At 58.6% G+C, this 114,599-nt stretch carries 103 protein-coding genes (2 of these 103 only partly in view); 56 read left to right on the top strand and 47 right to left on the bottom strand.

Annotated features, from left to right (window positions below):
• From ribD to ACMXYH_RS28935, 11 genes are all read left to right on the top strand, one after another.
• Positions 1-715 carry the 3' portion of a bifunctional diaminohydroxyphosphoribosylaminopyrimidine deaminase/5-amino-6-(5-phosphoribosylamino)uracil reductase RibD gene (gene ribD / locus ACMXYH_RS28985; protein ID WP_415765699.1) on the top strand. Its footprint begins 419 nt before the window's first position, so the window shows 715 of its 1,134 coding nt (coding positions 420-1,134); its start codon lies off the left edge, out of view; it ends in the stop codon at positions 713-715.
• A gap of 46 nt (positions 716-761) precedes the next feature.
• Positions 762-1,424, top strand: coding sequence for a riboflavin synthase (locus ACMXYH_RS28980; protein ID WP_134423297.1), 663 nt, complete (start codon positions 762-764; stop codon positions 1,422-1,424).
• Between the two features lie 16 nt (positions 1,425-1,440).
• Entirely contained in the window at positions 1,441-2,532 is a 1,092-nt protein-coding gene (gene ribBA / locus ACMXYH_RS28975) for a bifunctional 3,4-dihydroxy-2-butanone-4-phosphate synthase/GTP cyclohydrolase II (RefSeq protein ID WP_033059428.1), read from the top strand.
• Positions 2,533-2,623: 91 nt separating this feature from the next.
• Positions 2,624-3,100, top strand: a complete 477-nt coding sequence (gene ribH, locus ACMXYH_RS28970) for a 6,7-dimethyl-8-ribityllumazine synthase (protein WP_003185938.1) — start codon at positions 2,624-2,626, stop codon at positions 3,098-3,100.
• Positions 3,097-3,597 carry a transcription antitermination factor NusB gene (nusB, locus tag ACMXYH_RS28965; protein WP_008153530.1) on the top strand — a complete coding sequence of 167 codons (501 nt, stop codon included), beginning with the start codon at positions 3,097-3,099 and terminating at the stop codon, positions 3,595-3,597. Before ribH ends, nusB begins: the two co-directional genes overlap by 4 nt.
• A gap of 174 nt (positions 3,598-3,771) precedes the next feature.
• Complete coding sequence (gene thiL, locus ACMXYH_RS28960) at positions 3,772-4,737, top strand: thiamine-phosphate kinase (protein ID WP_415765698.1); 966 nt, start codon at positions 3,772-3,774, stop codon at positions 4,735-4,737.
• Complete coding sequence (locus tag ACMXYH_RS28955; protein WP_415765697.1) at positions 4,734-5,237, top strand: phosphatidylglycerophosphatase A family protein; 504 nt, start codon at positions 4,734-4,736, stop codon at positions 5,235-5,237. Before thiL ends, ACMXYH_RS28955 begins: the two co-directional genes overlap by 4 nt.
• Before the next feature lie 22 nt (positions 5,238-5,259).
• Positions 5,260-5,997: a substrate-binding periplasmic protein gene (locus tag ACMXYH_RS28950; RefSeq protein ID WP_415765696.1), complete on the top strand. Its 738-nt coding sequence runs from the start codon at positions 5,260-5,262 to the stop codon at positions 5,995-5,997.
• A gap of 239 nt (positions 5,998-6,236) precedes the next feature.
• Positions 6,237-6,854, top strand: coding sequence for a GTP cyclohydrolase II (gene ribA, locus ACMXYH_RS28945; RefSeq protein WP_033059420.1), 618 nt, complete (start codon positions 6,237-6,239; stop codon positions 6,852-6,854).
• Complete coding sequence (locus ACMXYH_RS28940) at positions 6,851-7,270, top strand: MFS transporter (RefSeq protein WP_095131408.1); 420 nt, start codon at positions 6,851-6,853, stop codon at positions 7,268-7,270. Before ribA ends, ACMXYH_RS28940 begins: the two co-directional genes overlap by 4 nt.
• Complete coding sequence (locus ACMXYH_RS28935) at positions 7,270-8,070, top strand: cobalamin-binding protein (protein ID WP_415765695.1); 801 nt, start codon at positions 7,270-7,272, stop codon at positions 8,068-8,070. Before ACMXYH_RS28940 ends, ACMXYH_RS28935 begins: the two co-directional genes overlap by 1 nt.
• A gap of 120 nt (positions 8,071-8,190) precedes the next feature.
• On the opposite strand, the gene ACMXYH_RS28930 is transcribed toward ACMXYH_RS28935, so the two are convergent.
• From ACMXYH_RS28930 to ACMXYH_RS28910, 5 genes are all read right to left on the bottom strand, one after another.
• Positions 8,191-10,074: a TonB-dependent receptor domain-containing protein gene (locus ACMXYH_RS28930; protein ID WP_415765694.1), complete on the bottom strand. Its 1,884-nt coding sequence runs from the start codon at positions 10,072-10,074 to the stop codon at positions 8,191-8,193.
• Between the two features lie 154 nt (positions 10,075-10,228).
• Positions 10,229-12,127, bottom strand: coding sequence for a 1-deoxy-D-xylulose-5-phosphate synthase (gene dxs / locus ACMXYH_RS28925; protein ID WP_415765692.1), 1,899 nt, complete (start codon positions 12,125-12,127; stop codon positions 10,229-10,231).
• 91 nt (positions 12,128-12,218) lie between these two features.
• The gene (gene ispA, locus ACMXYH_RS28920; RefSeq protein ID WP_129440828.1) at positions 12,219-13,106 is read right to left on the bottom strand and encodes a (2E,6E)-farnesyl diphosphate synthase; all 888 of its coding nucleotides are present in this window, start codon (positions 13,104-13,106) and stop codon (positions 12,219-12,221) included.
• The gene (locus tag ACMXYH_RS28915) at positions 13,103-13,345 is read right to left on the bottom strand and encodes an exodeoxyribonuclease VII small subunit (RefSeq protein ID WP_056743654.1); all 243 of its coding nucleotides are present in this window, start codon (positions 13,343-13,345) and stop codon (positions 13,103-13,105) included. Before ACMXYH_RS28915 ends, ispA begins: the two co-directional genes overlap by 4 nt.
• 202 nt (positions 13,346-13,547) lie before the next feature.
• A complete protein-coding gene (locus tag ACMXYH_RS28910) occupies positions 13,548-14,678 on the bottom strand; it encodes a Fic family protein (RefSeq protein ID WP_415765691.1) in 1,131 nt (376 codons plus the stop codon).
• A 278-nt stretch (positions 14,679-14,956) separates the two neighbouring features.
• Between ACMXYH_RS28910 and ACMXYH_RS28905 the strand changes: the two genes are divergently transcribed.
• Genes ACMXYH_RS28905 through ACMXYH_RS28880 form a run of 6 tightly spaced genes read left to right on the top strand, consistent with a single transcriptional unit; the run spans position 14,957 to position 25,129 of the window.
• A complete protein-coding gene (locus ACMXYH_RS28905; RefSeq protein WP_046047362.1) occupies positions 14,957-15,748 on the top strand; it encodes a YfaP family protein in 792 nt (263 codons plus the stop codon).
• Positions 15,749-15,785: 37 nt separating this feature from the next.
• Positions 15,786-17,498 (top strand): DUF2138 domain-containing protein, encoded by a 1,713-nt coding sequence (locus ACMXYH_RS28900; RefSeq protein WP_415765690.1) that lies wholly within the window; start codon positions 15,786-15,788, stop codon positions 17,496-17,498.
• Entirely contained in the window at positions 17,483-18,133 is a 651-nt protein-coding gene (locus ACMXYH_RS28895; RefSeq protein ID WP_095131398.1) for a DUF1175 domain-containing protein, read from the top strand. Before ACMXYH_RS28900 ends, ACMXYH_RS28895 begins: the two co-directional genes overlap by 16 nt.
• A complete protein-coding gene (locus ACMXYH_RS28890) occupies positions 18,130-22,695 on the top strand; it encodes an alpha-2-macroglobulin family protein (protein ID WP_415767762.1) in 4,566 nt (1,521 codons plus the stop codon). Before ACMXYH_RS28895 ends, ACMXYH_RS28890 begins: the two co-directional genes overlap by 4 nt.
• Position 22,696: 1 nt before the next feature.
• Positions 22,697-24,316 carry a DUF2300 domain-containing protein gene (locus ACMXYH_RS28885; RefSeq protein ID WP_415765689.1) on the top strand — a complete coding sequence of 540 codons (1,620 nt, stop codon included), beginning with the start codon at positions 22,697-22,699 and terminating at the stop codon, positions 24,314-24,316.
• Between the two features lie 3 nt (positions 24,317-24,319).
• Positions 24,320-25,129, top strand: a complete 810-nt coding sequence (locus tag ACMXYH_RS28880) for a YfaP family protein (protein WP_415765688.1) — start codon at positions 24,320-24,322, stop codon at positions 25,127-25,129.
• A gap of 63 nt (positions 25,130-25,192) precedes the next feature.
• Here the strand turns inward: ACMXYH_RS28880 and ACMXYH_RS28875 are convergent, their stop codons facing one another.
• The gene (locus tag ACMXYH_RS28875; RefSeq protein WP_415765687.1) at positions 25,193-26,254 is read right to left on the bottom strand and encodes a PDDEXK nuclease domain-containing protein; all 1,062 of its coding nucleotides are present in this window, start codon (positions 26,252-26,254) and stop codon (positions 25,193-25,195) included.
• A gap of 243 nt (positions 26,255-26,497) precedes the next feature.
• The gene (locus ACMXYH_RS28870; RefSeq protein WP_415765686.1) at positions 26,498-26,737 is read right to left on the bottom strand and encodes a type II toxin-antitoxin system RelB/DinJ family antitoxin; all 240 of its coding nucleotides are present in this window, start codon (positions 26,735-26,737) and stop codon (positions 26,498-26,500) included.
• 929 nt (positions 26,738-27,666) lie between these two features.
• Here ACMXYH_RS28870 and ACMXYH_RS28865 point away from each other — a divergent pair.
• From ACMXYH_RS28865 to ACMXYH_RS28845, 5 genes are all read left to right on the top strand, one after another.
• On the top strand, positions 27,667-30,456 hold the full coding sequence (locus tag ACMXYH_RS28865) for a class I SAM-dependent DNA methyltransferase (protein WP_415765685.1): 2,790 nt from the start codon (positions 27,667-27,669) through the stop codon (positions 30,454-30,456).
• Positions 30,457-30,500: 44 nt separating this feature from the next.
• Positions 30,501-32,573 carry a DEAD/DEAH box helicase gene (locus ACMXYH_RS28860; RefSeq protein WP_415765684.1) on the top strand — a complete coding sequence of 691 codons (2,073 nt, stop codon included), beginning with the start codon at positions 30,501-30,503 and terminating at the stop codon, positions 32,571-32,573.
• Entirely contained in the window at positions 32,566-33,747 is a 1,182-nt protein-coding gene (locus ACMXYH_RS28855) for a GIY-YIG nuclease family protein (protein WP_415765683.1), read from the top strand. Before ACMXYH_RS28860 ends, ACMXYH_RS28855 begins: the two co-directional genes overlap by 8 nt.
• Positions 33,748-33,887: 140 nt before the next feature.
• A complete protein-coding gene (locus tag ACMXYH_RS28850; protein WP_415765682.1) occupies positions 33,888-34,979 on the top strand; it encodes a hypothetical protein in 1,092 nt (363 codons plus the stop codon).
• A 199-nt stretch (positions 34,980-35,178) separates the two neighbouring features.
• Positions 35,179-35,910: a hypothetical protein gene (locus ACMXYH_RS28845; protein WP_415765681.1), complete on the top strand. Its 732-nt coding sequence runs from the start codon at positions 35,179-35,181 to the stop codon at positions 35,908-35,910.
• Positions 35,911-36,385: 475 nt separating this feature from the next.
• Here the strand turns inward: ACMXYH_RS28845 and ACMXYH_RS28840 are convergent, their stop codons facing one another.
• The 3 genes from ACMXYH_RS28840 to ACMXYH_RS28830 all read right to left on the bottom strand — a co-directional run bounded on the left by ACMXYH_RS28840 (position 36,386) and on the right by ACMXYH_RS28830 (position 41,653).
• Positions 36,386-38,704, bottom strand: coding sequence for an ATP-binding protein (locus ACMXYH_RS28840; protein ID WP_415765680.1), 2,319 nt, complete (start codon positions 38,702-38,704; stop codon positions 36,386-36,388).
• The gene (locus tag ACMXYH_RS28835; protein ID WP_415765678.1) at positions 38,704-40,140 is read right to left on the bottom strand and encodes a metallophosphoesterase; all 1,437 of its coding nucleotides are present in this window, start codon (positions 40,138-40,140) and stop codon (positions 38,704-38,706) included. Before ACMXYH_RS28835 ends, ACMXYH_RS28840 begins: the two co-directional genes overlap by 1 nt.
• A 904-nt stretch (positions 40,141-41,044) precedes the next feature.
• Positions 41,045-41,653, bottom strand: coding sequence for a hypothetical protein (locus ACMXYH_RS28830; RefSeq protein ID WP_415765677.1), 609 nt, complete (start codon positions 41,651-41,653; stop codon positions 41,045-41,047).
• A 320-nt stretch (positions 41,654-41,973) separates the two neighbouring features.
• Here ACMXYH_RS28830 and ACMXYH_RS28825 point away from each other — a divergent pair, with 320 nt between their 5' ends.
• On the top strand, positions 41,974-42,219 hold the full coding sequence (locus ACMXYH_RS28825; protein WP_415765676.1) for a helix-turn-helix domain-containing protein: 246 nt from the start codon (positions 41,974-41,976) through the stop codon (positions 42,217-42,219).
• Between the two features lie 63 nt (positions 42,220-42,282).
• On the opposite strand, the gene ACMXYH_RS28820 is transcribed toward ACMXYH_RS28825, so the two are convergent.
• Positions 42,283-43,251, bottom strand: a complete 969-nt coding sequence (locus ACMXYH_RS28820; RefSeq protein WP_415765675.1) for a DUF932 domain-containing protein — start codon at positions 43,249-43,251, stop codon at positions 42,283-42,285.
• A 72-nt stretch (positions 43,252-43,323) separates the two neighbouring features.
• Positions 43,324-43,653 carry a hypothetical protein gene (locus ACMXYH_RS28815; RefSeq protein ID WP_415765674.1) on the bottom strand — a complete coding sequence of 110 codons (330 nt, stop codon included), beginning with the start codon at positions 43,651-43,653 and terminating at the stop codon, positions 43,324-43,326.
• A 359-nt stretch (positions 43,654-44,012) separates the two neighbouring features.
• On the opposite strand from ACMXYH_RS28815, the gene ACMXYH_RS28810 reads away from it, so the two are divergent.
• Together ACMXYH_RS28810 and ACMXYH_RS28805 are read left to right on the top strand one after the other, a co-directional pair.
• Positions 44,013-44,309 (top strand): helix-turn-helix transcriptional regulator, encoded by a 297-nt coding sequence (locus ACMXYH_RS28810; RefSeq protein WP_415765673.1) that lies wholly within the window; start codon positions 44,013-44,015, stop codon positions 44,307-44,309.
• Between the two features lie 403 nt (positions 44,310-44,712).
• Entirely contained in the window at positions 44,713-45,816 is a 1,104-nt protein-coding gene (locus ACMXYH_RS28805; protein WP_415765672.1) for a YagK/YfjJ domain-containing protein, read from the top strand.
• On the opposite strand, the gene ACMXYH_RS28800 is transcribed toward ACMXYH_RS28805, so the two are convergent.
• From ACMXYH_RS28800 to exaC, 11 genes are all read right to left on the bottom strand, one after another.
• On the bottom strand, positions 45,813-46,469 hold the full coding sequence (locus tag ACMXYH_RS28800) for a hypothetical protein (RefSeq protein ID WP_415765671.1): 657 nt from the start codon (positions 46,467-46,469) through the stop codon (positions 45,813-45,815). The genes ACMXYH_RS28805 and ACMXYH_RS28800 overlap by 4 nt on opposite strands.
• Before the next feature lie 30 nt (positions 46,470-46,499).
• A complete protein-coding gene (locus ACMXYH_RS28795; RefSeq protein ID WP_415765670.1) occupies positions 46,500-47,699 on the bottom strand; it encodes a tyrosine-type recombinase/integrase in 1,200 nt (399 codons plus the stop codon).
• 458 nt (positions 47,700-48,157) lie between these two features.
• On the bottom strand, positions 48,158-48,910 hold the full coding sequence (locus ACMXYH_RS28790) for a S24 family peptidase (protein ID WP_415765668.1): 753 nt from the start codon (positions 48,908-48,910) through the stop codon (positions 48,158-48,160).
• A 222-nt stretch (positions 48,911-49,132) separates the two neighbouring features.
• Entirely contained in the window at positions 49,133-49,660 is a 528-nt protein-coding gene (gene ppa, locus ACMXYH_RS28785) for an inorganic diphosphatase (protein ID WP_046047374.1), read from the bottom strand.
• A 113-nt stretch (positions 49,661-49,773) separates the two neighbouring features.
• The gene (locus tag ACMXYH_RS28780; RefSeq protein WP_415765667.1) at positions 49,774-50,586 is read right to left on the bottom strand and encodes a zinc-dependent peptidase; all 813 of its coding nucleotides are present in this window, start codon (positions 50,584-50,586) and stop codon (positions 49,774-49,776) included.
• Between the two features lie 6 nt (positions 50,587-50,592).
• Positions 50,593-51,249, bottom strand: a complete 657-nt coding sequence (locus ACMXYH_RS28775) for a DedA family protein (protein ID WP_415765666.1) — start codon at positions 51,247-51,249, stop codon at positions 50,593-50,595.
• 294 nt (positions 51,250-51,543) lie between these two features.
• Complete coding sequence (locus tag ACMXYH_RS28770; protein WP_134422496.1) at positions 51,544-52,005, bottom strand: GNAT family N-acetyltransferase; 462 nt, start codon at positions 52,003-52,005, stop codon at positions 51,544-51,546.
• A 118-nt stretch (positions 52,006-52,123) separates the two neighbouring features.
• Positions 52,124-52,948 (bottom strand): ethanolamine ammonia-lyase subunit EutC, encoded by an 825-nt coding sequence (gene eutC, locus ACMXYH_RS28765; RefSeq protein WP_415765664.1) that lies wholly within the window; start codon positions 52,946-52,948, stop codon positions 52,124-52,126.
• 8 nt (positions 52,949-52,956) lie between these two features.
• Complete coding sequence (locus tag ACMXYH_RS28760) at positions 52,957-54,351, bottom strand: ethanolamine ammonia-lyase subunit EutB (RefSeq protein WP_415765663.1); 1,395 nt, start codon at positions 54,349-54,351, stop codon at positions 52,957-52,959.
• 198 nt (positions 54,352-54,549) lie between these two features.
• The gene (eat, locus tag ACMXYH_RS28755; RefSeq protein ID WP_046047379.1) at positions 54,550-55,920 is read right to left on the bottom strand and encodes an ethanolamine permease; all 1,371 of its coding nucleotides are present in this window, start codon (positions 55,918-55,920) and stop codon (positions 54,550-54,552) included.
• Between the two features lie 266 nt (positions 55,921-56,186).
• Positions 56,187-57,707, bottom strand: a complete 1,521-nt coding sequence (gene exaC / locus ACMXYH_RS28750; protein WP_010467346.1) for an acetaldehyde dehydrogenase ExaC — start codon at positions 57,705-57,707, stop codon at positions 56,187-56,189.
• A 381-nt stretch (positions 57,708-58,088) separates the two neighbouring features.
• On the opposite strand from exaC, the gene ACMXYH_RS28745 reads away from it, so the two are divergent.
• The 4 genes from ACMXYH_RS28745 (at position 58,089) to ACMXYH_RS28730 (ending at position 62,424) form a co-directional block, all read left to right on the top strand.
• Complete coding sequence (locus ACMXYH_RS28745) at positions 58,089-60,002, top strand: sigma-54-dependent Fis family transcriptional regulator (protein WP_129440864.1); 1,914 nt, start codon at positions 58,089-58,091, stop codon at positions 60,000-60,002.
• Positions 60,003-60,168: 166 nt separating this feature from the next.
• Positions 60,169-61,518, top strand: coding sequence for a UDP-N-acetylmuramate:L-alanyl-gamma-D-glutamyl-meso-diaminopimelate ligase (mpl, locus tag ACMXYH_RS28740; protein ID WP_134422488.1), 1,350 nt, complete (start codon positions 60,169-60,171; stop codon positions 61,516-61,518).
• Positions 61,515-62,147, top strand: coding sequence for a flavin prenyltransferase UbiX (ubiX, locus tag ACMXYH_RS28735; RefSeq protein WP_415765662.1), 633 nt, complete (start codon positions 61,515-61,517; stop codon positions 62,145-62,147). Before mpl ends, ubiX begins: the two co-directional genes overlap by 4 nt.
• Entirely contained in the window at positions 62,140-62,424 is a 285-nt protein-coding gene (locus ACMXYH_RS28730) for a YceK/YidQ family lipoprotein (protein WP_129440870.1), read from the top strand. Before ubiX ends, ACMXYH_RS28730 begins: the two co-directional genes overlap by 8 nt.
• An 85-nt stretch (positions 62,425-62,509) precedes the next feature.
• Here ACMXYH_RS28730 and ACMXYH_RS28725 read toward each other — a convergent pair whose 3' ends face one another.
• The 3 genes from ACMXYH_RS28725 to ACMXYH_RS28715 form a co-directional block, all read right to left on the bottom strand.
• Positions 62,510-63,151 (bottom strand): oxidoreductase, encoded by a 642-nt coding sequence (locus ACMXYH_RS28725; protein ID WP_129440872.1) that lies wholly within the window; start codon positions 63,149-63,151, stop codon positions 62,510-62,512.
• 27 nt (positions 63,152-63,178) lie between these two features.
• A complete protein-coding gene (locus ACMXYH_RS28720) occupies positions 63,179-64,897 on the bottom strand; it encodes a C13 family peptidase (protein WP_415765661.1) in 1,719 nt (572 codons plus the stop codon).
• A 112-nt stretch (positions 64,898-65,009) separates the two neighbouring features.
• A complete protein-coding gene (locus ACMXYH_RS28715; RefSeq protein WP_123367685.1) occupies positions 65,010-65,465 on the bottom strand; it encodes a MaoC family dehydratase in 456 nt (151 codons plus the stop codon).
• Between the two features lie 181 nt (positions 65,466-65,646).
• Here ACMXYH_RS28715 and ACMXYH_RS28710 point away from each other — a divergent pair, with 181 nt between their 5' ends.
• The 5 genes from ACMXYH_RS28710 to ACMXYH_RS28690 all read left to right on the top strand — a co-directional run bounded on the left by ACMXYH_RS28710 (position 65,647) and on the right by ACMXYH_RS28690 (position 68,316).
• The gene (locus tag ACMXYH_RS28710) at positions 65,647-66,009 is read left to right on the top strand and encodes a CidA/LrgA family protein (RefSeq protein WP_415765660.1); all 363 of its coding nucleotides are present in this window, start codon (positions 65,647-65,649) and stop codon (positions 66,007-66,009) included.
• The gene (locus ACMXYH_RS28705) at positions 66,006-66,722 is read left to right on the top strand and encodes an LrgB family protein (RefSeq protein WP_134422482.1); all 717 of its coding nucleotides are present in this window, start codon (positions 66,006-66,008) and stop codon (positions 66,720-66,722) included. The genes ACMXYH_RS28710 and ACMXYH_RS28705 overlap by 4 nt, the downstream gene beginning before the upstream one ends.
• Before the next feature lie 10 nt (positions 66,723-66,732).
• The gene (locus ACMXYH_RS28700) at positions 66,733-67,323 is read left to right on the top strand and encodes an LON peptidase substrate-binding domain-containing protein (RefSeq protein WP_008152802.1); all 591 of its coding nucleotides are present in this window, start codon (positions 66,733-66,735) and stop codon (positions 67,321-67,323) included.
• Between the two features lie 114 nt (positions 67,324-67,437).
• Positions 67,438-67,644, top strand: a complete 207-nt coding sequence (locus ACMXYH_RS28695) for a hypothetical protein (protein WP_129440880.1) — start codon at positions 67,438-67,440, stop codon at positions 67,642-67,644.
• Positions 67,645-67,740: 96 nt separating this feature from the next.
• Positions 67,741-68,316: a hypothetical protein gene (locus tag ACMXYH_RS28690; protein WP_415765659.1), complete on the top strand. Its 576-nt coding sequence runs from the start codon at positions 67,741-67,743 to the stop codon at positions 68,314-68,316.
• A 48-nt stretch (positions 68,317-68,364) separates the two neighbouring features.
• Here the strand turns inward: ACMXYH_RS28690 and ACMXYH_RS28685 are convergent, their stop codons facing one another.
• Positions 68,365-69,681 carry a bifunctional DedA family/phosphatase PAP2 family protein gene (locus ACMXYH_RS28685; RefSeq protein WP_415765658.1) on the bottom strand — a complete coding sequence of 439 codons (1,317 nt, stop codon included), beginning with the start codon at positions 69,679-69,681 and terminating at the stop codon, positions 68,365-68,367.
• A gap of 123 nt (positions 69,682-69,804) precedes the next feature.
• Positions 69,805-70,500, bottom strand: coding sequence for a DNA-3-methyladenine glycosylase (locus ACMXYH_RS28680; RefSeq protein ID WP_415765657.1), 696 nt, complete (start codon positions 70,498-70,500; stop codon positions 69,805-69,807).
• A gap of 177 nt (positions 70,501-70,677) precedes the next feature.
• Here ACMXYH_RS28680 and ACMXYH_RS28675 point away from each other — a divergent pair, with 177 nt between their 5' ends.
• The 13 genes from ACMXYH_RS28675 (at position 70,678) to ACMXYH_RS28615 (ending at position 83,394) form a co-directional block, all read left to right on the top strand.
• Positions 70,678-71,949, top strand: coding sequence for a glutamate-5-semialdehyde dehydrogenase (locus ACMXYH_RS28675; RefSeq protein ID WP_111451174.1), 1,272 nt, complete (start codon positions 70,678-70,680; stop codon positions 71,947-71,949).
• A gap of 1 nt (position 71,950) precedes the next feature.
• Positions 71,951-72,640: a nicotinate-nucleotide adenylyltransferase gene (gene nadD, locus ACMXYH_RS28670; protein WP_256657754.1), complete on the top strand. Its 690-nt coding sequence runs from the start codon at positions 71,951-71,953 to the stop codon at positions 72,638-72,640.
• 72 nt (positions 72,641-72,712) lie between these two features.
• Entirely contained in the window at positions 72,713-73,207 is a 495-nt protein-coding gene (gene rsfS / locus ACMXYH_RS28665) for a ribosome silencing factor (RefSeq protein ID WP_046055550.1), read from the top strand.
• Positions 73,208-73,216: 9 nt separating this feature from the next.
• Positions 73,217-73,684, top strand: coding sequence for a 23S rRNA (pseudouridine(1915)-N(3))-methyltransferase RlmH (rlmH, locus tag ACMXYH_RS28660; RefSeq protein ID WP_007937439.1), 468 nt, complete (start codon positions 73,217-73,219; stop codon positions 73,682-73,684).
• 10 nt (positions 73,685-73,694) lie between these two features.
• Positions 73,695-75,590, top strand: a complete 1,896-nt coding sequence (gene mrdA, locus ACMXYH_RS28655) for a penicillin-binding protein 2 (RefSeq protein ID WP_129440892.1) — start codon at positions 73,695-73,697, stop codon at positions 75,588-75,590.
• Positions 75,591-75,621: 31 nt separating this feature from the next.
• Positions 75,622-76,725 (top strand): rod shape-determining protein RodA, encoded by a 1,104-nt coding sequence (rodA, locus tag ACMXYH_RS28650; protein ID WP_046055582.1) that lies wholly within the window; start codon positions 75,622-75,624, stop codon positions 76,723-76,725.
• A 17-nt stretch (positions 76,726-76,742) separates the two neighbouring features.
• Positions 76,743-77,753: a lytic murein transglycosylase B gene (gene mltB, locus ACMXYH_RS28645; RefSeq protein WP_129440896.1), complete on the top strand. Its 1,011-nt coding sequence runs from the start codon at positions 76,743-76,745 to the stop codon at positions 77,751-77,753.
• Complete coding sequence (locus tag ACMXYH_RS28640) at positions 77,753-78,763, top strand: septal ring lytic transglycosylase RlpA family protein (RefSeq protein ID WP_415765656.1); 1,011 nt, start codon at positions 77,753-77,755, stop codon at positions 78,761-78,763. Before mltB ends, ACMXYH_RS28640 begins: the two co-directional genes overlap by 1 nt.
• 322 nt (positions 78,764-79,085) lie before the next feature.
• Complete coding sequence (locus ACMXYH_RS28635) at positions 79,086-80,243, top strand: D-alanyl-D-alanine carboxypeptidase family protein (protein WP_282480178.1); 1,158 nt, start codon at positions 79,086-79,088, stop codon at positions 80,241-80,243.
• Positions 80,244-80,323: 80 nt separating this feature from the next.
• Positions 80,324-80,599, top strand: a complete 276-nt coding sequence (locus ACMXYH_RS28630) for a DUF493 domain-containing protein (RefSeq protein WP_129440902.1) — start codon at positions 80,324-80,326, stop codon at positions 80,597-80,599.
• Positions 80,599-81,246 (top strand): lipoyl(octanoyl) transferase LipB, encoded by a 648-nt coding sequence (gene lipB / locus ACMXYH_RS28625; protein ID WP_008152829.1) that lies wholly within the window; start codon positions 80,599-80,601, stop codon positions 81,244-81,246. Before ACMXYH_RS28630 ends, lipB begins: the two co-directional genes overlap by 1 nt.
• Before the next feature lies 1 nt (position 81,247).
• Entirely contained in the window at positions 81,248-82,270 is a 1,023-nt protein-coding gene (gene lipA, locus ACMXYH_RS28620; RefSeq protein ID WP_415765655.1) for a lipoyl synthase, read from the top strand.
• A 173-nt stretch (positions 82,271-82,443) separates the two neighbouring features.
• Positions 82,444-83,394: a S66 peptidase family protein gene (locus tag ACMXYH_RS28615; RefSeq protein WP_415765654.1), complete on the top strand. Its 951-nt coding sequence runs from the start codon at positions 82,444-82,446 to the stop codon at positions 83,392-83,394.
• A 113-nt stretch (positions 83,395-83,507) separates the two neighbouring features.
• Here ACMXYH_RS28615 and ACMXYH_RS28610 read toward each other — a convergent pair whose 3' ends face one another.
• The 5 genes from ACMXYH_RS28610 to leuS all read right to left on the bottom strand — a co-directional run bounded on the left by ACMXYH_RS28610 (position 83,508) and on the right by leuS (position 89,619).
• On the bottom strand, positions 83,508-84,830 hold the full coding sequence (locus tag ACMXYH_RS28610; protein WP_415765653.1) for a lytic murein transglycosylase: 1,323 nt from the start codon (positions 84,828-84,830) through the stop codon (positions 83,508-83,510).
• A gap of 62 nt (positions 84,831-84,892) precedes the next feature.
• Positions 84,893-85,057 carry an alternative ribosome rescue factor ArfA gene (gene arfA / locus ACMXYH_RS28605; RefSeq protein WP_415765651.1) on the bottom strand — a complete coding sequence of 55 codons (165 nt, stop codon included), beginning with the start codon at positions 85,055-85,057 and terminating at the stop codon, positions 84,893-84,895.
• 184 nt (positions 85,058-85,241) lie between these two features.
• Positions 85,242-86,279 (bottom strand): DNA polymerase III subunit delta, encoded by a 1,038-nt coding sequence (gene holA, locus ACMXYH_RS28600; RefSeq protein ID WP_008152842.1) that lies wholly within the window; start codon positions 86,277-86,279, stop codon positions 85,242-85,244.
• Between the two features lie 39 nt (positions 86,280-86,318).
• Positions 86,319-86,924, bottom strand: a complete 606-nt coding sequence (lptE, locus tag ACMXYH_RS28595; protein ID WP_415765649.1) for an LPS assembly lipoprotein LptE — start codon at positions 86,922-86,924, stop codon at positions 86,319-86,321.
• Between the two features lie 88 nt (positions 86,925-87,012).
• Positions 87,013-89,619, bottom strand: a complete 2,607-nt coding sequence (gene leuS / locus ACMXYH_RS28590) for a leucine--tRNA ligase (RefSeq protein ID WP_415765648.1) — start codon at positions 89,617-89,619, stop codon at positions 87,013-87,015.
• Between the two features lie 279 nt (positions 89,620-89,898).
• Between leuS and ACMXYH_RS28585 the strand changes: the two genes are divergently transcribed.
• On the top strand, positions 89,899-90,219 hold the full coding sequence (locus ACMXYH_RS28585; protein WP_129440912.1) for a hypothetical protein: 321 nt from the start codon (positions 89,899-89,901) through the stop codon (positions 90,217-90,219).
• Between the two features lie 108 nt (positions 90,220-90,327).
• Positions 90,328-91,089 (top strand): YdcF family protein, encoded by a 762-nt coding sequence (locus ACMXYH_RS28580; protein WP_415765646.1) that lies wholly within the window; start codon positions 90,328-90,330, stop codon positions 91,087-91,089.
• 113 nt (positions 91,090-91,202) lie between these two features.
• On the opposite strand, the gene lnt is transcribed toward ACMXYH_RS28580, so the two are convergent.
• The 5 genes from lnt to miaB all read right to left on the bottom strand — a co-directional run bounded on the left by lnt (position 91,203) and on the right by miaB (position 96,637).
• Positions 91,203-92,726 (bottom strand): apolipoprotein N-acyltransferase, encoded by a 1,524-nt coding sequence (lnt, locus tag ACMXYH_RS28575; protein ID WP_415765645.1) that lies wholly within the window; start codon positions 92,724-92,726, stop codon positions 91,203-91,205.
• Positions 92,727-92,740: 14 nt separating this feature from the next.
• A complete protein-coding gene (locus ACMXYH_RS28570) occupies positions 92,741-93,580 on the bottom strand; it encodes an HlyC/CorC family transporter (protein WP_008152854.1) in 840 nt (279 codons plus the stop codon).
• A 5-nt stretch (positions 93,581-93,585) separates the two neighbouring features.
• Entirely contained in the window at positions 93,586-94,080 is a 495-nt protein-coding gene (gene ybeY / locus ACMXYH_RS28565) for an rRNA maturation RNase YbeY (protein WP_415765644.1), read from the bottom strand.
• Positions 94,073-95,077 (bottom strand): PhoH family protein, encoded by a 1,005-nt coding sequence (locus ACMXYH_RS28560; RefSeq protein WP_129440918.1) that lies wholly within the window; start codon positions 95,075-95,077, stop codon positions 94,073-94,075. Before ACMXYH_RS28560 ends, ybeY begins: the two co-directional genes overlap by 8 nt.
• A 231-nt stretch (positions 95,078-95,308) precedes the next feature.
• Positions 95,309-96,637, bottom strand: a complete 1,329-nt coding sequence (gene miaB, locus ACMXYH_RS28555; protein ID WP_415765643.1) for a tRNA (N6-isopentenyl adenosine(37)-C2)-methylthiotransferase MiaB — start codon at positions 96,635-96,637, stop codon at positions 95,309-95,311.
• Between the two features lie 134 nt (positions 96,638-96,771).
• On the opposite strand from miaB, the gene ACMXYH_RS28550 reads away from it, so the two are divergent.
• Positions 96,772-97,101, top strand: coding sequence for a DUF1820 family protein (locus ACMXYH_RS28550; RefSeq protein ID WP_007894425.1), 330 nt, complete (start codon positions 96,772-96,774; stop codon positions 97,099-97,101).
• A gap of 123 nt (positions 97,102-97,224) precedes the next feature.
• Here the strand turns inward: ACMXYH_RS28550 and ACMXYH_RS28545 are convergent, their stop codons facing one another.
• The 4 genes from ACMXYH_RS28545 to ACMXYH_RS28530 form a co-directional block, all read right to left on the bottom strand.
• The gene (locus ACMXYH_RS28545) at positions 97,225-97,779 is read right to left on the bottom strand and encodes a tetratricopeptide repeat protein (protein ID WP_111451157.1); all 555 of its coding nucleotides are present in this window, start codon (positions 97,777-97,779) and stop codon (positions 97,225-97,227) included.
• Between the two features lie 224 nt (positions 97,780-98,003).
• Positions 98,004-99,287 (bottom strand): glutamate-1-semialdehyde 2,1-aminomutase, encoded by a 1,284-nt coding sequence (gene hemL, locus ACMXYH_RS28540; protein ID WP_134422446.1) that lies wholly within the window; start codon positions 99,285-99,287, stop codon positions 98,004-98,006.
• Between the two features lie 32 nt (positions 99,288-99,319).
• Entirely contained in the window at positions 99,320-99,943 is a 624-nt protein-coding gene (gene thiE / locus ACMXYH_RS28535) for a thiamine phosphate synthase (protein ID WP_056744592.1), read from the bottom strand.
• A 32-nt stretch (positions 99,944-99,975) separates the two neighbouring features.
• Positions 99,976-100,773 (bottom strand): hydroxymethylpyrimidine/phosphomethylpyrimidine kinase, encoded by a 798-nt coding sequence (locus ACMXYH_RS28530; RefSeq protein ID WP_033054181.1) that lies wholly within the window; start codon positions 100,771-100,773, stop codon positions 99,976-99,978.
• Positions 100,774-101,182: 409 nt separating this feature from the next.
• On the opposite strand from ACMXYH_RS28530, the gene ACMXYH_RS28525 reads away from it, so the two are divergent.
• From ACMXYH_RS28525 to ACMXYH_RS28510, 4 genes are all read left to right on the top strand, one after another.
• Positions 101,183-103,567, top strand: coding sequence for a 7TM diverse intracellular signaling domain-containing protein (locus ACMXYH_RS28525; protein ID WP_415765642.1), 2,385 nt, complete (start codon positions 101,183-101,185; stop codon positions 103,565-103,567).
• Positions 103,568-103,641: 74 nt separating this feature from the next.
• Positions 103,642-105,288, top strand: coding sequence for an acyl-CoA dehydrogenase family protein (locus ACMXYH_RS28520; RefSeq protein ID WP_415765641.1), 1,647 nt, complete (start codon positions 103,642-103,644; stop codon positions 105,286-105,288).
• A 176-nt stretch (positions 105,289-105,464) separates the two neighbouring features.
• On the top strand, positions 105,465-106,964 hold the full coding sequence (gene amn, locus ACMXYH_RS28515; protein ID WP_347805717.1) for an AMP nucleosidase: 1,500 nt from the start codon (positions 105,465-105,467) through the stop codon (positions 106,962-106,964).
• Positions 106,965-107,032: 68 nt separating this feature from the next.
• Positions 107,033-107,674: a pseudouridine synthase gene (locus tag ACMXYH_RS28510; protein ID WP_415765640.1), complete on the top strand. Its 642-nt coding sequence runs from the start codon at positions 107,033-107,035 to the stop codon at positions 107,672-107,674.
• Here ACMXYH_RS28510 and ACMXYH_RS28505 read toward each other — a convergent pair.
• Both ACMXYH_RS28505 and ACMXYH_RS28500 read right to left on the bottom strand, forming a co-directional pair.
• The gene (locus ACMXYH_RS28505) at positions 107,669-107,878 is read right to left on the bottom strand and encodes a DUF2788 domain-containing protein (protein WP_007937369.1); all 210 of its coding nucleotides are present in this window, start codon (positions 107,876-107,878) and stop codon (positions 107,669-107,671) included. The two genes, ACMXYH_RS28510 and ACMXYH_RS28505, sit on opposite strands and share 6 nt — an antisense overlap.
• A 236-nt stretch (positions 107,879-108,114) precedes the next feature.
• Positions 108,115-108,594, bottom strand: a complete 480-nt coding sequence (locus ACMXYH_RS28500; protein WP_007937367.1) for an Lrp/AsnC family transcriptional regulator — start codon at positions 108,592-108,594, stop codon at positions 108,115-108,117.
• Positions 108,595-109,029: 435 nt separating this feature from the next.
• On the opposite strand from ACMXYH_RS28500, the gene ACMXYH_RS28495 reads away from it, so the two are divergent.
• A complete protein-coding gene (locus ACMXYH_RS28495) occupies positions 109,030-110,085 on the top strand; it encodes a DUF6515 family protein (RefSeq protein ID WP_415765639.1) in 1,056 nt (351 codons plus the stop codon).
• Here the strand turns inward: ACMXYH_RS28495 and ACMXYH_RS28490 are convergent.
• Both ACMXYH_RS28490 and ACMXYH_RS28485 read right to left on the bottom strand, forming a co-directional pair.
• Positions 110,070-110,975: a cation diffusion facilitator family transporter gene (locus ACMXYH_RS28490; protein WP_129440930.1), complete on the bottom strand. Its 906-nt coding sequence runs from the start codon at positions 110,973-110,975 to the stop codon at positions 110,070-110,072. The two genes, ACMXYH_RS28495 and ACMXYH_RS28490, sit on opposite strands and share 16 nt — an antisense overlap.
• A 29-nt stretch (positions 110,976-111,004) precedes the next feature.
• Positions 111,005-111,424 carry a hypothetical protein gene (locus tag ACMXYH_RS28485; protein WP_046056587.1) on the bottom strand — a complete coding sequence of 140 codons (420 nt, stop codon included), beginning with the start codon at positions 111,422-111,424 and terminating at the stop codon, positions 111,005-111,007.
• Between the two features lie 362 nt (positions 111,425-111,786).
• On the opposite strand from ACMXYH_RS28485, the gene hrpB reads away from it, so the two are divergent.
• Entirely contained in the window at positions 111,787-114,306 is a 2,520-nt protein-coding gene (gene hrpB / locus ACMXYH_RS28480; protein ID WP_415765638.1) for an ATP-dependent helicase HrpB, read from the top strand.
• A 108-nt stretch (positions 114,307-114,414) separates the two neighbouring features.
• Here the strand turns inward: hrpB and ACMXYH_RS28475 are convergent, their stop codons facing one another.
• Positions 114,415-114,599, bottom strand: partial view of a LysR substrate-binding domain-containing protein gene (locus ACMXYH_RS28475; RefSeq protein WP_095130716.1) — the 3' end only. It continues 730 nt past the right edge of the window; 185 of the gene's 915 nt are visible here — the last part of the coding sequence; the start codon falls outside the window, past its right edge; the stop codon is at positions 114,415-114,417.

The following is a 114,599-nucleotide window of genomic DNA, read 5'->3' as shown; positions in this document are numbered from 1 at the left end:
AAAGCTCAATGAAGGTTTCCTCAAGCGCATGGAGCACGGCTTGCCGTTCGTGCGGGTCAAGTTGGCCATGAGCCTCGACGGTCGCACGGCGATGGAAAGCGGCGAAAGCCAATGGATCACAGGTCCTGCGGCGCGTTCGGCGGTACAACGCCTGCGCGCTCAGGCCAGCGTGGTGCTGACCGGTGCCGACACGGTGCTGGCAGACAACGCCCGTCTCACTGTGCGTGCTGATGAACTAGGCCTGGATCCTGAGCAAACGGCCCTGGCCATGAGCCGTCCGCCGCTTCGCGTGCTGATCGACGGCCGCCTGCGCGTGCCGCTGGATGCACCGTTCTTCAAGGCCGGGCCTGCATTGGTCGCCACGTGTATGGCGATCGAAGAGCAATACGCCCATGGCCCGGAGTGCTTGATCGTGGCGGGCGAGGATGGCTTGGTCGACCTGCGCAAACTGCTGGTCGAACTGGCCAATCGCGGGGTCAACGAAGTGTTGGTCGAAGCGGGGCCGCGTCTGGCCGGGGCTTTCGCTCAGCAAGGGCTGGTGGACGAGTTTCAGATTTTCATCGCTGGCAAGTTTTTAGGTTCGTCTGCGCGCCCGTTGCTGGATTGGCCGCTCGCGCAAATGAAGGATGCGCCTGAACTCAAAATCACCGAAATTCGCGCGGTTGGCGATGACTGGCGAGTCATCGCCATTCCTTCGCCAGCGGCGAGCGTATAATTCCGGGCCTGCGCCACGCGACGGCCCTGTTCTCGAGGAGGACTCCATGTTTACCGGCATCATTGAATCCATCGGCAGTATTCGTGCATTGACCCCAAAAGGCGGAGATGTGCGGGTACACGTAGAAACCGGCAAGCTCGATCTGAGCGACGTCAAACTGGGCGACAGCATCGCGGTCAACGGCGTGTGCCTGACAGCGGTGGAGTTGCCAGGCAACGGCTTTGCGGCGGACGTCAGCCGCGAAACCCTCGACTGCACTGCCATGAATGATCTGAAAAGCGGCAGCCCGGTGAACCTGGAAAAAGCCCTGACCCCGACCACTCGCCTCGGCGGGCATCTGGTCAGCGGCCACGTCGATGGCGTGGGCGAAGTGGTTGCCCGTACCGAGAATGCTCGCGCTGTGGAGTTCCGCATCCGCGCTCCCAAAGAGCTGGCCAAGTACATCGCCCATAAAGGCTCGATCACCGTCGACGGCACCAGCCTGACCGTGAACGCGGTCGATGGCGCCGAGTTCCTGCTGACGATCATTCCGCACACCCTGAGCGAAACCATCATGGCGTCTTACCAGCCAGGTCGCCGGGTGAATCTTGAAGTTGACTTGCTGGCACGTTATCTGGAGCGCCTGTTGTTGGGCGATAAAGCCGCAGAGCCGACTTCTGGAAACATCACCGAAAGCTTTCTGGCCGCCAACGGCTACCTCAAATCCTGACCCAAGGGGGTGCCTTGTGGCGCTCAATAGCATCGAAGAACTGGTTGAAGACATCCGCCAAGGCAAGATGGTCATCCTCATGGATGACGAAGACCGCGAGAACGAAGGCGACCTGATCATGGCCGCCGAGTGCTGCCAGCCTGAACACATCAACTTCATGGCCAAACACGCCCGTGGCCTGATCTGCATGCCGATGAGCCGCGAGCGTTGCGAACTGCTGAAGCTGCCGTTGATGGCACCGCGTAACGGTTCCGGCTTCGGCACCAAGTTCACCGTGTCCATCGAAGCAGCCACCGGCGTGACCACCGGTATTTCTGCCGCCGACCGTGCGCGTACCGTGCAGGCTGCTGCCGCAAAAGACGCCAAGGCTGAAGACATCGTCAGCCCCGGTCACATCTTCCCGTTGATGGCCCAGGCTGGCGGCACCCTCGCCCGCGCCGGCCACACCGAAGCGGCGTGCGACCTGGCGCGCATGGCCGGTTTCGAGCCAAGCGGCGTGATCTGCGAAGTGATGAACGACGACGGCACCATGTCCCGCCGCGCGGAACTGGAAGCGTTTGCTGCCGAACACAACATCAAGATCGGCACCATCGCCGACCTGATTCACTACCGGATGATCCACGAACGTACCGTTCAGCGGATTGCCGAGCAGCCGCTGGACAGCGAACTGGGCCAATTCAACCTGGTGACCTATCGTGATTCCGTGGAAGGCGACGTGCACATGGCCCTGACCCTGGGCACCGTGTGCGCCGAAGAGCCGACCCTGGTTCGGGTGCACAACATGGACCCGCTGCGCGACCTGTTGATGGTCAAGCAGCCTGGCCGCTGGAGCCTGCGCGCCGCGATGGCCGCGGTTGCCGAGGCTGGCAGCGGTGTCGTGCTGTTGCTCGGTCACCCGCTCGATGGCGACGTGTTGCTGGCGCATATCCGCGAAACCGCGGAGCACGTTCCGGCGAAAAAACCGACCACCTACAGCATTGTCGGTGCCGGTTCGCAGATCCTTCGGGACCTGGGCGTGCGCAAAATGCGTCTGATGAGTGCGCCAATGAAATTTAATGCGATATCCGGTTTCGATCTGGAAGTTGTAGAATACGTGCCCTCCGAATAATGACCGGTTGTTTCCAGTCCTTGATTCGCGGTTAACACATCACTGAGGGACGCGTAGAAAACGCGTCCCGGCTCTTTAAGAGATCTAACGAATGACCCTGAAGACCATCGAAGGTACCTTCATCGCCCCTAAAGGCCGCTACGCTTTGGTAGTAGGCCGTTTCAACAGCTTCGTCGTTGAAAGCCTGGTCAGCGGTGCAGTTGATGCCCTGGTTCGCCACGGCGTGAGCGAAAGCGACATCACCATCATCCGCGCACCTGGCGCCTTCGAAATCCCGCTGGTTGCGCAGAAAGTCGCTCAGAAGGGCGAATACGCGGCAATCATCGCCCTGGGCGCGGTCATTCGTGGCGGTACTCCGCACTTCGAATACGTGGCTGGCGAATGCACCAAGGGCCTGGCCCAGGTGTCCATGGAGTTCGGCGTTCCAGTCGCATTTGGCGTGCTGACCGTTGATTCCATCGAGCAAGCCATCGAACGTTCCGGCACCAAGGCCGGTAACAAAGGTGCTGAAGCTGCCCTGTCCGCTCTGGAAATGGTCAGCCTGCTGGCGCAGTTGGAGGCCAAGTGATTAGCGACGAAAGCGATCGTTTCAACCCGCGCGATCCAAAGCCTGCGGATGCCGGCAAGCCATCGAAAAGCGTCAAGCGTCGCGAAGCCCGTCAGCTTGCGACTCAGGCGCTGTACCAATGGCACATGGCCAAGCAGTCGCTGAACGAGATCGAAGCGCAGTTCCGGGTCGATAACGATTTCAGCGATGTCGATGCCGCTTACTTTCACGACATCCTGCACGGCGTTCCGGCTCACAAGCCTGAGATCGACGCTGCACTGACGCCGTGCCTGGACATCACCATCGAAGAGCTGGACCCGGTTGAACTGGCCGTTCTGCGCCTGTCTACCTGGGAACTGCTCAAGCGCGTCGACGTGCCGTACCGCGTTGTGATCAACGAAGGTATCGAGCTGGCGAAAGTCTTCGGTTCCACCGACGGCCACAAGTTCGTCAACGGTGTACTCGACAAGCTGGCCCCGCGTCTGCGTGAAGCTGAAGTGAAGGCGTTCAAGCGCTAATCGGCGCTTGCAGTGTCCTGTCTCGCCGATACGTTCGTTTTTTAGCGAGTGCTGGTGTTGCCAGACAAGGCGCCGCGACGAGTCATAGCGTGCTATGGCGAGGAGCGGCAACGCAGTATGGCGACACCAGACGCCGCTTAAAAATGAACAGTATTGGTGAGAGAGGACACCCCTATGGGTGAGTTTGAGCTGATCCGCAATTTCTTCGCCACCGCGCCTTGTGCGCAGGGCGGCGAAGGCGTTGCCCTTGGGATCGGCGATGACTGCGCCTTGCTGGCTGTTCCTCCCGGGGAGCAGTTGGCCATTTCCACCGACACACTGGTTGCCGGTGTGCATTTCGCAGATCCTTGCGACCCGTTTCTGCTCGGTCAGCGCTCGCTGGCCGTGGCCGTCAGCGATTTGGCTGCCATGGGCGCTACTCCCGTTGCCTTTACCCTTGCCCTGACTTTGCCGACGGTGACCGCCGATTGGCTGGACGCCTACGCCCGTGGTTTGAACCTCATGGCGCAGAACTGTGGTGTGGCGCTGGTGGGTGGTGATACCACCCGTGGACCGTTGAGCCTGACGATGACCGTATTCGGTCGTGTGCCGGCAGGTTTGGCGTTGACCCGAAGCGGTGCGCAGCCAGGCGATTTGCTGTGCGTTGGCGGTGAACTTGGTAACGCGGCGGGGGCATTGCCGCTAGTACTCGGTCAGCGGACGGCTGAAGCCGCCATCGCCGATCCGCTGCTGGCACATTACTGGTCGCCGCAGCCGCAACTCGCGTTGGGCCAGGCGCTGCGCGGCAAAGCCACCTCGGCGCTGGACATCTCCGACGGCCTGCTCGCGGACTGCGGGCATATTGCCCTCGCGTCACAGGTCGGCATTCAGGTTCAACGGGACACGCTGCCATTGTCGAAAGCTTTAGTGGCCTTCCTCGGTCAATCGGGTGCCGAAAAAGCGGCCCTGAGCGGCGGTGATGATTACGTGCTGACCTTTACCTTGCCGTCCGTCGAGTTGCCGCAATTGTTGAGCGACGGCTGGCCGATCCATGTGGTCGGCCGTGTTGTGACGGGGCAGGGCGTGGTGCTGCTGGACGCAGACGGACAAGACATCACCCCGCAAGCCCGGGGCTATCAACATTTTCGGGAGACACCGTGACAGATCATCCCAAACAGGTCCCGGCGGAATTCGTACCGCCCTCGGTCTGGCGCAATCCGTGGCATTTCCTGGCGTTCGGCTTCGGCTCGGGCACCTTGCCAAAAGCACCGGGCACCTGGGGTTCGTTAGTTGCGCTACCCTTTATCCCGTTGTGGCAGATGCTGCCCGATTGGGGTTACTGGCTGATGCTCGGCATCACCATGCTGTTCGGCTTCTGGCTGTGCGGCAAGGTTGCCGACGATTTGCGGGTGCACGACCACGAAGGCATCGTCTGGGATGAAATGGTCGGGATGTGGATCACCTTGTGGCTGGTGCCGGAAGGTTGGTACTGGCTGCTGGCGGGGTTTGTGATGTTCCGCTTCTTCGACATCCTCAAGCCGTGGCCGATTCGCTGGATCGACCGGCATGTGCATGGCGGCGTCGGGATCATGCTCGATGACGTATTGGCCGGGGTGTTTGCGTGGTTGGCGATGCAGGGGCTGGTATGGATTTTTGCCTGACGGGCAAAACAGGGGACTAGGGATGGCTCGACGCTGGTTGGCTGTGATGGTTTTCGCGGTGTTTTGCTCGCTCGCCCAGGCGAGTGACGAGGGTACAACGCCGTCAGTGATTCATCTGGCCAGCGAAGACTGGGAAGACTACACCGCCGCCGATGGCCACGGTCTGGGCTGGGACGTGTTGCGGGAAGTCTTCGAGCCGGCGGGGGTCAAGCTGGACATCCGTAGCGAACCCTACGTCCGCTCCATGGGCCTGGCCCAGCGCGGCGAAGTGGATGCCTGTGTCGGCTCCTATCTTGATGAGTCCAGCGATCTGCTCTATCCGCGCTGGAACTTCGATACCGATCACATCTATGCCCTGGGGCTGGCCAGCAACCCCGCACCGACCCCGGAAACCCTGGGAAACTATCGACTGGCCTGGGTCCGCGGTTACGACTACCAGGATTACCTGCCCAACATACGCCGCTATAACGAAGTCATGCGGCGCACCGGGATTTTGTCGATGTTGACCCACAACCGCGCCGACTTTTACATCGACGCGCTGACCGAGGTTGACTACGTCATCAGGCGGGCCAAGGATCCGTCGCAGTTCCGTCGCACCCACATTGCAGAATTGCCGCTGTATCTGTGCTTTGCCAAGACTCCCAAGGCCCGGACACTGATGGCGCTGTTTGATCAACGCATGGAACAACTGGTGAAAAGCGGCCAGCTGAAACCGATCTTCGAGCGCTGGAAACAACCCTATCCATTCGATTCAAACTGAACACGGTCAATGTAGGAGCTGCCGAAGGCTGCGATCTTTTGATCTTTGTGCCTTCAAAGGCACCGCACATCAAGATCAAAAGATCGCAGCCTTCGGCAGCTCCTACATTGATCGCAGGGGACCTGATATCTAACTTTTTGATTGTTATGCCCCATAATTCAGCCTAAGCGTCTGTCGGAACGTGCTGTTACAATGCCGCGTCTGCGAATCTCCAGTACTTATTGATCAGGAGCACACCGGTGCCTGTCGTTTTTGTCGCCGCTTCCAAGCTGCCAACGCCTTTTGCGCAATTCACCATGCACGGCTTTCTCGATGAAGAAAACGGGCGCGAGCACGTTGTGCTGAGCCTGGGTGAGTTCGTCGACGGTGCCCCGGTACTCGGCCGGTTGCATTCCGAATGCCTGACCGGCGATGCTTTGTTCAGCCAGCGTTGCGACTGCGGCTCGCAACTCGAGGCCGCTTTGCAAGCCATCGCCCGTGAAGGTCGTGGCGTGTTGCTGTACTTGCGTCAAGAGGGCCGTGGCATTGGCCTGCTGAACAAGATCCGCGCCTATGAATTGCAGGATGGCGGCGCCGATACCGTTGAAGCCAACGAGCGTCTGGGCTTTGCCGCCGATCAACGTGACTACGCCATGTGCCTGCCGATGCTGGAGCACCTGGGCGTGAAATCCCTGCGTCTGATGACCAATAACCCACGCAAGGTCAAAGCCTTGACCGACATGGGCATCGTGGTCGCCGAGCGCGTGCCGCTGCACACCGGCCACAATCCGCACAACAAACTCTACCTGGCCACCAAGGCCAGCAAGCTCGACCACATGATGGGCAACGAGCATCAGGGTGAGGCTGACCGGGCGTGACCCGCGGTCAGGTTCGGCGGCGACTGTCCGTCAATTGGTGGCAATACCTGGCGCTGGCCTTGGTGCCGCTGTTCGTGATCAACGGCGTGTTTGGCCAGAGCGAGGCGATCCTGCCGGTGCTGGCGATGCCGTTGTTCATCGCCGGTGTGGCGTCGATGTTTGTCAGCCTGAAATTCTTTGGCGGCTACAAACACGCGTTGATCGCCACTCAAAAAGCCCTCGACACCCCTGAAGAACCTGCTGCCTGGATCGCCCTGGCTGCCAAGCGTCGCACGGCGTTCCTGGCTGCCGGCCTTCCGGCCTGGATCGGCGCGCTGGCGGTATTCGTCGGCCTCGAAGCCGTGCCGTTGATGCTGCTGTCGCTGTCGACCCTGGTGCTGTTCTACCTCTACCGTATTCCGCGTCAACTCGGCTGATGCGACCCGTCTGGCTGGCGGTTTTGCTGCTGGCCGTCAGCGGCCCGGCGGCTGCGGTCGAACGCGTTGTCAGCCTCGCGCCATCGCTCTCTGAAATCGTTGTTGAGCTGGGTTCTGCTGACCTGCTGGTGGGTGTGCTGGATGCCGGTGAGCGTCCTGCCGAGCTCAAAGACCTTCCTTCGGTTGGCCGCTATGGCCAGTTGGACATGGAGCGATTGCTCAGCCTCAAACCCGATTTACTGCTGCTCTGGCCCGGCAGCGTTGGCCCGGCTCAGCGTGAACAGCTCAAGCGGTTGAACATCCCCACCTATGTGGTCGAACCTCACAGCCTCGAACAACTCACTGCGCAGATCGAAGCCATCGCCACGCAACTCGGCCGGCCGGAACGGGGTGTAACGTTGGCGGTGGATCTGCGCAACAAACTGGATAACCTGCGCCAGCGCTATCACCGGGACAAGCCGTTGCAGGTGTTCTATCAAGTCTGGGATCGACCGCTGTACACCGTTGGTGGCGGGCAGATCATCAGCGATGCGCTTGAAGTGTGCGGGGCGCGCAATGTGTTTGCCGACCTGACCCTGCCGGCGCCGCAGGTCAGTATTGAGGCGGTATTGCAGCGTAATCCAGACGTGATTCTGGCCAGCGATCAGGCGCAACTCGATGCGTGGAAAGCCTGGCCGCAGGTTGCCGCAGTGGCGCAGGGGAAATTGCTGTTGGTGACGGATAAAGGGCTGGAGCGGCCGAGTGGGCAGATGATCGAGGCGACGGCGAAGTTGTGCCATGTGATCGCGCCTGATCGCTGATACCGAGGTGTAGCCATCGCGAGCAAGCTCGCTCCCACACTGGATTTGTGAACGATACAAAACCCCTGTGGGAGCGAGCTTGCTCGCGATGAGGCCAGTCCAAACACCGCAAAACTCTGGTCAGAGAGCCGGTGTCCACGTCACCCCAAACATCCACGCCCGACCCTCCTCGCGATACCCATACTGACTGCCGTCATGGCTGTACAGCGCCCGGCTATAACCCTTATCCAGCAAGTTATCGACCTTCAGCTCAAGTTTGATCTCACGATTCAATTCCCAGCTACTGCGCAACCCCAGCAACGCATACCCGCCCAACGGCTGCTGATTGTTCTCATCGTCATAGCTGCTGCTCACCGCCTGCCAGCTGGCGCCGAGCCCTAGCCGGTCGAACTGCCGATCCAGATCCAGACTCAAGGTCCGCCGCGCGCGACGAGCCAGTGTGTGCCCACTGTCACGATCCCGCGGGTCGATGATCGCCACGCCGAGGTTGCTCTGCCAGCCGAACAGTTCCTGTTTCAATGCCGCCTCGAACCCGTTGATTCGTGCCGAGGCCACGTTCTGCGGCCGTGAGTTGCTACCGAAAATAATCGCGTCTTCCAGGTCCGTACGGTAAAGCGAAGCTTCCAGGCGAGCGGTGTCGGTCAGCTGACTGCGCCATTGCAGCTCATAGCTTTTCGAGGTCTCGGGTTTCAGATCCGGATTACTGAAGTCGGGGTAATACAGATCATTGAACGTCGGCGCGCGGAACCCTTCACTGTAGGTCAGCAGCACATCGTTATCCGGATTCAGCGGCAGGGTGAAGGTGCCGCTCCAGCTGTTCTGGCCGCCGAACTGTTGGTTCTGATCGCGGCGCAGGCCCAGCTCGGTGGAGAAGCTTTCTGCCTGGTAATGATGCTGAATGAACGCCGCACGGTTCCAGCGGCTGTCCTCGTCGAATGGCGTGCTGCTGTTGATCCGGTCCTCGTACCAGTCGCCGCCGAGGATCAGGCTGTTGCGCTCGTCGAGGGTCAGGTCGTTCTGCCAGTTCACCGAATCACGGTAAGTGTTGAACACGCTGCGTTCGTCACTGAGCTTGTCCAAAGTCTTCTCGCGGTTTTCGCTGTGGCCGAACTCGACGCGGGTTTTCCACAGGTCATTGATACGCGCATCGACGTAACTGCTGACGCTGCTCACCGCGAAGTCGCTGTAGGGCTGTTGCTGGACTGACTCGAACGTGTCCATGTCGAAGCGTCCGAACGGATTGTCGAACTCACTTTTGCCACGGTTATCCAGCAGGTTGGCGCCGATTTCGATGTCATCGGTGAGGGCGTGACTCAGGCTCAAGCTCACCGATTGGTTGCGGTAGTCGTCATGATCGCCGTCGCTGGGATACGACTCGCGAGTGCGATTGATTCCGGTGGTTTCATCGAGGCTGGCGCCGAGGTTGAATCGGGTCTGCTCGTCGCCGCCGGACAGTCCGAGGCTGCGTTCCCAGGTCTGGTTGCTGCCAAAGCCCACGTGCATTCGCGGTTGCAGGCCTTGCTCGCCGCTGCGACGAGTGAAGATCTGGATCACCCCGCCAATCGCATCGCTGCCATAAATCACCGAGCGGGAACCGCGCAGCACTTCCACGCGCTCGACCTGTTCGATGTTGATGTGTTGCAGGTTGCTGTCGCCGGAGGTGGCGTTGCCGATGCGCTGGCCGTCGACCAGCACCAGGCTTTGGGCTGACTTGGTGCCGCGAATGTAAATCCCCGGCAGACTCCCGCGCCCGCCGGTTTGTCCGACCTGCACGCCCGGCACACGACGCAGCAAGTCAGTGACACTGCCCGGTTGCAGACGATCGATGTCTTCGCGGGTGAACACGGTATTGGCGGCGCTGCTGTCATTGCGCGCTTCGACCTGACGGTTGGCGCTGATCAGCACGTCGGGAAGCTTCAGGGCCTGGTCGCGTTCGAAGGTGTCGGCCAGCAGTTGACCGGCCGGCAGCAGGGTCAGCGTCAGGGCGAGGCGGGAGAGTTTCATCGGCAGTCCATTGGCTTTGGAGCGAATACAGTTTTGAAAGGCATGAAAACCAATGTGGGAGCGGGCTTGCTCGCGAAAGCGGTGGATCAGTCAACATTTCAGTCGACTGACAGTCCGCATTCGCGAGCAAGCCCGCTCCCACAAAGTTTTGCGTTTAAATATTCAGGAGTTGTAAGCGCTCACGAACCGAAGCTTCGATCCCTGCCTCATCCAGCCCGCATTCGGCCAGCATTTGCGCAGGCTTGGCGTGCTCGACGTAACTGTCCGGCAAGCCCAGGTGCAGCATCGACTTGAGGATGTTTTCGCGAGCGAGAAATTCGCTGACTGCGCCACCGGCACCGCCCATGATCGCGTTCTCTTCGATGGTCACCAGCAGCTCGTGGCTGCCGGCGATATCGCGAACCAGTGCTTCATCGAGCGGTTTGACGAAACGCATGTCGACCACGGTGGCATCCAGCCTCTCGGCGACTTTCAGCGCCTCGGCCAGTTGCACGCCGAACACCAGCAGGGCGACGTTGCTGCCCTGACGACGAACCACACCCTTGCCGATTTCGATCGGCTCGAGGTTTTTCTCGATCGTCGCGTTCGGGCCAGTGCCGCGCGGGTAACGCACTGCTGCCGGACCGTTAAACAGGTGGCCGGTGGTGAGCATTTTGCGCAGTTCGTTTTCGTCGCTCGGGGTCATCACCAGCATGCCGGGGATGCAGCGCAGGAACGACAGGTCGAAGCTGCCCGCGTGAGTCGGGCCGTCTTCGCCCACCAGACCCGCGCGGTCGATGGCGAACAGTACGTCGAGGTTTTGCACCGCGACGTCATGAATCAATTGATCGTAGCCACGTTGCAGGAACGTCGAATAAATCGCCACCACCGGTTTCGCGCCTTCGCAGGCCATGCCGGCGGCGAGGGTCACGGCGTGTTGTTCGGCAATCGCCACATCGAAATAGCGCAGCGGGAAACGCTCGCTGAAGGCCACCAGATCGGAGCCTTCTTTCATCGCCGGAGTGATCCCGACGAGACGCGGATCGGACGCGGCCATGTCACACAGCCATTCACCGAACACGCCGGAATACTTCGGTCCGCCAGCTTTCTTCGGCGCGGCGGCCGGAGCGTCCAGCGGGTCGAGTTTGGTGATCGCGTGGTAACCGATCGGGTCGACTTCCGCCGGGGCGAAGCCTTTGCCTTTCTTGGTGACGACGTGCAGGAACTGCGGGCCTTTCAGATCGCGCATGTTGCGCAGGGTGGCGATCAGGGTCGGCAGGTCGTGGCCATCGATCGGGCCGATGTAGTTCCAGCCCAGTTCTTCAAACAGCGTGCCGGGGACCAGCATGCCTTTGGCGTATTCTTCGGTGCGACGGGCGATTTCCCAGGCACCGGGCAGGCGCGACAGGACCTTTTTGCTGCCTTCACGCATGCTCGCGTAAGTGCGGCTGGAAAGGATTTTCGCCAGGTAGTTCGACAGCCCGCCAACATTGCGCGAGATCGACATGTCATTGTCGTTGAGGATCACCAGCATGTTGGCGTTCACTTCCGGCGCATGGTTCAGCGCCTCGAAGGCCATGCCGGCAGTCAGTGCCCCATCGCCGATGACCGCGATCGCCTTGCGATCACTGTTTTGCAGGCGGGCGGCAATGGCCATGCCCAGCGCTGCGCTGATCGATGTGCTGGAGTGGCCGACGCCAAAGGTGTCGTACTCGCTCTCGGAACGACGCGGGAAGGCCGCGACGCCGTCCTTCTGGCGCAGGGTGCCCATGCGCTCGCGACGGCCGGTGAGGATTTTGTGCGGATAGGCCTGATGACCCACGTCCCACACCAGCCGGTCGTCCGGGGTGTCGAAGACGTAATGCAGCGCGATGGTCAGCTCGATGACGCCCAGGCCGGCACCGAAATGCCCGCCGGTCTGACCGACCGTGTAGAGCAATTCCAGGCGCAACTCATCGGCCAGGGTTTCCAGCTCGGCTTCGCCTAACCGGCGCAGGCCGTCCGGCGTGTTGGCACGGTCGAGCAGGGGCGTGGTCGGGCGCTTGCGGGGAATCTCATGAAACGTCGTGGGCATCAGGCGAATCGTTATAGGTATAAAAGATGCGGCAGTTTACCTGATGCATCGCCCCCTGCCCACGCGTAGGTCTTTTTTGGCGGATACGCCGTCAGCTGCGCCGATCGACGATATAACGGGCCAGATCGCGCAACGGCTCGGCTGCCGCGTCAAACGGTCGCAGCGCATGCAGGGCCTGATCGCGCAGCTCCAGGGCGTAGGCCTTGGCTGCATCGAGTCCGAGCAGGGCCGGATAGGTCGGCTTGTCGCGTGCGATGTCGGCCCCTTGGCGTTTACCGAGGGTTTCGGTATCGCTTTCGACGTCGAGAATGTCGTCCTGCACCTGGAACGCCAGGCCGATGGCCTGTGCATAAGTCTGCAAGGACTTGAGTTCGTCTTTCTCGGCACGGCCACTGGCCAGGGCGCCGAGTTTGACGCTGACCTCGATCAGCGCGCCGGTCTTGTGCCGGTGCATGTATTCCAGGGCTTTTTGATCGAGTTTCAGACCGACCGAACCAAGGTCGATGGCCTGACCTCCGACCATGCCGGCCGGGCCTGCGGCCAATGCGAGAGCACTGACCATTTGCAGGCGGATTTCAGCGTCCGAGGTGCTCAGGCGAGGGTCGAGCAGGGCGCTGAAGGCCAGACTCTGCAAACCGTCACCGGCCAGAATCGCGCAGGCTTCATCGAATTTTTTGTGAGTGGTCGGCTGGCCGCGACGCAGATCGTCGTCGTCCATCGCCGGCAAATCGTCATGCACCAGGGAATAAGCGTGAATCAGCTCCACCGCGCAAGCGGCACCGTTGGCCTGCTCAGCCTTGCCACCCAGCGCTTCGCACGCGGCGTAGGCCAGCAGCGGGCGGACCCGTTTGCCGCCATTCATCACGCTGTAGCGCATGGCCTCGTACAGACGCGCGAGCTCAGGGCTCGGTGCGTTGAACAGGGTTTCCAGTGCAGCGTTGACGCGGGCCTGGCTGGTCGCCGAATACGCTGCAATCATTCTGGTTGATCCGCTTCGAAGGGTTCCTCGGCCAGCTCGCCATCACGCTCGAGCAGCACCTGAACCTTTTGCTCGGCCTGGGCCAGCGCCGCCTGGCAATCGCGGGTCAGACCGATGCCCTGCTCGAAAGCCGTCAGCGAGTCTTCCAGCGACAATTCGCCGTTCTCCAGACGCTCCACCAGCGTTTGCAGGTCAGCGAGAGATTGTTCGAAATCCAGTGCAGCTTTTTTGCGGGCCATGGCGGCTATTTCCGGTTGACGTTAAACCGGCGCGACACTAGCAGACATGGGGGTTATGGGCAAATGAGCGGGGTAACCCTGTGGGAGCGAGCTTGCTCGCGATAGCGGTGTGTCAGTCGGCATATTAGTAACTGAAAGTCCGCTATCGCGAGCAAGCTCGCTCCCACAGAAGAGTGTTGCAGCGGGTCATTATGTTGATCGATCAGGGATAATTGATCTGGTACCGAGTGCTGCGCCCTCCACCTGGCAGGCGTTCCAGGCAGCCCTTCTCCAGCAGTTCGGCCAGATGACGGGTCGCGGTGGCTTTCGAAACCTTGGCGACTGCCTGGTATTGAGCCGCGCTGATGCCCGCCTCGAAACCTCGTTCCCCACCATCAAGCAAGCGATTGAGGACCTTTATCTGGTCAGCCGACAGCGATGACATTCTGTGCGCCTGCCAGAAACGCGTCTTACCCAGCACGCTCTCGATCCGGGCCATGGCTTGTTGCAAGCTGCGCAGCAGGGTTTGCAGAAACCACTCCAGCCACTCGGTGATATCCAGTGTGGCTTTCTGGCAGGTTTCGAGCACTCGATAATAGCCGGACCGGTCTTCGAGAATGCTCGCCGACATGGCATAGAAACGGATGGCTTGATCTTCACCCTGAGCCAATGCCAGATCGGTGATCGTGCGCGTCAGGCGCCCGTTGCCATCGTCGAAAGGGTGCAGGGTGACGAACCAGAAGTGCGCGATGCCGGCCCGCAGCAATGGATCGAGTCCCGCCTGATTTCGGCTGGCGGTAAACCAGGTGAGGAAAGTGTCGAGCTGTCGCTCAAGGCCCTGACGAGGCGGGGCTTCGAAGTGAACGGTTGGCCTGTCGAGGCGGCCGGACACCACTTGCATCGGATCATCGCCGCGTAGCGCACCGACGCGGATCGGCCGGGCAGCGAGATCGGTCTCTTGCTCGGGAAACAGCCATTCGTGCCAATCCAGTAATCGCTCCAGCGTCAGCGGTTCAGCGAAATGCTGAGTGGCGTCGAGCATCAATTGCGCCAGCCCTTCACTGCGCTGGCTGACATTGTTGCCATCGACCAGCTCCATCCCCAACCGCCGCGCCAATGACGAGCGAACCGAGCCGACATTCAGCTGCTCACCCTCAATGGCGGATGAGGTCACGATGTTCTGCAACAGTGCATCCAGTTCGCTCTGAGCACTCAGCGAACTGCCCACTGAGCTGGCCATGCCCATCAACCGACCTTGGGCCTGCACGCACTCGCGCAATAGCGGCGTCAGGCGCTCTGCTTGCCAGTTGAAATTGGGCCAATCGGGCTGCTGCCAGATCCAGTCAGGTGCCATGAACTCAGTGCTCTTGGAGAGGGTGAGCCGAATAAAAACGTTATTCGGCTCATATGGTGAGCCGAATATGACGCCTATTCGGCTCACCGTCCACCTGCCAGCGTGAATCCCCCCGCAAATATAGAGGTATCCGATTGTTAAAAAACCGCCGAATGGCTAATCTTCGCGCCTTCTACGACCCGATAGTCATGGGTCTTTTTGACGAAACGCAGTTTTTGGATCTGTAACGCGCCGAGGATCGGGCGCAAGGTTTCGTTATGCATGGCAGGAGGCGTCACATGCGTTCATTTCTTCTATTGCTGATGGGGCTCGTCTGCGCGACCGCGGCGTTGGCCGAGCCTTCGGCCGAGGTGTCGGAACCGGTGGGTGGCTGGCGTTATTCCGGCCTGCTGGACCGCAGTGAAAATCCTCAAGTCGCCTATCCCACGCCACCGATCGATCGCGGTGTGCAGCGCAATCGCACCATGATCCAGGGCCAGCTCAAGGCCATCGGCACTCAGCGAGGGCCGCACACCCTGGCCGTCAACGGCAATCCTCTGAATCTGTACACCGACGACCAAGGGCGTTTCGCCCGGCCGTATGCGTTCGGCGCCGGCTCCAACAGCGTCGAAGTGCGCAGCTCCGAAGGCCAATCGCTCAAGCGCGTTCAATTCTATGAAGCCAACAACCTGCGCACTCCGGCGCGGATTCGCGTGGTGTTGGGCTGGGATGACCCGAAAGCCGAACTCGATCTGCACATCATTACCCCCGACGGCCAGCATGCGTTCTGGGCTCGCCCGGCGATGAGCAACGGCGGCGGCCTGGACCCGGACGGCGTCGATGGCCCCGGCCCGGAAATGTTCACCATGACCGCGCCGATGCATGGCACCTATCTGGTTTACGTGAACTATTGGGGCAACTTCGGCAGTGGCGGCTATAACTTCGATGAGACCAGCAACCAGAACGAGGTGATCACCTCGCAGATCAACCTGGTACTCAACGAAAACACCGTCGACGAAAAACGCGAGACCTTCATCGTGCCCCTGCGGGCCATCGGTGACCTGCTGCTGGTCAAGACTTTCAACTATTAAGCATCCCGCTCCACGGATGACATCGGGTTTTGTGAACATGAGCGATAACACTGTTTCTCCGGCCGCCGAAACGCCAGCAGCCAAAACTCCTCGCCGCTGGCCGGTGCTGCTGGTCGGGCTGCTTCTGGTGGCTGGCGTGGCGGGCGGTTTGGGCTGGTTCATGCACAAACCCAAGGCGCCGCCAGCGGCGTTGGCCAGCGACAAACTGGGCATGAGCCGGCCGGACGGTCTGCTCGAAACCCACTCCTTGAGCCAGTTGCCCAAGGATTTGCTGGCGGTGCCGTTCCTCAAGGAAACCCTGACTGAAGATTTCGTCTTCTATTACGAAGCGCATGCGGATCGCCTCGGCTTGATCGGCAGTCTGCGGCGGATCATTTACGAACATGACCTGAAATTGCAGGACAGCCTGATCGAGCAACTTTTCGATCAGCCAGCGGATGTGGCGCTTTGGCGTGGAGCGGATGGTCGCCTGAAAGACTTTTTGTTGGTGATGGATCGCGGTGGTCTGGCCAAGGTGCTGGAGCCGCTGGCGAAAGTGGCGCTGGATGATTCGCAGCTGAGCAAAATCGGCGATGTGAAAGTCGGCGCCGACGATGTGGCGCTTTATCAACTGAGCTACAACGCCAGCAAAGCGCTGGTGTTCGCCTCCCACGGCGACAAACTGGTGGTGCTGTCCAACCCGACCAAACTCTACGATCCGGAAGGCGGCTCATCGGAAGAGCCAGGCAGTGTTTCGACCAAGGCCATCGCCGCCTTGCTTAACGGCGACAAACTGTTCCCCGAAGCCTTCGGCCTGCAACCGCGCACGCCTGAGGTGAAACAACGCCTGTCGGTCAATTCCAGCGTTCTGGCCATGGGTTATCAACGCTTCATCCCGAACTTCGCCGGGCTGCGTTTCGACATGGACGACAAGGGCTGGCACAGCTTCCTCGCCATGGATGAACTGGACAACCAGCCGGACTTCGATTTCAAGCCGATCTGGCAAGCCATGCCGATGGGCGCCAGTGCCTGTGTCGCCTTGCCGCTCGCTGCCGAACAACAGAAACCGCTGCTGGTGAAACTCGGCGCCGAAGAGTCTGTGGCCCAGGCCCTGACCGATCACATGGCCGGTGCCGCCGGCCTCTGCTGGTACGCCGATTCGCGGTTGTACACGCCGCTGTTAGTGGCCAGCCTGAACGATGACGACAGCGCCAAACTCGACGGCGACCTGGGCAACCTGTTCGGGTCGATGGTCGGAGCCTACGAAGGCAACGTCGAAGAACACGCGTTCCCGGTGGTCGAGAAACAGGAAGGCCCAACCCACCAATGGCAGCGTCAGGTCAGCTCCAACTTTGGTCCTTACAAAGCCAAGGATGCCGAGAACCCGGACGCGATCACCGGCAAGGCGTTCATGAAAGTCAGCCTGGCGCGCCACGGTTCGACGCTGCTGTTCTCCCTCGACGACAAGCTGGTGGACAAGGCCCTCGGTACTCTCGACAAACGCTTCCCGCCGATGGCCGACGTGGTACCAAAAGACTTGCTGATGCCGGTCTACTTCGGCCCGGATTCCATGGCGCAACTGATGCAGCAGGAAACCCTCGACAGCCTGCCGCAAGACATGGAGCCGGTGTTCTACAACGCCGCGCAAACCTACCTGATCCCGAAACTGCGCAAACTCGGCGGTTACGGCAAGTACGCCCTGACCTTGCCGGAAGGCAGCGAACCCGACGGCCACTGGCAATGGCTGCCGCTGGAATGGAAAGCCCTGTGACAGCACTCATCCGAGGCCTCGGCCTGCTGGCGTTGCTGCTGGGGACCCGGGCATTTGCCACTGAGGCGCCGCCGCTGGACGTGCAGCAATCCCAGGTATTCCGTGCCTGGTTCGTGCGCATCGCCCAGGAACAACTGACCCAAGGTCCGAGCCCGCGCTGGTATCAGCAGGACTGCGCGGGCCTGGTACGTTTCGCCGCCAACGAAGCGCTGAAAGTTCATGACGATAAATGGCTGCGCAGCAATGGCCTGTCCAACCGTTATCTGCCGCCAGAGCTGCAACTGAGCGAGGCCCAACGCGGCCTCGCCCAGCAATGGCAGCAGGGCGGCGGCAAGGTCGGGCCGTACGTCAACGCGATCAAACTGATTCAGTTCAACAGCCATTTGGTCGGCCGCGATCTGGCGCAAGCCCGGCCCGGCGACCTGATGTTTTTCGATCAGGGCGACGACCAGCACCTGATGATCTGGATGGGCCGCTACATCGCCTATCACACCGGCACCACCACCCCGACTGACAACGGCATGCGCTCCGCAAGCCTGCAGCAACTCATGACATGGAAGGACACCCGATGGATACCCGACGCAGCCAACCCCAACTTCATCGGCGTCTATCGGCTGAACTTTCTCTCCCAATGATCGGTGCCCGCATGTTGCGTTTTCTGCCTCTGCTGTTGGTCTTTGTGCTGCCTTTTTCGGCGGTCAATGCCGAAGACACCGTCGAGCCGAGTGGCTACACGCCGGTGGCCGGTGAAAGCTTTTTCCTGCTGGCCGACAGCAGTTTTGCCAGCGACGAACAGGCGATGGTTCGCCTCGAAGCGCCGGGTCGCGACTACCGTCGGTTCCGCATGGAGCCTTACGGCGGCGCGGACATTCGCGTGTACCGCATCGACAAGCCACTGGATTTCCTCAAGCGCCAGAAGAACCTGCACCGCGTGGTCAGCGACGGCCAGTTCAAGGGCGAAGGCCTGTCGAACACCCTCGCGTACCTGTGGGACAACTGGTACCGCAAATCCCGTCGGGTGATGCAGCGGGCGTTCTCCTACGAATCGCGTAAACAAGTCACCGAGGAAGTGCCAGAGCTGAAGATGGGCACCGCGATGGCCGCGCCAACGCCCTATGACGCTCAACCTCAATTCGCGCTGATTCCGGGCTTGCCGGTGGTCAGTCAATTCCGTTATCCGCTGTGGCAAGCCAAACCGATCCAGCCGCCCGAGGGCGTGAACCTCGCCGGTTCTTCCAGCGAATTCGTCAGCGTTGCGCCGGGTAACGTTTACATCCCGTTGGGCAACCTGAAGCCGGGTCTGTACCTGGTCGAAGCACTGATTGGGAAATACCGTGCGACCACCATGGTCTTCGTTTCCAACACCGTGGCCGTGAGCAAGATTGCCGGTGATGAATTGCTGGTATGGGCGGCGCGCAAACACGAAGGCAGTTCGGTGCCGAAGGTCAACGTGCTGTGGACTGATGGCCTGGGCGTGATGAGCAGCGGCGCCACCGATGCCGATGGTTTGCTGCGTCTGAAACACGTCAGCCCGGAGCGTTCGTTCGTGATTGGCGAGGACGAAGAGGGCGGGGTGTTTGTCTCCGAGAACTTCTATTACGACAGCGAAATCTACGACACCAAACTCTATGCCTTCACCGACCGGCCGCTGTACCGGCCGGGGGATTGGGTGTCGCTGAAGATCGTCGGGCGCGAGTTCAAGAACGCCCGCGACTCTGTGCTGCCGACCGCTGCCGACGTCAACGTGACCGTGCTCGATGCCACCGGCACGGCGCTGCAATCGTTGGCGCTGAAACTCGATTCCAAGTCGGGCACCCAAGGTCGTTTCCAGTTACCGGACAACGCGGTGGCGGGTGGTTATGAACTGCGTTTCAGCTACAAGGATCAGGCCTACAGCAGCGCTTTCCGTGTCGCCGAATACATCAAGCCGCACTTTGAGATCTCGCTGAACCTGGCCAAACAGGATTACCGCACCGGCGAACCGGTGAAGGGCAGCCTCGTCCTGCTGTACCCGGACGGTAAACCGGTGGCCGACGCCAAGTTGACCCTGAGCCTGCGGGCCCAACAACTATCGATGGTCGACAACGAGCTGCAATACCTCGGGCAATTCCCGGTGGAGCTGACCAGCACCGAACTGACCACCGACTCCAAGGGCAACGCGACGCTGGATCTACCGGCTGCCGAGAAGCCGAGCCGTTACATGCTCACCGTGTTTGCCAGCGACGGCGCGGCGTATCGGGTCAAGACCACCAAGGAAATCCTCATCGACCGCGGCGCGGCGAGTTTCAGCCTGCGCGCGCCTCAGCGTTTTAGCGCGGTGGGCGACAAGGTTGCGTTCAGTTATTTGAATGAAGGCGGCAGCGAGCAAAGCAAAACGGTCACACCGAGCATTTATAGCTGGGTGCGCCTGGAAGACCAGACCACCGGCGAGGGCAAACTCGCCGCGAAAGACAAAGGCTTCACCTTAGCCTTCGACCGTCCGGGCACTTACAACCTGACGTTGAAGGATGACCATGGCCGCGTCGTCGGCGCCACCGGTCATTCGGTCACGGGCGAAGGCGTTAAAGCGGTGCCGGGCACCGTGGAAATCGTCCTCGATAAACCCGAGTACAAGGCTGGCGACGAAGCCCTGGCTTTGATCACGTTCCCTGAGCCGATCAGCGATGCGCTGCTGTCGCTCGAGCGCGACAAGGTCGAGGCCACAGCGCTGCTGTCCAAGGGCGGCGACTGGCTGAAGATGGAAAAACTCAGCGAGACCCAGTACCGCGCGCGGATCCCGGTGAAGGACAATTTCGCACCGAACCTGACGTTCTCCGTGCTCTACACCAAGGGCGGTCAGTACAGCTTCCAGAACGCCGGCATCAAGGTGATCGCGCCGCAGATTGACGTGGCCCTCGTCACCGATAAAGAGGCGTATCAGCCGGGCGATACCGTGTCGGTGGACTTGACCACGCAGTTCGCTGGCAAGCCTATTCCAGCGCACCTGACGGTCAGCGTGGTGGACGAAATGGTCTACGCGTTGCAACCGGAAGTCGCGCCGACCATCGACCAGTTTTTCTACCATCCGCGCCGCAACAACGTGCGCACCAGCGCCAGTCTGTCGTTCATCAGCTACGACGTGGCATTGCCGGGCAGCCCTGGCGCGCCAGGCAAAGCCAATCGCAGCGAGCGAGGCGTGAAAGTGCTGGAGCGGCCGCGTCGTGAAGACGTCGACACTGCCGCGTGGCAGCCGGAATTGATCACCGACGCCAACGGCAAAACCCGTTTCACCTTCAAGATGCCAGATTCGTTGACCCGCTGGCGCATCACCGCCCGGGCCATCGCTGATGACGGTCAGGTCGGGCAGAAAAAGCAATTCGTACGCTCGGAAAAACCGCTGTACCTGAAGTGGAGCGGACCCACCAAATTCCGCGCTGGCGACAAACCTGATCTGGGTGTGTTTGCTTTCAGCCAAGCGGAAAAACCGGCCAAGGCTGAGTTGGTGATTCATTTCGGCGGTACCGAACAACGCGTCCCCGTGACGCTGAATAACGGCATCAACTACATCGCGCTGCCGACGTTCGCGTTGGCCAGTGGCGAGTGGACAGCTGAGCTGGTGCAGGACGGTAAAACGGCTGATGCGTTGGCTGTGCGACTGACCGCGACCGGCGAAGGTTGGCAGGTGACCCAGAGCCAAAGCCTGGACGTGGCCAGCGGTGATACGCCGCTGACTCTGCCGGCGGATGCCAGCGATATTCGCCTGCGTCTGGACGACAGTCCGCAAGCGCTGTTCCGGTCGGCACTCGACGATCTGTTGAGTTATCCGTACGGCGGCGTCGAACAAACGGCCAGTCGTTTGCTGCCGCTGAGCATTGCGTATCCGACCTTGTCGTCGAATCCGCAGATCCGCGATCGCTTGCGTTTGATCATGCAGAACAGCCGTCTGCGCCTGGTGCAAATGGCCGGGCCTTCGGCGAGCTTCACCTGGTGGGGCATGGACGGTGAGCCGGATGCGTTCCTCACCGCTTACGCCTACTACGCCGACTGGCACGCCAGCAAAGTGTTGGAGCTGAGCCTGCCGCCGGAGCATTGGCAGCGGGTGCTGGAGGTCTATTCGAAGCAGGCCAAAAACACGCCGCTGTTGCAGCGGGCGCTGATCCTGTCGTTCGCCAAGCAGATGCAATTGCCGGTGAACACCTTGCTCAGCGGTTTGATGGATGATCTGGCGAAAGCGGGCGAGGGTAATGCGGCGAACCTGATGGACGATGGCGAGGACAGCATCGTCATGAGCGATCCGGATTCGGCGCTCGGTCTGGCGGCTGCTCGTGCGCTGACGGCCTCTTTGGCGAAGCAATCGAAGGTGATTCTGCCGGACGCATTCAATCGTCAACTGGCGGATGCGCAACAGCGTTTGGCCGTCAGCTCGCAGCCGTTTGCCGAAGCCTTGAACCTGTCACTGCAAGCCTTCGATCAGGCTCACGCGCAAGCGTTGTTGCAACGTCTGCTGCCACAGCAATCGACCCTGGAACGTGCGTTGGCGCTGACCTGGTTGCAACGCAGCATCGAGCAGGCTTCACCCACCCTCTTACTGGCACCGGGTGAAGGCTGGAAGAAAAAATACGGTGATACCGGTGAGACTTATTGGACGTGGCAGGGTGCTGCGCCAGTGCCTGCGGTGCTGTCGCTGACCGGTGCGCAAGAGCGTCCGCTGCGAGCGGCGTTGAGCTTCCAGACCAAACAACCGCTGGTAGATCCGATGGCCGTGACCATCACTCGTCGCCTGTCGCGTCTGGTTCCGGGCGACGAAGCCTTCACCTTCAAACTGGAAGCGGTCGGCACCCAACCGTTGTCCAGCGACAGCCTGTATCTGGACGAAGTGATCATCACCAGCAAAGCGGCCAAACCGCTGCGCTACGGCATGCTCGAAGTGCCGCTGCCACCGGGCGCCGATGTCGAACGCACCACGTGGGGCATCAAGCTCATGGGCAAGGCCGGCACCGAACCGTCCGCGTTGGAGAAGGCGCGTTTCGAGCCGGGGCAGATGGCCTATGCCATTCCGGTCGATGCCTTGAGTGGTGAATTGCGTCTGCGTCATTTGGTGCGTTTCTCGCAGAAAGGCCAGTTCAACCTGCCGCCGGTGCGTTTCACTCAGGTCTACGCGCCACAGCATCAGGCTCAGGAACAGAAACCGGCCCTCGGCCAGGTCACGGTCAACTGACATGACCCGACCTCTGGTCTGGTTGCTGCTGTGCTTGATCCCTGCGCTGGCGACAGCGCAGGAGGAGCCGCTGCGACTGGCTTTTAAAGGTGAGTTGCTGTCGTTGAGCCGGACTCAGGTGATGTCTCGCGAGCCGTTGCCGGCTGATTTGCAGACTCCGCTGGGCAGTGTGTGGAAGTTGTTTGTCTACGGCTGGCTGGCGGATACCGGTGCACATGAATCGCCTTACGAGTGTCGCGGTCAGTCGAAAGATGAAGTTTACTGCTGCACGGCGGGCGGCAAGATTGAGCGCGATCAGGCGTTGGTGAAGTCGTGCGGTTTGTACTTTGAGCCGCAGCGGTTGGGCATTGCTGGCGCTGACTGGCGCACGTATTGGCAGGCGCGGCAGGCACCGGAGTGGTTGCTGGATTTGGCTTCGTTGCAGCCTTCCACGCGAGTTTCAGTGACTGAGTTGCTGCGAATGCTGGCCGTGATGCCGGCGCAGGATCAGGCGCGGCGGGTGTTGCTGGATGTGGTGTTGAATGCGGCTGACGGCAATGTTGTGGGCGAACTCGGTGGCCGGTTGCGGGTGAAAACCTGGAGCTGGTTGGGGGATCAGGATCCTTCGTCGCGTCAGGGTGGGTTTGCAGGGTGGACGGCGAACGGTACGTCGGTTTGGGCTGGTGGGCGTGGGACCAGTCAGATGGTTTTGCGTAACTACGGTGGGGCGTTGGCTTCGGTGTTGCCGGTGGATTGGCCTTTGGATGCGGGACGTTGTGTCGAGGTGGGGCTGTTTTCACGCTATCCCGTCGGGCGCGTTCTGGCGGGGGATCGTGTTGTTGAGACCGGGCCCTTGCAGGGCGATTACCGCGTTGAATTCAACAACGGCAACCAACTCGATATCCACAGCGACGGCGAACTGTTTTTAGTGAAAGACAAACTGATCGCCCGTCTGGACCGCGAAGAATACGTCGCCCGCGTCCTGCAACGCGAAGCCAGACCCGAACCCGCCGAAGCCGCTAAAGCCCTGGCCGTCGCGATCCGTACGTACCTGCTGCAAAACGCCACCCGCAACGGCGACTGCCTGAGCATCGACGACAGCAGCAGCCGGCAACGCGTCGCCCCACGCCCTGCCACCGCCGAATCACGCCACATCGCCGCCTGGACCAGCGACCTGGTCCTCGCCGGCAGCACCGTCACCTACCACTCCGACGAGCCCGGTCCGAACAAGCTCTCCTGGCAGCAAGCCGTCGAACAAGCCAACGCTGGCCAACGCTACGACGCCATCCTGCTTCACGCCTACCCGCGCGCCAGCCTCAGCCGCTGGGACAATCCAGTCGCCTCCTGCGAAGCACTCCCCGCCGCGCAAGACTGGCTACAAAACCAACGCCGCGGCTGGCGCCAACGCTTGGAAAGCGAAGTCGGCTACAACGAAGTCAGCACCTTCGCCGTCTGCCGCCTGGCCTTCGGCCGCCCCTATGTCGACCGCGAACGCCAACGCCTCTATGTGCGCGGCGTGTTGTCGCTGCAAGACCGCCTCGACCTGACCCACGAATACCTGCACCTGGCCTTCGAAGCACACCCCAGCGGCCAGGATGAAACCTACATCGAAGGGCTCGCCCGTCACCTCTTGCTGGAATAGGCCATGAAACTCCGTTATCCACAGGTCTTCCTGTTCCTTTGTTCTTTTTGCGTACTGCCGACGATCTTCGCCGCCGCTGTTGACCTTGATACCCCTGTAGGTGGTTGGCGTACGGGGGCAGTTGAAGGCGAAGGCGAAAACTATCGCCAGACCGTCAACTACCCGGCCTCCTCGGTCAACACCCCGGCCGGCCAGGCCAACACCGCCCGCATCAGCGGCCAGATCAAAGCCACGCCGAAGTCGGGTGAGCCTGGGCGGTTGATGGTTAATGGCATCAGCATGCCCCTGAAAATCGACGCTGCTGGGCGCTTTGATCGGCCGTACTCGTTTCCGAATGGCAGTAACAGCGTTGAAGTCCGCAGCCCGGATGGGCAGCAGCGACATCGGACGCAGTTTCTCAATGCCAGTGGCGGCGCTGCTCCGGCCAAACTGCGAGTGTTGCTGTCGTGGGACAGCGACAACACCGATCTGGATTTGCACCTCATCACCCCGGATGGCGCGCACATCTGGTACGGCGACCGGGTTGCACCCAATGGCGCAGCGCTGGATGTTGACGTGACCACGGGTTACGGCCCGGAAATCTTCGCCATGCCGGCGCCGATCAAGGGGCAATATTTGGTTTACGTGAACTATTTTGGCGGTGGGTATCGCAGCGATGAAGACGGGCAGGAAGATGCGGTACAACCGCTGACGACGGCGCAGGTGACAGTGATCACCGAGGAAGGGACGCCGAACGAGAAGATGGAAACGTTCCTGGTGCCGATGCGGGCGGTGGGGGAGTTGACGTTGGTTAAGGGGTTTAGTTATCCGTGAGGGTGAAATAAAGCGACCGCAGCGTTTTTACGTAGCTGCAGTCCCCGATCCTTGGTTGTCCGATTATTGCGATTCGTCCTCCATGAAGGCGTCATCACTGGCCAGCTCGCGCTCAATCTGTTCGATGCTGGGCAGGCTGGTTTGAAGCTCTGCCGGCAAGGACTCCACCAACTGGTACTCGGCCACGCCGATAGGTCGGGCGTTATCACGCAGGGCATATTCGGCCACTACCTTGTTCTTGCTCTTGCATAGTAGAAGGCCGATGGTCGGGCCGTCCTGCGGATGTTTGAGTTGCGCATCCACTGCAGTGAGGTAAAAACTCAGTTGCCCCAAATGCTCAGGTTTGAACTTGCCAGCCTTGAGTTCGATCACCACGTAGCAGCGTAGCTTGAGGTGATAAAACAGCAGATCGATGAAGAACTCGTCACCGCCTACGTCTAGCAGCACTTGCTTGCCGACGAAGGCGAAACCCGCACCCAGTTCCAGCAAGAAATCAGTAACGTGTTTAACCAGAGCGTTTTCGATCTCGCGCTCCTGGGCATCAAGAGTCAGGCCGAGGAAGTCGAAACGGTAAGGGTCTTTCAGTGATTCGCGGGCAAGGTCGGATTGCGGTTTGGGCAACTGGCTATCGAAGTTATTGACTGCCTTGCCACTACGCTCCAGCAGACGGGTCTCGATCTGCATCACCAAAATGTTGCGCGACCAGTTGTGCTCGATGGCCTGGGCGGCATACCAACGGCGGGTTTCAGGGCCATGAAGCTTGTCTAGCAGCACCAGATTGTGACCCCAAGGCAATTGTGCAGCAGCTTGTTGCACAAATTCCGCGTCCGGCCACGCGCCAGCAAAAGCGCGCATGTATTTGAGGTTGCGTGGGGAAAACCCTTTCATATCCGGAAAAGCCGCGCGTAAATCCTGAGCCAAGCGGTCGATGACCTTAGTCCCCCAACCCTGCTGTGTTTGGCGGGTCAAAATATCCTGACCGATCTGCCAGTACAGCAGCACCAGCTCGCGGTTCACCGCCAGAGTGGCGCGCTGCTGGGCATTATGGATGCGGCTTTTAAGATCGATCAGCCAATCGCCGTAGCCGTCGGGGGGCATGCTCAGGCTAGCGGGGGTGTCGCTCATGCTTTTATCCCTTATGGTTTTTCGGCGGAGCGCGAAGATTAGTCAGCGCATTTATCGTGCGCAAGCAGGTTGGGCTTTCAAGGATATTTCCTTCAGAAGAAAGGGGCGTTGCTTACTTTTAGGCTTTTTTAGGCTTCTGTTGCCGAATTGCAAGAATAGGTCAGCATTGATGATTGAATCGATCCTGCGCATCTTTCGCTTGGCTTGTTTCACTCTTTCAAAGGGGGACGATCAAATTCGAGGCTATAGGTCAACCAGGCTTACCTTGACTCGCTGAGGGGCGGCAAGATGTTCGGTGACCATGGCGATAAGGGCTTCATCCTCTTCGCTGAGTAATGCTGCTTTGAAAGGCAATTTTCCGCGCTCAGCGACGTATTGAAGGGTTTGGCGCAGGAGCTCGGAAGGTGTTACTCCGAGTTTTTCCAGCTCGGCAAATGAACGCTGCTTCAGCTCATCGTCGATGCGGATGTTGATGGAGGCCATAATGAGATACCTGTAATGACGTTTGTCGTTACATTAGCAATTGCGGTGCTAGCCAGACACCCCCTCATTTAGAGTTTTCAGATGACAGGTATGCTTTCCTGCAGGCATTAAAAAGCCGGCTTGTGGGCGGCATTATTGTTGAATTTTAGCCTTGTTTTGCTGGGTTCTATGATAGTTTTTAATTCTGTCCCCCCATTTGTCCCCCCATTCGGGGATTGAGTGAATTCTAGGCGTTGAAGCCCATTGACCGATACTAGCAAGATCCATCGTGTGCAGTGGCTCAGTGTTGGCGATGGTTAAGCATGGACTCCTGCTGTGGGTATTCGCATATTTCCGATGTGTACGTTGACCCCGAGTGAATAAATCGAAGTCCTGGAGCAGATCGCCATTCACTCATCCGTGTCTGGGAATGGCCAGAGACTACGGCACCTACCGTCAAGCCATCTCCCGGATACGCAGGGGTAGGGCCGGCCCAGCCCAGCCCAGGAGAAGGGGACAATTGCCCAGCCGTCCTTTTTACATAATCTCCCAGGCGCTTGGCACGCTCAATGCAGCGAGCTGACAGTTAGCGCGACCTACGGTTATTTACTATAAGGAAGAACCTTCCTTTACAATCCGTGGCTCCGTGTAGGGGGTAAAACTGACTCTGACTCTGGGTATTGGTTTGGTTTTTCTTCTGTCACTGCTGGTAGCGCCCTGGCATTGAACCGATGCGTTTTGCCCCAGTTGCGATGCGGCCAACGGCGCTGTCAATGGCTTTGTTCGGTCTCGTCGCACGCGATACCACCTCGTTCGAGGTTTTCGGAGTGATAATGATGAGCCCGTGGCCGGCATGAAAGCAGATGCCCTCTGAGGTCTAGCCATAACCATCAACATTAACGGCTGAAGTCGCCCCACTCGCTTATGAGTGATTTGGACAGTGGTAAACCATGAATGCTGTAGAAATTGAGTCCGCAATCTCGGAGCTGGTCCTTCACCCCTTCGACACGGCGGAGTTCCCATTCGCCTTTCTAGCCGCTTTCGGTAGCAAGGACACGGCCCTCAAGCGCCTGCGAGCAGGCAATAACAACGCATCGGATGTATCCGGTGCCGTGTTACTGCGCAACAACATCCATATCGCCGCATGCGACGCTGATACCGTGGGAGAAACCCTCAAGGCATTGCGCGCCAGCCTGGCCACCACAAAAGCCAAAGCCAAGTTCATCCTCGCCACCGACGGCCAATCCCTTGAGGCCGAAGAACTGGCCAGTGGCGAAACCATCGCCTGCGCCTATTCGGATTTCCCTAACCACTTCGGTTTCCTCTTGCCTTTGGCCGGAATCTCCACCATCAAGGAGATCAAGGACAACCCCATCGACGTGCGCGCCACGAGCCGCCTGAACAAGTTGTACGTCGAACTGCTGAGTGACAACCCGGACTGGGCCAAGGACGAGCGGCGTGCCGACATGAACCACTTCATGGCCAGGCTGGTGTTCTGCTTCTTTGCCGAAGACACCGACATCTTCAATGGGAAGAGTTTGTTCACTCGGACCGTGGACCAGTACAGCGAACGCGATGGCTCCAACACCCACCAGGTACTGTCCGAAATCTTCCGTGCCATGAACATCAAGGTTGCCGAGCGTGCCAGTGCCGATCCCCGCTTGCCGAACTGGGTCAACGGCTTCCCCTATGTGAATGGCGGGTTGTTCTCGGGTAGTACTGAAGTACCGCGTTTCACTCGGATGGCGCGCACTTACCTTCTACACGCGGGTAACCTGAACTGGAAGAAAATCAATCCAGATATCTTCGGCAGCATGATTCAGGCTGTGGCTGATGATGAGGAGCGCGGCGCACTTGGCATGCACTACACAAGTGTCCCCAATATCCTGAAGGTATTGAATCCGCTGTTGTTGGATGATTTGCGCGCGCAGTTGAACGAGGCCGGCGACAACGAGCGCAAGCTGCTGAACTTGCGCAAGCGCATGGCACGCATTCGAGTGTTTGATCCTGCGTGCGGCTCTGGTAACTTTCTGGTTATCGCTTACAAACAAATGCGCGAGATTGAGGCGGAAATAAACCGTCGCCGGGGAGAGCCCCATCTGGGTAGTGATATTCCATTGACGAACTTTCGGGGCATCGAGTTACGCGATTTCCCGGCAGAGATCGCGCGTCTGGCTCTCATCATTGCTGAGTTTCAGTGCGACGTGCTCTATCGCGGGCAGAAGGATGCACTGATGGAGTTCTTGCCATTGGATGCACAAAACTGGATCGTTTGCGGTAATGCGCTGCAACTGGATTGGCTGAGCATTTGTCCGCCTGCGGGCACGGGCGTGCGCTTGGTTGCGGACCATTCGTTTGACGCCCCACAAAATTATGCTGAGATCGACTTCGAGAACGAAGGCGGTGAGACGTACATCTGTGGTAATCCTCCGTACTTGGGGAGTAAGCGGCAAACCGAAGAGCAGAAATCCGACCTTGAGGCCATCTTCGGACATCTCACTCCAAACTGGAGATCTTTAGACTATGTTGCCGGATGGTTTCTTAAAGCGTCCGACTTCGGATCGCGAGCAAAAACTTCCGCCGGTTTTGTGGCAACGAATTCCATCTGTCAAGGGCAGCAGGCATCTATCCTCTGGCCTCTTATATTTGGTGTAGGGTATGAGATAAATTTTGCTCATACTTCGTTTAATTGGAGGAATCTCGCCAGTCATAATGCTGGAGTTACCGTTGTAATTGTTGGGGTTTCATCGCACAAGTTTGGCGTAAAAAAACTCTACCAATCTGATGCGCAAGAGAACTCTATCCTTCGGGAAGTCACCAACATCAATGCTTACCTAATTCCCGGTAGCAACATTATTATTGAGGCAACTAGAAAGCAGATCGCAGGGCTGCCTGAGTTTGAGCGCGGGAACTCCCCGACTGACGGCGGTCATCTTCTTCTGGATAGAGAAGATTTAAATGAGATGTGCCTCAATGGTCAAGTCAGAAAGTTCATTCGTCCCTTTGTTGGGTCTCTAGAGCTGATTCGCGGAGTAAGTAGATTTTGCATCTGGATTGAAGATGAGGAAGTCGGGGAGGCTATGGCAATCAACTCGATCTCTGATCGAGTGGCCAAAGTCCGCTCATTCCGCTTGCTTAGTACTAAAGCGGCGACACGAAAGGCTGCGGACTGGGCATACCGATTCGATGAACGAAAGCCGTTACCTAGTGTACCGTCGATCTGTGTTCCTGTAACAAGTTCAGAGAATCGAGCGTATCTGCCTGCGGATTTACTGCCAGCGGGGGTTGCAATTTCGAATCTTGCGTTTGGTATGCCCTGCGCGGAAATCTGGGTACTAAGTATCGTCGTGTCTCGCATGATGCTTTCGTGGGTTGCCGCCGTTTGTGCGAGGATGAGAACGGATTACAGATTTACAAATACGCTTTGCTGGAACACCTTCCCCGTGCCGGTGCTCACGGAACAGAACAAGGCTGACCTGACTGCCTGCGCCGAAGGCATCCTTCTTGCGCGTGAAGCACATTTCCCCGCCACCATCGCCGACCTGTATGCCGCTGATAACATGCCGGACAACTTGCGCCGCGCCCACGAGCGCAATGACGAAGTGCTGGAACGCATCTACATTGGTCGACGTTTCAAGAATGACACCGAGCGACTGGAAAAGCTGTTTGACCTCTACACCAAGATGACGGCAGGTGCAGCCAAAGTCGCACCCAAAGCAATAAAGGGAAAAAAAGCGTGACGGAACCAGCCAGCAATCCGACCAATGCTTACACCGTGCCATCGGTGTCCATCACCACGGCGCGCACGGGTGCATCCAGCAAGGCCAACCAGCTGGGCATGCGTGCCATGCAGGAGCGCGCCTATACCAAGCGCGGCGAGCAATACTTGCTAATCAAATCGCCACCAGCTTCGGGGAAATCCCGTGCGCTGATGTTCATCGCATTGGACAAACTCAACAATCAGGGCTTGCAGCAGGCCATTGTCGTGGTGCCCGAGCGCTCCATTGGTGGCAGCTTTGCTGATGAGCCTCTGAGCAAGTTTGGCTTCTACTGGGATTGGGAGGTGGCTCCGCAATGGAACCTGTGCAATGCACCTGGCATCGACGAGCCGCGTGTGGCCAAGTCCAAGGTGGATGCGGTGCGCAAGTTTCTGGAAAGTGTTGACAAGGCGTTGGTTTGTACCCATGCCACCTTCCGCTTTGCAGTGGAGGAGTTAGGCATCAATGCCTTCGACAACCGGCTGATTGCTATCGACGAGTTCCACCACGTTTCCGCCAACCCGGACAACAAGCTGGGCGGTCAACTGAGCTCGTTTATCGAGCGCGATAAAGTGCATTTGGTAGCCATGACCGGCTCTTATTTCCGTGGCGACAGCGAGGCCGTGCTAGCCCCGGCGGAAGAAGCCAAGTTTGAGACGGTGACTTACACCTACTACGAGCAGCTCAACGGCTACCGTTGGCTCAAGTCACTGGACATCGGCTACTTCTTCTACACCGGCAAGTATGTGGATGCCGTCGCCAAGGTGCTGGACCCGGCGTTGAAAACCATCATCCATATCCCCAATGTGAATGCCCGCGAAAGCCTCAAAGACAAGGAGCGCGAGGTCAACGAAATAATGAGCGCGCTGGGGGATTGGCAGGGTGTCGATCCGGCCACTGGTTTCCACCTCATCAAGGCAAAAGACGGTCGCAGGCTGAAACTGGCCGACCTAGTGGATGACAGCGACGCGGCTCGACGCTCCAAAGTGCTCGCCGCACTGAAAGACCCTGCGCAGAAGAACAACCGAGACAATGTGGATGTGATCATCGCGCTGGGCATGGCGAAGGAAGGCTTTGATTGGATCTGGTGCGAACATGCACTGACCATTGGTTACCGGTCGAGCCTGACCGAAATTGTGCAAATTATTGGCCGCGCAACACGTGATGCTGAGGGTAAGGAGCGCTCACGCTTTACCAATCTGATCGCCGAACCCACAGCCGATCAAGCGGCTGTTGCCGAGGCGGTGAACGATATGCTCAAGGCCATTTCCGCCAGCTTGCTGATGGAACAGGTGCTGGCCCCGCGCTATGAGTTCACCCCTAAAGATACAGGGCCGAAAGAGGGGTTCAATTATGGGCTCGATGGTTATCAACCAGGGGGCACTAATCTGGGTGTGAATGAAACCACAGGCCAGTTCCATGTCGAGATCAACGGCCTGACCACGCCGCAAAGCGTAGAAGCTACGCGCATTTGCAAAGAAGACTTGAACGAAGTGGTGACTAACTTCCTACAGGACAAAACTGTGCTAGAGCGCGGGTTGTTCGATAAGGAGAACACCCTGCCCGAAGAGCTGACCCAACTGCGCATGGGCAAAATCGTGCGCGAGCGGTACCCAGACTTGAGCGAAGTTGATCAGGAAGCCATTCGCCAGCACGCCATTGCGGCCATGAACATTACCCAGCAGGCCAAGTTGGCCTTGGGGCAAGTCGATGTAAACGGTGGTGACACCGTGCAAGGTAGTACGGCGCTGCTGGATGGCGTGCGCAAGTTCGTTAACGTGCGCGAACTGGACATTGACCTGATCGACCGTATCAACCCCTTCGACGCCGCCTATGCGGTGCTGGCGAAAGCGATGGATGAGAAATCACTACGCCAGGTACAGGCCAGCATTGCCGCCAAGAAGGTGAGCATTCCCGAAGACGAAGCCCGCGAGCTGGCAAGGCGCGCCTTGCAGTTCAAGAATGAACGTGGCCGCCTGCCAGACATCAATTCCGCCGATGCGTGGGAAAAACGTATGGCCGAAGGAGTAGCTGTGCTGGCGCGTTACCGTGCTCAGGCCAAGGCAGCACAGGCGCTGAGAGGGGCCGACAATGGCTGATATGAACGATGACGAACTGCTGGACGCGCTTGGCGTAGAAGTTACTCCGCTCAAGGCAGCAAACCGAACCCCGCGTGAAGAGCGCATCATCGCCGGCTTCGAGGACATCCTGCGCTTTTATCAGATCCACGGCCGCACACCACTGCATGGTGAAGACCGCGACATCTTCGAGCGTTTGTATGCCGTGCGCCTGGATCAGCTACGCAAGTTACCGGAGGCGCAAACCCTGCTGGCTGAGCTGGATGGTCCCGGCCTACTGTTCGGTTCTGTGACGGCCTCGGTGGATGTGGATGACTTGGATGAAGACGCCTTGCTGGCCGAGTTGGGTATCGGCGGCGAGTCCGCCGACCAGGACGACATCACGGTGCTGCGCCACGTACGTTCGAGCACTGAAAAGCGTGCAGCTGAGGAAATCGCCGACCGTGCTCCATGCACGGATTTTGACAAGTTCCAACCGCTATTCGAGCTGGCTGAGAGGGATCTGAAATCTGGCGTTCGCAAAACCCTGCGTTTTGGACGCGATACCAGCGTTGAAACCGGAAACTACTTCATCGTAGGTGGGCAGCTAGCGTATGTGGCCGAAATAGGAGAAACCATCAAGGCTCCAAATGGCGAAAGCGATGCACGCCTGCGCGTCATCTACGCCAACGGCACGGAAAGCAACTTGCTGCGCCGCTCGCTACAACGAGCGCTTTACAAGGACGACACCGGTCGCCGACTGACCGACCCGGACATGGGGCCGTTGTTTGGCGATGCTCCAGAGTCTGACGACATTGAGAGCGGGACTATCTATGTACTGCGGAGCTTGTCTAGCCACCCATTCGTAGCCGAGCACCGCGAGCTGATCCACAAGATCGGCGTGACTGGCGGCAAGGTAGAAGCCCGCATCGCAGGCGCGGAAAAAGACGCCACCTATTTGCTGGCCGGCGTGGAGGTGGTCGCCGCCTACACGCTGCACAACCTGAATCGGACTAGGCTAGAAAATGTCTTCCACCGCTTATTTGGCGCAGTACAGCTTGATCTGACCATCGAAGATCGCTTCGGAAATCCGGTCAAACCGAGAGAGTGGTTCCTAGTACCGCTCCATGTGATTGACGAAGCGGTTGAGCGCATTCGAAATGGATCAATTACCGAAGTGATCTACGATCCACAAACTGCTCGTCTGGTCAGCTAGGGGAGATGTAGAGGCATAAGTCCCTGTATAAAAGTCCTATGTCTCTACGCGAAATTTCGGTAGTCAGGCGCAAAGTGCGAGCTGAAGTTACGACATTTAAATCGGATCTGCATTAAAAAATATACTCACTTTGGAGAGTTATGTATTCATCCTACACAGATAGCTTCCAGCTATTCAATATTGACAGCTCGTTGGAGCCACTCGGCGACCATGAAATTACCGCAGAGCTGATTGACATTCGAGCGTCAAGTCTAGCGTATAACGATGTTGTGCGGTCTCACAAAAAGCGTCTAGACTTCGTCCTGGATTTCTCCACTCGCAATGAACTGCACTGGAAAAAGCTGGCGAAGATTGCTTCTGTCCGCTATTGGATAAAGGATTTCCAGAGTGGGGTCTTAGTGTTCGATGCAAACCTAGATTGTGGATATACCAGAACTTATCGAGCAAGCAAGCAAACAAATAATTTTCCCAGGCTAGATATCGATTGGATAGAGCTCAAGGATGAGCGAACACTTTACCAAGTCCTGAATACACCAGGTAATAGCGGTATTTTTACCGCTTGGCAGAAGCACATGGACTACATCACTGCCTTACCTATCGAGTTTGCAACTGGTAGATTGGCGAACACTAGTACGGAAAAAGTCTTCCTAGTATTGAAAGGCAATGGTTGTGTCGTTTGTGGCGGAGGAGCTACCTGTTTTGCAGCGACAACAATGGGCACGGCTTCTGCTGCGGTTCTCGTAAAGATGCCACTGTGCGCAGAGCACCTAATATCTGCCAAGTCCCATCCTTTTATATTAAGTTTCCTGGCTTCGCTTTTCAATCTCACTTGGGACTGGCCCGACCTAATAAAACACAACTCAATTCAAGATGAGCTTATACCCACAATCCACTGCCTGATGGCCAAAGAACTAGGTGGAAAGTTGATCCCAGCCGAAAAGCGAGATAATGGGTGGTTCCTAAGATTAAACCTGTCGTCCGGGTGGAGCTGGAGACTGAGACTGAATAATTTTAATGACTATGCGTATATGCTTTTTGATCCTGATGACGAACAAAAGTATCGCGCTGACTCGGCTCCACATCACAGTGAAGTTAAGTTCTCTCCCCACCACGAGCACTCGACCCCGTCGGAGAAGGAAAAAGACAACGTTACCCCGAGCTTTCTGTTTGGACACCCGCTGTTCGACATGAAGCGGCTCCGAAACGCTGGTCGGTCTTACGGAGCATATTAATTTTTGTTGTTTTATAAAGACTACTTTGCTTTTGCTTTTGCCGTGTAGGTCGGAGATGTGTGTCAGGGGGACATCTCACGTCGATTTAACGTAGATGATATAAAAGATAGGAATGGTCTTCATTTTTTGACAGGATTTTAGGTGCTCCTTTCAATTGTTTTTGATATCCTTATTTTTAATTATTTTGAAATGTATGTTAATGAATTCTTTCTTGCGCCCCGCCTGGCGCCATCTGCGTAACGCAAAGCCTACCACTTACCTTTTGCTACTACTGGGGCCGATATTTATTCGCCCCTTGGCATTCGTAAGGCATCCTGATCAGTCACAACCTGCTTATGCGAAACTTCCAGGCTTGTGGGTAACCCCATTTTCAGTAGCTACGTTGTGCGCCTCGATTGTCCAATCTGCCTATGAGTGGATATTTTGGAAGGAAATTAGTAAGGCTGAACTAGCCGTGCCTGCGGCTGACCTTTTTCTAAAAATGCACAGTGACAGATGGAAGTTCTATTGGGGAGGTTTCTTCTTCGCGGTCATGATTGTTTATGTCATGGCTTTCCTGCGATGGGTATATCACCTCGGGACGACCAGTGTTCTTAGGCGATGGTGGCCGGAAGTAATAAAGCCTCCATTCAAGTATTTTGTAGTAACAACGGCTGCTTGGGGTCTATGGATCAGTGTTTCAATTTATTCGGTGATTTCAGGCGTGTGGCAATCTCATGGAGAGTTTAATGTGTTTATTAATGCCTTTGTCGCTGAATATAAAATGGCGGTTGTTGTCGTATTCTTAGCGATTGGTGTAATGTTTAGAGTGGCCAGCAAAAATAGCCATCTTGGTTTAAAGGCTGTCTATGGAGGCAAAAAAAGATTGATGTATCCCATCATGCTTATACCGATAATTGCTTTGGGTTTAGCCGTTAAAGCGTTCGCCTAATGGAGACGTTGGGGCGTCCATGGCCAATCTGGGCACCTTTTAAGGCGGTTCCGGTGGATCATTGGACAGGGCACCATAGAGAGTCTGTCATGACTCGATAAGTGGTGAGCGGCATGGTATCTGCCATGCCCATGTCACGCCTGACTCAAGTGCTGGCTGGGAGATGTGTCACGAGTCGGTGGCTACTGACGGACTCTGTTGAAAAAGTCGGTTTTCACACGGCACTATTCCGCAGCAAAAAATCGACCTCCTAGAATCGCGTATACGCAACGATCTCCCTCTGGGTAAGGGGCAGGTACCCTCTATATTGCCTTGAAATCGTCGAGTGGAGTTTTCAACATAGGAGTCCGGCCAAAGAAGGGGCAATGGCTGGTTCAATGGATTCCTTCTCAGACAGTCCGATCGTGTGTGGCGAGGTGTATCCAGCGTTACTAAGGGCGCTGGATTCACCGTAGCGTTACCACGTGTATGCCGGTTATTTCGTGTCCTGATGGGTAAGCAAATCGAATCTCACATAAAATTCGACTGGGGAGTCGCTGATGCTGAAGCATTCAAACAGCGGTGCAGGAACTGGCACCATTATCCTGTTGCTAGCCACAATGGTGGTGGTGGCAAGGGCCATCCCGCCTGCTTCACCAGCGCTTCTTTTGCCGCGAAGCTCGATGTCGTAGTACAGGCTGAATCCGGAGTTGGCAACCGAGAAAAGGTAAACAATACGTTTGCCAGCCCATGCCACCTGCGTCGAATGGGGCCACCGGAAAAAATCACTTTCTTTTTGGAACAAACGATCAGAAAGGGCGAGGAACATCTTATGGTTGTTGAGCTGAGGGATTTCCGTATCCGACGTGAGGAGGCGCTCTTGTATGTGGGTGTCGAGCCTCAAGATGGGTGACCCTGCCCTAGGCGCGACAACCGTTTGACCTGTACCAGGCTGCACAGGGGCATTAACTACATCAGGCAGGACACGCTCGATAGCGCCGACCTCACCTACGCTGAACCGCTGGCTTTGAACAGAGCTAGCCGCCACAGCGGCAGTCAGTACCTGCCCAAGCTCGACCTTACCGAGTAGGTAATCAGCAAGCAAAGGTTCTAACTCACCTTTATCCTCGTAATCCAAACGATAGAGCTCTCTTTTACGCTCTAGCGTCCGCTGGAGAGCATCAAGACCCGCCCGCTGGGAGTTAGGTACGAACGATTGTATGCGTTGATAAATATGCACTCTGACCAGGTCTTTGGTGAAGCCATCCATTAGCTCATAGGAGGATTCGATGACTTTCACAACGGCTTGTAGTGCAGACCAATTTCTATTGAGGGTCAGAATGACCCGTTCACCATCCAGGACGGCGAGCAGTGGAACGCCGTGGCTGATTTTCGCCCAGATGATGTCAACATCCTCCAGCATATAGTCGTAACGAAGCACCCTGGCGAGTGAAATGGTCAGGCTGAATTCATCGCGAGTCAGTACGCTCGGCTCGTACACCTCAATAACAGAGGCGTGATCGGGAATTTCAGGCACCTTTAACAATTGCGTCAGGTACCGTTGCTGCACTTCCCGCCGAGGATGGTTCTGGCTGATTCGAAGCAGCGGGCTTTCAGTGCTGGAAAAGGTTTTAATGGTGTCGGAGTCGTTCCCCGCGTACCACTGCATCGACAGCCCCTCGAACTGGGATGCGAGTTTGCCTAACTCAACACGCTGATCTCCTTCCTGCACTTGAATCAAGACCTTGCCAGCCAGCTCGGTTTTGCCTGAGTTCAGTACGTACTGTTGGAAGGCTGGCAAGGATTCCGCAATAGACGTTTCGGAGATGATATAAGAGAGATGCTCTTCCAAGGCGGGGAAGATCTGCGATGCCTCTGTGATGGAGTCTCTGGTCAGAGCCTCTCGACCAGCTGTGGGGACAAGGAATGGTAAGTCCGCGTACCCTCCCAGCTGGTAAATGGTCGGTACAGGTAACGGGGCGAGACCGAATCGGGAGCGAAGGCCTGTTATAGCGCCAACCCCGTTGCGCAAGCACAAATAACCATTGAACGCCTTGTCTTCTCGCTGAAAATTTTTAGCCACTATGCCGACAGCCGCCCCTTGAGCGTAAACAATCACATCGAACTGCATGCTGCCCGCTTTGACATTCGCCTCACCGATTTGCCCCCAACCAGAAATGCCGACTACGATGGCCAAGTCGCTCTGACTGACCAGTTCCCCGTTGATGCGTACGGGCACCGGCAAAAACTGGACGAATTGAGTCAGGTAAGCTCTCAACCCAGGTTCAGCGATCTGGGAACCGGGCTCGAGCATTGCTACGACTTGGGTGCCTACGGGTACCTCGTCATCGAGCTGCACAAGGCTGATACATTCCTGCCCGATTGTGAGATTTTTTTTCTGAGCAACTGTCCGATACGCCTGCGAACTGTCCAATGCTCGTGTTGTGACGGACAGTTCGGTGCACACCCCGAAGTTCGCCATCGCGCCTATCCCAAAGGTGCCGATGACACCGGCTGCTCTGGCTTCGGAGTTGTTTTTTCCCGAGGAGCCAGCCTTCCAAAAATTATTGCGCAATACTTCTTCGGACATTCCAATGCCATCATCCTGGATGGTGATGACTCCGGCCTCCAAGGTGATATCGATAGCGTACTCTGCAAGCTCCCTGCCTTCCGCCTTTGCGCGCATCAAAACGGCGTCATAGCTGTTTTGAACATTCTCCCGCACCATGGCGTAGGGAGAGTCGTAAATCTGTTTGGAAAGAATCTCCAGTACTCGATCCGTTTCGACTTGAAACGTGATGTTCGAAGACGACATTATTTTTTCCCCATCAGAGTCGCATGGCACATTTCGATACGCTGTTTGACCGCAGAGTCCGGGCGGCTCTGCGCGAAATCCGAGGTGTGGAGCAATTTCATTGCGTCCCAGTTTCCAAGCTCTTCGTAGGCTTCAGACAACAGAATAAACTCGGCGGGAGACTGGGGAGTCTTGAACACCTTTGTGATTTCCTTCCAGTCACCCATATCGGCGAGCGCGGACACCGCGATAATCCGAAGTATTGGATGATCCAGGGCTGACTTGATCATCTCGTACGCCGCGCTTGGGTCGCCCGATCGCAAGAGCTGATCCGCTTCTCCGGCTATGGCCAAGGGCTGCACGACTTGCACTGCTGATTCTGGAAGCTCGAAATCGATTGATGTCCCGCCAAATTCAGTGACGTAGCTAGCCCCCCAAACCGGTGAGCTGAAATCGGAATTGACCATATGCCGGACATGGATGGTTCCCTTCGCCTGCTCGGTGTCCAGCGTGACTAGGTTATAACCGCGCATCCGGCCGGCCGGCAGCGAACGCGGCCCCCCACACAAGGTGCCAGCGCTGATGATGGAGATACTTCGCTTACGGTCAGCAGTGAACCGGTGCTCGAGGAGCTGAGGCCTATGCTGGTGTCCATGCATACCGATGGAGCAGTTTCCGTCCATCAGTGCTTGCAACAGATCCGAGTCGACATAGTCCGTTTCTCTTGGGCCGCCTTGTATGCTGTGGTGCCAGACGCCGATGGCTAGCCGCCCCTTTCTGACATAGGGATTGACGGCATCCATGGCTTGGGCGAGCGCGTCCGGGTGAACCCGCCCCGTCCTATTGTAGATATCATTGTCGTGACAACTGGACAGGCCGATGAAACAGATCCCCAAGCTGGGAAAATCATGGACGGAGAACTGATCGCTAGGAGCGATAAGAAAGGATCTTCTACCGTTGTAGAAGCGGTTATAGAACCGAGCATATGGTTCTAATCGCTGCTCATAAAGGTCAGGATTTGTGATTTCCAAAGCGGAGAAGTCAGCCCAGCGCCATCTGAATTTTGAGTCATGCCCCAGTAGCTGGGACGCCAATATCGACTTTTTATTCGCTTCCTCTGGTATAGGCACTTTAGTGATGGCACGTTCGACATGCATCATGCTGACGTCGTGGTTTCCGGGAACGAGGATGACCCGCTCTCTGTCGCCGGCGAAAAATTGATCGGCCAAGGCTACAAGGAAGTTGTGTGCCTCATCATATTGAGCCTGAAGCTTTTGATCAGCATCCTTTTCTTCGGCTTTGACCCCGTAAATGATGTCTCCGCTGACAACGGCCAAATCGGGGCGAGAAATGTCTTCTCTCTCCGTATACCTGGCGCAATCCCTGCCGAGTGATCTGAGCAATGCGGTGGTGGTGATCTGACTTCCCGAGTCTCGGTGCAAATCCGAGATGTGCATTATCGTGACTGTCATAACCGACGGTGACTACCCAAATAATTGATGAAAAATTCGACTCTGGTCGATGCAGTCTCAAGTCGCCTGCTGAGACCCACAGCGCGAGGTCGCATGCAGTCCGATGCTTCTCTGGCAAAAAAAGTGTCGTGCGGCTACAGCTGGTGGCTAGATGAGCATTGGCAGCGGCGAAGCAGCGACCTTTCCCTGCTGAGATGGCACGCCGATCGCAGCTTTGGCAGATCTGAGCCACATTGCACTGGGGGGCAGCGCCCGCGCCTTTCATACTCTAATTGCTGGCACCAACCGGCAGTTAAATCAAAACGTTTACCGACCAAGCATAGTCCGCTGAGGAAGCCGGGATGATCCTTCTTTAGTCGTCTATCTCAAGGGCTTCCGACACGTTCTGAGCATGCGCTGACCGCTCTGATTGCAGCTGTGGTTTTCACGAAGGGGGGCCAATGCGATTGTGTGCGGCGAGCGGGTCGAGGGGCTCACCGGCCTACCGAGGGCTACCATCGCCACATTCGGGCATCCTCACCATGTTGCCAGCACGATTCCCCCCGTAGACGGACACCTTACACTTGTTCCTTTTGCAAAAGAATCATCAATTCCTGCGCGACCTGATCGGCGGAATTGTGTTCGCCATCCAGCCAGTAAGCTTTGGGAAACATGTCCTTGGCAGCCTCCGGAAGGGCACGTAACTCGAAAGAACCTTGCGCCCGCTACTGGGAATCTCGAACAGGATGCATTCATGGTCGGCCAGGTTCGCCGGCGTCTGCGGTGTGCCGACGCGCTGCGGGTACGGATGGCACTGTGTAGGTGACAGAGTGTGTTATCCACAAACAAAAAAACCAGCGGTCCGACCCAACAAAGGAGACGGTTCGCTGGTTTTTTTGTATGGAGTAGGTCAGTTAGGTAGTCTGCCCTTTGCACACCACTGGTCCCACTCGTCCAACTGATCGCTGGTTATCATTGCGTCCTCGCCGTTTTCCTTGTGGAAGGCATCAACCCACTTGCTGGAGCAAACCTCATCCGGGGTTGCTTTCACAGATGCAGTTGCCGGTACTGTCACCGGTGCAGACGAAGCGGCGCCGCCGAAAAGTGGCCCCGTACCGTTCTTGTAGCCGTAGACCTTACCATCAGCGCCGGGGTAGACGTAGAAGTCCTTGAAGACGGCGTAGTAAGTGTCTTTGGGTGCAGTGAACTTACCACGGTAGTTACCGGAGCGATCCGTACATTTATCTCGGGCCTTTTCGCAGCGAATATATTCGAAGGTTTCCTCTTCCTTCATGGTGATTTCGCCGGTTGCAGAGTTCTGGTAACGCACCACGTGTTTACCTGGGCGACTTTCATCGACACAAAGAGTGAGCGGGAAACCGTACATAACCCGACCTGTATCTTCGCACGGTATCACGTCAGGGGTTTTGTACTGCTGGAACTCTGGATTGGTATCCGCATGAACAAGACTAGATAATATTATCGTGGTGGCTGCAAGTATTTTGTAGAGTTGTTTCATGGGCTTCCTCTGTCCTGGGCTGGTTATGTTGAATCTTATTTTTTGTGAAAATTACCTGTGGTTATCTGAATTAAATTGTCTAAAAAATATATAGACACTCCGCAGGATTTTCCGCCGCCGAATTGTATTCAGCATTGTAGCGTTGCTATGTTTAATGGTTCTGAATGCTGGGCTTTCCCTCTCATAGGTTCCTCGTGTTTCCGAGACCTTCCCTAGACCAATCGTTTGCAGGCGGTTGATGGCAACGCAAACGTGCTTAGGAGGGAAATGGGTCGTAAATACCGTGGTCGTTTAAGCATCATAGCGTAACGATTCGCGGCATGGGAAGAGTCTCCGCCAGCCTTGATAAAGATCATGACCTCGTACGTTTGGGGGCAGCTGTACGTGCGCGCCGCACGGCGTTAGGGCTGTCCCAAGAGGCATTGGCTGATTTCGCTCAAATCGATCGATCCCACATGGGAAAAATCGAGCGTGGAGAGCGAAATGTCACGTTCTTGAACATTTTGCGGATTGCTAAAGCGATCCAGTGCAAGCCATCCGAGCTTCTTGCCGAAGCTGGTCTTTGAAATTGCGCGCTTTAACGACGACCTCCTAGCCAGCGTAAAGCGGGCTAGGGGGCGTTGTCGTTTTTATGCTGCAAGCATTAACGCTGCCTTGAGGGCTCGTTGCTTAAGAATCGCCCCTTGGCCAAACCAAGCGGAATCCATGCGGTACTCGCTACTACGGGCCCTGCGCTCGTGATCGACGTACTCGGTCACGGCGTTGAGTAAGCCCCAGGCGGTTCCTTGAGCTGACTCCAGTGTCGATCCGCGTCCCTGGCCTTCATACAGGCTTTGCACCTTGCGTAGCGCCCGCTCGTTGGGCAGGACTGTCGGTAGCGGACTCTCAGGGCTGGCGTCACACAGTACGTTCATGAAGAAGCCCATCGCCTCATGCCATTGCACTTTGCGTTCAGACAGCATTCGCATCCGGTGCATGAAGGCGTCCCATTGCGAGACGGCGATACCGAGTTGCTTTTTCACCGCCTGTGGATCGAAGCGCGTGCTGTGCGGCACCTTGATTGCCTTGGTTGTACCGTCCAGAGCAATAGTCAACGTGTTGTTGCAGACCACCCGCACCGTGGTCGGCGTGGCAGTGGTGGCCAAGGTGCCGTCACAGGAGGTGGCCAGCAGCAGGTAGCCATTCACCTCGTCGTTGCCCTTCAACGCCGTGCTTTGCCCAGTACGGGCCAGAGCCCAGAACTTGCGACCGCCTTTGAGCACTCCAGCAGTTTCCAGCTCATATCCGGAGACCTCAGTCAGATCCCGGTAGAACTCCAGCACCTCACGGGGTTGCACAACCTGGTAGCGGTTGGAGACCACCGACAACGGGGCCTTGGTGTCGGAGCGGAACAGCACCTTCTGTTCAGGGAAGGTGTGAATTGAGCCCAGAGCACCGATGCTGTCGGACTTGAAGTGCACCGGACTGTCCTGGATCTTCCAATCCATGCCGGCTTCGCGCTGCCAGACTTCCAGCGGTTGTTTCGGGGAGAGGCGGCTGCCCAGACCATGCCAGGGAGTCGCGCCAACGTAAGCCATTTGTTCAACGAGATGAGCCATGGGAGTAACTCCTTGCAATAAAGGATGGAGTAGCGTCGCTGTCAGCGACAAGCGACGCCTGTTCACAACGACTTAACGGTTGACGCTGAAGCTGTAACCGCACTCCAGGCACTGGTAGTTGTTCAGCACCTTGTCATCCATTTGTGCGCCCAGCGTGGACCCGGCTATCCCGCCAGCCACTCCTCCAAATAGTCCACCGAGAAGAGCCCCTGCAATACTGCCAATAGCGATCCCGACTGGTCCGCCGATTACACCCAGCACTGCACCGGCTTCCGCTCCCGAGAGAGCGCCTGCGGCCCCACTGGCAGCTCCGCCTGCCGCGCCAATCAATCCCCCCGCTTGTTTACCTACATTCTTAGTAACCACTCGTCCTGAATTGCAGCTTGGGCATGGGGTATACATGTGCTTCTCCATATTTAGTTAGTTAGCTTGATTTGATGTTTGGATGTGTAGTGCTTGCTTGCGGGTTTGTATAAATAAAGCTGGCGTTCAAATTGATGATGTATGTTTGAAATAAATTTAAATAAGGTTTTTCGAGGGCGCTAATTAAGTAAGTTAATCAGAGAAACTTTATATTCTATTTTATTATAAATAACTAATTTATTATTCTGTTTGGTTATTTATGGAGTGGTCGACTTGGTTCTCCAATCCCTACGCAAGTTAGTTCTTTCGTGGTTGGTCGGGATGGTTGGGTTGGTTCTTATGTGCGGAATTGCTGGAGGATTTACGTTGCGTATTTTTTTACGTAAGCACCTTTCTGCATGCGCCCAGGCAGACCATTTACAGTCTGCTCCGTAGCAAATTTGACTGACGGGAGGTTGACGATGGACGCAAAAGCTCACATGCAAATGAGGGTGCTTCGTCTGAGGCAGGTGCAGGACCGTATTGGTTTATCGCGGTCCACTATTTATGACCGAATGAATGTTGACTCTCCTCGTTACGACAGTACGTTTCCCAAGCCTTTGAAGATAGGGTGCTCTGCTGTCGGTTGGTTGGAGGAAAGCGTGAATGATTGGATTCGCTCAAAGATGGTTGATGCGAGTGTCGGAAATAATTGATTAAGTTATTCATTTTTTGCACTAACTCGATAATCGAGATGATGTGCAAATCGTCTTTAATTTAAGGGCTGCGCTTGAAAGCCTGTTTTATGTTGCCTGGGTTGGTCGCAGCAGGCTGAGCGAGGAATTCTGGATCCTTTGTTATTAGTTAATTAGTTAGTTAGTAATTAGTTGTTACTGTAGTTGTTGTTGCGGACTAAATTAGCTATTACTGTTGCTAGCTAATAGTGAATTGATTATCAATGGCAATTGATTGGTTATCTATAGGTTATTAACTACCATGCAAGGGTCAGCTGGCTCTCTGTTGGTGAGGCAGTAGTGTGGTTGTCACGATGAAGCTGTTACGGCATAAGCCTGTGCATAACAAGCACAGGCGTTTAAGAATGTTGGGGTGAGGTTGCAGATGAAAAAGAAAGAACTTCAGTATGTGGAAGCCGCTCTGCTGGAAAGTACTACGACGCATTTCGATACTCATAGCGCTAAGGGTATGGCTATTGGCGGAGAAAGAAGTGCGGTGCTGAAAATCAAAGACATCGAATCACTGGTGAAGGAAATAGCAGTGAGTGATGACGTTCATTTCTATGCGCAGGTCTTTCGAAACGAGTCAAGAGTCGGAATGACGAGAGCTGGGAAAAGGTTGTTAATGAACATTTGGGCCTGGGAGGAGATAGAGAAGTATTATCCTATTCATGACTTCACTCCTTATGTGAAAGCATTTTTTGAGTGTGTACGTGAGCATGCTCGGACGTATTACAACTTAAGGAATCCTCGATGTATCATGGGTGATCCCACAGGAGTGATAGAGTCCCTTAATAGCGTCGTTGAGAGGATAAGGGCTACTGTTCGTGGGCGTGCTTTCAAAGCGAATATTAATACGCACCGTAGACTCTCCAATAAAAACTACAAAAGTCTCCTGGCTTATATAGATGCAATTTTTGAGGGGTGGTCACGAGTATTGGTCTTAAGGGTGGACCTCGGCTACTCGAAACCTGTGGTCCACCGGCATTTTCGAGAGGGGTTACAATTTGAGACCGTTAAGGAGCATCGAGAAAGGTTCTTGAAAATGGTAAGGGCAAAGTTGCCATCTAAAACGCTTTTAGGGCATGCTTGGAAGTTGGAGTTTGGTCTTTCTAAATCGTTTCATTATCACTGTATGTTTTTCTTGGATGGCTCGAAGCTGCGCGAGGACGTCTCTTGGGCTAGGACTCTGGGGGAGCTTTGGGTTGAACGAGCGACAAAAGGGCAAGGAGTTTATTATAATTGCAATCGTACAAAAGGAATCTACCGTACCTGTGGGATTGGTATGATTGAACACTCCGATAAAGAGATGCGCAAGAACTTGCAAAAAGCGGCCGTTTACCTTACTAAAATTGAGTATTACATGCGTATTGCAACTGAGGGGCGGGCCAGAACCTTTGGCCGTGGAGAGATGCCTAAAAGAGTGGTCAAGAAGAGGGGGCGACCTAGACGGCTGCCCGCAAACGAGGTTGCTGAGTCTCCTATCTAGATCGTAGGGATAATGGCATTGAGCAAACTTCTAAAACTATCGTCTTCCCTGTGCCACCGTTTTATGGTGGTTACGATCCGCTCTTTGCTTAAACTTATTCTTTGGTTATGTATGAAATCGCTTAATTCCTTTTCTATTGATTCTGCTGCATGTGTAAGATCATCCCAGCCATGCTTGGGACGTCTTTCCGTCATTAGAGTTATCGCGTAATCTTTTGCAGGCTGGAGTTTTGCATTGCTGGCCTCAGCACCTGTAACCGCTCTACGACGTTTCAGAGCAGCAGGGATATCTATTTCAGAGTTGTAGAAAGCATGGACAGCAGCCTCTTTCGCACTCGCGCTGGCTTGCACAAGTAAAGACCAGCCTGCATCATTGTTTCCGCAGTCTAGAGTTTTCTGCGCTAGATCGTTTAGGACGCAGGCATAAAGAAACGGGTAATCTGGGCACATCTGATCATGGGCTAAATGTTCTAACCGTCGATCATTGAGCACTTCCTCAGTGATGTGCCCTTTTTCTATGCCGTCCCTAAGTGCGTGCATGAAATCATCAAACTTAGTATTTTTAAAGACGCTTTCATATGTGTCGCGAAGAGACATCCATGTGCTTATATTTAAGTCTCTTGGAGATTTATTAGCTAGCTTTTCAAAAAGCATATTTCATCGCTCAGTATGTTTTATGACGCGTCATTGTTTTTTGGTGAGGAACTTAGCCCAGTCAATCATCAGGGCACGCCGCTTGTCCAGAAAATCGGAGCGGGAGTAAGCCCCCTCTGTTTGGTCGCGCTCGTCGTGAGCGAGTGCCATTTCGCAGACTTCACGAGGATAATTTGTACATTCACCTGCCCAGTCTCGAAATGACGAACGAAAGCCGTGTCGTGTGACGTGTTCGTATCCCATGCCGTGCAGGAGCGTTCGTGTGGCGTTTGCGTGCATGACCCCTGTCTTGCCCTGGCCTGGGAATAGATAGGGGCTTCCTTCATCTCGTGGAATGCTCTGTACCAGCTTTATAGCTTCCTCCGCGAGCGGGACTATGAAAGCTACTCGCATCTTCATGCGTTCATCCGGCAGAGACCAAGTGCCAGCTTCCAAATCAAACTCATCCCAATGAGCGAACCTCACCATATGGGCACGTGCGCTGGTCATGATTAGCAGTTGAGCAGCCAACGACGCTGGCGTGCTGTTTGCGCTGAGTTTGGTCATCAGCGCTGGTACGTCCTGCCACCGCAAAGCTTCAAAGTGCTCACGCTTCCGGGCTTTCTTCTTTTCAGCACGACTCAACAGATTGTCTAAGTGACCACGCCAGCGAGCAGGGTTCTCGCCCTCTCGCAGGTTGCGTGCTTTGGCTGCATCCAGAACCTGTTCAATTTGCCCACGTACCTCGTCGGCGGTTCTGGTTTTGCTGGCCCAGATCGGTTGCAACACCTTGAGCACCTGGGGAGTACCGATCTCCTCGGCTGAAAGCTTGCCGATGTGGTCAAACGCATACAGCTCCAGCTTCCGCAGCCAGCCTTTGCGCCACTTATCTGACCAGGTGCCCCCGTGGGCTACGCAGTAGTCTTTCGCGAGAGTCTCGAACTTCAGCTGTTTCGCCTCGCTGGTTCGCTGAGCTTCGCGTTGGGCAGCGCGTTCGATGTCGCGAGCGGCTAGAGGATCTACACCGTCGCTTAATTGGCTGCGTTTGGCGCTGGCTTCTTGTCTGGCTTTCTTGAGACCCACTTCAGGGAATGAGCCCAAGCCCATCTCTCTGCGACGGCCTGCCAGTTGGAAGCGAAGTAGCCAGGACTTGCGTCCGGTTGGCTTGACGACCAAGCGAAGGCCATCACCATCTTCGTAGGTGCCGGGTTCGGTCAGGTTTTCGACTTGTTTCGGATTAAGCTTACCCATTGGATTTCCCCTGTCGCCCCTTTTGTCCCCCCACCTGTCCCCCCACTTCATCGTCGGATGAGGTCAAATGGCGTTGAACACCATCGGACAGGGGAGTGTCTGAAACCCCCGGAATAGCTAGGCTATCAGGCGGATTCTCGGATTGGATAGGATTATTTAGGACAATTAAAAAGCCGGCTTGTGGCCGGCTTCTCGGGGACTGGCTTGGTTCATTTTTGGTAAACCGCGCCAGCCTTCAAAACGTACACCCGGATCTTGCGTCCGGCTGTGGGACTTGGCGAGAAAATCATCTGCCTTGTCGGTGCGATTCTCCGCCGCGGGGCGGGTCGATGCGCAAATGTGGGGCGCAGCATACTGATTTTTTTGGGGAATTCCCAGCGTGGTGTGCGCCCTAGAGCGATTGCGGTTACGTGTAGCAGCCGAACGCAGGCTTCGCCAGCTGCTACAAAGTTATGTGTTTACAGAAAAGGTACGGGTGGCCTGCGTTTATTCAGGGTCGACCACCAGAACACCCATCCCAGAACCCTTATGTTTTGTTCTTCGATTTGCGGAGGTCTGAAGACTTCATCCGGGTATTCGGAGCTGTTGTGGCTGCGCATGCGTATCGCGTTGCCTGGTACCCGGCTCAGGTATTTGATGCGCAACATGCCGTCGTGCTCGATTGCGTAAATCTCTCCGTCGACAATTTGCGTGAGCCCGCGGTCGATGGCGACGATGGAGCCATCTTCAATTTTTTCGGCCATGCTGTTGCCAACCATGCGGGCGCAGATGGCATCGGCGTGGTTGATTTCCAGGGAGTCAAGATCGCTGCGCGGCAGGCGGATCGATTCGCTAGGGTCTTTGATGACATGGGTTTTGTCGGAGCCGGGGGCGGTGGCCGCTTCTTTGTAAAAGGGTAGTTCGATATCGACTGGGTCGATGACCCGATAGGTGCCCCGGATTGACTGGGCGTCGAAGGTGTTGCCGGATGCGTCGATCAGATGCAATTCCCTGGCGTCCTGCGGTCCTTCGCCGGTTTTCAGCCATTCAGTGTTCACGGACAGTCTTCTGGCGACATCTTCCATGCGGTAGTCAGGAACTCCGCGGGTATACCAGTTATGGACAGTTTGAGGGTCGGAAATACCCAGGAATTCGGCAAATCTCGTTGTCGTGATTTGTAGCTCTTTCAGGAGCATTCTGAATCGTGGGCCGCAGGATTTGTTCTTTTTCATAAACACGAGTCTAGCCGTGCGGCATAAGGCTTTGATTCAACAAAACGTTCAAATCTGGCGTGAAATTTAAGTCCTGATGTAAGACGTCTTTTGTAAAAATTAAACAAGAAAAACCGGTTTGCCCGCCAGTTAAATGTGCTGTTGAATATGATATTCAAACGCCCACAAAAAACCCCGGATCAACCGGGGTTCTTCGTTCTAGCCGTTCGTGAGAGGCGGCTATCAGCCTTTATAGGCAGCAACCGACTTCATGATCTCGGTGCGAGCGGCTTCTGCGTCGCCCCAACCTTCGATCTTCACCCATTTGCCTTTTTCGAGGTCTTTGTAGTTCGCGAAGAAGTGCTCGATTTGCTGAATCAGCAATGGAGGCAGGTCGCTGCACTCTTTCACGTCGACGTACAGCTGGGACAGCTTGTCGTGTGGGACTGCGATGACTTTGGCATCGCCGCCGCCGTCGTCGGTCATGTGCAGGATGCCGACCGGACGGGCGCGGATGACCGAACCTGGAGCAACCGGGTAAGGGGTCACGACCAGCACATCGAGGGGGTCACCGTCGTCAGCCAGGGTGTTCGGGATGAAACCGTAGTTGGCCGGGTAGAACATCGGGGTGGCCATGAAACGGTCAACGAACAGGCAATCGCTGTCTTTGTCGATTTCGTATTTGATCGGGGCGTGGTTGGCCGGAATCTCGATCGCGACGTAGATGTCGTTCGGCAGGTCTTTGCCAGCCGGAATCTTGCTGTAGCTCATTGGGCGGTGCCCCCGTTAGTTGACCAAAAACACTTGGCCGGATTGACCAAAAAGTGGCGGCGATTATAGGCATATTCCGCCGCCGTTGCTATGTACCAGAGGTCGTAGAGACCTTAGTCGCGTGCCTGATAGACCGGGTCTTCGGCCAGAAGTTGCCGCAGCCGGGCCAGAGGGTCCTGACGATAAAACAGCTTCAGCTGCTCATACACCAGAGGATACGCCTCGTGCAGCAAATCCGGGGCGCTGAAGAAGTATTCGCTGGTGACCGCGAAGAACTCAGCCGGGTTTTCCGCAGCGTACGGGTCGATGGTGGTTTCAGCGTCGGGATTGCGATCCAGTTGTCGATCAAGGTCGTCGTAGGCTTCTTGCATGACCTTGGCCCAGTCGCTGACCCGCATGTCGGCGTGCAGCGGCGGCAGGCCGTTGGCGTCGCCGTTGAGCATGTCGAGTTTATGCGCGAGTTCGTGGATCACCAGGTTGTAGCCTTCCCAGCCGCCGCTGGCCATCACGCCAGGCCAAGCGAGGATGATCGGGCCTTGCTGCCAGGCTTCGCCGCTGTGTTCGCCGTCCCATTCGTGCTCGACACCACTGGCATCTCGATGGCGCTGTGGGCTGAGGAAGTCGTCGGGATAGAGGACGATTTCGTGGAAACCCTGATACCAGTTCAGATCGCCCAAGTGCAGCAGCGGCAGTTGCGCTTGAGCGGCGAGCAGCAGGCGTTGCTCCTGGTGGAGCTCGACGCCGGGCAGGGTGGTCAGGTGTTTGTCCTGGAGGAACAGCACGCTGGCTTCGCGCAGCCACTGGTCTTCGGCGGCGCTGATGCCATCGAGAAAACTCAAGTGATGACGCACCCGCTGCCACATGTCGTCGGCAATCGGATGCTTGGCCAGGGTGCGCTGGCGACGCCAGGCGCTCAGGGACCACATCGTGAGTCAGCGCGATTGGGCTTTGGACGCGGCGTTAGCAAGGCGACTGCGGATCATGCCGATGATCATCGGTACCAGCGACAGCACGATGATGCCCACTACCAGCAGCGACAGGTTCTTTTTGATGAACGGTACGTTGCCGAAGAAGTAACCGAGGGTCACCAGACCGCCCACCCAGAGGATTGTGCCAAAAACACTGAAGGCGAAGAAACGCGGGTAAGGCATTTTGGCCACGCCGGCGACAAACGGTGCAAAGGTGCGAATGATCGGCATGAAACGCGCCAATGTCACCGTTTTGCCGCCGTGCTTGTCGTAGAAATCGTGGGTTTGTTGCAGGTAGTCGCGACGGAAGATCTTCGAGTTCGGGTTACTGAATAAACGCTCGCCGGCCGTTCGTCCGATCACGTAGTTGGTGCTGTCGCCAAGGATCGCCGCCAGCATCAGCAGGCCGCCCAGCAGCACCGGGTCCATGCCGCCGCCGGCGGCTACTGCGCCAGCGATGAACAGCAGGGAATCGCCCGGCAGGAATGGCATCACCACCAGGCCGGTTTCGCAGAAGATCACCAGGAACAAAATGGCGTAAATCCATGGCCCGTAGTTGTTTACCAGCAAATCGAGGTACACATCGAGATGCAGGATAAGGTCGAGCGGGTTGAAATCCATGTGGGGCACCTGTGGTGATAGTCCGACTCAGCAGACCTGTGCGATTGACTTCATGTAAGGCTACAAGCGGGTGTAGTTTTTCTTACAAGCCGGGAAGCTCGGGATTATACGGGCTGAGAAGTGAAAAACGCGTTGAGTTTGTAGCGGGGGATGTCTAGGGATCCACACAGGTTGGAGTGGTGCAATCGATTCCTGTGGGAGCGAGCTTGCTCGCGATTCAGGCACCTCGTTGTATCAGTCATACCGAGGAGAAGCTATCGCGAGCAAGCTCGCTCCCACAATGTTCGATGCGGATCAGAGCTCGTCGCTGATCGGCAACACGTAGTTCTTGAACTCGGTGTCTTCCTTGAATCCGATGGATTCGTAGGTTTTCTGTGCGACTTCGTTATTGCTGCTGGTGGAAACGCGCATGCGGACAGCGTTGGTTTCCTTGGCCATTTTCTTCGCGGTGCGGATGAGGTTGTCGGCCACCAACTGGCGGCGGGCCTCTTCGGCGACGTAGATGTCGTTGAGGATCCACACGCGTTTAAGCGAAAGGGACGAAAAGCTCGGGTACAACTGACAGAAACCCATCAGTTTGTTGCTGTCGTCATTGGCCAGGGCCAGGTAGATCACCGACTCCTTGCGACGCAGGCGCTTTTCAAGGAACGCCCGGGACGAGTCCGGATAGGCCAGGGAGCCATAAAACTCGCGATATTTGACGAACAACGGGGTCAGCAGGTCCAGGTGTTCGAGGGTCGCTTGAATAATCCGCATGGTAGGTCTCGTCTTCAAGTGGCTGTCTTCACGTACTGTGACGGCGAACGGTTCTCACTCGGGCAGCCGTGCGTCGATCCTGCCTGAAACTGGATCAGAAACGCAATGCGGAAACGGTTCAGGCATCCGGCAGACTCAGTAGGAAATTACCTTTCATGTCCGCTCCTGCGTCCGACTCCAGTGTCAGAACCTGCGCTTCGTCCTTCAGATTGACCCCTGACAACTGCCGCCTGCAGGCTTCGCGCATCAAATACAGCAAACGGTGTGCTGCCATGCCGTAACTCAGGCCTTCGAGTCGGACATTGGAAATGCAGTTGCGATAGGCATCGGTCAGCCCGACCTTTGGATTGTAGGTGAAATACAGCCCCAGGCTGTCCGGGGAACTGAGGCCAGGGCGTTCGCCGATCAGGATTACCACCATTTTCGCACCCAGCAGTTCGCCGATCTCGTCGGCTACGGCGACCCGACCCTGTTCCACCAGAATGACCGGTGAGACGGACCAACCGTCATTCACAATCTGGTCTTCCATCCGCGCCAGAAACTGCAGGGTATGGCGATGAACGGCCAACGCCGACAACCCATCGGCAACGACAATTGCCAGATCGACACCGCCGGGATTGGCCAATGCGTAATCGCGCAGTATCTGAGCCGACTCATCACTCAGCTTTCGCCCCAAATCGGGGCGTTGCAAGTAACTGTTCCGGTCCGTAGCGGCGCTGTGTAGCAGCAAACTGGCACGCCCGCGTTCGGCCAGTTGTGAGCTGAGCCCCGCATGGTCGAACGGCAAGTGCACAGCATCCCGGGCCTGAGCGTGGGCGTACTGGAAATCCAGCTGCGCGCTGGTCGGCATGCTGGTGCCGGTTCTACCCAAGGCGATCCGCGCTGGCGTCAGGCGACGCAGTTCCAGCAACGGGTTCTGTGGATCAACGGGTGGTTTATCCATTTCAACACTCATCCCAGTTGCGCCATCGCTTGGCGGAAGGCCGGTGGCAGGCTGTCGCCGAAGCGAATCTTGCCGTCTGCCTGGGTGAAGATGCCCATTCTCGCCAGCCATTGTTCGAATTCCGGCGCTGGTTTCAGGCCCAGCGTCTGGCGGGCGTAAAGGGCGTCGTGGAACGAGGTGGTCTGATAGTTGAGCATGATGTCATCGGAGCCGGGGATGCCCATGATGAAGTTGATCCCGGCCACGCCCAGCAGGGTCAGCAGGGTGTCCATATCGTCCTGGTCGGCTTCGGCGTGGTTGGTGTAACAGATGTCGCAACCCATGGGCACGCCCAGGAGCTTGCCGCAGAAGTGGTCTTCGAGGCCGGCGCGGATGATCTGTTTACCGTTGTAGAGGTATTCCGGGCCAATGAATCCTACGACGGTGTTCACCAGGAACGGTTTGAAATGTCGCGCAACGGCGTAGGCGCGGGTTTCGCAGGTCTGTTGATCGATGCCGTGGTGGGCGTTGGCTGACAGGGCACTGCCTTGGCCGGTCTCGAAATACATCAGATTCTGGCCCAGCGTGCCGCGATTCAGGCTCAAACCGGCGTCATAGCCTTCCTGCAGCACATTCAGGTTGATACCGAAACTGGCGTTGGCCGCCTCGGTGCCGGCGATCGACTGGAACACCAGGTCCAGCGGAACGCCGCGATTGATCGCCTCAATGGACGTGGTGACATGCGTCAGCACGCAGGCCTGGGTCGGAATCTCGTAGCGCTGGATGATCGCGTCGAGCATTTCCAGCATGGCGCAGATCGAGGCGATGCTGTCGGTGGCCGGGTTGATGCCGATCATCGCGTCCCCGTTACCGTACAGCAGGCCGTCGAGAATGCTCGCGGCGATACCGGCCGGTTCGTCGGTGGGGTGATTGGGTTGCAGGCGTGTGGATAACCGGCCGCGCAAACCCATCGTGCCGCGGAATTTTGTAACAACACGGATTTTTTGCGCCACCAGCACCAGGTCCTGCACGCGCATGATTTTCGACACGGCGGCGACCATTTCCGGGGTCAGGCCTGGCGCGAGGGCGTGCAGGCTCTGTTCGTCGGCGGCATCGCTGAGCAGCCAGTCGCGAAAGCCGCCGACAGTGAGGTGGCTGACGGCGGCGAAAGCTTGTTTATCGTGAGTGTCGATGATCAGTCGGGTGACTTCATCGGCTTCGTAAGGAATGAGTACTTCTTGCAGGAAGTGGCTGAGCGGGATGCTGGCGAGGGCCATCTGCGCAGCCACCCGCTCGCCATCGTTGAGGGCGGCGACGCCGGCCAGAAAGTCCCCGGAGCGCGCCGGACTGGCCTTGGCCATGACGTCCTTGAGACTCTCGAAGCGATAGGTCTGGGCGCCGACTGAATGGGCAAATGCGGCCACGTTATTCTCCTGATTCAATCAATGACTCAAATACACCACCAAACCCCTGTGGGAGCGGGCTTGCTCGCGAAGGCGGTGTGTCATCCAGTACATGTGTCGGATGACACACCGCCTTCGCGAGCAAGCCCGCTCCCACATTGGATCTGCGTGCACTTCAATATGGCAGGCGCCGGGCAACAGGCCCGGCGCCGGTGCAACTCAGACGCCTTCGAGCATCGCGTCCGCCGGCGCATCGAAGCGCTGCTTGGCGGTCAATTGGAAATACAAGTAACCGACAGCCATAAACCCGAGGAATACACAGCCAATCAGCGTGTTGAACCAGGCCATCGCCACCAGGCACACCACCGCCAGAAACAGCGCAATCCCCGGCACGATCGGGTAGCCCGGCGCGCGGAAGGTGCGTTCAAGGTTCGGCTCGGTTTTACGCAGTTTGAACAGGCTCAGCATACTGATGATGTACATCACGATGGCACCGAATACCGACATGGTGATCATTGCTGCCGTCAGGGTCATGCCTTGCAGGTTGACCAGACCGTCGCTGTAGATCGCCGCGATGCCGATCACGCCGCCAGCCAGGATCGCCCGGTGCGGAGTCTGGAAGCGCGAGAGCTTGGCCAGACCGCGAGGCAGGTAACCGGCCCGGGCCAGCGCAAAGAACTGCCGCGAGTAGCCAAGAATGATCCCGTGGAAACTCGCCACCAGACCGAACAGGCCGATCCAAACCAGCATGTGCATCCAGCTCGAATTGTTGCCGACCACTGCTTTCATCGCCTGCGGCAACGGGTCGTTGATGTTCGACAGTTGACGCCAATCGCCAACGCCGCCCGCCATCACCATCACGCCGATAGCCAGGAACACCAAGGTCAGAATGCCACTGACGTATGCCCTGGGAATCGTGCGTTTCGGGTCCTTGGCTTCTTCAGCCGCCATCGCCGCGCCTTCAATCGCAAGGAAAAACCAGATCGCAAAGGGGATCGCCGCAAAGATGCCAGGGATCGAGCCCATGGTGAACTCGTTGGCGCCCGACCAGCCGTTAAGCGCGAAATTACTGAAGCTGAAGCCTGGCGCAACGACGCCCATGAACACCAGCAATTCGGCGACCGCCAGTACGGTGACAACCAGTTCAAACGTCGCGGCGATGCTGACGCCGAGGATATTCAAGCCCATGAACACGAAATAGGCGCCAACGGCGGCGATCTTGGGGTCCAGTTCCGGGTATTGCACGTTGAGGTAGGCGCCAATGGCCATGGCAATCGCCGGGGGCGCAAAGACGAATTCGATCAGAGTGGCGATGCCGGCGATCAGCCCGCCTTTCTCACCGAAGGCCCGCCGGCTGTAGGCAAACGGCCCGCCCGCGTGGGGAATCGCGGTAGTCAATTCGGTGAAGCTGAAGATGAAACAGGTGTACATCGTCGCCACCATTAGGGCGGTGACGAGGAAACCCAGGGTCCCTGCGGTGCCCCAGCCGTAACTCCAGCCGAAATACTCGCCGGAAATCACCAGGCCGACGGCGATGCCCCATAAATGCAGGGTGCCGAGTGTGGGTTTGAGCTGTGTAGTAGAAGTCATAAGTCCTCGCTGTCTTTTTTATTGTTTGATCTGTTGGACTTTCGGGTACGACGTTTTCGTGTAGAGCGGGCACGCAAAGCCCGTGCCAGAGCGGCAGGGCGATGTCCGGTGTTGTCGGTGAGGACGCCTTCGCGAGCAAGCCCGCTCCCACAGGGGTTCTGTGTGAGTCCACTGGAATGGGTCGACACAAGTCCACTGTGGGAGCGGGCTTGCTCGCGAAAGCTATGTGAAGGGCGACACAGGAATACCTGTCCCGCCCACGCTTTTTAGAAGAAGCCCAACGGATTAATGTCGTAGCTCACCAGCAGGTTTTTGGTCTGCTGATAGTGATCAAGCATCATTTTGTGGGTTTCACGACCGACGCCGGATTTTTTGTAACCGCCAAACGCGGCGTGCGCCGGGTACAGGTGGTAGCAGTTGGTCCACACACGACCGGCCTTGATGGCGCGGCCCATGCGATAGGCGCGGTTGATGTCGCGGGTCCAGAGGCCGGCACCCAGGCCGAACTCGGTATCGTTGGCGATGGCCAGGGCTTCGGCTTCGTCCTTGAAGGTGGTGATGCTCACCACCGGACCAAAGATTTCTTCCTGGAACACACGCATTTTGTTGGTGCCCTTGAGCAGGGTCGGCTGGATGTAATACCCGGTCGCCAGGTTGCCCTCGAGTTTCTCCACCTTGCCGCCGGTCAACAGCTCGGCGCCTTCGCCCTTGGCGATTTCCAGGTACGAAAGGATTTTGTCGAATTGCTGCTCGGACGCCTGGGCGCCGACCATGGTGTCGGTGTCCAGCGGGTCGCCACGTTTGATCGACAGCACTTTCTTCATCACGACTTTCATGAAGTCGTCGTAGATCGACTCTTGCACCAATGCACGGGATGGGCAGGTGCAGACTTCGCCTTGGTTGAAGAACGCCAGCACCAGGCCTTCAGCGGCTTTTTCAATGAAGCTTGGCTCGGCCTTCATGATGTCTTCGAAGAAGATGTTCGGCGACTTGCCACCCAGCTCCACGGTGGACGGAATGATGTTTTCGGCGGCGCATTTCATGATGTGCGAGCCGACCGGGGTCGAGCCGGTGAAGGCGATCTTGGCGATGCGTTTGCTGGTGGCCAGTGCTTCGCCGGCTTCTTTGCCGAAGCCTTGCACCACGTTCAGCACGCCCGGCGGCAGCAGGTCGCCGATCAGCTCCATCAGCACGGTAATGCCCAGCGGCGTTTGCTCGGCAGGCTTGAGCACCACGCAGTTACCAGCCGCCAGGGCCGGGGCGAGTTTCCAGGCAGCCATCAGGATCGGGAAGTTCCACGGGATGATCTGCCCGACCACGCCCAATGGTTCATGGATGTGATACGCCACGGTATTGCCGTCGATCTCTGCAGCGCTGCCTTCCTGGGCGCGGATGCAACCGGCGAAGTAGCGGAAATGGTCCGCCGCCAGCGGGATGTCGGCGTTGAGGGTTTCACGCACGGCTTTGCCGTTGTCCCAGGATTCGGTGATCGCCAGGACTTCGAGGTTCTGTTCGATGCGGTCGGCGATTTTCAGCAGCACCAGCGAGCGAGCCTGGGCGGACGTGGCGCCCCAGGCATCGGCAGCGGCGTGGGCAGCGTCCAGGGCTTTGTCGATGTCTTCGGCCGTGGAGCGCGGGAATTCGGCAATCGGTTGGCCATTCACTGGCGAGGTATTGGTGAAGTACTGACCTTTAACAGGCGCGACGAACTCGCCGCCGATGTAGTTACCGTATTTGCTCTTGAACGAAACGATAGCGCCTTCAGTACCGGGGTGAGCGTAACGCATGGTGAGTTCTCCTTGGCTTTTGTACTTATTAGAGAGGCGCATGTGCGCTTGCTATAAGCGTAGAGCAAAGGTCGGGCCAGTGCCTTGCAGGTCAGGCAAATCAAGGCCTTACGCAGTTTTTGTCGGACCGGCGGACGCTGTCTGTGACGGTTTCGGTACAGCCATGGTGACACTTTGTACCGTTTCTGGCGCAACCTGTGACCGGGCGGTCTTGCCAGCATTGCAAAGCATGGATGGCTGGAGGATGCTCGGTGCCTGTGATGGACCGTAGGCACTGCCGAAGGCTGCGATCTTTTGATCTCGAACCATCAAAGTCAAAAGATCGCAGCCTTCGGCAGCTCCTACAGGGCCGTGTACACCTTTCGGGGAGAACAATAAGAAATGCACGACAACCATTTGAGTCGCCATGCCCAGCAGGTCCTGACCGTCACTCAGGGAAAGTCTCACTTGCACGGCCCCGGCAGCGATCCGTCGATTGCCCGCTCCTGGCTGCGCTGTCTTGAGGACTATCACCTCGACCCGGCCCTGACCATGGCACCGACAGTGCTGGAACATGGCCGCGTCCTGGAAAGCCGCGAGCGCTTGCAGCAAGTGCTGCACATCGCCGGCAGCGAAATGACCAGTCTTCATCAGCAACTCTCCGGCGCCGGCCACGCGGTCCTGCTGACTGACGCCCGCGGGGTGATCCTCAATTGCGTCACCGCGCCTGCCGAACGGAAGATTTTCGAACGCGCCGGCCTCTGGCTCGGTGCGGACTGGAGCGAAGCCTGTGAAGGTACCAACGGCATCGGCACCTGTCTGGTGGAGCGTCAGTCGCTGACCATCCACCAGGATGAGCATTTTCGCGGCCGTCACACCGGCCTGACCTGCTCGGCGAGCCCGGTGTTCGACCCACACGGCGAACTGCTGGCGGTGCTCGATGTGTCCTCGGCGCGCCACGAGGTCTCTCGTCAAAGCCAGTTTCACACCATGGCCCTGGTCAATCTTTCGGCGAAGATGATCGAGAGCTGCTACTTCCTGCGCTATTTCGACAATCAGTGGTTGCTGCGTTTTCACCTTCAGGCCGAATCCGTCGGGCTGTTCAGCGAAGGGTTGTTGGCATTCGACGGAGAAGGGCGGATCAGCGCGGTCAACCAGAGTGCGCTGAACCTGCTGGGGCATATTCGCGGTGGGTTGCTGGGCAAACCGGTGGAGGCGTTTTTCGACTGCTCGCTGGATGAATTGCTCGGCCGCGCCAGCGTCAATGCCAGCGCCAGTTGGCCGTTGCGCACGCGCGACGGACGGAGTCTGTTTGCGCTGTTGCGCGGGCAGCCACGCAGCATTCCGGTGCCGGTGGTGCAAAGTGCGGTGATCGCCGAATCTTCGCGCTTGTCGGGTATTTGTCTGGGTGACACGGGGTTGCAGGAAGATTTCCGCAAATCCTTGCGCGTGTTCGAGCGGGACGTACCGCTACTGATCAACGGCGAAACCGGATCCGGTAAAGAAGCGTTTGCCAAAGCCGTCCACCAGGCCAGCCAGCGAGCAGAAAAAGCCTTCGTCGCCCTCAACTGTGCCGCCATCCCCGAAAGCCTGATCGAGAGCGAACTGTTTGGTTATCGCGGCGGCAGCTTTACTGGTGCACGCAAGGAAGGCATGCGCGGCAAGTTGCAGCAGGCTGATGGCGGGACTCTGTTCCTCGATGAAATCGGTGACATGCCCCTGGCCTTGCAGACCCGGCTATTAAGGGTGCTGGAAGACCGTCAGGTGGTGCCGATCGGCGGCGAGCCGGAGTCGGTCAACGTACGGATCATCAGCGCCACTCACCGCAATCTGCTGGAGCGGGTGCAGGACGGCAGCTTCCGCGAGGATTTGTATTACCGACTCAATGGGCTGGAAGTTGCATTGCCGGCGTTGCGTGATCGCAGTGATAAATCCCAACTGCTCGATTTTTTGCTGGCCGAAGAGGCGGGCGGGGAAACCGTATTGATCGACGGTCCGGCACGCCAGGCGTTGCTGGCCTTCGCCTGGCCGGGGAACGTGCGGCAGTTGCGTAATGTGCTGCGCACGTTAGCGGCGTTGTGCGACGGTGGGCGGATCGGGCTGGAGGATTTGCCGGCGATGATTCGTCAGGCTCGGCCAGTTCCGGTTGTTGCCGTTGAGGAGCCGTCGGACTACCCGCTGGATGACGCTGAGCGGCTGGCGTTGCTGAATGCGCTGGAACAGACGCGTTGGCATATGACTCACACGGCTGAACAACTTGGGGTTAGTCGCAATACGCTTTATCGGAAGCTGCGCAAGCACGGGATTGCCCGATAAACCGCATCGCGGCCATTCGCGAGCAAGCCCGCTCCCACAGTTGATCTGAGTCGTTCACAAATCCAATGTTGGGGCTTGCTCGCGAAGGCGTCCTCAAGTCCGAAACACAAGGTGCGAATTTTCCCACCCTAAGCTAACCTGCGGCCATGTTTTACGAGGTCGACTAATGCACATTCACATTCTTGGTATCTGCGGCACTTTCATGGGTTCGATGGCGGTTCTGGCCAAAGAGCTGGGCCATCACGTGACGGGCTCCGATGCCAACGTCTATCCGCCGATGAGCACTCAGCTGGAGGCTCAGGGCATTGAGTTGACTCAAGGCTATGACCCGGCGCAGCTCGATCCGGCACCGGATCTGGTGGTGATCGGCAATGCCATGTCCCGCGGCAACCCGGCTGTCGAATACGTGCTGAATAAAGGCCTGCCGTACGTCTCCGGCCCGCAATGGCTGGCGGATCACGTGTTGCAAGGTCGCTGGGTGCTGGCCGTCGCCGGTACTCACGGCAAAACCACCACCAGCAGCATGCTCGCCTGGGTGCTGGAACACGCGGGCATGAGCCCGGGTTTCCTGATCGGCGGCGTGCCGCAAAACTTCTCGGTGTCCGCTCGTCTGGGTGACACCCCATTCTTCGTGATCGAAGCCGACGAGTACGACAGCGCGTTCTTCGACAAGCGCTCCAAGTTCGTTCACTACCGCCCGCGCACGGCGATCCTGAACAACCTGGAATACGATCACGCCGACATCTTCCCCGATCTACCCGCCATCGAGCGCCAGTTCCACCATTTGGTGCGGACCATCCCGAGCGAAGGCCTGGTGATTCACCCGACCACCGAACCTGCGTTGAAGCGGGTGATCGAGATGGGCTGCTGGACTCCGGTGCAAACCACCGGTGCCGGCGGTCAGTGGCAGGTCAAACTGCTCAGCGAAGACGGTTCGAAGTTTGAAGTGATGTTCGAAGGTGTTGCCCAAGGTGTGGTCGAGTGGGACATGACCGGCCAACACAACGTCGCCAACGCCCTGGCCACGTTGGCTGCGGCGCGCCACGTCGGTGTTGTGCCGTCTATGGGCATCGCTGCTCTGAGCGCATTCAAAAGCGTCAAGCGCCGGATGGAGAAAGTCGCGGAGGTCCGTGGCATTACCATCTACGACGACTTCGCTCACCATCCGACGGCGATTGCGACGACCCTCGACGGTCTGCGCAAGCGCATCGGCGATGCACCGTTGATTGCGATCATCGAGCCGCGCTCCAACTCCATGAAGCTCGGTGCTCACCGCGACGGCTTGCCGGAAAGCGTGGTCGATGCCGATCAGGTGATCTGGTATGCGCCGGCCAACCTCGGTTGGGATCTGGGGGCTACTGCTGCGTTGTGCACGGTGCCGTCGATCGTCAGCGATTCGCTTGAAGGCATTATCGAGCGTGTGAAGAGCCAGGCCCAGCCCGGCACTCACGTGGTGATCATGAGCAACGGCGGCTTCGGCGGCCTGCACGGCAAACTCGCCGAGGCGCTGCAATGAACAACGGCCCGGAACGCATCACGCTGGCGATGACCGGCGCTTCGGGCGCCCAATATGGTTTGCGCCTGCTTGACTGCCTGATTCGTGAAGACCGCGAGGTGCACTTCATGATCTCCAAGGCTGCGCAACTGGTGATGGCCACCGAGACAGACGTTACGCTGCCGCCGAAAACCCAGATGATGCAGGCCTTCCTCACCGAATACACTGGCGCTGCCGTCGGGCAGATTCGGGTGTATGGCAAGGAAGACTGGATGTCGCCAGTGGCCTCGGGCTCCGGCGCGTCGGCAGCGATGGTGGTGGTGCCGTGTTCCACTGGGACCTTGTCCGCTATTGCGACGGGGGCTTGCAACAACCTGATCGAGCGTGCTGCCGACGTCACCTTGAAGGAACGTCGTCAGCTGATTCTGGTGCCGCGTGAGGCGCCGTATTCGAGCATCCACCTGGAGAACATGCTCAAGTTGTCGAACATGGGCGTGACGATTTTGCCGGCGTCGCCAGGCTTTTATCATCAGCCGCAAACCATCGACGACTTGATCGATTTTGTCGTGGCGCGAATTCTCAATCTGCTGAACATTCCCCAGGACATGCTGCCGCGTTGGGGCGAACACCATCTGACCAGCGATGAATAAGCTATTGGCAATTGTGCTGGCGCTGCAATTGGCTGGCTGCGCCACGGCGCGAACACTTGATGCCGCCAAGCCCGGGGCGCCAGTGGTGTATTCGGGGACGCGTCTGGATTTGTATGCCATGAACGGCGGTTGCTGCGCCATGGACCACTTCGGCGCCGAAGCCCCGAGCTACCCCGGCATCGACCTGCCGGCCAGTGCGTTGCTCGACACGCTGCTGTTGCCGCTGTCGGTGCTTACGGTGATTGGGGTAAGTTTTCAGGCGACGGGCGGATTGTAAAAAGCAAAAGATCGCAGCCTTCGGCAGCTCCTACAGGTGTACACATTCCACTGTAGGAGCTGCCGAAGGCTGCGATCTTTTGATCTTATTTGCCTAACTTGCGCAACTCATCCGACTCCACAATCCGCACCCCATCCTGCTCTTCCAGCGCCAGTCGCCACATGGCGCGGGCCAGTTGGCAGGCTTCGATGCCGCGGTATTTGCCCGGGATCAAGCGGGACAAGGGCCCGACGAATTGCTCAGCCATACGCGGTTCCATGCGCTCGCCCAGCAGCAGCGAAGGTCGACAAATGGTCAGTTGCGGCCAGTCCTGTGCGCGCAATGCATATTCCATCTCGCCTTTGACGCGGTTGTAGAAAATAGAGGACCTGCGATCGGCCCCCAGGGCACTGATCACGATCAGGTGCCGTGCGCCCATCTCCCGTGCGCGTTTGGCGAACGCCACCACCATGTCCAGGTCCACCGCGCGAAACGCCTGCTCCGAGCCGGCCTGTTTGATGGTGGTGCCGAGGCAGCAGTAGGCGATGTCGACGCGACCGCTCAGTTGCGGCAGAAACACCGCCGGGTCGCCGACCGGGTTTTCCAAATGGGGATGCTCGGCCAATGGCCGGCGTGAGGGCGCCAATACTCGTGAGATCGTGGGCTCATTGAGCAGGCGATCAAGTAAATGTTCGCCGGTCAAACCGGTAGCTCCGGCAAGCAATACGTGCTGAGGCGTCAAGTACATAGTGTTTCCCCCTTGATACTATTCAGCTTAGTTGCTCTTTGCATCCTTGCTGCTGATAGAGACACTTTGCAACGCCTTTCGTGCCTGCTGCTTGCGTAACAGCTGCCAGTGAGAGAGAACGGTTTTCGGCGCCCAGATCTGCGGTTCAGAGGCTTCGAAGCTGTCCGCCAGTTCGCGCTCGGCGACGGTGGCCTTGGCCAGTTTGAAGGCTTGCTCCAGATCGTCAGTCTGGTTCAGTGCCTGGGCGAACAGCGCATCGCCGAAATAGGTGAAATTGGCCTCTTCCGAGCAGCCGAAGGACACGCGGTCAGCCCGCGAGGCGGTCATGATCAGGGTGCGTTCATCCTTGAGCGCCGGAATGAAGCCACCGGAGTAACAGGACGAAATCACGATGATCTTGTCGCGGCTTTTCAGCGGTGAGAGAACCGCGGCGAGTTCGTCGGCCGGCAGATCGGACAGTTCCATGCGCGGCTGGTCGAGCACCAGTTCGTGTTCGCTGGTGCCGTGGCTGGTCATGTAAATGAAGATCAAGTCTTCCGGGCCACTGCGTTCGGCCAGGGTGGCGGCGGCGCGGCGCAGGTTTTCCCGGGTGGCCATCGGCCGGTCGACGAGGTGGTCGCGATGGTTCACCAGGCGGATCTGGCCAAACGCACCAAAGCGGCTGCTGAGCATGTTGCTGACGTAATCGGATTCGCGCAGGAACACGCTTTGCTTGCCGTCACCGCCGACTGTCAGGGTGTACAACTCGACCGCCGGGGTCGAAGCCGGCACGTTGGACAGTGCTTCGTTCAGCAGGCGGCCCTGGGCCAGCAAACCGAGCTCCAGGCTATCGGGCAGCAGCTTGCCATCGGCATCGCGAACACGCTGGCCATTGATCCACGTACCGCTTTGCACTGTGCCGTCAGTCAGCACCAGGGTGCCGCGCCCCGAGTAACTGTCACCGTCGAACTGGCCGATGTAGAAGCTGCCGTCGGACAGGTTCAATCGACCTTGGCCGGTAAAGCGCCAGTCGCTGAACTGGCCGATGTAATGGCTGCCGTCGGCGCCGATCAACTCGCCCTTGCCGTTCAGCGACCCTTCCTTGAATTGACCAAGCCAGACATCACCGTCGGCGTTCTCGTAGCGGCCCTTGCCGTGCAGTTGGTTGTTCTTGAAACCGCCGACATAGATATCGCCATCGGCGCTGTTGAAAGTCCCGTTGCCTTCGAGCTGACCGTCGACGAAATGCCCGGTGAACTGATTGCCGCTGGCGTCGCCCCGTTGGCCTTCGCCGTTGGGTTTGCCGTGGGCGAACTGGCCCTGATACAAGCTGCCGTCTTCGAGTTCGAGACGACCGAGCCCTGAATATTGATCGGCCTTGAATTCACCGCGGTAGGTCATACCGTTTTCTTTGAGGGTGCCTTCACCGTCCCGTCGACCGGCTTTGAAACTGCCGGTGAAGCTGCTGCCGCTGGTGGTCAGTATGCCCTTGCCGTCGAACAGCCCTAGATTGAATCCCCCGCGATAGACTTCGCCGTTGCTGCCGTGCCATTCGCCCTGGCCATGCCATTGGCCCTTGTCGAAGTCGCCGGCGTACCAGCTGCCGTTCGGGTAATCGATACGGCCCAGGCCTTGCAGCAATCCGTTGACCAGTTCACCACGATAGCGTCCGCCGTCCGGCAACCGGGCGTCGGGGGGCAACAGCGATTCGCCGTCGCCGCAAGCGGTGAGCAATAGGGTCAGAGCGAGGAGTGCAAGTGGGCGCATAGCGGGATCCGGGCAATTAGGCGACCGAGTATGCCGCAGCTGTTTGACCTTATATAGCCAGGAAACAGGAGAGGGCGCGAAACAGCGTGAGCTGCTTCGCATCCGGGATGGGTTACACGAAGCAGAGAGACAGTGGCTCGGCGATGTAGGCCGGTTTATCCGAGCCTTCGATTTCAAGCGTGGCGGTGGCTTTGAGCAGCCATTGACCGGGCTTTTTCTCGATGACTTCGTTCATGTCGACCTTGAGTCGTACCCTGGAATTGACCTTCACTGGCTGGATGAAACGCACGGTATCCAAGCCGTAGTTGACCACCATCTTCGCCCCTTCAGGGAGGATCAGGATGTCTTCCATCAGTTTGGGGATCAGCGATAGCGACAGGAAACCGTGGGCAATGGTGCTGCCAAATGGCGTTTGCGCGGCTTTGACCGGGTCGACGTGGATGAACTGATAGTCCCCTGTGGCTTCGGCGAACAGGTTGATGCGCTCCTGATCGATGGTGAGCCATTCGGAACGTCCGAGTTCCTTGCCGACATAATCTTTGAGCTCCGCAACTGGAACATAGGGCATTGAGACTCTCCTTGGGTTCATCGGTTTTATAGTTTTGAGGTGGGGGGATTTGACCTCCCGGATTACCACTTTAGATCAACATGGCAAATGGCTCCGGTCAACTGACCATGATTTTGGCGAATGCCGGTCCATAGCGTTGGCGTGCTTATAATGCCGAGCGCGAATTTGCGGGAGATGATGGATGTTGTTACGTGGCCTGACCTGGCTGGTGCTGTTCCAATTGCTGGGCACAGCCATCAACCACTTGTTTTTACCGGTGCTGCCGGGGCCGATTGTCGGCCTGCTGTTGCTGCTGGTGTTCCTGATCAGCCGTGGCCAGGTCGGCGAACCGCTGAACCTCGCGGCCAGCAGTCTGCTGCGTTATCTGCCCTTGCTGCTGGTACCGCCAGCCGTGGGTGTGATGGTTTACGCCAAAGACATTGCCGCGGATTTCTGGGCCATCGTCGGTGCGCTGGTATTGTCACTGTTGCTGTCACTGGCCTTCGCTGGCGTGCTGATGCAGAGCATGGTCAAGCGTCACGCTCATCGTGAGGACGGCCAATGATCCTCGACTGGCACGGCGCCTGGACGTCGGTGATTCATCATCCGTTGTTCGGTATTGGCATTACGCTGGGTGCTTATCAGTTGGTGCTGGCGGCGTTCGAGAAAACCCGCTGGATCTTTCTGCAACCGGTGCTGGTCTCGATGCTACTGGTGATCGGCGTATTGGTGGGTTGCGGCCTGACCTATGCCGAGTACCGCAAGAGCACCGAGATCCTCAGCATCCTGCTCGGGCCTGCGACCGTGGCGCTGGCTGTGCCGCTGTACCTCAATCTGCGACGCATTCGGCAGTTGTTCTGGCCGATATTTACTACGCTGGTGATAGGTGGCGTCGTCGCCACCGGCATGGGCGTATTGCTAGGCTGGTCGTTTGGTGCCGAACACATGATCCTGATGACCATGGCGCCGAAGTCGGTGACGTCGCCGATTGCCATGCTGGTGGCGGAGCAGATCGGTGGCGTCGCGGCGCTGGCGGCAGTGTTCGTGTTGATCACCGGGGTGATCGGGGCGATCTTCGGGCCGAGCCTTTTGACCAGGCTGGGTGTGCACAGCCCTGAGGCGCGCGGTATGGCACTGGGCATGACAGCGCACGCGGTCGGCACGGCGGTGGCGATGCAGGAAAGTGAAGAATGCGGCGCCTTCGCGGCGCTGGCGATGAGTCTGATGGGCGTGGCCACGGCAGTTTTCCTGCCGTTGGCGGTGTCGATGGTGGTGTAAGGAAATGTCTATGAGCTTGCCGCTTTTTCCGCTGAACACGGTGTTGTTTCCTGGTTGCATCCTCGATTTGCAGATCTTCGAGGCGCGCTACCTGGACATGATCAGTCGTTGCATGAAACAGGGCGGCGGCTTCGGCGTGGTGTGCATCCTCGACGGCGAAGAAGTCGGCATCGCCCCGGCGGGCTACGCGCTGGTCGGATGCGAGGCGCTGATCACTGATTTCAAACAGCAGGACAATGGCTTGCTGGGCATTCGGGTGCAGGGCGGGCGGCGTTTCCACGTGTTGCGTACCGAGATTCAGCGCGATCAGCTGACCGTCGCCGAGGTCGAGTGGCTGGAGGACGAACCTGAGCAACCGCTGCAGGACGAAGACGCCGACCTGGTTGCGCTGCTCAAAGCCTTGGCCGAACACCCGATGGTCGAAGCATTGAACATGGGCACCGAAGCAACCGGGCAGCAGTCGTTGGCCAATCAGTTGGCGTACCTGTTGCCGTTTGCCGAAGTGGACAAGATCGACCTGCTGCAACTCGATGATCCGCAGCAGCGGCTGGATGCGATTCAGGCGCTGCTGGATGAGTTGCAGGGTGAGTTGTTTGCTTAGTTGTACTTTGTATTAACTTGGTTTGTCTGCCAGTATTGTTTTGATTTTGTCTTTGTCTTAATTTCAAGTTGCCCGCAAGGAGTGGGCGATCTGATTAATAACAAGGATGAAGTCATGAATATTTATGAAGACGAATGGGCGTTTTGGGATGATGTCGCTGGCAAATATATTCTGAAGCATGCAGCGGCCGATCATAACGTCGATAAGGTAATAGATGCGGCGGGCGTTTATGCTGACTTGATGGTGGTTGAACGTCGTAAGCGCAAGCGCTTAAAACCTTTGTTGAAGGAAGTGTCCGTGGCCGCTATGCCTACGGTTTAGTCAGTATTTTTGTATTTCGTTATTTTTGTTAACGGTACTCTCGCTATGTTGGTGGGGAGTAAGTAGTGCCGCATCTAATAAAATCAAGGTGTTTTTATGGTCATGGAAGAAAATAAAACGTTTACAGCGAACCTTTACGTTAACGGTTTGCCGTTGGTCCTGAACCAACAGCGCCTGAAGACAAGACTCAGTGATCCGCGAATCACCAGGCACGAACAACTGGATGTTGAAGTTGCCCTGGCCGACAGGGGCGCTTCGAGTATTATTACGCTCGCCGATCATGAGGATGATACTCCTTTGTTATTCAAGTTTGTTCCGCGCGGTGACGATTATGCTGTCACAGTCGTTTTGCGAGGTGCTTATGAAGGATGGCGCTTGAAAATAGAGGCCGATACTCACCATGTGTCCGTAAGTGACAATGCGGATTCTGATTTTTTTTCAATCAGTAAACACGGCGCGCCTAAAGCCAGGTTTACTGATCTTGACCCAGGGCCCTCTTATGTTTACATCGTGAGTGAGGTGAATGGGCGAGCGTTATATCGTGCCGAAGAGAGCGGGAAGATAATCTTTAAAAATGTAGACCCCAACCGCACGGGACATGACGCCTTTAACAACAAGCCAGCCGCCTTTGTACTCAAGGTTATTCCGACGTCCGCCGCGGTGGATGAGTGAACTCGCGCCATTCATTCGTGCAATGAATGGCGCGTTTTATCGGTATCTTTAATACGCATACCGCAACATCGCATGCGGCAAATGCCGCAACGCAAAGAAACCGAACAGCGCCACCAGCGCCGGCAACACCAGCCACCAGACCTTTGGTGGCATGGCGTTCAGCGGCGCCGGGCGCTGATTCAGCCACAAACTCGCCGCACACACGCACGCCGCCAGCATCGCGCCGGCCAGCACATCCGTCGGCCAGTGCGCGCCCAGGTACACCCGCGACAGGGCAATCGCCAGCGCGGGCAAGCAACCCAATAGCAGCCAGGTCAGACGCATGCGCGGCGGTTGTCCGCGGCCGGCCAGCACGGCCAGCGTCAGAAACAGCGCAAAAGAGCCCGAGGCGTGGCCGCTCGGCATGCTGTAGCTGGTCAGAGGATCGCTCAACACTTCCGGGCGTACGCGGGCGAAAAAGTGTTTGGTCACGGTGTTGCCCAGCGCGGTGCACAGCAGGGTGCTACCGGCGAAAATCGCCTGGCGCCATTGCCGGGTGAGCAACAGCAAACCCGTCAGCAGGGCGCTGAACACCAGCATGTTGCGGAATTCGCCGATCAGCGTGAACGTCACCGCCACTTCATCGAGCAGCGGGCTGCGATGTTCCTGCACCAGGGTCATCACGCCCTGATCGAGGGCGGTCAGGTGCGGATAGCCGATAAACAGTCCGGCCAAAATAAGGAAGCTCATTCCGGTAATCAGCATCGTCGCTTTGCGATGACGGCGCATGCTGCTGGTGATGCTCAAGCCCACCATGAGGGCGATGCTGCCGGCGACGATGCCGGCCTCAGGCCAGAATCCCTCCGGCAACGGCAAGCGAATTGCCGCCCCCGTGGCCCAGCCGGGCAGCAGGTACGCGACGCTCCAGCCGGCGGCGGCCAGCAAGCTGACGGCGGCGAAGCGCGGGAAGGGCATGTCGAACATCCCGGCGACCATCGGCAGCATCGGCCGCAGCGGACCGATGAAACGCCCGACCAGCAGGCTGGCGATGCCGTAGCGCTGGAAATACGCCTCGGCCCCGGCGATCCATTCCGGATGATGGCGCAACCCTGGCAGGCGCCGGATGTTCTGGTGGAAATGTCGTCCGATGAAGTAAGAGACGATATCGCCCAGAACGCCGGCGAGGAATCCCAGTAATAGCGTTTCGCTCAATGACAGCGCGCCACTGCCGGCCAGTACCGCCACGGCAAACAGCAGCACCGTGCCGGGCACGATCAGCCCGGCAATCGCCAAGCATTCCACGAAGGCCACTATGAACACCGCCGCGGCCAGCCATTGCGGGTTGACCGTCAACCAACCGGTCACGCTATCGAGCCATGGGCCCATAAAACAACTCCCTCTTATTAATTGACCCCCGGCGTAGGAGCTGCCGCAGGCTGCGATCTTTTGATCTTGATCCTTTAAGATCAAAAGATCGCAGCCTACGGCAGCTCCTACAGGGAACTGTGTTCACAGCAAAAAATAATCGCGACCTTCGACCTGCCCCCGTCGCAGCGGGTTTCGCGTGCAATACGGCGCGTAAGCCGCATCGACGAAGCGGTACATCAAATGCTCATCGCGGCCGTGGGGAATGCCCAAACGCGTGGTTTGTATGATGTGAACGGGCGCCGGGCCGACATCTTCCACCAGCAGCACTTCATGGTCGAAGCGCTTGGCGTCCCAGACCGGCACCTTCAGGCCCAGCGCCTTGCAGAGCAAAGTCTGTCCGGCGCAAAGCTTTTGCGAGGGGCGAGGGCGACTTTGGGCGTCGGGATTGTTCAACAGCATCTGCGCCAGGCTCGCCGGCCCGCTCAAGTCATCGACCCACGGATAGGCGGATTTGATCAGCACAGCATTGCCCGGCCCCTGGGCGCTGAAGTTCAGGGAATCGCCGCCCCGGGCGTAGTACATATAGATGTGGCCGCCATCCAGAAACAAAGCCTTACGTTTTTCTGTGTAGCCGAGGGAGGCGTGGCTGCCTTTTTCTTCGCAGTAATAGGCTTCGGTCTCGATGATCCGGGCGCTGAGCCACAGGTCGCCGACCCGGTGACGGATGACTTTGCCGAGTAAATCCCGCGCCAGCGTTTGGGCGTCTCTGTCGAAAAATGCATCCGCGAGCCCCTTGGGCAGGCTCGTCGCGGACGTGCGAACAGTCAGGTTGGTCATGATGAACGGCGTTTATCAGGGCTGATTGAGTCGCGATGATAACAATTTGCAGCTTAATCACGGCTGAACGTCGGCAAATTGCCCTCCATTTCGACCATCCGCCCGTCACCGCTGTTAGTCGGGAGACGTGACAGCTATAATCTGCCGCTTTCCTCTTTACCAAGTCCACGCCAGACCATGACTGAGTCCGTTCTTGACTACATGACCCGCCTGGGTCGCGCTGCCCGCGAGGCTTCTCGCGTCATCGGCCGTGCCAGCACCGCGCAGAAAAACCGCGCCTTGCAGGCTGCTGCCAATGCGTTGGACGCTGCACGCGCCGAGCTGACGGCTGCCAATGAACTGGATTTGGCCGCTGGCCGCGCCAATGGTCTTGAGCCTGCATTGCTTGAGCGTCTGGCGCTGACCCCGGAACGCATCGACGGCATGATCGTCGGTTTGCGTCAGGTAGCGGCTTTGCCGGACCCGGTCGGCGCGATCCGCGACATGAGCTTTCGGCCATCGGGCATTCAGGTCGGCAAGATGCGCGTGCCGTTGGGCGTGATCGGGATCATCTACGAATCCCGGCCGAACGTGACCATCGATGCCGCCAGCCTGTGCCTGAAGTCCGGCAACGCGACCATCCTGCGTGGCGGCTCCGAGGCGATTCATTCCAATCGTGCCATTGCCGCCTGCATCCAGCGCGGTCTGGCCGAAGCCGATTTGCCTGCCGCCGTGGTGCAAGTGGTCGAAACCACCGATCGTGCCGCCGTTGGCGCACTGATCACCATGCCAGAATACGTCGACGTTATCGTGCCCCGTGGCGGCCGTGGCCTGATCGAGCGCGTTAGCCGCGATGCCCGCGTGCCGGTTATCAAACACCTGGACGGCATCTGTCACGTTTATGTCAGTGCCCACGCCGACCTGCCGAAAGCCCAGCGCATCGCCTTCAATGCCAAGACTTACCGCTATGGCATCTGCGGTGCCATGGAAACCCTGCTGGTGGACCAATCGGTCGCCAAGGATTTCCTGCCGTCGATGGCTGCACAGTTCCGCGAAAAAGGCGTCGAGCTGCGTGGCTGCGAGCGCACCCGGGCGATCATCGAGGCTGTTGCCGCTAGTGAAGAAGACTGGAACACCGAGTACCTGGCGCCGATTCTCTCGATCCGTGTGGTCGACGGGCTGGACCAGGCCATCGAACACATTAATAAGTACGGCTCCCATCACACCGATTCGATCGTCAGCGAAAACCTTGCTGACACCCGGCGTTTCGTCGCGGAAGTCGATTCGTCGTCGGTGATGATCAATACCCCGACGTGCTTCGCCGATGGCTTCGAATACGGATTGGGTGCCGAGATTGGCATTTCTACTGATAAGCTGCACGCCCGCGGCCCGGTGGGTCTCGAAGGTTTGACCTGCGAGAAGTACATCGTGGTCGGTGATGGCCAGTTGCGCGGCCAGGCGTCGGACTGACTTGGGCGACCTCGACTTGTCAGCCCCGGTCACCGCCAGCGAGCCTGCGCCTCGACGCATTGGCATGCTGGGCGGAACCTTCGACCCGGTGCACATCGGCCATTTGCGCAGTGCGCTGGAAGTCGCCGAATCGCTGGCGCTCGATGAGCTGCGTCTGACACCCAGTGCCAGACCACCTCATCGCGGTACGCCGCAAGTGTCGGCGAAAGACCGTCTGGCGATGGTCGAGTGCGCGGTGGCCGGTGTGGCGCCGTTGGTGGTGGACGCCCGCGAACTGCAGCGGGACAAACCGTCTTACACCATTGACACCCTGGAGCTGATGCGCGCCGAACTGGCCGCCTCCGACCAGGTTTTTCTACTTTTGGGCTGGGACGCATTTTGCGGCCTGCCCACTTGGCACCGCTGGGAAGAGTTGCTCCAGCATTGCCACATCCTGGTGCTGCAACGCCCGGATGCCGACAGCGAACCGCCGGATGCCTTGCGCAATCTGTTGGCGGCACGCTCGGTGAGCGACCCGCTGGCCCTCAAAGGGCCGAGCGGACAGATTGCATTCGTCTGGCAGACACCGCTCGCGGTATCCGCCACCCAGATCCGTCAACTGCTGGCCAGCGGTAAGTCGGTACGTTTCCTGGTGCCCGACGCGGTCCTGGCCTACATCGATGCGCACGGACTCTACCGTGCGTCGAACTGAAAAAGGGAGCGCTTCAAAACACGTGAACGCGTGTACCGAAGCGCCCGAACATACGAGCAAAACGAGTTTTATATGACTGACAAAGACGTAACTAAAGTAAAGCGCAAAGGCACGTTCAAGAGCGCCCCGCTGCCAGTAGAGGTTCCAACCGGCCCTGAGCTGCGCGGCGAAGAGCTGGTCAAGGTTGCCGTAGCGGCCCTGGAAGACGTGAAAGGCCAGGACATTCAGGTAATCGACGTTCGTGAAAAGCAGAGCATCACTGACTTCATGATCATCGCTACCGGTACCTCCAACCGCCAGATCGGCGCGATGCTGGACAAGGTCCGCGAAGCCGTCAAAGCCCTGGGCGTCAAGCCACTGGGTGAAGAAGGCAAGGGCGACAGCGACTGGGTGCTGCTGGATATGGATGATGTCATCGTGCACATGATGACCGCTTCGGCTCGTCAGTTTTACGACCTGGAGCGTCTGTGGTCCGGTGCAGAACAGAGCCGTGCTCTGAACGCGGCTCACCACAGCCCGGAAAACACCCATGAGCACTTCGTCAAGCTCAACAAAGACCAGCAATAAGGGACCGCTGTGCGACTGCGACTGATCGCCGTCGGTTCACGCATGCCCAAGTGGGTGGAAGAAGGCTGGCATGAATATGCCAAGCGTCTTCCGTCCGAGCTGGCGCTGGAACTGGTGGAAATACCGCTCAACACCCGTGGCAAGAACGCCGACGTGGCGCGCTTCATCCGTCAGGAAGGCGAAGCCATGCTGGCCAAGGTCGGGCCGAACGAGCGCGTTGTGACCCTCGAAGTCCACGGCAAGCCCTGGAGCACCGAGCAGCTGGCGGTCGAGCTCGATCGCTGGCGGCTGGACTCGCGCACGGTGAATTTCATGGTCGGCGGCCCCGAAGGGCTGGCGCCGGAAGTCTGTGCCCGGGCCGATCAGCGCTGGTCGCTCTCGCCGTTGACGTTGCCGCACCCGCTGGTGCGAATCCTGATCGGCGAACAGCTGTATCGTGCCTGGACAGTCCTGTCCGGCCACCCTTACCACAAGTAGTTCTGCCCTCATGCCCCAGCCGATCCGCATCAAGGACCACGAAAAAGACGCCCGTCTGGTGCGTGGCCGCGTCGTGTTCGGGGCAATTGCGGTCGTGACGCTGATCGGTGTGCTGATCGCGCGGCTGTATTTCCTTCAGGTGATCCAGTACGAGTACCACTCGACCCTGTCGGAAAACAACCGCGTCCATGTGCAGCCGATTCCGCCGACTCGGGGCTTGATCTTCGATCGCAATGGCGTGGTGGTGGCGGATAACCGGCCCAGCTTCAGCCTGAGCATGACCCGCGAGCGCTCCGGCGACTGGCAGCAAGTACTGGACGTGATCGTCGAAGTGCTGGAGCTGACGCCCGAGGACCGAGTGATCTTCGAGAAGCGCATGCGTCAGGGGCGTCGGCCGTTCGAGCCGGTGCCGATCCTGTTCGAGCTGACCGAAGAACAGATCGCCCGCATCGCGGTGAACCAGTTCCGTCTGCCGGGCGTGGAAGTGGTCGCGCAGCTGGTTCGTCACTATCCGCAGGGCGCGCACTTTGCGCATTCGGTGGGATATATGGGGCGGATCAACGAGAAAGAGCTCAAGTCTCTGGACCCGGTGAGTTACAGCGGCACCCATCAAATTGGCAAAACCGGCATCGAGCGCTTCTACGAGCCCGAATTGCACGGTCAGGTCGGTTACGAAGAAGTCGAGACCAACGCCCGTGGCCGCGTGCTGCGGGTGCTCAAACGTACCGAACCGGTTTCCGGCAAGGACATCGTCCTGAGCCTGGACATCAAATTGCAGGAGGCCGCCGAAGCTGCACTCGGCGGTCGCCGTGGCGCAGTGGTGGCGCTGGACCCGAAAACCGGCGAAGTCCTGGCGATGGTCAGTCAGCCGAGTTTTGACCCGAACCTGTTCGTCACCGGCATCAGTTTCAAGGCCTATTCCGAACTGCGCGATTCCATTGATCGGCCGCTGTTCAACCGCGTGCTGCGCGGCCTGTACCCGCCGGGTTCGACCATCAAACCGGCAGTGGCAATTGCCGGCCTGGATTCTGGCGTTGTGAACGCGTCGAGTCGGGTGTATGACCCCGGCTATTACCAGTTGCCCAACTACGATCACAAATACCGGAACTGGAACCGTACCGGTGACGGCTACGTCGATCTGGACACGGCGATCATGCGGTCCAACGACACCTACTTCTACGACCTGGCCCACAAACTGGGAATCGATCGCTTGTCGGCGTACATGAGCAAGTTCGGCATCGGCCAGAAGGTTTCGCTGGACATGTTCGAAGAGTCGCCGGGGCTGATGCCTACACGTGAATGGAAGCGTGCAACCCGGCGTCAGGCCTGGTTCCCGGGCGAAACGCTGATTCTCGGGATTGGTCAGGGCTACATGCAATCAACGCCATTGCAACTGGCCCAGGCCACGGCGCTGGTCGCGAACAAGGGTGTCTGGAACCGTCCGCACCTGGCCAAGACCGTCGAAGGCGAGCGGCCGAAGGATGAAAACCCGATGCCGGATATCATCCTGCGTGACCCGTCCGACTGGACCAAGGTCAACCACGGCATGCAACAGGTGATGCACGGTGCCCGTGGTACCGCGCGCAAGGCATCGATTGGCGCTCAATACCGGATTGCCGGCAAAAGTGGTACGGCCCAGGTCGTCGCGATCAAGCAGGGCGAGAAGTACGACCGCTCCAAGGTTCAGGAGCGCCATCGCGACCACGCCTTGTTCGTCGGCTTCGCCCCAGCCGACAACCCGCAAATCGTGGTGTCGGTGATGGTCGAGAACGGCGAGTCCGGTTCCGGCGTCGCAGCGCCCGTGGTGCGTCAAATCATGGACGCCTGGCTTCTGGACCAGGACGGTCGGTTGAAGGCCGAATACGCCAGCCCTATCAGTGCGGAGGCTACGGCCCGTGAAGAGTAATTTCGATCGCATCCTCTCCAGCGAGGATGTGATGCGTCGCCGCGCGACGCTGTTGCAACGCATGCACATCGACGGGCCGTTGCTGATCCTGCTGCTGACCCTCGCCGCCGGCAGCCTGTTCGTGCTGTATTCGGCCAGCGGCAAGAGCTGGGATCTGCTGGCCAAGCAGGCTACCTCGTTCGGCATCGGCCTGGTGTCGATGATCGTCATCGCCCAATTCGAGCCGCGCTTCATGGCCCGTTGGGTGCCAGTCGGTTATGTCCTCGGCGTGCTGTTGCTGGTGGTGGTGGATGTCATGGGCCACAACGCCATGGGCGCCACACGCTGGATCAACATTCCCGGGGTGATCCGCTTCCAGCCCTCGGAGTTCATGAAGATCCTGATGCCGGCGACCATCGCCTGGTATCTGTCCAAGCGCACTTTGCCGCCGCAGCTCAAGCATGTGGGTGTCAGTCTGTTTCTGATCGGCTTGCCGTTTATCCTGATCGTGCGTCAGCCCGATCTTGGTACTTCGCTGCTTATCCTCGCCGGTGGCGCTTTCGTGTTGTTCATGGGCGGCTTGCGCTGGCGCTGGATCATCAGCGTAATCGCCGCCGCCGTGCCGGTGGCCGTCGCGATGTGGTTCTTCATCATGCACGACTACCAGAAACAGCGAATCCTGACCTTCCTCGATCCGGAAAGCGATCCGCTGGGCACTGGCTGGAACATCATTCAATCGAAAGCCGCCATCGGTTCCGGCGGTGTGTTCGGCAAGGGCTGGCTGCTCGGCACCCAGTCGCACCTGGACTTCCTGCCGGAAAGCCACACCGACTTCATTATTGCGGTCATGGGCGAAGAATTTGGCCTGGTGGGTATCTGCGCACTGCTGCTGATTTACCTGCTGTTGATCGGCCGCGGACTGGTGATTACTGCCCAGGCCCAGACATTGTTCGGCAAATTGCTCGCGGGCAGCCTGACCATGACGTTTTTTGTTTACGTTTTCGTCAACATCGGTATGGTCAGTGGCCTGTTGCCGGTTGTGGGGGTGCCGTTGCCGTTCATTAGCTACGGAGGAACTTCGCTGGTGACGCTGCTGTCAGCGTTTGGGGTTTTGATGTCGATCCATACCCATCGTAAGTGGATCGCTCAGGTTTGAATAAGGTGAAGATTTCAATGCAAGTAATGCGTGGCTGGGCGACTCGATATGCGCCATGGGTCGGCCTGGTAAGCATCCTTGGCACAGCGCAGGAAGCGTTGGCCGGCGATTACGAAGGCTCACCGCAGGTGGCCGAATTCGTCGGTGAAATGACCCGCGACTACGGTTTTGCCGGTGAACAGCTGATGGGCGTGTTCCGCGAAGCCGAGCGCAAGCAGTCGATTCTGGACGCGATCTCGAAACCGGCCGAGCGGGTCAAGCAGTGGAACGAGTATCGCCCGATGTTCATCACCGACGCGCGCATCGCCCGTGGCGTGGACTTCTGGCGCCAGCACGAGGCGGTACTGGCCCGTGCCGAGCAGGAATACGGCGTGCCGGCGCAGGTCATCGTCTCCATCATCGGCGTTGAGACCTTTTTCGGCCGCAATACCGGCAATTTTCGAGTAATCGACGCCTTGTCGACCCTGGGTTTCGACTATCCTCCCCGTGCCGAATTTTTCCGCAAGGAATTGCGTGAGTTCCTGTTGCTGGCCCGGGAAGAGCAGGTCGATCCGCTGACCCTCAAAGGCTCTTACGCCGGCGCGATGGGTTTGCCGCAGTTCATGCCGAGCAGTTTTCGCGCCTACGCGGTGGACTTCGACGGTGACGGCCACATTAATATCTGGACCAATCCGGACGATGCCATTGGCAGCGTCGCCAGTTATTTCAAGCGTCACGGCTGGGTCGCCGGTGAACCGGTGGTCAGCCGCGCCGATGTGCGTGGCGAACACGTGGACGAAGGTTTGACCACGGGCATCGAACCGACTAAAACCGTCGGGGAGTTGCGGGCGCTGGGGTGGTCAAGTCATGATGCGCTGCGCGATGATATGCCGGTCACGGCTTTCCGCCTGGAAGGTGACAATGGCCCCGAATACTGGATGGGCCTGACGAATTTTTACGCAATCACGCGTTATAACCGCAGCGTGATGTACGCCATGGCCGTACATCAACTGTCTGAACAGCTGGTCCAAGCACGGGGCGTCAAGTAATGCGGGCATTGCCTATGAATAAACCCCTGAAGCTGATGGCATTCGCCGCGTTGGCGGTGCTGGTCGCCAGTTGTTCGACCAGCCGTGCGCCGACCCAGAAGTCTTCCACCGCCGTGCGCGCAGCGCCAGGCCTGGACATCAACCGCGCGCACAAAGATGGCGCGCCGTGGTGGGACGTCGATGTATCGCGCATCCCGGATGCCACGCCGACCCTGCATACAGGTCCTTATAAAGCCAACCCATACACCGTGCTGGGCAAGACTTATTTCCCGTTGCAGGAATCCAGGACCTACGTGGCCTCGGGCACTGCGTCCTGGTATGGCACCAAGTTCCACGGTCAGAACACCGCCAATGGCGAGGTTTACGACCTGTACGGCATGAGTGCTGCTCACAAGACCTTGCCGCTGCCCAGTTACGTTCGGGTGACCAACCTGGACAACAACAAGAGTGTAGTCCTGCGAGTCAACGACCGCGGGCCGTTCTACTCGGACCGAATCATCGACTTGTCCTACGCGGCCGCCAAGAAGCTCGGCTATGCCGAAACTGGTACCGCGCGGGTCAAGGTCGAAGGCATTGACCCGCAGCAATGGTGGGCAGCCAAAGGCCGTCCGGCGCCTTTGATGCTTAACGAGCCGCAAATCTCGCAAAAAAGCGCCCCGACGATTACGGCTTCGGCCGGCACCGTCGAACAATGGACACCACCGCCGCAGCAGCACGCCGCGGCCGTTGTGCCCGTCCCGATCGATGCAAAAAAAAACGCTTCTGTACCAGCCTCTGGCCAGTATCTGCAGGTGGGCGCGTTCGCCAACCCGGACGCTGCAGAGCTCCTGAGATCGAAGCTCAGCGGGATGGTGAGCGCTCCGGTGTTCATCAGTTCGATCGTGCGCAATCAACAGACGCTGCATCGGGTACGCATGGGGCCGATCGGCTCGCCGGGTGAAATCCAGCAAGTGCAGAACAGTGTGCGCCTGGCCAATCTCGGTTCGCCGAGCCTGGTCACCGCCGAGTAATACGTAGTACTTGATTGACGGTTCGCTTGCGGTTTGGGGGGCGAACCGGGTTGTTGGCTCGTTGAAGAACAAAAGCCCGGCAAGGGTTCTGAGTGAACAACTGAACACGCGACAGCTCGTAGGGTTTGTTCGAAAACTCGCCGAGCGGCGATCAGGCAAGGCAAAAACAGGTGAGGACGCGGAGTGTAGGGGACCTACATGAGCATTCCGAGCCTGTTTTTAACGCCGCATGATCGTCGCGCAGGCAGTTTTGGACAAAGCCTGAAAGCTGTCTGATTAGTTTTGCCCTTGGGCAGTTTCCATTAGCGATTTCGAGAGACGGATGAACATCACCACCTTTGCCAAACGCCTGTGCCTGCTAGTCCCGCTGCTCCTCTCGCCTGCCGCTTTCGCGGTCGAGATGATGCCGTCGCCACCGCAACTGGCCGCCAAAGCCTACGTACTCATGGACGCCAGCAGCGGCAACGTGCTGGTAGAGAACAATGGTGACCAGCGTCTGCCTCCGGCCAGCCTGACCAAGCTGATGACCGCGTACATCGCGACCCTGGAAATCCGTCGTGGCCAGATCGGCGAAAACGACCCGGTGACCGTCAGCGAAAACGCCTGGCGTACCGGCGGTTCGCGGATGTTCATCAAGGTCGGCTCGCAAGTCACTGTCAGCGACCTGCTGCACGGCATCATCATTCAGTCGGGTAACGACGCCAGTGTTGCGCTCTCCGAGCACATCGCCGGCAGCGAAGACGCCTTCGCTGACATGATGAACAAAACCGTGGCCGATCTGGGCATGACCAACAGCCACTTCATGAACCCGACCGGTCTGCCGAACCCTGAGCACTACTCGTCGGCTCACGACATGGCGGTGCTGGCTCGCGCGATCATCCACGAAGACCCAGCTCACTACGCGATCTACTCGCAGAAAGAGTTCTTCTGGAACGGCATCAAGCAACCAAACCGTAACCTGCTGCTGTGGCGCGACAAAACGGTCGACGGCCTGAAAACCGGCCACACCGACGAAGCCGGCTATTGCATGGTGTCTTCGGCCGTGCGTGATGGCATGCGCCTGATCGCTGTGGTGTTCGGCACCAGCAGCGAAGTGGCTCGCGCCTCCGAAACCCAGAAGCTGTTGACCTACGGTTTCCGCTTCTTCGAAACCCAGACGTTCTATCAGAAAGGCGCCGAACTGGCTCAGGCTCCTGTCTGGAAAGGCACCACCAATCAAGTCAAGGCCGGCCTGGCTGAAGACCTGACCATGACCCTGCCAAAAGGCCAGCTGAAAAAGCTCGCCGCCAGCATGACCATGAACCCGCAACTGGTTGCGCCAATCGCCAAGGGCGACGTAATCGGTAAAGTCGAAGTGAAGCTGGACGACAAAGTCGTGCATAGCGCTGATCTGATCGCTCTGGACGCGGTCGACGAGGGTGGTATCTTCCGCCGCATGTGGGATAGCATCCGTCTATTCTTCTACGGCTTGTTCAACTGAATTAGTGTGGACTTGCATGGCCCTGTTCCAATCCGGAACGGGGCCATGTCCGTTGCCACGGCTTACGAGGCCGTTACGCCATGACAGACAACGAAGTAAAGGCGCCAAAAATCGAATTTCCCTGCGCGGATTACCCTATCAAGGTGATCGGCGACACAGGCGTGGGTTTCAAGGACAAGATCATCGCAATCCTTGAGAAACACGCGACCGTTGACCACAAGACCCTGGCCGAGCGCCAGAGTACCAACGGTAAGTACACGACCATCCAGTTGCACATCATCGCCACCGGTCAAGAACAGCTGTACGACATCAACAGCGAGTTGCGGGCTACCGGTTTCGTGCACATGGTGCTGTGATGTCTGGCACGCTGGGCTTTCGCGAGCTCGGCCAGATGGCTTACGAGCCGGTCTGGCATGCCATGCAACGCTTCACCAACGAGCGCGGCAGCGATGCCGCGGACGAGATCTGGCTGGTCGAGCATCCACCGGTGTTCACCCAGGGGCAGGCCGGCAAGGCTGAGCACTTGTTGCTCCCGGGGGATATTCCGGTAGTAAAGGTTGATCGCGGTGGTCAGGTGACTTATCACGGTCCCGGCCAATTGGTGGCCTACCTGTTGCTCGATGTGCGCAAGCTGGGTTTCGGCGTGCGTGACCTGGTCAGCCGCATGGAACAATGCCTGATCGAGTTGCTGGCCAGCTACGGCGTGACCGCCGTGGCCAAGCCGGATGCACCGGGTGTCTACGTCAATGGGGCGAAAATCGCTTCTCTGGGTCTGCGGATCCGCCACGGTTGCTCCTTTCATGGCCTGGCCCTGAACGTGGACATGAACCTGGAACCGTTTCGACGGATTAATCCCTGCGGCTACGCCGGGCTGGCGATGACCCAGCTGAGCGATCACGCAGGATCGATTGAATTTGCCGAGGTAAGTGCCCGGCTGCGCGCGCAGCTCGTCAAACACCTCGACTATGCTGAGCAGACGACCCTAACGGGCGGAATCGACTGATATGACTACTGATGCAGTGCAAACCATGATCCCGACGCTGGATGTCACCGAGCGTCCGGCCCCGCGTGCCAAGGTTGAAGCCGGCGTCAAGCTGCGCGGCGCCGAGAAGGTTGCACGTATCCCGGTGAAGATCATTCCGACCACCGAACTGCCGAAGAAACCTGACTGGATTCGCGTGCGTATCCCGGTTTCCCCGGAAGTCGACCGCATCAAGGCCCTGCTGCGCAAACACAAGCTACACAGTGTGTGCGAAGAGGCGTCCTGCCCGAACCTGGGCGAATGCTTCTCCGGCGGCACCGCGACCTTCATGATCATGGGTGACATCTGCACCCGTCGCTGCCCGTTCTGCGACGTTGGCCATGGTCGTCCGAAGCCACTGGACACTAACGAGCCGGAAAGCCTGGCCATCGCCATCGCCGACCTGAAACTCAAGTACGTGGTGATCACCTCGGTTGACCGCGATGACCTGCGTGACGGTGGTGCCCAGCACTTTGCCGATTGCATCCGCGAGATCCGCAAGCTGTCGCCGAACGTACAGCTCGAAACCCTGGTTCCGGACTACCGCGGTCGTATGGACGTTGCGCTGGAAATCACCGCTGCCGAGCCGCCGGATGTGTTCAACCACAACCTGGAAACCGTGCCGCGCCTGTACAAGGCCGCGCGTCCGGGTTCGGATTACCAGTGGTCGCTGACCCTGCTGCAACGTTTCAAGCAGATGATGCCGCACATTCCGACCAAGTCCGGCCTGATGCTGGGTCTTGGCGAGACTGACGAAGAAGTGATCGAAGTCATGAAGCGCATGCGCGAACACGACATCGACATGCTGACCCTGGGCCAGTACCTGCAACCGTCCCGCAGCCACTTGCCGGTCCAGCGTTTCGTGCACCCGGACGTGTTCGCCTGGTTCGCCGAGGAAGGTTACAAGATGGGCTTCAAGAACGTCGCTTCCGGCCCTCTGGTACGTTCCTCGTACCACGCCGACGAGCAGGCGAGACTGGTCAAGGCCGAGCTGATGTCGTCCTGATCGGCTGCAAGACATGAAAACGCCCGCAAGGCATTGCGCCTTGCGGGCGTTTTTTTGCCTTGCCCACGGCAATCAGCGCTTTTTCCTGCAACCTGCGGGGCGACTGACCCTCTTCTGTTTGTCCCCGTTCCTGACTACTGTGTGCTGAAGTGTTCACGCAGGGAGATTCATGGATGACCGTTCGACCGACTCACACGCTCTGTCCTCACGCACCCGTTCCGGCTTTACCGTCGCAAGGGCTGATCGGCGTCATTGCGCCCGCTGGTCCCGCACCGTTGGACGCCGATAAAGCCATCGCCTGGATGAGCGCTCGCGGATATTCACTGCGGATTTTCCCTGGCGTGTACGAGAAAGATGATTATCTGGCCGGCAGCGACGATGCTCGGCTCAATGACCTGCACGCGGCGTTTGCCGACAGTGAGGTCGACGCCATCATTTGCTTGCGTGGGGGTTACGGTACGCCGCGGTTGCTCGATCGCATCGACTTTGAACTGCTGCGCAACAATGCCAAGCCGTTCATCGGCTACAGCGACATCACCGCGCTGCATTTGGCGATCAGCCGTTATGCGGGCTTCGTGACCTTTCATGGCCCGATGCTCAACGCCGACCTGCTGGGTGACAAGCAAAAACCTACCGAGTCTTCATTCTTCAACATGCTCAGAGGACAGGTGAAGGCCGGTAGCGTGTTGATGCACCCGGTGGCCTACCCGTTGACCACAATCGAGCCTGGTATCGCTCACGGGCGTTTGCTGGGGGGCAATTTGTCGCTGATCGCAGCGACCATGGGCACGCCGTATGAGTTGGATGCCGAGGGCGTCATCCTGTTTATCGAGGACATCAACGAGCCGTTGTATCGCATAGACCGACTGCTGACCCATCTGCGTCTTGCCGGCACGCTGCACAAGCTGCGCGGGGTTTTGGTGGGGGATGTGGCGGGGGTTGATACGGTTGCGTTGGAGCGTTTGCTCAAGCAGACCTTCGAGCCGTTGCGGATACCGGTGTTGTCCGGGTGGCGCAGCGGGCATTGCGATCCGAACCTGACGTTGCCGATGGGTGCGCTGGTCAGGTTAGATGCGGGGAACAAGGCGTTGGTGTTGGAGCAGGATGTGGTCGTCAGGCGCTAGATAGTGGTTGCTTATTAGTCAGTCTTCGCGAGCAAGCCCGCTCCCACAGGGGATACGCGGTGCCAATGTGGGAGCGGGTTTGCTCGCGAAGGCGGCATCCGCCATACGGCTGACTATCGGTTACGCAGTCCTTCGAGCAACTTGTGCGTCGGATACCCATCCGCCGGCCAGCCAAACGACTGCTGGGCGCTGCGGATCGCTTTGCGGGTGTTGGCGCCGATAATGCCGTCGGCGTTGCCTGCGTCATAGTTCTGCGCGCTCAGCAGGCTTTGCAGTTCGATCCGCTCGGTACGGCTCAGCGGCAAATCATCTTTCGGCCATATGCCGTTGATCAGACCAGCACCGTTGAAACGCTCGGACAACAGGCTAACGGCCAAGGCGTAGGACGACGAATTGTTGTACTTGAGGATCGCGCGGAAGTTGTCGAGGACCAGGAACGCCGGACCACGGTAACCGGCCGGCAGCAGCAGGGCGGCTGACAGGTGTTCGGAGCCTGGCGGAACCTGGCCGCCATTGGGCAGGGTGACGCCCAGTTGCAGCCATTCAGCGACGCTCTTGCGAATCGTGCCATCGGCCAGGATGTAGTTGAAACTGCCCGGCAGCTGCACTTCAAAGCCCCACGGCTGGCCTTTCTGCCAGCCCGAGCTTTGCAGGTAATGCGCCGTCGAGGCCAGCGCGTCGGCCGGGCTGCCCCATATGTCGCGGCGGCCGTCGCCATCGAAGTCCACTGCGTGGGTGTTGTAGGTGGTCGGGATGAACTGGGTCTGGCCCATGGCGCCGGCCCAGGAGCCAAGCATCTTCTCAGGCTCGATATCACCCTGTTGCAGGATCTGCAGGGCGGCGATCAGTTGCGCGTGGGCAAACCCGGGGCGCCGACCTTCATAGGCCAGGGTCGCCAGGGAATTAATCACCGACTTGTTGCCCTGAAACTGCCCGAAGTTACTTTCCATGCCCCACACCGAGACCAGTGCCTGACGATCGACGCCGTAGCGCTGTTCGATGCTTTGCAAAATGTCGGCGTACTGGTTGGCCAGTGCCTGACCATTGCGTACCCGCAGCGGCGAAAGCGCACCGTCGAGGTATTCCCACACCGGGCGGGAGAATTCTGGCTGGCTGCGGTCGGCGCGGATCACGCTGGTGTCGAGGCTGACATTGGCGAAGGCGCGGTCGAACAGATCGGCGCGGATACCGGCGGCCAGAGCGTCCTTGCGGAAACCCGCCTGCCATTCGGCGAAGGTCTGGGTTGGCTGGATGTCGAGGTTTTCACCGGTCGGCACCACGGGCGGAATGACCGCAGGGGCTGTCGCGACGGGGAGGGTCTGAAGCGGCTTGGCGTCGGCTGCGGTCGGTTTTTCCGCGCAGGCGACTAGCAAAACGAGGCTGGAGGCAGCTATCAGTTGGCGCAGGGGCCAACGACGGGAAATACAAAGGGGCATGCACGGGTCCAGGGAGTACGAATCAGGTGCAGACCTTAACATGTTGAGCGAGCGCTTGCCTTTCAGGCCGCCAGAAAGTAAGAAGCCTCCCAGCTATTAGACTGGAAGGCTTCGCGGCGGTAGCTGCCTTTGCCCTTGCCGGTTGGTTCCTGACGGCTGCGGAACAGTGGCTGGGCGATGATGGATTTGGCCTTGTTGGGGCCATGTTTCGATGGCTTTTTGCTCATGATGATTTCTCGCAAGTGAGTGGGCTTTGCGGGGCAAATCATCGGCCGAACCAAGGGTTCTGTCTATAGGGCAAATGCAGGTGTGATTTGTTGGAAGAAAAATCAAAAGATCGCAGCCTGCGGCAGCTCCTACATGGGATTGCGTACATCTGTAGGAGCTGCCGAAGGCTGCGATCTTTTGATCTTATTCTGCAGGCAACGACAATCTTTGGCCTGCCATCAACAACGACAATCGACTGAGGCTCATCCACGGCGAACCGGCCGCCTGGCCTTTGATCTGTGCGTCGATGCGCTGAGCTTCCAGTAATAGCTGCGCCCAGCGTTGCGCCGAGTAGCGTTGCAAGGCTTTGCTCATCAATGGTTTGCGTTTGTCCCAGACCGGCGGTCGGGCAGAGCTGAAGGCTTTGTCCAGCGGCACGCCCTGGCTGTATTGCAGTGACAGGTTGGCCAGCAGACGCAGCTCCCGGGCCAGCGCCCAGAGAATCACCGGTGGTTCGACGCCTTCACCGCGCAGGCCTTCGAGCATGCGTAGGGCATGAGCCGCTTCGCCGTTGAGAATCGCATCGGTCAGGCCAAAGACATCGAAGCGCGCACTGTCGGCCACCGCCGCTTGCACGGTTTCGACGGTGATCTGACCGCCTTCGGCCATCAGCTTGAGCTTTTCGATTTCCTGGGCTGCCGCCAGCAGGTTGCCCTCGACCCGTGCGGCGATCAGCTCGACGGCGTCCTGACTGGCGGAAAGCCCGGCCTGGGACAATCGTTGACGGATCCAGCTCGGCAACTGGTTGGCCTCTATCGGCCAGATTTGCACGAACTGGGTCTGCTGGCCTTCGACCAGCGCCTTGCCCCACTTGGTTTTCTGCGCACTGCCATCAAGTTTCGGCAGGCTGATCAGCAACACCGTGTCTTCGGCGGGCCGTGAGCAGTACTCGATAAACGCGGCAGCGCCTTTGTCACCCGGTTTGCCGGAGGGCAGACGCAGTTCCAGCAGGCGCTTTTCGGCGAACAGCGACATGCTCGCACCGGCTTGCAGCAACGTTCCCCAGTCGAAACTGGCGTCGGCGGCGAAGACCTGGCGCTCGTCGAATCCCTGTTGGCGGGCGGCGGCACGAATGGCGTCGGCGGCTTCCTGGCACAGCAGTGGGTCATCACCGCTGATGATGTAGACCGGCGCGAGGGCACCTTGCAGGTGTTTGGCGAGTTGGGCGGGGGCGAGTTTCATAGGCGAGGGCGAACGGGGCGCCTGAGCGCCCCGTAAGTCTTACTGCTGCGGCAGTTCGATTGGCGACTGGCGCGGTGTTTGCGCTTCAGCCTTCTGCGCCGCTTCCAGTGCATCGGCTTCAGCCTTGGCTCTGGCTTCGGCGGTCTGTTGCAGCTGATCCAGCTGGGTCGGCGTGAGCTGTTGCAGGCGCAGCATCATCTGTTGAACCAACTCACGACGCGTGTCTTTGCGCGCATCACTCGCTTCCTGGTCGGAACCCACCAGGTTGTTGCCGTCGTGCATGAAGACCTTCTGCACTTCGAGCTTGTCGCTCAGCAGCGAAAGGTTGCGCCCACCACGGATATCGTAGTTCAGCACCGTAGTCACCTGATACTCGCCAGTGCGACCGGCACCTGCGTAGCTGAGAATGCGCTGGCTTTCCTGCTCATCGGTCAGCACCAGTTTGTAGGGGGCTCCGGTGTAAACCTTGACGCCGCTGCTTTCGAGTACCTGACGCAGTTGAGTCACGGTTTCGCCGTAGGCGTTGCGGGCGCTCAGGTCGAGTTCCTTGATCGCCAGTTCAGTGGTGCCGGTGCCGCGCAGCTGGAAACCGCAGGCGCTCAACAGGACCGCAAGGCCCATCACCAGCAAATTGCGTTTGATCATCTTGTTGCTCCCCTTGAAACCATGTGGGCCGATCTTGCGGCCCGAAAGGTTTTACTCGGCGCCAGGTATGACCTGGCGCCTGATCCAATTAGCTGGCGACGATATTGACCAGTTTCCCGGGCACTACGATCACTTTACGAATGGTCAGACCGTCGACAAAGCGCAGCACGTTCTCGTTGGCCCGTGCGGCGGCTTCGACTTCTTCGCGGCTGGCGCTGGCGGGCATTTCGATGTGGCCGCGCAGCTTGCCGTTGACCTGGATGACCAGTTGCAAGCTGTCCTGCACCAACGCGCTTTCGTCCAGCACCGGCCAAGCGGCGTCGATCACCGGATCGGCGTGACCCAGGCGATGCCACAGCTCATGGCTGATGTGCGGAGTGATTGGCGCCAGCAGCAGGACCACGGTTTCCAGACCTTCGTGAACCAGCGCGCGATCCTGTTCGGTGCCTTGCGGGGCTTTTTCCAGCACGTTCATCAGCGTCATCACCTGGGCGATGGCGGTGTTGAATTTGTGGTTCTGGCCGACGTCGTGGCTGGCCTGCTTGATGGCCTGGTGGATCGAACGGCGAATGGCTTTCTGCTCGTCATTCAGGCCGGCGACGTCCAGTTTGCCCGGCAGGCCCTGAGTGACGTGGGCTTGAGCCAGGCGCCAGACACGCTTGAGGAAGCGGTGCGAACCTTCTACTCCGGAGTCGGACCATTCCGCGCTCATGTCGGGTGGCGAGGCGAACATCATGAACAGGCGGCAGGTGTCTGCGCCGAACTGGTCAATCATCGACTGTGGATCAACGCCGTTGTTCTTCGACTTGGCCATCTTCTCGGTGCCACCGATTTCCACCGGCAGGCCGTCTGCGATCAGCTTGGCGCTAATTACTTTGGCTTTGCTGTCGCGTTCGAGTTCGACGTCCGCCGGGTTGAACCACGTATAGGCACCGTTGGCTTCGCGACGATAGTAAGTCTCGGCGATCACCATGCCTTGGGTCAGCAGGTTCTTGAACGGCTCATTGGAACTCACCAGGCCTTCATCGCGCATCAGCTTGTGGAAGAAGCGCGCGTAGAGCAGGTGAAGAATGGCGTGTTCGATACCGCCGATGTACTGGTCCACCGGCAACCAATGGTCAGCCGCCGCTTTTTCCACCAGACCGCCTTCATAGTGCGGCGAGGCGTAACGGGCGTAGTACCACGAGGACTCGACGAAGGTGTCCATGGTGTCGGTTTCACGCTTGGCAGGCTGGCCGCATTTCGGGCAGCTGCACTCGTAGAACTCAGGCATGCGCGCCAATGGAGAACCGGCGCCATCCGGCACGACGTCTTCCGGCAACACGACTGGCAATTGATCTTCCGGGACCGGCACATCACCACAGGTTTCGCAGTGGATGATCGGGATCGGGCAGCCCCAGTAGCGCTGGCGGCTGATGCCCCAGTCGCGCAGGCGGAACTGGGTACGCGAGGCGCCGAGGTTCTTCTTGATCAGCGCGACTTCAATAGCGTCGAACGCACCAACGAAGTCGAGGCCATCGAACTCGCCGGAATTGATCAGCGTGCCGTGCTCGCCATAAGCGTCCTGCCACGGAGCCGGGTTGGTGTCACCGGAGCTGGTGCGCACCACGGACTTGATCGGCAGGTTGTACTTGGTGGCGAACTCGAAATCACGTTCGTCATGAGCTGGTACTGCCATGACCGCGCCATCGCCGTAGTGCATCAGCACATAGTTGGCGACCCACACCGGGAGTTTCTCACCGGTCAGCGGGTGCTCGACGAACAGCGAAGTGCGCAGGCCTTTTTTCTCTTGAGTGGCGACGTCGGCTTCGGCGACGCTGCCGCCCTTGCATTCAGCGATGAACGCTTGCAGCTCAGGGTTGTTCTGCGCGGCCAGGGTGGCCAGATGGTGTTCGGCGGCCACGGCAACGTAGGTTGCGCCCATCAAGGTGTCCGGACGGGTGGTGAAGACTTTCAGCGCGCCGGTTTCGCCGATGGAGTCGACGTTGTACGGAAACTGCACTTCCATGCCGCGGGATTTGCCGATCCAGTTGCGCTGCATGGTCTTGACCTGTTCAGGCCAGCCAGTCAGTTCGTCGAGGCTCTCCAGCAGCTCATCCGCGTAAGCGGTGATCTTGAAGTAGTACATCGGGATTTCGCGCTTTTCGATCAGCGCGCCGGAACGCCAGCCGCGACCGTCGATCACCTGTTCGTTGGCCAGAACGGTCTGATCGACCGGGTCCCAGTTCACGGTGCCGCTTTTTTTGTAAATCACGCCTTTTTCGAACAGGCGAGTGAACAGCCATTGTTCCCAGCGGTAGTAATCAGGCTTGCAGGTGGTGACTTCGCGGGACCAGTCCACCGCCAGGCCCAGGCTGCGCAGCTGGTTTTTCATGTAGGCGATGTTTTCGTAGGTCCACTTGGCGGGCGCTACGTTGTTCTTCATCGCGGCGTTTTCCGCCGGCATGCCGAAGGCATCCCAACCCATGGGTTGCAGGACGTTCTTGCCTTGCATGCGCTGGTAGCGGGAGATCACGTCGCCGATGGTGTAGTTGCGCACGTGCCCCATGTGTAGCTTGCCGCTGGGGTAAGGGAACATCGACAGGCAGTAGAAAGTCTCCTTGCCTGGCTGTTCACTGACTTCAAAGGACTTTTGCTCGTCCCAGAACGACTGGGCGGCGGCTTCGATTTCACGGGGCTGATATTGTTCGTGCATGGCTACTTTTGAACTGAATAGGGGTGGCCTAATCCTCTTCAATGCAACGCTGGACGGTGATCACGCCAAATCGGCGTTTCGGTGCCCGGACGAGCTGGAAGTGGAGTTACAGGAAGCGCCGTAGCATACATGACCGCACTCTACCGAGGGAAACCCTGATTACTGCTGCGGGTCGCCCAAAAACCGCTGCGAGGGCCGTTGGTCGCAGCATTCAGCCGGTTTGTTCATGGAAGCTAAGCTCTAAATGGGGAGTGAGTCTTATCTTCAATGAGGTGAGGGATGGTTGAGTCACGGCAAAAAGTTACAAAACCGGAGCTGTACGAAAGACTGATCGATCGTCTGGGAATGGCCCTGGACGCGGCAAAAACCGCTGGCCGGTTACGCGATGAGCGTCCGCTGGAACTGGAATTGCGTGGCTTGAGCCCCGCAGAGTTTGCACTGGTCCAGGCGTATCTCGATCGCAGTGAACGTGAGACACACGGATGCTTGTCAGAAGCAGTGAAGCAACTCGACGCACCACGTTCGGCCAAGATCATCTGGCTCAAGGACAAGGTTCCCGGCAGGGACGCGGTAAAGGTCCGGTCTTTGCAATTCAAGTAAGGACACTGGAAGTAATGTCTGATGTATTTGTGAAGCATAGTCCTTCCGTATTTGTTGTCGCATTGCGTCAACCCACTTAGGCTTCGGGCATCTTTTTGGAGATGCTCGATGCCTTTTCGATATTTCGTTAAACAACTCCTGTTGCCGCCCGGCATTCTTTTGCTGCTGTTGGTGCTTGCCTGGTGGTTGCGTCGCTCAAGACCGCGCCTTGCAGGGTTGTGCTTTGCGCTGGGCGTGGGCGGCTTCTGGCTGATGAGCTTGCCGGTGGTGGTGCAGTGGGGCGCCAAGGCGCTGGAGCGTGAAGCGCCGTTGGCCCGCGACGATTGGGCAACGCTGAGTCAGCGCGCCGACGCGATCGTGGTGCTCGGTTCGGGGCGTGAGCGGGGCGATCTGGCATGGGGCGCTGACCAGCCAACGGGCGTGGGCCTGGAACGCGAGCGCTATGCGGCGCGGCTGGCCAAGGCTTCCGGTTTGCCGATTCTGACCAGTGGAGGCCTGCATTACGGCACGCCGCCGACTGAAGCCAGGTTGATGGCTGACTCGCTGCACGATGATTTCGGCATGACTGTGCGTTGGCAGGAAGGGCGCAGCCGCACGACCTGGGAGAACGCGCAGTTCAGCGCGCAAGTGTTGTTGCCGGAAGGGATCAAGCGCGTGGTCGTCGTGACTCAGGCCTGGCACATGCCACGAGCGGTCTGGAGTTTCAAAAAGGCAGGATTTGAAGTGGTGCCAGCACCAGTGGGGTTTTTAGGTGTGGACAACGCCCGGCCACTGGGTGGCTGGATGCCGGAATTCAAGTCGATCTGGCAGAGCGGGCAGTTGTTGAATGAGGCGGTGGGGCAGATCGGGTATTCGTTGTTTTACCGCTGAAGATCAAAAGATCGCAGCCTCGTTTCACTCGACAGCTCCTACAGGGGATTGCGTACTCTGTAGGAGCTGTCGAGTGAAACGAGGCTGCGATCTTTTTACTGGCGCCGCAATACCTAAACGGTCTTGGCCATCCGGCTAGCCACCAGCGCCCAACCAAACAGCAACACGCAAACAATGACCAGCGGCCACGAACGCCATTCCAGATAAGGCGTCAGGTTGTGCATGGGCACCACTTCACCGTACAAAATGCCGCGCTCGAACTGCGGGATCTGGACAGTGATCTGGCCGAACGGGTTGATCAAACCGGTCACGCCGTTGTTGGTGGCGCGGATCATCCAGCGACCGGCCTCCAGTGCGCGCATCTGCGCCATTTGCAAGTGTTGCAGCGGGCCGATGGACGTGCCGAACCAAGTGTCATTGCTGATGGTCAGCAGCAGATCGCTACGCGCCGCAAGGCTGGCGGCGAATTCCGGGTAAACCACTTCGTAGCAGATAAACGGCGCAATTTGATAACCCTTGGCCTGCAGCATCGGCTGATCGGCGGGGCCGCGGGCGAAGTCCGACATCGGCAGGTCAAAGAAGGCGATCAGTCCGCGAAGCACGTCTTGTAACGGAACATATTCGCCAAACGGCACCAGCTTCTGTTTGAGGTAAGTGCCATCGCCTTCGCCCACGACGGTGATGCCGTTGTAGAAACGCTTCTGGTGATGGACTTCCTCGCGAATCGGTACGCCGGTAATCAGCGCGGACTTACGCTCTGCTGCGAAGCTTCCCATCATGTTCAGGTAGCCCTCGGCGGACTCCTTGAGCACCGGAATGGCCGTTTCCGGCCAGATCAGCAAGTCGACCGGTTTCGAGCTGAAGCTCATGTCGCGGTACAGCGCCAACTGCGCGTTGAGCTGCGCCGGGTCCCACTTCATGCTCTGTTCGATATTGCCCTGAATCGCCGCGACACTCAGCGGATCACCCGCCGGGGTTGTCCAGGCGTGTTCCTTGAGCGCCATGCCGGCCACCCAAGGGCCGACCAGCAGCAACACACCCGCGGCGATGAAACCTTTGCGGCCAGTGCGCACCAGGCGCAAAGCGTTGTAGATCAGCGCGGCCGTCAGGGCCAGGGTGAAGGAGATCAGCCACATCCCGCCGAGTGGCGCGAGCCCGGCCAACGGGCCGTCGAGCTGGCTGTAGCCGGAATAAAGCCAGGGGAAACCGGTCAGGAACCAGCCGCGAAAGGCTTCCTGGCCGACCCACAGCGCCGCAAACGCCAGGGCATCAGCCAGCGGCGCTTCGTTACGGCGCAGCCAGCGTGCCCAGATCCAGGCGGGCAGGGCGAAGAACCAGGCAATCGCCGCCGTGAAGATCAGCATCAGGAAAGCGGCCAGCAGCACCGACGCGCCACCGAAGTGGTGAATGCTGTAGTAGATCCAACTGGTGCCAGCGCCAAAAAGGCCGAAACCGAAACACCAGCCACGGCCCAGGGCCTGACGGGGGTTCGGCTCGCGTAAGCCGGCATAGAAGAAACCGACCGCCAGCAGTGCCAATGGCCAGATATCGTACGGCGCCAACGCCAGGGTGGTGATTGCACCGGCCACCACGGCCAGCAGGTTACCGGGCCAGCCGGGGCGGGTCAGACGATGCATTTCAATCCTTAGAATTACCGGGCGATAGGTGTCAGGCGCAGCAGGTGAATCCGACGGCTGTCGGCGTTCAGGATGCGGAAGCGATAAGGGCCGATTTCAGTGATTTCGTTGCGTTTTGGCAGGTGCCCGAACGCGCTCATCACCAGACCGCCGACAGTGTCGAATTCGTCATCGGAGAATTGGCTGTCGAAGAACTCGTTGAAGTTCTCGATCGGCGTCAGGGCCTTGATCAGGAAATCACCGCTGGGCAGCGGCTTGATGTAGCTGTCTTCTTCGACGTCATGCTCGTCTTCGATGTCGCCGACGATCTGTTCCAGCACGTCTTCGATGGTCACCAGGCCCGCCACACCGCCGTATTCGTCAATGACGATGGCCATGTGGTTGTGGTTGGCGCGAAACTCGCGCAGCAGCACATTCAGGCGCTTGGACTCAGGCACGAAAGTGGCCGGGCGCAGCAGGTCCTTGATGTTGAAGCTGTCGCCGTTCTCCTTGAGGATCAGCGGCAGCAAGTCCTTGGCCAGCAACACGCCCATCACGTCATCGTGGCTTTCGCCGATCACCGGGTAGCGGGAGTGGGCCGAGTCGACCACGGCAGGCAGGAACTCGCGGGGTGTCTGGGTCGCCTTGATGCTGATCATCTGCGAGCGCGGGACCATGATGTCCCGTACTTGCAGGTCAGCAACCTGGATGGCGCCTTCGACGATGGCCAGCGCTTCGCTGTCCAGCAACTTGTTTTGGTGTGCATCGCGCAGCAGCTCCAGCAGCTCCTGGCGGTTCTTCGGCTCGTGGGCAAAAGCCTGGGTGAGCTTACCCAGCCATGACTTTTGCCCGTTGCTCGATCGATCTTCGCTCATAGCGATTACTCTGAATCCTTTGTTGTAACGATAGGGGATGCGTCTGTTTCGTCGTCCGCATACGGGTCGGGATAGCCCAACTCTGCAAGCAACGTTCGTTCCAGTGCTTCCATTTCTTCGGCTTCATCGTCATCTATATGGTCGTAACCCAGCAGATGCAAGCAGCCGTGAATCACCAGATGCGCCCAATGGGCGTTAAGAGCTTTGCCTTGTTCGGCGGCTTCGCGCTCGACCACCGCCACGCAGATCACCAGATCGCCCAGCAGCGGGATGTCGAGAAACTCGTCGGGCACATCGGCAGGAAACGACAAGACGTTAGTGGCGTAATCCTTTTGCCGCCAGGTGTGGTTCAGCTCGCGAGCTTCCTCTTCATCGACCAAACGGATGGTCATTTCGGAGTCGGCTGTGCGCTGGCGCAGCGCCAGTTCGCACCATTGGCGGAACTCGGCTTCGCTTGGGGCAGGCGCTTCGGTAGCCAGTTGCAGATCAAGCTCAAGCATCGCGGCGGCTGTCCTTTGGGGCTTCATCGGTCACGCGATTCTCGAAGCGCTCGTAGGCTTCGACGATGCGTTGCACCAGTGGATGGCGCACAACGTCCTTGGGTTTGAAATGGGTGAAGCTAATACCCGGCACATCTTTCAGCACTTCGATCACATGGTGCAGCCCGGACTTGGTGCCTTTCGGCAGGTCGACCTGGGTGATGTCACCGGTGATGACTGCGGTAGAGCCGAAGCCGATCCGGGTCAGGAACATCTTCATCTGCTCGACGGTGGTGTTCTGGCTTTCGTCGAGGATGATGAAACTGTTGTTCAAGGTGCGACCGCGCATGTAGGCCAGCGGCGCGACTTCGATCACCTGACGCTCGATCAACTTGGCGACGTGCTCGAAGCCGAGCATTTCGTAGAGTGCGTCATAGAGCGGGCGCAGGTACGGGTCGATCTTCTGTGACAAGTCGCCGGGCAGGAAACCGAGCTTTTCGCCCGCTTCAACCGCCGGACGCACCAGCAGGATGCGGCGAATCTGCTCGCGTTCCAGCGCGTCTACCGCGCAGGCAACGGCCAGATAGGTCTTGCCGGTACCGGCCGGGCCGATGCCGAAGTTGATGTCGTTACCGAGGATTTCCTTCACATAGCGCAACTGATTCAAGCCGCGAGGGCGAATCATGCCTTTTTTGGTGCGCAGGGCGACGGAAGGTTCGGAGGGGGAGGCGTTGTCCAGCTCTTCGACGGCCGATTCCTGCAGGAACAGGTGAACCATGTCCGGCGACAGCTCGGTACCCTTGGTTTCCCGGTACAGGCGGCGCAGGAGGTTTTCCGCGGAGGTGGTGTGCTTGGGTTCGCCGATCAGTTCGAACTGGTTTCCGCGGTTGCGGATCTCGATGGTCAGGCGCTGTTCGATCAAGCGCAGATGCTCGTCGAATTGCCCGCACAGATTGGCGAAGCGGCGAGCTTCAAAAGGCTCGAGGATAAAACGATGTGGTTCTATGGGTGCGTTCAAGGTCGTATTTAGCCGCCCTGGGGCAATTAAGATGAAATCAAGGATAACGCCAGTGGCCTGGGTGCGAAAGGTCTTATGCAGACCAATCTGATTCGAGCGTCTGGCGCGGTCCCTGTGGGAGCGGCGGTGCGACGATTCGACTTGCTCGCGAAGAGGGCGTGTCAGTCGACATTGATGTGGCTGACACTCCGCTTTCGCGAGCAAGCCCGCTCCCACATTGATTTGTGGTGATTATTGGATCAGCGAGCCCCGCAGCGAGTGCGGCTGAGCGGCATCAATGTGCACATCGGCGAACTGACCAATCAACGTCGGATTGTCGCAGCGGAAATTGACGATGCGGTTATTCTCGGTCCGGCCTTGCAGTTCGCCAGGGTCTTTTTTCGAATAATCGGTCACCAGGATCCGCTGGATCGAACCGACCATTTGTCGGCTGATCTCGAAGCCTTGCTGGTTCAGGCGATGTTGCAGGGCGTTCAGGCGTTCTTTTTTCAGCTCTTCCGGCGTTTCGTCGGCCAGATCGGCAGCAGGAGTACCCGGGCGCTGGCTATAGACGAACGAGTAGGAGAAGTCGAAGCCGACGTCTTCGATCAGCTTCATGGTCTGTTCGAAGTCTTTCTCGGTCTCACCCGGGAAGCCGACGATGAAGTCCGAACTGATGCAAATCCCCGGCACAGCGGCCCGCAGTTTGCGCAGTTTGGATTTGTATTCCAGCGCGGTGTGGTTGCGCTTCATCGCCGCCAGGATTCGGTCCGAACCCGACTGCACCGGCAAGTGCAGGTGTTTGACCAGTTCCGGCACGTCGGCGTGAGCCTGGATCAGGCTGTCGGAGAACTCCAGCGGGTGTGAGGTGGTGTAGCGGATGCGGTCGATGCCATCGACGGCGGCCACCACCCGGATCAACTCGGCGAGATCCGCCAGGCGTCCATCGTGAGTGGTCCCACGGTAACCGTTGACGTTTTGGCCCAGCAGGGTCACTTCGCGCACGCCGTTTTCAGCCAGGTGCATGATCTCGGCGATCACGTCATCGAAAGGTCGGCTGACTTCTTCGCCGCGGGTGTAAGGCACCACGCAGAACGTGCAGTACTTGCTGCAGCCTTCCATGACCGACACGTAGGCGCTTGGGCCATCGATGCGCGGTTCGGGCAAGTGGTCGAACTTTTCGATTTCCGGAAACGCGACGTCGACTTGCGGCAGCTTGGTAGCGCGGGCGGCGTCGATCATTTCCGGCAGGCGGTGCAGGGTCTGCGGACCGAAGACCACGTCCACGTAAGGGGCGCGGTCGCGAATTGCAGCGCCTTCCTGGCTGGCCACGCAACCGCCAACGGCGATGACCATGTCCGGGTTTGCCAGTTTCAGTTCGCGCCAGCGGCCGAGTTGGGAGTACACACGGTCCTGGGCGCGTTCGCGGATCGAGCAGGTGTTGAGCAGGATCACGTCGGCATCTTCAGCGCGAGCGGTGACTTCCAGGGCCTGATGTTCGCCCAGCAGATCGACCATGCGCGAGCTGTCGTACTCGTTCATCTGGCAACCGTGGGTTTCGATGTAAAGCTTCTTGGCCATGGACAGAGTCATCACGTGATTCAAAGAACCGCGCATTATAGGGAACATGTCCCAAGGTTCCTACCGCTGTGCGTCCGGCGGCTATGCTATAGTTCGCGCCCTCATTTTTATCCCCGATGTGTTGCTCGCCCACCATGACCAAACGTGAAGCTCCAATCTACAAGGTGATTTTCCTCAATCAGGGCCAGGTGTACGAAATGTATGCCAAGCAGATCTATCAAAGTGATCTGTGGGGCTTCCTGGAAGTGGAAGAGTTCGTCTTTGGCGAGCGCACTCAAGTGGTCGTCGATCCGAGCGAAGAGAAGCTCAAGGCTCAGTTCGAAGGCGTTGTGCGCAGCTTTGTGCCGATGCATTCGATCGTGCGGATCGACGAAGTCGAGCGCCTCGGCACACCGAAAATCAGCGAAGCCCGCGGCGCGGTCGGCAACGTCATGCCGTTTCCGATGCCGATGCCTGAGAAGTAAGCCTCAAGACCGAGTTGCCCCCATTCGCGAGCAAGCCCGCTCCCACATTTGATTTGTGTACGACGCAGATCAAATGTGGGGGCGGGCTTGCTCGCGAAGGGGTCAGAAAGATCGAAGCAGAATTCAAGGCAGTGGCGAAAACGGCGTACGCCCATCGGCGCTCTGCAATTCCATCAGGTACTTACGGAAGATTTGCCCCAGTACCTGAGTAGCCACCTCAAGTTCTTCGCGGGGCATTTTCTCGGCGACTTCGTCGGCGGTGTCCAATGCTTCTTCAGCGCCATTGACCGCCGCCATTTTCAGCACGATATAAGCCTGGACGTTATTGGCCGGTACGCCTTCACCGTGGAAGAACATGGTGCCCAGTTTGAATTGCGCCTGAGCATGGCCTTGCAACGAGGCCTTTTCGAAGTAGCTCAGGGCTTTTTTGAGGTCGCGCGGCGTATTTTTGCCGTCGTAGTAGAACTCACCCAACTCGTATTGCGCTTGGGCATCCCCTTCATCCGACGCTTTCTGGCAGGCGGCGAGAGCCTGTGCCAGGTCTTGCGGCTGAGTATTGAGGGTGCAACGACCCATCGCTGGGATTAACAACGAGTTGCCGCCTGCTTGTGCGAGCGCGAGCAGGGGCTGAAGGAGCAACAGGCAGCCCAATGCAAGGGCGCGGCCGGTGCGGTTCATGGGAATCGACTTACCTCTGAAGGGCGCGCGGATCCATCGAGGGATCCAATAAGCGCGCATTATGAAATAAGCAGGGGCAACCTTACAAAGTCTTTACTCGTTTTTCTGCTGCGCGGGGAATATATCGCCCACTTTGCTGGGGATTTTGAGCAGAAGCGTAGGAATAAGGGCGGAAATGCAGGTGAAAGCTGACGCTGGCAACCGCCAACGTCAGCGGCACAGCGTTATTTCAATGCAGCAAATGCGCGCTCGGCGGCATCCAGCGTCAGTTTCAGCTCGGTTTCGCCGTGAGCGATCGAGGTGAAGCCGGCTTCGAAGGCGCTCGGCGCCAGGTACACGCCGCCTTCGAGCATCAGGTGGAAGAAGCGCCCGAACAGGGCGGCGTCGCTGGCCATCACGTCATCGAAGGTCACGATGTCGTCGGCGCCGCTGAAGTACAGACCGAACATGCCGCCGGCCTGTGTAGTAACGAACGGAATGCCCGCGGCATCGGCGCGTTGTTGCAGCCCATCGAGCAGGCGGCTGGTGTAGTCAGTCAACTCTGCGTGGAAACCCGGGCGGCTGATCAGGCGCAGGGTCGTCAGGCCCGCAGCCATGGCCAGCGGGTTACCCGACAAGGTGCCCGCCTGATAGACCGGGCCCAGTGGCGCGATGTGCGACATGATTTCGCGCTTGCCGCCGAAGCAGCCAACCGGCATGCCGCCACCGATGATTTTGCCGAAGGTGGTCAGGTCAGGTGTCACGCCGTAGTGGGCTTGTGCGCCGCCAAGGGCGACACGGAAACCAGTCATCACTTCGTCGAAAATCAGCACCACGCCATGCTTGTCGCACAGGGTGCGCAGGCCTTCGAGGAAACCAGGCGCAGGCGGTACGCAGTTCATGTTGCCGGCCACTGGCTCGACGATGATGCACGCCACGTCCTGGCCGACTTCAGCGAGCATGGTTTCTACGGCGTCGATGTCGTTGAACGGCAGGGTCAGGGTGTGTTTGGCGAAGGCCGCCGGCACACCGGCCGAGCTCGGCACGCCTTGGGTCAGGGCGCCGGAGCCGGCCTTTACCAGCAGGCTGTCGGAGTGACCGTGGTAGCAGCCTTCGAACTTGATGATGCTGTCGCGGCCGGTGAAACCACGGGCCAGACGGATCGCACTCATGGTCGCTTCGGTGCCGGAGCTGACCATGCGCACCATTTCCATCGACGGCACGATCGAGCAGACCAGATCCGCCATCTGGGTTTCCATCTCGGTCGGCGCGCCGTAGGACAATCCGTGCTCAAGCTGTTTGCGCACGGCGTCCAGCACGTCCGGGTGGCTGTGGCCGAGAATCATCGGCCCCCAGGAACCGACGTAATCCACGTAACGCTTGTTGTCTTCGTCAGTGACGTAGGCGCCTTCCGCGTGTTTGAAGAACAATGGCGTGCCACCAACGCTTTTGAATGCGCGAACAGGCGAGTTCACGCCACCGGGAATGTGTTTCTGGGCATTGGCAAACAGCGTTTCGGAACGAGACATGATCGGGCTCTCAAATCAGATTTTTAAGCTACTTAAATAGAAAGCAGGGCGTTGAATGCGCGGGCGCGGCGTGTCACTTCAGCCGTGCTCTCGGCGCCAAACAGACCATGGACCACCGCCAGCAGATCGACCCCGTGGGCCACCAGTGGCGCGGCGTTTTCCAGGGTGATGCCGCCAATCGCGCAGATCGGCAGGTGCAGTTTGCTGCGGGCCTGGTCGAGCAATTCGAGGCTGCAAGTCGGTGCACCGGGTTTGGTGTTGGAATTGAAGAAACGACCGAAGGCGACGTAACTGGCGCCTTCCTTGGCCGCTTGCTCGGCGAGTTCGAGTTGCGCGTGGCAGGTCGAGCCGATGATCGCCTGGCGACCGAGCAGTGCCCGAACCGGCATCAGCGGGCCATCGGTCTGGCCCAGGTGCACGCCGACGTTCAGGCGTGCAGCGAGTTCGGCATCGTCGTTGATGATCAGCTGGGTCTTGTAGCGTTCACACAGATCGCGCAAGGCTTCGGCCTCGCGCAGACGGCGGGCCTCGTCGCTGCTCTTGTCGCGGTATTGCAGCAGGGTGACGCCGCCTTCCAGCGCCGCCTCCACGTACGAAAGAAATTTACCTGCCAGCAGTTGGCTATCGGTAATGGCGTACAGGCCACGTAGCTTCATCGGGCAATCCTTTTTGCTTTACGCATGGACAGTTACGAACAGAAATCCAGCGGCAGGCGGCGCGGCACGAACTGGCCTTTGCCCAACTGCTCCGCATCACGCAGGGTGCGCCACGTGTAGTTAAGCGCGGTCTGCACGGCACTGGCGAGATTTTCGCCGAGGGCCAGACGACCGGCCAGGGCACTGGCCAGCGTGCAACCGGAGCCGTGATAACTGCCGGGCAAGCGCTGGCAGGTGAAGGTTTCGCGGTGACCGTCGCGGCTATACAGGCGATTGTGGATTTCGTGTTCATCGCCATGGCCGCCAGTGATCAGCAGGTGTTTGACGAATGGCAGGAGTTTTTCAGCGCACTCGTCCGCGGTGCCTTCGGGCAGTTCGGCGAGGATGCGGGCTTCGGGAAGGTTTGGGGTGGCGATGATCGACAGAGGCAGCAGGCGTTCGCGCATGGCGTAGCCGACTTCGTCCTTGCCCAGGCGTCCGCCGCCACCGGCGCGCAGCACCGGGTCGCAGACCACCGGCAAATGCGGGTGCGCCGAGAGCAGTTCGACTACGGTGTCGACCATTTCCAGGGAACCGAGCATGCCCAGTTTGACGGCAGCGACTTCGGAATCGTTGAGCACGGCATTGGCCTGAGCCAACACCCACTCGCGGTCGAGGACGCGGAAGTCCGTGACGTTGACCGTGTCTTGCACGGTCAGGGCGGTGACGGCCGGGGCCGCATGACAACCCTGAGCGAGCAGGGCTTCGATATCTGCCTGCAAGCCGGCGCCACCACTTGGGTCGTGGCCGGAGAGACAGAGGACAACGGGGCGAGAGCTGTAGATATTCATGGTGCGCGAGCTTACCACCAGTCGACCGACGAGTCATGACGGTCCATGTAGCAGCTGCCGAAGGCTGCGTTCGGCTGCGCAGCAGTCGTCAAACCGGCATCCACAATTTACCTGAAACACCGTTGTGCCTGATTTCACGACTGCTGCGCAGCCGAACGCAGCCTTCGGCAGCTGCTACACGGAGTGGGGCGTTGTCACAAACTGACCGGCGAAACAGCTCTAGCCCAACACATGTAGCTGGAACGCCCGTGCTAGAGCCTTTGTAGGAAAAATTTCAATGGTGTTCAATGGCCACCAACGGCTATGCTAGAGTGGATCCAAACCAATAACAGGTAATACCGGTTTTACGTCTACTCAAAAGGAATGAGGGGCTTCCTGAGATAACCGGACAGGCCACGCTGGGGCTTAAATGCGCTATTTGCTGATGTTGCTGTTGTACTTGCCCCTCATGGCGAGTGCAGTCGAATTCGACGAATTCACTCAAAGCCTTCCCCTGGGCCGAATCCTGCAAGTGTTCGAAGACGCGGGCGGTCAGGCGACCATCGCCGATGTCCGTGCACAAGCCGCGGCCGGAAACTTCAAGCCCCACGACAAAGCCACCCTCAACGCCGGTTATTCGCGTTCAGTGTTCTGGCTGAAAATCGACCTGCATTACCGCCCGAACAACCCCGCGGTGCAACGCACCTGGTTGCTCGAACTGGCCTATCCGCCCCTTGATCATCTTGATCTCTATTTGCCCGATGCGGCCGGTGGCTATCAACTGGCACGACAGACGGGCGATGCCTTGCCGTTCGACAGTCGCGAGATCCGCCAGAACAACTACCTGTTCGATCTGAACTTCACCCCTGATCAAGCGCAAACCCTGTACCTGCGCCTGCAGAGTGAAGGGTCGATCCAGGCGCCGGTCACCCTATGGTCGAGCACTGCCTACCTGGAAGAGCAACCGATCCGACTCTATGTGCTGGGGCTGATCTACGGCGTGTTGCTGGGGATGCTGGTGTACAACCTGTTCATCTATCTCAGCGTGCGCGATACCAGCTACCTCTATTACATCTTCTATATCGCCTCGTTCGGTTTGTATCAGCTGTCAGTGAACGGCGCGGCCGTGGAGTATTTCTGGCCGAACAATCCCTGGTGGGCGAACGCAGCGACGCCGTTTTTCATCGGTTGCGCAGGCCTGTTCGGCAGCCAGTTCGCGCGCGGCTTCTTGCAGACGGCGACCCACAGTCGTTGGCTCGACCGCTTGCTGCTGGCGTTGATTGCGTTTAGCGCGGTGGTGGTCGGGTTGTCGTTGTTGACCAGTTACGCCCTGGCCCTGCGCCTGGCGACGGCGCTGGCATTGACCTTCACCGTAGTGATTTTTGCCGCAGGGATTTTCGCCTGGCTGCGTGGCCTGCGAGTGGCGCGGTATTTCATCATCGCCTGGTCGGCATTCCTGCTCGGCGGCATCGTCAACACCCTGATGGTGCTGGGTTACCTGCCAAACGTGTTCCTGACCATGTATTCCAGCCAGATCGGCTCGGCGATTGAAGTGGCGCTGCTGTCCCTGGCGCTGGCCGATCGCATCAACGCCATGCGCGAGCAACAGGCACAGACCCTGTTCGATGCCGGTCAAACGCTTGAAGTGCTCAACCAGCAACTGGCTCGCAGTAACAAGCTCAAGGACGAATTTCTCGCCACCCTGACCCACGAACTGCGCACGCCCATGAACGGTGTGATCGGTTCGCTTGAGCTGATGCAGACCGTCGAGATGGACCCGGAGCTGGAGCAATATCAGCAAACGGCCGCCGGTTCCGCGCGAGACATGATGCGCATGGTCAACGGCATCCTCACCCTGACCGAGTTGCAGGCCGGCAAGCTCAAGACCTATCCGGCCGTTTTCAGTTTGCGCGGCGTGGTCGAGGCTTTGCGCCTGCAGTTCGAGGGCAACGCGTTGAGCAAGTCTCTGGACTTCAAAGTCGAGGTCACGCCGGGGCTGCCGGATCGCTTGCACGGCGACAGCGCCAAGTTGGCGCAATGCCTGGAATGCCTGCTGGATAACGCGATCAAGTTCACTCGGATCGGCGGACTGGCGCTGCGGGTGACGGGTAAACCCGTGGCGCCTGACCGACTGGCGCTGTCCTTTGCGGTGATCGACACCGGCATCGGCTTCACCGATCTGGGGGAGGCGACACTGTATCAGCGGTTCTTCCAGCTCGATGGCTCGATGACCCGTGAATACGGCGGTCTGGGCGTTGGCCTGGCGATCTGTCGGCAACTGGTCGAATTGCTCGGTGGAAAACTGACTCACCGCTCCGAGCCTGGTCGTGGCAGCCGCTTCCAGCTCGATGTCGAGTTCGAACTGCCCGCGGTGGAGCGGCCGCCAGTGCCCTTGATGAACCGGGAGTTGCCTCGCCTGCGACTGCCTCAGGACTGCACCGTCCTGCTGGTTGATGACAACAGCATCCATCAGTTGGTGATGCGCGGCATGTTGCTCAAGCTGGGGTTCCGGGTGCGCACCGCTGACAACGGAGCTGCCGCACTCGATCACTTGCAGCGCGAAACCTTCGATGCGGTATTGCTCGACTGCCAGCTTCCACCTTTGGACGGCACGTCCCTCTGTTGCCAGATCCGCGCGTTACCGGGCTGCGCCGAACTACCGGTATTCGTGATTGCCTTGAGCATTGATCGGGAACGCTGCCCGACCGGTGCCTTGATCGATTATCTGAACAAACCGGTGAAATTCGAGGACCTGCAGGCAGCGCTCTATCGACGGGTGCTGTGTCAAAAGCAAGGCGAAAGCGCCGACAGTTAGGCAGATATGACGCTTTGTTCGGTCAAGGGGCGGTGCTTAACTGAAGTTCCTTGGCTGACCAAAGGAGCCCCGTCATGAACCTGCATCAGTTCGCCGAAACCCACGAAGTCACCAACCAGCCACCGTCGCTGGACGGCGCCAACCTGTATCGCATCGACCTGCCGTTGCAGGAGTGGTCGCGGCGTTTCGGGGCCGGCTGGGCCGAGTCGCGGATCGACGCTTACGGCGCACTGGCCGGCGGGCCGCTGATGGAAGCGGGGTTTCTGGCCAATCAGAACAAGCCGGTTTTCAGCAGCCATGACCGTTACGGCCATCGCATCGACCTGGTGGAGTTTCACCCGGCCTATCACGAACTGATGCGCACCGCGGTCGAGCACGGTTTGACCTCATTGCCCTGGGCGCATCCGCAGTCCGGCGCCCACGTCGCCCGCGCCTCCATGACTTACCTGCACAGCCAGGCCGAAGCCGGTAGTGGTTGCCCGCTGACCATGACCTTCGCCAGCGTCCCGGCGATGCGCCTGCAAGCGGATCTGGCGGAGCAGTGGTTGCCGAAAATCCTCTCTACCGAATACGACCCGCGCAACGTCGGCATGGCCCACAAGGCCGGGGTCACCATCGGCATGGCCATGACCGAGAAACAGGGCGGTACCGACGTGCGGGCCAACACCACCAAGGCTTTTCCGGTTGGCGCCAGTGGTCCGGGCCAGGCGTACGAGTTGGTGGGCCACAAGTGGTTCTGTTCCGCGCCGATGTGCGATGCGTTCCTGACCCTGGCCCAGACTGACAAGGGTTTGACCTGTTTCCTGCTGCCGCGCCATCGCCCGGATGACACGCGCAATCAGTTCTACATACAGCGTCTGAAGAACAAACTCGGCAATTGCTCCAACGCTTCCAGCGAAGTGGAGTTCCGTGGTGCGCTGGCGTGGATGGTCGGCGAGGAGGGACGGGGCGTTCCGACCATCATCGAAATGGTCGCCATGACCCGCTTCGATTGCATGGTCGGCTCCAGTTCGTTGATGCGTCAGGCCCTGACCCAGGCCAGCCATCACTGCGCTCACCGCAAGGTCGGCGGCAAGTTACTCAGCGAACAACCCTTGATGCAGAACGTACTGGCCGACCTGGCCCTGGAAAGCGAAGCCGCCCTGGCCTTGAGCCTGCGCATGGGCCGGGCGCTGGATCATCTGGATGATGAGCATGAAGCCAAATTCGCTCGGCTGGTCACGGCGGTGGGCAAGTACTGGATCTGCAAACGCGCGCCCGGAATGATCAACGAAGCCGCCGAATGCATGGGCGGCGCCGGTTATGTCGAAGACAGCATCCTGCCGCGGTTGTACCGTGAGGCACCGGTCAATTCGACGTGGGAAGGTTCCGGCAACGTGCAATGTCTCGACGTGTTGCGAGCGTTGTCGAAGGAGCCGGGTGTGCTCGATGTGTTGTTCAGCGAGTTGGGAGACGGCCATGGCGACCAACGCCTGGCCGCGCACATCAGTCAATTGCAGGCGGCTTTCAAAGACACCAGCGACATTCAATACCGCGCCCGCCAGCTCACCGAAGACATCGCCTTGGGCCTTCAGGCCAAGCTGTTGCTGGAGGCGGGCAACGCCGCCGTCAGTGATGCCTTCATCGCCAGTCGCCTCGGTTCCGCCGGTCGGGTGTATGGCGCGTTGCCACGTGGGCTGGATGTGGAAGCGATTGTCGCCCGGTCGACCCCACTTCTATGATCGACACCGACTCCTGTGGGAGCGAGCTTGCTCGCGATGACTGATTAACATCCGACATAGATGTCGCCTGACAGACCGCTATCGCGAGCAAGCTCGCTCCCACATTTGATCTGCGGTGACCAAAGCATTTGCGTATCAACACGCCACTGTTCCCGTCAGACGACGATGCAGGCAAGATGAAGGCCTGCAAGTCAGAACACAGGATGCTGATCGTGACCGAAGCTTTTATTGTCGTTCAAACCGCCGAGCAAGCCGTTGACCGGCTTGCGCTCTTGCACAATCGTGCAACCACCGCGCTGAACCAGGCGCTCAAGCGTTACCTCAAGGATCGTGTCGAACCGGACGCCGAACAGCGTGCGATGTTTCGTTATCCCGAGCTGCGTCTGACCTACCTCTGCCAGGGCGAAGTCCCACAGACCACGCGCGCCTATGCCAAGGTTCAATTGCCGGGGACCTACAGCGTCACCGTCACCCATCCAGCGGCGTTCCGTAAGTACCTGCTGGAACAGCTGGTGCCGTTGATGCACGACTTCACCGTGACGGTGGAAGTCGGTATCAGCCAGCAAAACATTCCTTATCCGTACGTGGTCGAGCAGGGCGATGAACTGGCCGGCTCCGGCGTCACCGCAGCGACGCTGGCGCGGGTGTTCCCGAGTACCGACCTGTCCGCTGCCACCGACGGGATCGCCGATGGTTTGTATGACTGGGAAAACACCGACCCGCTGCCGTTGGCCTTGTTCGACGCCGCGCGGGTGGATTTCTCCTTGCGCCGTCTGGTGCATTACACCGGCAGCGACTGGCGCCATGTGCAGCCATGGATTCTGCTGACCAACTACCACCGCTACGTTGACCAGTTCATCGTCCATGGCCTGGAGCAGTTGCGCAGCGATCCGCGCTTCGTGCGCATGGTCTTGCCGGGCAACGTGATCATCGAAAAGAGCATGGACCACGGCGAAGCCTCGGCGATTGCCGCCGGTGTGGTCTGGCACCGCTATCAGATGCCGGCCTATCACCTGATCGCCAGCGACGGCCACGGCGTGACCCTGGTGAACATCGGCGTCGGCCCGTCCAACGCCAAGAACATCACCGATCACTTGGCGGTGTTGCGTCCGCATTGCTGGCTGATGATCGGCCACTGTGGCGGATTGCGTCAGTCGCAGACGATTGGCGATTACGTGCTGGCGCACGCTTACATGCGCCGCGACGGGATTCTCGATCGGGTCGTGCCGCCGAATATTCCGATTCCGGCCCTGGCCGAAGTGCAGATGGCGTTGCAGCAAGCGGCGGCCAATATCACCGGTGAGAAGGGCGACGAACTGAAAAAACGCCTGCGCACCGGCACGGTTCTGACCTACGACGACCGTAACTGGGAATTGCGCTGGGCCCAGGAGCGTCCGCTGATCAACCTGTCTCGCGCCGTGGCGGTGGACATGGAAAGCGGCACCATCGCGGCGCAAGGTTATCGCTTGCGGGTTCCGTACGGCACGTTGCTCTGTGTGTCGGACAAACCGTTGCACAGCGAAATCAAACTGCCGGGTTCGGCCAACGCCTTCTATGAGCGCGCGGTCAGCCAGCACTTGAAGATCGGGATCGAGGCGGTGGATCTGTTGCGCACCGAACTCAACTCGTTGCACTCGCGCAAACTGCGCAGCTTTGACGAACCGCCGTTCCGCTAACAGTCATGGTCATTTAGCGGTCGGGGCACTAGCATTAGCAGCCCTGACCGTTAGATGTTCCTTTTCCCATGTCTCGTCCTCAACGTCCCGTTTCCCGCCGCCCTGGCGTGAAGCCTGCGCCATCGTCCTCAGCCCCGCGCCGTGTCGCCAAAGCGCCGCCGGCCGAGCCGAAGCTGATTCTGTTCAACAAGCCGTTCGATGTGCTGACGCAATTCAGCGATGGAGAAGGGCGGGCGACGCTCAAGGATTACATCGAGATTCCCGGGATCTACCCGGCAGGACGGCTGGACCGCGACAGCGAAGGTTTGCTGCTGCTGACCAATGATGGCCAGCTTCAAGCGCGGATCGCCGACCCGAAACACAAACTGGCCAAGACCTATTGGGTGCAGGTGGAAGGCGAGCCGAGTGCCGAGCAATTGCAGCGTTTGCGCGATGGCGTCGAGCTGAATGACGGCATGACGCTACCGGCTGAAGCGCGGCAACTTGAAGAACCTGAACTGTGGCCACGCAACCCACCCGTACGCTTTCGCAAAAGCGTGCCGACCAGTTGGCTGGAGCTGGTGATTCGTGAAGGGCGCAACCGTCAGGTACGGCGCATGACCGCGGCGGTCGGGTTGCCGACGTTGCGTCTGGTGCGGGTCAGAATCGGCGCCTGGTCGATCGAAGGGCTCGATCAGGGCCAGTGGAAGGAAGTGCCGGCGCGTCTATAACGTGCCGGATTCGATCAGGCCGATGACCACGCTTTTGATCACGAACGCGGCCACGCCCAAGCCGAGTACAAAGAACAGGATGAACGAGCCAAAGCGGCCGGCCTTGGACTTCTTCGCCAGATCCCAGACGATGAAACCCATGAAAATGATCAGAATGCTGACCAGTCCGGTCATCATCCACTCTTCGAATACTGCAGGATCCATCGAACATCTCCAGCGCGGGCGCGGCTAAAAGGGCGGGGCGAGTATACGCCATGGCGGATTGGCGGGGCATAGACCTGCGTCGGTGTGCCGCAGTCATTCGTCGCCCGGCTCGCACTTGCAGGAGCGTGTAGGAGCTGTCGAGTGAAACGAGGCTGCGATCTTTTGACTTTGATTTTTAAGAACAAGATCAAAAGATCGCAGCCTCGTTTCACTCGACAGCTCCTACAGAAGCAGTATCAGCTGCGCAGATGGGTCAACGGCAACTCGGTACTGTTGAGCACCTGATTAAGCACAAAACTCGACCGCACACTCGTCACCCCTTCAATCCGGGTGAGGTGTCCCAGCAGCAATTTTTGATAATGGTCCATATCTGGCACTACCACCTTGAGCTGATAGTCGGCATCCATCCCGGTCACCAGGCTGCATTCCAGCACCTGCGGCAACGTACGAATCGCCGCTTCGAAGTTTTCGAAACGCTCCGGCGTATGGCGGTCCATGCCGATCAACACGTAAGCCGTCAGGCTAAGGCCGAGCATCTTGCGGTCCAGCAGGGCCACCTGGCGGGAGATGTAACCGTCGTCCTCCAGCTGCTTGACCCGCCGCGAGCATGGCGAGGGAGACAGGCCGATGCGTTCGGCCAGCTCCTGGTTGGAGATGCGCGCGTCACGCTGCAATTCCGCCAAAATGCTCAGGTCGTATCGGTCGAGTTTGCTCATCAATCAGGCCTTTGTCATAACTATTGCGGTGGATTATCTATCCAGGGTTAAAAATTGCGCAAGTGATGTTTATTTGAGCAATCTTCGCAATCCTCTGCCGGCGCCGCGAGCCTATTCTTATCACCAGAATCACTGCTCGGACAAACAGTCCACAGCGGCTCGCCCAATCAGGCCAGCTGCGGTCGCCACCCCCACAGGGGATGAGCCGGCCCCCGAGCTACACACTGTCCAGAAGACGGCGTGAGGTGAGCCGACGTCAAAAGCGTCGAGCACGGACGAAGTTCTCAAAGGGAGGCCGACGGGTCTCCCTTTTCTTTTGCCCGGAATTTGCCGACTGCCCTCAATAAATAAGTTGCGCGACTGATAACCTGTTGCAGAACCGGCCTGTGCTTTCCCAGTCTTACGTACAGGCCCTAACCCGCAGTGAGGAAAAGCATGAAGTCGCGCATCTGGCGTTTGGCCGGTGTTGGTTTGCTGTGTGTAAGTGTCACTGCGCAATCGCTGGCCGATGAGCCGCAAAATCGTGGTCCCGATGGCGGACAACGTGACTCGGACGGTCATCAGGGAAACAATCAGGGCCATGGCGGCAATAATCAGCCGCGCCCGCAGAACAATCCGCAGCAGAACCAGCCGCGTGCGCAGAATAACGAAATCATTCGTGGCGATAACAGTCGCCAGTTCGAGCACAACGGTCAGAATCAGAACAACGGCCAGTGGCAGAACCAGCCCCGGCCGCAGCACGATTACAACAATCCGGTTCGCTCGCCGCCGCCACCTCCGCAGTTACCAGCCAACGACCTGCCGATTCAGGGTCGGCCCGACACCGTGCGCCAGACCCAGCAGCCGCAGCGTGGCTACTACCAGGACGTGCCGCGGCGCAACGATTACAACCAGCATTGGCAGAACAATGGTCCGCGTCCCGATGACCATCGCTGGGCCGGTCGCCCGGACGGGCACGGTAATGGCTGGGGCGCAGGCCCGCAGTACCGTCCCGGTCATGTGATCGATCGCTTCCCGGACCGTGATTACCGCGTGCCATACCGTGGTCAGGATTACTTCTTCTCCGGCGGCTACTGGTATCGCCCACAAGGCCCGCGCTACGTGGTAGTGCAGCCGCCACGCGGGATTCGCGTCAGCTACTTGCCCGATTACGCCCGTGAAGTGTGGATCGGCGGTGCGCTGTTGTTCCTGGCGGCCGGTTCCTATTACGCCTATCAGGAAAGCACTCAGGATTACGTCGTGGTCGAGCCACCCATACAACCGCAGCCGCAACCGGTCAGCAATGGTTATGACGTGGTGGCGTATCCGGCCAACGGTCAGTCGCCAGAGCAGGTCAACCAGGACGGTTACGAGTGCTATCAATACGCGGTGCAGCAGAGTGGCTTCGATCCGCGAACAGCCACCTACCAGCCAGATCCGTCGGTGGTGCAAGCCTACCGTCAGGCCCAGGGCAACTGCCTGAGCAGTCGCGGGTATCAGGTTTCTTTCTGAGCCCTGCCTGCCGGTACCACTTCCTGCGGGTCGGCGTGCACCAGCACTTCGGCTCGCGGGTACGCGGCATGAATGGCATCGGCGGCTTGGTCGCTGATACCGTGAGCGACTGACAGGGTCAAATCCCCCGGCAATTCCAGGTGCAACTGCACGAACCACTGGTTGCCGGAAATCCGCGTGCGCAGGTCGTGCGCCCCCAATACTCCCGGTACACCGCAGGCCAGTTCGAGCATGTGCTGGCTGACGTCCGACGGCAGCTCTTCATCCATCAGCACCGTAAAACTTTCCCGGGCGATATGAATCGCGCTCCAGAGAATGTAGGCGGCAATCCCCAAACCGAACCAAGGGTCGACCTGATGCCAGCCAAACCCGGCGAGCACCAGCGCTACCAGAATGCTGCCGTTGAGCAGCAGGTCCGAGCGGTAATGCAGGGAGTCGGCGCGCACCGCGTTGGAACCGGTCGCCTTGACGACCCGATGTTGCAACATCAGCAGGGCCAGGGTCAGTGCCAGGGAAAACACAATCACCCCGATACTGATCCATGGCGCCCCCACCGGTTCCGGGTGTTTCAGTCGATCAATCGCCTGCAAGGCAATCAGCACCGCACTGCCGCCAATGAACAACGCCTGAGCCATGCCCGCCAGCGACTCGGCCTTGCCGTGCCCGTACCGATGATCATCGTCGGCCGGGCGCAAGGCGTAATGCACCGCGAGCAGGTTGAGCAGCGAGGTGACGCCGTCGAGGGTCGAGTCGGTCAACCCGGCGAGCATGCTCACCGAACCGCTCAACCACCAGGCAATGGCTTTGGCGACGATCAGCGTGCATGCCACCGCCACCGAGGCACGGGTCGCCAGCCGCAGCAGGCGGGCATGTTCGGAGCTGGAGATCATAAGTGCGGCTATTCCTTTAAGTGCACGGATTACGCGGCAGGTTGCAGGCCGAACATGGCCAGTTGCTGCGCGCTGCCCTTGTGCTGGATAAGGCGTGGGTCATCCAGCGGGAAGCTGCGGCCCAGTTCGGTTTCGAGAATAGTCTGCAACTTGTGGTTATCGACCTTGCCGTCGGCGCCGATGGCTTCCTTGAGTTTTTCCGGGGCCACCTGGGCGGTCTTGCCGGGCTCGAAGTAAATCGCGCCAGTGGCGAAGTCCACGGCAAACGCGATCAGGCCGGGAATGATGTAGAACAGCAAGCCCACGGCATCCAGCGCGGCGATGGCCGGGTCGATCTTGCCGTCAATCTGACCACGACGGTCAGGGTAGAAAATCGATCCGCAAGCGGTCACCTGTGTCAGCAACGTCGCGACCAATACACCGCCAATCAAGCGAAAGGGAACACGCATATGAAATCTCCTGAGTCATCTGGAAAACGAAGGGGCGTCTATATGAATTAGGACCACGACGAACGCTAGGCAGTTCGCCGTTATACTCGGCCCGGCAGGGCGTGCCCACAGTAAATTGCGGCCTCGTCTCACCGCCACTGGAATAGTTGAGGATTGATGTTGTTTTTTCCAGATCGACAACGCGTAACGGCTGATGGATGTTATCGGGGTTCGGCCCTCCGGGCTGAAGCTGTGGACGCGCCATGCTGCGTTGCGAGACTTGGTAAGGAAACGACCCTTACCTGCGTCCCGCGCCTTGCCTGGCACGCCCACAGCTTCAACGCGACTCGCAATTTACTGTGGGCACGCCCTGGGGAGCCAGCATGATTTCTTTGCCGATTGATGAAGTTTTACCCGCCCTGCGTGAAGCCTTGGCTACACGCCACGAAGCCGTGCTCGAAGCACCGCCCGGCGCCGGTAAAACCACCCGCGTGCCGTTGGCCTTGCTCAACGAGCCCTGGTTGGCCGGGCAGACCATTCTGATGCTTGAACCGCGCCGTTTGGCTGCGCGGGCAGCAGCGGAGCGGCTGGCCAGTGAGCTGGGCGAGAAGGTCGGCGAAACCGTCGGCTATCGCATTCGTCTCGACAGCAAGGTCGGCCCCAAAACCCGCATCGAAGTGGTCACAGAAGGCATCCTCACCCGACGCTTGCAGGACGACCCGGCGCTCGAAGGCGTTGGCCTGCTGATCTTCGACGAATTCCACGAGCGCAGTCTCGACGCCGATCTGGCGCTGGCCTTGAGCCTGAATGGCCGCGAGCTGTTTCGTGACGATCAACCGCTGAAAATCCTGTTGATGTCGGCAACGCTCGAAGGTGAACGCCTGGCTGGATTGCTCGATGACGCGCCGATCCTGCGCAGCGAAGGCCGCATGTACCCGGTGGCGATGCGCTGGGGCCGGCCGTTCCAGCCCGGTGAATTCATCGAACCGCGCCTGGTGCAGACCATTCTCGAAGCCTTGAATGATGAAACCGGCAGCGTGCTGGTGTTCCTGCCGGGGCAAGCGGAAATCCGTAGGGTGCATCAGCAACTCGCCGATGCACTGGGCGATAGCACGCAGGTTCTACTCTGCCCGTTGCACGGTGAACTGGACCTCGCCGCCCAACGCGCCGCGATCGATCCGGCCCCCACCGGCAAACGCAAAGTGGTGCTGGCGACCAACATCGCCGAGACCAGCCTGACCATCAACGGCGTGCGCGTGGTGATCGATGCCGGGTTGGCGCGGGTGCCGCGTTTCGACCCGGGCAGCGGCATGGCCCGCCTCGACACTCAGCGTATTTCCAAAGCCAGCGCCACTCAGCGCGCGGGCCGAGCGGGGCGGTTGGAACCGGGCGTGTGTTATCGCTTGTGGTCGCAGGATCAGCACGAACAACTGGCGGCCTACGCCAGTGCGGAAATTCTCTCGGCGGATCTTGCCGGGTTAGCGTTGCAGCTCGGCCGCTGGGGCGTGACACCGGGGCAATTAATGTGGCTCGACGTGCCGCCCGCGGCCGCTTATGCACAGGCTCAGGACTTGCTTGATCGCCTGGGCGCATTGGACGGCGAAGCGCTGACCCGCCACGGTCAGGCCATGGCCGAACTGCCGGCCCATCCGCGCATCGCGCATTTACTGTTGCGCGGTCAGGCGCTTGGCTTGGCCGACATGGCGTGCGATGTCGCGGCCTTGCTCGGCGAGCGAGATATTTTGCGTGGCGCCGGGGCGGATCTGCACAGCCGATTGGTGCTGTTGTCCGGCGAAGAACGCGCTGCACGCGGCGCTCAGGGTGGCGTTCAACGAGCCCGGCAACTGGCGCGTCAGTATCGCGGTTATCTGCGAGGCAAGGCGTCGGAACCGGTCGGCGATCCAGATCATCCGCGTTGGCTCGGCGCGTTGCTGGCACTGGCTTATCCGGATCGGGTCGCTCAGCAACGTCGTGCGGGGGGCGCGGAATATCGCCTGGCCAACGGTCGCGCAGCGCTGTTCGCCGAAGCCGACAGTTTGATGAAGCAACCGTGGCTGGTGATCGCCGATCTCGGCAGTCGTCAGGGCCAGCGTGAAGAACGCATTTATCTGGCGGCGGATTTCGATCCGGAGCTGTTCGATTCAGTGCTGGCCGAGCAAGTGCGCGTGGTCGATCAACTGGATTGGGACGAGCGCGAAGGCGTGTTGCGCGCCGAGCGGCAGCGTAAGGTTGGCGAGTTGATCCTCAGCCGCGAGCCGCTGACTGGCCTCGACGAAACCGCTCGCAGTCAGGCACTGGTGAATCTGGTGCGGCGAAAAGGTCTGGAACTGTTGCCATGGACCCCGGAGCTGCGGCAGTGGCAGGCGCGGGTCGCCTTATTGCGCCAGTTGGACCTCAACAGTAAGCATGAAAGTGAATGGCCGGATGTCAGCGACGCCGCCCTGCTCAAAAGCCTCGAACATTGGCTGATGCCGTATCTGGGCAAAGTTTCGCGGCTCAGTCACTTCGCCAATCTGGACCTGTCGAGCATCGTCCATAACCTGTTGCCGTGGCCGCTGCCGCAACGGCTCGATGAACTGGCGCCGCATCATTTGAGCGTGCCGTCGGGCTCGTCGATTCGTCTGGACTACAGCGAGCAGCCGCCGATTCTGGCGGTGCGGTTGCAGGAGTTGTTTGGCCTGGCCGAGACCCCGCGGATTGCCGGTGGCCGGCAGGTGGTCAAGCTGCATTTGCTGTCCCCGGCGCGGCGGCCGGTGCAGGTGACACAGGACCTGGCGAACTTCTGGCGCAGTACGTATGCCGAGGTGAAGAAGGATTTGAAAGGGCGCTATCCGAAGCACTACTGGCCGGATGATCCGCTGGTGGCCGAAGCGACCGCGCGGATCAAACCGCGTAAGAGCTGAAGATCAAAAGATCGCAGCCTCGTTTCACTCGACAGCTCCTACAAGGGATACGCGGTACATGTAGGAGCTGACGAGTGAAACGAGGCTGCGATCTTTTGACGTTGATGTTCAAGAGGCGGCCTTCGCGGTGAGTTGTTCCCGACAATAATCGGCAAACAACTGCGCCGGTTTGGTCAACTGCCCGCGCTTCAACCACGCCGCCACCAGCCCTGAGCCGGTGACGTCTTCGACGATGTCCACGCACACCACTTTCTGGCCGTCATAGGTGCATTCCGAATGCGGCCGGGTGACCA

The organism is Pseudomonas frigoris, from assembly GCF_047758635.1.
Classification (GTDB): domain Bacteria; phylum Pseudomonadota; class Gammaproteobacteria; order Pseudomonadales; family Pseudomonadaceae; genus Aquipseudomonas; species Aquipseudomonas frigoris.
Note: the sequence above shows the minus strand (reverse complement) of the source record. Positions and strands in the feature narration are given on the sequence as shown.

Bases quoted from the DNA above. Each gene is read 5' to 3' on its own strand.
- ACMXYH_RS28980 (WP_134423297.1), top strand. From the start codon at position 762: ATGTTTACCGGCATCATTGAATCCATCGGCAGTATTCGTGCATTGACC.
- ribH (WP_003185938.1), top strand. From the start codon at position 2,624: ATGACCCTGAAGACCATCGAAGGTACCTTCATCGCCCCTAAAGGCCGC.
- thiL (WP_415765698.1), top strand. From the start codon at position 3,772: ATGGGTGAGTTTGAGCTGATCCGCAATTTCTTCGCCACCGCGCCTTGT.
- ACMXYH_RS28950 (WP_415765696.1), top strand. From the start codon at position 5,260: ATGGCTCGACGCTGGTTGGCTGTGATGGTTTTCGCGGTGTTTTGCTCG.
- ACMXYH_RS28935 (WP_415765695.1), top strand. From the start codon at position 7,270: ATGCGACCCGTCTGGCTGGCGGTTTTGCTGCTGGCCGTCAGCGGCCCG.
- ACMXYH_RS28930 (WP_415765694.1), bottom strand. From the start codon at position 10,074: ATGAAACTCTCCCGCCTCGCCCTGACGCTGACCCTGCTGCCGGCCGGT.
- dxs (WP_415765692.1), bottom strand. From the start codon at position 12,127: ATGCCCACGACGTTTCATGAGATTCCCCGCAAGCGCCCGACCACGCCC.
- ispA (WP_129440828.1), bottom strand. From the start codon at position 13,106: ATGATTGCAGCGTATTCGGCGACCAGCCAGGCCCGCGTCAACGCTGCA.
- ACMXYH_RS28915 (WP_056743654.1), bottom strand. From the start codon at position 13,345: ATGGCCCGCAAAAAAGCTGCACTGGATTTCGAACAATCTCTCGCTGAC.
- ACMXYH_RS28910 (WP_415765691.1), bottom strand. From the start codon at position 14,678: ATGGCACCTGACTGGATCTGGCAGCAGCCCGATTGGCCCAATTTCAAC.
- ACMXYH_RS28905 (WP_046047362.1), top strand. From the start codon at position 14,957: ATGCGTTCATTTCTTCTATTGCTGATGGGGCTCGTCTGCGCGACCGCG.
- ACMXYH_RS28900 (WP_415765690.1), top strand. From the start codon at position 15,786: ATGAGCGATAACACTGTTTCTCCGGCCGCCGAAACGCCAGCAGCCAAA.
- ACMXYH_RS28895 (WP_095131398.1), top strand. From the start codon at position 17,483: ATGGAAAGCCCTGTGACAGCACTCATCCGAGGCCTCGGCCTGCTGGCG.
- ACMXYH_RS28890 (WP_415767762.1), top strand. From the start codon at position 18,130: ATGATCGGTGCCCGCATGTTGCGTTTTCTGCCTCTGCTGTTGGTCTTT.
- ACMXYH_RS28885 (WP_415765689.1), top strand. From the start codon at position 22,697: ATGACCCGACCTCTGGTCTGGTTGCTGCTGTGCTTGATCCCTGCGCTG.
- ACMXYH_RS28880 (WP_415765688.1), top strand. From the start codon at position 24,320: ATGAAACTCCGTTATCCACAGGTCTTCCTGTTCCTTTGTTCTTTTTGC.
- ACMXYH_RS28875 (WP_415765687.1), bottom strand. From the start codon at position 26,254: ATGAGCGACACCCCCGCTAGCCTGAGCATGCCCCCCGACGGCTACGGC.
- ACMXYH_RS28870 (WP_415765686.1), bottom strand. From the start codon at position 26,737: ATGGCCTCCATCAACATCCGCATCGACGATGAGCTGAAGCAGCGTTCA.
- ACMXYH_RS28865 (WP_415765685.1), top strand. From the start codon at position 27,667: ATGAATGCTGTAGAAATTGAGTCCGCAATCTCGGAGCTGGTCCTTCAC.
- ACMXYH_RS28855 (WP_415765683.1), top strand. From the start codon at position 32,566: ATGGCTGATATGAACGATGACGAACTGCTGGACGCGCTTGGCGTAGAA.
- ACMXYH_RS28850 (WP_415765682.1), top strand. From the start codon at position 33,888: ATGTATTCATCCTACACAGATAGCTTCCAGCTATTCAATATTGACAGC.
- ACMXYH_RS28845 (WP_415765681.1), top strand. From the start codon at position 35,179: ATGAATTCTTTCTTGCGCCCCGCCTGGCGCCATCTGCGTAACGCAAAG.
- ACMXYH_RS28840 (WP_415765680.1), bottom strand. From the start codon at position 38,704: ATGTCGTCTTCGAACATCACGTTTCAAGTCGAAACGGATCGAGTACTG.
- ACMXYH_RS28835 (WP_415765678.1), bottom strand. From the start codon at position 40,140: ATGCACATCTCGGATTTGCACCGAGACTCGGGAAGTCAGATCACCACC.
- ACMXYH_RS28830 (WP_415765677.1), bottom strand. From the start codon at position 41,653: ATGAAACAACTCTACAAAATACTTGCAGCCACCACGATAATATTATCT.
- ACMXYH_RS28825 (WP_415765676.1), top strand. From the start codon at position 41,974: ATGGGAAGAGTCTCCGCCAGCCTTGATAAAGATCATGACCTCGTACGT.
- ACMXYH_RS28820 (WP_415765675.1), bottom strand. From the start codon at position 43,251: ATGGCTCATCTCGTTGAACAAATGGCTTACGTTGGCGCGACTCCCTGG.
- ACMXYH_RS28815 (WP_415765674.1), bottom strand. From the start codon at position 43,653: ATGTATACCCCATGCCCAAGCTGCAATTCAGGACGAGTGGTTACTAAG.
- ACMXYH_RS28810 (WP_415765673.1), top strand. From the start codon at position 44,013: ATGCGCCCAGGCAGACCATTTACAGTCTGCTCCGTAGCAAATTTGACT.
- ACMXYH_RS28805 (WP_415765672.1), top strand. From the start codon at position 44,713: ATGAAAAAGAAAGAACTTCAGTATGTGGAAGCCGCTCTGCTGGAAAGT.
- ACMXYH_RS28800 (WP_415765671.1), bottom strand. From the start codon at position 46,469: ATGCTTTTTGAAAAGCTAGCTAATAAATCTCCAAGAGACTTAAATATA.
- ACMXYH_RS28795 (WP_415765670.1), bottom strand. From the start codon at position 47,699: ATGGGTAAGCTTAATCCGAAACAAGTCGAAAACCTGACCGAACCCGGC.
- ACMXYH_RS28790 (WP_415765668.1), bottom strand. From the start codon at position 48,910: ATGAAAAAGAACAAATCCTGCGGCCCACGATTCAGAATGCTCCTGAAA.
- ppa (WP_046047374.1), bottom strand. From the start codon at position 49,660: ATGAGCTACAGCAAGATTCCGGCTGGCAAAGACCTGCCGAACGACATC.
- ACMXYH_RS28780 (WP_415765667.1), bottom strand. From the start codon at position 50,586: ATGTGGTCCCTGAGCGCCTGGCGTCGCCAGCGCACCCTGGCCAAGCAT.
- ACMXYH_RS28775 (WP_415765666.1), bottom strand. From the start codon at position 51,249: ATGGATTTCAACCCGCTCGACCTTATCCTGCATCTCGATGTGTACCTC.
- ACMXYH_RS28770 (WP_134422496.1), bottom strand. From the start codon at position 52,005: ATGCGGATTATTCAAGCGACCCTCGAACACCTGGACCTGCTGACCCCG.
- eutC (WP_415765664.1), bottom strand. From the start codon at position 52,948: ATGGATAAACCACCCGTTGATCCACAGAACCCGTTGCTGGAACTGCGT.
- eat (WP_046047379.1), bottom strand. From the start codon at position 55,920: ATGACTTCTACTACACAGCTCAAACCCACACTCGGCACCCTGCATTTA.
- exaC (WP_010467346.1), bottom strand. From the start codon at position 57,707: ATGCGTTACGCTCACCCCGGTACTGAAGGCGCTATCGTTTCGTTCAAG.
- ACMXYH_RS28745 (WP_129440864.1), top strand. From the start codon at position 58,089: ATGCACGACAACCATTTGAGTCGCCATGCCCAGCAGGTCCTGACCGTC.
- mpl (WP_134422488.1), top strand. From the start codon at position 60,169: ATGCACATTCACATTCTTGGTATCTGCGGCACTTTCATGGGTTCGATG.
- ubiX (WP_415765662.1), top strand. From the start codon at position 61,515: ATGAACAACGGCCCGGAACGCATCACGCTGGCGATGACCGGCGCTTCG.
- ACMXYH_RS28730 (WP_129440870.1), top strand. From the start codon at position 62,140: ATGAATAAGCTATTGGCAATTGTGCTGGCGCTGCAATTGGCTGGCTGC.
- ACMXYH_RS28725 (WP_129440872.1), bottom strand. From the start codon at position 63,151: ATGTACTTGACGCCTCAGCACGTATTGCTTGCCGGAGCTACCGGTTTG.
- ACMXYH_RS28720 (WP_415765661.1), bottom strand. From the start codon at position 64,897: ATGCGCCCACTTGCACTCCTCGCTCTGACCCTATTGCTCACCGCTTGC.
- ACMXYH_RS28715 (WP_123367685.1), bottom strand. From the start codon at position 65,465: ATGCCCTATGTTCCAGTTGCGGAGCTCAAAGATTATGTCGGCAAGGAA.
- ACMXYH_RS28710 (WP_415765660.1), top strand. From the start codon at position 65,647: ATGTTGTTACGTGGCCTGACCTGGCTGGTGCTGTTCCAATTGCTGGGC.
- ACMXYH_RS28705 (WP_134422482.1), top strand. From the start codon at position 66,006: ATGATCCTCGACTGGCACGGCGCCTGGACGTCGGTGATTCATCATCCG.
- ACMXYH_RS28700 (WP_008152802.1), top strand. From the start codon at position 66,733: ATGAGCTTGCCGCTTTTTCCGCTGAACACGGTGTTGTTTCCTGGTTGC.
- ACMXYH_RS28695 (WP_129440880.1), top strand. From the start codon at position 67,438: ATGAATATTTATGAAGACGAATGGGCGTTTTGGGATGATGTCGCTGGC.
- ACMXYH_RS28690 (WP_415765659.1), top strand. From the start codon at position 67,741: ATGGTCATGGAAGAAAATAAAACGTTTACAGCGAACCTTTACGTTAAC.
- ACMXYH_RS28685 (WP_415765658.1), bottom strand. From the start codon at position 69,681: ATGGGCCCATGGCTCGATAGCGTGACCGGTTGGTTGACGGTCAACCCG.
- ACMXYH_RS28680 (WP_415765657.1), bottom strand. From the start codon at position 70,500: ATGACCAACCTGACTGTTCGCACGTCCGCGACGAGCCTGCCCAAGGGG.
- ACMXYH_RS28675 (WP_111451174.1), top strand. From the start codon at position 70,678: ATGACTGAGTCCGTTCTTGACTACATGACCCGCCTGGGTCGCGCTGCC.
- rsfS (WP_046055550.1), top strand. From the start codon at position 72,713: ATGACTGACAAAGACGTAACTAAAGTAAAGCGCAAAGGCACGTTCAAG.
- mrdA (WP_129440892.1), top strand. From the start codon at position 73,695: ATGCCCCAGCCGATCCGCATCAAGGACCACGAAAAAGACGCCCGTCTG.
- rodA (WP_046055582.1), top strand. From the start codon at position 75,622: ATGCGTCGCCGCGCGACGCTGTTGCAACGCATGCACATCGACGGGCCG.
- mltB (WP_129440896.1), top strand. From the start codon at position 76,743: ATGCAAGTAATGCGTGGCTGGGCGACTCGATATGCGCCATGGGTCGGC.
- ACMXYH_RS28640 (WP_415765656.1), top strand. From the start codon at position 77,753: ATGCGGGCATTGCCTATGAATAAACCCCTGAAGCTGATGGCATTCGCC.
- ACMXYH_RS28635 (WP_282480178.1), top strand. From the start codon at position 79,086: ATGAACATCACCACCTTTGCCAAACGCCTGTGCCTGCTAGTCCCGCTG.
- ACMXYH_RS28630 (WP_129440902.1), top strand. From the start codon at position 80,324: ATGACAGACAACGAAGTAAAGGCGCCAAAAATCGAATTTCCCTGCGCG.
- lipB (WP_008152829.1), top strand. From the start codon at position 80,599: ATGTCTGGCACGCTGGGCTTTCGCGAGCTCGGCCAGATGGCTTACGAG.
- lipA (WP_415765655.1), top strand. From the start codon at position 81,248: ATGACTACTGATGCAGTGCAAACCATGATCCCGACGCTGGATGTCACC.
- ACMXYH_RS28615 (WP_415765654.1), top strand. From the start codon at position 82,444: ATGACCGTTCGACCGACTCACACGCTCTGTCCTCACGCACCCGTTCCG.
- ACMXYH_RS28610 (WP_415765653.1), bottom strand. From the start codon at position 84,830: ATGCCCCTTTGTATTTCCCGTCGTTGGCCCCTGCGCCAACTGATAGCT.
- arfA (WP_415765651.1), bottom strand. From the start codon at position 85,057: ATGAGCAAAAAGCCATCGAAACATGGCCCCAACAAGGCCAAATCCATC.
- holA (WP_008152842.1), bottom strand. From the start codon at position 86,279: ATGAAACTCGCCCCCGCCCAACTCGCCAAACACCTGCAAGGTGCCCTC.
- lptE (WP_415765649.1), bottom strand. From the start codon at position 86,924: ATGATCAAACGCAATTTGCTGGTGATGGGCCTTGCGGTCCTGTTGAGC.
- leuS (WP_415765648.1), bottom strand. From the start codon at position 89,619: ATGCACGAACAATATCAGCCCCGTGAAATCGAAGCCGCCGCCCAGTCG.
- ACMXYH_RS28585 (WP_129440912.1), top strand. From the start codon at position 89,899: ATGGTTGAGTCACGGCAAAAAGTTACAAAACCGGAGCTGTACGAAAGA.
- ACMXYH_RS28580 (WP_415765646.1), top strand. From the start codon at position 90,328: ATGCCTTTTCGATATTTCGTTAAACAACTCCTGTTGCCGCCCGGCATT.
- lnt (WP_415765645.1), bottom strand. From the start codon at position 92,726: ATGCATCGTCTGACCCGCCCCGGCTGGCCCGGTAACCTGCTGGCCGTG.
- ACMXYH_RS28570 (WP_008152854.1), bottom strand. From the start codon at position 93,580: ATGAGCGAAGATCGATCGAGCAACGGGCAAAAGTCATGGCTGGGTAAG.
- ybeY (WP_415765644.1), bottom strand. From the start codon at position 94,080: ATGCTTGAGCTTGATCTGCAACTGGCTACCGAAGCGCCTGCCCCAAGC.
- miaB (WP_415765643.1), bottom strand. From the start codon at position 96,637: ATGGCCAAGAAGCTTTACATCGAAACCCACGGTTGCCAGATGAACGAG.
- ACMXYH_RS28550 (WP_007894425.1), top strand. From the start codon at position 96,772: ATGACCAAACGTGAAGCTCCAATCTACAAGGTGATTTTCCTCAATCAG.
- ACMXYH_RS28545 (WP_111451157.1), bottom strand. From the start codon at position 97,779: ATGAACCGCACCGGCCGCGCCCTTGCATTGGGCTGCCTGTTGCTCCTT.
- hemL (WP_134422446.1), bottom strand. From the start codon at position 99,287: ATGTCTCGTTCCGAAACGCTGTTTGCCAATGCCCAGAAACACATTCCC.
- thiE (WP_056744592.1), bottom strand. From the start codon at position 99,943: ATGAAGCTACGTGGCCTGTACGCCATTACCGATAGCCAACTGCTGGCA.
- ACMXYH_RS28530 (WP_033054181.1), bottom strand. From the start codon at position 100,773: ATGAATATCTACAGCTCTCGCCCCGTTGTCCTCTGTCTCTCCGGCCAC.
- ACMXYH_RS28525 (WP_415765642.1), top strand. From the start codon at position 101,183: ATGCGCTATTTGCTGATGTTGCTGTTGTACTTGCCCCTCATGGCGAGT.
- ACMXYH_RS28520 (WP_415765641.1), top strand. From the start codon at position 103,642: ATGAACCTGCATCAGTTCGCCGAAACCCACGAAGTCACCAACCAGCCA.
- amn (WP_347805717.1), top strand. From the start codon at position 105,465: ATGAAGGCCTGCAAGTCAGAACACAGGATGCTGATCGTGACCGAAGCT.
- ACMXYH_RS28510 (WP_415765640.1), top strand. From the start codon at position 107,033: ATGTCTCGTCCTCAACGTCCCGTTTCCCGCCGCCCTGGCGTGAAGCCT.
- ACMXYH_RS28505 (WP_007937369.1), bottom strand. From the start codon at position 107,878: ATGGATCCTGCAGTATTCGAAGAGTGGATGATGACCGGACTGGTCAGC.
- ACMXYH_RS28500 (WP_007937367.1), bottom strand. From the start codon at position 108,594: ATGAGCAAACTCGACCGATACGACCTGAGCATTTTGGCGGAATTGCAG.
- ACMXYH_RS28495 (WP_415765639.1), top strand. From the start codon at position 109,030: ATGAAGTCGCGCATCTGGCGTTTGGCCGGTGTTGGTTTGCTGTGTGTA.
- ACMXYH_RS28490 (WP_129440930.1), bottom strand. From the start codon at position 110,975: ATGATCTCCAGCTCCGAACATGCCCGCCTGCTGCGGCTGGCGACCCGT.
- ACMXYH_RS28485 (WP_046056587.1), bottom strand. From the start codon at position 111,424: ATGCGTGTTCCCTTTCGCTTGATTGGCGGTGTATTGGTCGCGACGTTG.
- hrpB (WP_415765638.1), top strand. From the start codon at position 111,787: ATGATTTCTTTGCCGATTGATGAAGTTTTACCCGCCCTGCGTGAAGCC.